General features: G+C 69.6%; 101 protein-coding genes and 1 pseudogene (1 of these 102 running past the window's edge). 64 read left to right on the forward strand and 38 right to left on the reverse strand.

Annotated features, from left to right (window positions below; all coding sequences use genetic code 11):
- Positions 1-443: 443 nt before the first annotated feature.
- On the reverse strand, positions 444-971 hold the full coding sequence (locus LR393_RS17785) for an AAA family ATPase (protein ID WP_345718657.1): 528 nt from the start codon (positions 969-971) through the stop codon (positions 444-446).
- Positions 972-1,236: 265 nt separating this feature from the next.
- Here LR393_RS17785 and LR393_RS17790 point away from each other — a divergent pair, with 265 nt between their 5' ends.
- Positions 1,237-1,431 (forward strand): ferredoxin, encoded by a 195-nt coding sequence (locus LR393_RS17790; protein ID WP_231485069.1) that lies wholly within the window; start codon positions 1,237-1,239, stop codon positions 1,429-1,431.
- Positions 1,432-1,488: 57 nt separating this feature from the next.
- Here the strand turns inward: LR393_RS17790 and LR393_RS17795 are convergent, their stop codons facing one another.
- Positions 1,489-8,043 (reverse strand): non-ribosomal peptide synthetase, encoded by a 6,555-nt coding sequence (locus tag LR393_RS17795; protein WP_231485070.1) that lies wholly within the window; start codon positions 8,041-8,043, stop codon positions 1,489-1,491.
- Positions 8,040-9,737 carry a (2,3-dihydroxybenzoyl)adenylate synthase gene (locus LR393_RS17800; protein WP_231485071.1) on the reverse strand — a complete coding sequence of 566 codons (1,698 nt, stop codon included), beginning with the start codon at positions 9,735-9,737 and terminating at the stop codon, positions 8,040-8,042. The genes LR393_RS17795 and LR393_RS17800 overlap by 4 nt, the downstream gene beginning before the upstream one ends.
- 185 nt (positions 9,738-9,922) lie before the next feature.
- On the opposite strand from LR393_RS17800, the gene LR393_RS17805 reads away from it, so the two are divergent.
- From LR393_RS17805 to LR393_RS17835, 7 genes are read left to right on the forward strand one after another with little or no spacing between them, the layout of a single operon-like run.
- Entirely contained in the window at positions 9,923-15,463 is a 5,541-nt protein-coding gene (locus LR393_RS17805) for a non-ribosomal peptide synthetase (protein WP_231485072.1), read from the forward strand.
- Positions 15,460-16,671, forward strand: coding sequence for a hypothetical protein (locus LR393_RS17810; RefSeq protein ID WP_231485073.1), 1,212 nt, complete (start codon positions 15,460-15,462; stop codon positions 16,669-16,671). Before LR393_RS17805 ends, LR393_RS17810 begins: the two co-directional genes overlap by 4 nt.
- On the forward strand, positions 16,668-18,521 hold the full coding sequence (locus LR393_RS17815; RefSeq protein ID WP_231485074.1) for a Gfo/Idh/MocA family oxidoreductase: 1,854 nt from the start codon (positions 16,668-16,670) through the stop codon (positions 18,519-18,521). Before LR393_RS17810 ends, LR393_RS17815 begins: the two co-directional genes overlap by 4 nt.
- Positions 18,522-18,553: 32 nt before the next feature.
- Entirely contained in the window at positions 18,554-19,813 is a 1,260-nt protein-coding gene (locus LR393_RS35465) for a cytochrome P450 (protein WP_269327447.1), read from the forward strand.
- Positions 19,810-20,592 carry a thioesterase II family protein gene (locus tag LR393_RS17825; protein ID WP_331282959.1) on the forward strand — a complete coding sequence of 261 codons (783 nt, stop codon included), beginning with the start codon at positions 19,810-19,812 and terminating at the stop codon, positions 20,590-20,592. The genes LR393_RS35465 and LR393_RS17825 overlap by 4 nt, the downstream gene beginning before the upstream one ends.
- Positions 20,593-20,627: 35 nt before the next feature.
- Complete coding sequence (locus LR393_RS17830; RefSeq protein ID WP_407937331.1) at positions 20,628-21,356, forward strand: class I SAM-dependent methyltransferase; 729 nt, start codon at positions 20,628-20,630, stop codon at positions 21,354-21,356.
- Positions 21,353-22,663, forward strand: a complete 1,311-nt coding sequence (locus tag LR393_RS17835; protein WP_231485076.1) for a salicylate synthase — start codon at positions 21,353-21,355, stop codon at positions 22,661-22,663. Before LR393_RS17830 ends, LR393_RS17835 begins: the two co-directional genes overlap by 4 nt.
- A gap of 19 nt (positions 22,664-22,682) precedes the next feature.
- Here LR393_RS17835 and LR393_RS17840 read toward each other — a convergent pair whose 3' ends face one another.
- Positions 22,683-23,360: a TetR/AcrR family transcriptional regulator gene (locus tag LR393_RS17840; protein ID WP_231485077.1), complete on the reverse strand. Its 678-nt coding sequence runs from the start codon at positions 23,358-23,360 to the stop codon at positions 22,683-22,685.
- A gap of 108 nt (positions 23,361-23,468) precedes the next feature.
- Here LR393_RS17840 and LR393_RS17845 point away from each other — a divergent pair, with 108 nt between their 5' ends.
- Genes LR393_RS17845 through LR393_RS17870 form a run of 6 tightly spaced genes read left to right on the forward strand, consistent with a single transcriptional unit; the run spans position 23,469 to position 31,584 of the window.
- A complete protein-coding gene (locus tag LR393_RS17845; protein WP_231485078.1) occupies positions 23,469-24,983 on the forward strand; it encodes an ABC transporter substrate-binding protein in 1,515 nt (504 codons plus the stop codon).
- Complete coding sequence (locus LR393_RS17850) at positions 24,980-25,927, forward strand: ABC transporter permease (RefSeq protein ID WP_231485079.1); 948 nt, start codon at positions 24,980-24,982, stop codon at positions 25,925-25,927. The genes LR393_RS17845 and LR393_RS17850 overlap by 4 nt, the downstream gene beginning before the upstream one ends.
- Positions 25,924-26,745, forward strand: a complete 822-nt coding sequence (locus tag LR393_RS17855; protein ID WP_231485080.1) for an ABC transporter permease — start codon at positions 25,924-25,926, stop codon at positions 26,743-26,745. The genes LR393_RS17850 and LR393_RS17855 overlap by 4 nt, the downstream gene beginning before the upstream one ends.
- A complete protein-coding gene (locus LR393_RS17860; protein WP_231485081.1) occupies positions 26,742-28,127 on the forward strand; it encodes an ABC transporter ATP-binding protein in 1,386 nt (461 codons plus the stop codon). The genes LR393_RS17855 and LR393_RS17860 overlap by 4 nt, the downstream gene beginning before the upstream one ends.
- Positions 28,124-29,821 carry an ABC transporter ATP-binding protein gene (locus tag LR393_RS17865; RefSeq protein WP_231485082.1) on the forward strand — a complete coding sequence of 566 codons (1,698 nt, stop codon included), beginning with the start codon at positions 28,124-28,126 and terminating at the stop codon, positions 29,819-29,821. Before LR393_RS17860 ends, LR393_RS17865 begins: the two co-directional genes overlap by 4 nt.
- Positions 29,822-29,826: 5 nt before the next feature.
- Positions 29,827-31,584: an ABC transporter ATP-binding protein gene (locus LR393_RS17870; protein WP_231485083.1), complete on the forward strand. Its 1,758-nt coding sequence runs from the start codon at positions 29,827-29,829 to the stop codon at positions 31,582-31,584.
- Between the two features lie 89 nt (positions 31,585-31,673).
- On the opposite strand, the gene LR393_RS17875 is transcribed toward LR393_RS17870, so the two are convergent.
- Entirely contained in the window at positions 31,674-32,387 is a 714-nt protein-coding gene (locus LR393_RS17875; protein ID WP_231485084.1) for a hypothetical protein, read from the reverse strand.
- Positions 32,388-32,543: 156 nt separating this feature from the next.
- Between LR393_RS17875 and LR393_RS17880 the strand changes: the two genes are divergently transcribed.
- Positions 32,544-32,933: a MarR family winged helix-turn-helix transcriptional regulator gene (locus LR393_RS17880; RefSeq protein WP_231485085.1), complete on the forward strand. Its 390-nt coding sequence runs from the start codon at positions 32,544-32,546 to the stop codon at positions 32,931-32,933.
- Between the two features lie 249 nt (positions 32,934-33,182).
- Here LR393_RS17880 and LR393_RS17885 read toward each other — a convergent pair whose 3' ends face one another.
- From LR393_RS17885 to LR393_RS17900, 4 genes are all read right to left on the reverse strand, one after another.
- Entirely contained in the window at positions 33,183-34,049 is an 867-nt protein-coding gene (locus tag LR393_RS17885; RefSeq protein WP_231485086.1) for an NAD(P)-dependent oxidoreductase, read from the reverse strand.
- Positions 34,050-34,097: 48 nt separating this feature from the next.
- Positions 34,098-34,943, reverse strand: coding sequence for a helix-turn-helix domain-containing protein (locus LR393_RS17890; RefSeq protein ID WP_231485087.1), 846 nt, complete (start codon positions 34,941-34,943; stop codon positions 34,098-34,100).
- Positions 34,944-35,316: 373 nt separating this feature from the next.
- A complete protein-coding gene (locus LR393_RS17895) occupies positions 35,317-36,000 on the reverse strand; it encodes a hypothetical protein (protein WP_231485088.1) in 684 nt (227 codons plus the stop codon).
- Between the two features lie 256 nt (positions 36,001-36,256).
- The gene (locus LR393_RS17900; protein ID WP_231485089.1) at positions 36,257-37,054 is read right to left on the reverse strand and encodes a mechanosensitive ion channel family protein; all 798 of its coding nucleotides are present in this window, start codon (positions 37,052-37,054) and stop codon (positions 36,257-36,259) included.
- Between the two features lie 362 nt (positions 37,055-37,416).
- Between LR393_RS17900 and LR393_RS17905 the strand changes: the two genes are divergently transcribed.
- A complete protein-coding gene (locus LR393_RS17905) occupies positions 37,417-38,652 on the forward strand; it encodes a sigma-70 family RNA polymerase sigma factor (protein WP_231485090.1) in 1,236 nt (411 codons plus the stop codon).
- Between the two features lie 79 nt (positions 38,653-38,731).
- Here the strand turns inward: LR393_RS17905 and LR393_RS17910 are convergent, their stop codons facing one another.
- Positions 38,732-40,705, reverse strand: coding sequence for a methyl-accepting chemotaxis protein (locus LR393_RS17910; RefSeq protein ID WP_231485091.1), 1,974 nt, complete (start codon positions 40,703-40,705; stop codon positions 38,732-38,734).
- A gap of 296 nt (positions 40,706-41,001) precedes the next feature.
- On the opposite strand from LR393_RS17910, the gene LR393_RS17915 reads away from it, so the two are divergent.
- Positions 41,002-41,358, forward strand: a complete 357-nt coding sequence (locus tag LR393_RS17915) for an ANTAR domain-containing protein (RefSeq protein WP_231485092.1) — start codon at positions 41,002-41,004, stop codon at positions 41,356-41,358.
- On the opposite strand, the gene LR393_RS17920 is transcribed toward LR393_RS17915, so the two are convergent.
- Both LR393_RS17920 and LR393_RS17925 read right to left on the reverse strand, forming a co-directional pair.
- Positions 41,341-41,916 (reverse strand): hypothetical protein, encoded by a 576-nt coding sequence (locus LR393_RS17920; protein WP_231485093.1) that lies wholly within the window; start codon positions 41,914-41,916, stop codon positions 41,341-41,343. The two genes, LR393_RS17915 and LR393_RS17920, sit on opposite strands and share 18 nt — an antisense overlap.
- On the reverse strand, positions 41,913-42,503 hold the full coding sequence (locus LR393_RS17925; protein ID WP_231485094.1) for an RNA polymerase sigma factor: 591 nt from the start codon (positions 42,501-42,503) through the stop codon (positions 41,913-41,915). Before LR393_RS17925 ends, LR393_RS17920 begins: the two co-directional genes overlap by 4 nt.
- 345 nt (positions 42,504-42,848) lie before the next feature.
- On the opposite strand from LR393_RS17925, the gene LR393_RS17930 reads away from it, so the two are divergent.
- The 9 genes from LR393_RS17930 to LR393_RS17970 all read left to right on the forward strand — a co-directional run bounded on the left by LR393_RS17930 (position 42,849) and on the right by LR393_RS17970 (position 47,331).
- On the forward strand, positions 42,849-43,322 hold the full coding sequence (locus LR393_RS17930; RefSeq protein ID WP_231485095.1) for an Asp23/Gls24 family envelope stress response protein: 474 nt from the start codon (positions 42,849-42,851) through the stop codon (positions 43,320-43,322).
- 134 nt (positions 43,323-43,456) lie between these two features.
- Positions 43,457-43,801, forward strand: coding sequence for an Asp23/Gls24 family envelope stress response protein (locus tag LR393_RS17935; protein ID WP_231485096.1), 345 nt, complete (start codon positions 43,457-43,459; stop codon positions 43,799-43,801).
- Complete coding sequence (locus tag LR393_RS17940; protein WP_231485097.1) at positions 43,798-44,127, forward strand: hypothetical protein; 330 nt, start codon at positions 43,798-43,800, stop codon at positions 44,125-44,127. The genes LR393_RS17935 and LR393_RS17940 overlap by 4 nt, the downstream gene beginning before the upstream one ends.
- A 61-nt stretch (positions 44,128-44,188) precedes the next feature.
- Positions 44,189-44,368, forward strand: a complete 180-nt coding sequence (locus LR393_RS17945) for a DUF2273 domain-containing protein (RefSeq protein ID WP_231485098.1) — start codon at positions 44,189-44,191, stop codon at positions 44,366-44,368.
- Complete coding sequence (locus LR393_RS17950) at positions 44,361-44,822, forward strand: Asp23/Gls24 family envelope stress response protein (RefSeq protein ID WP_231485099.1); 462 nt, start codon at positions 44,361-44,363, stop codon at positions 44,820-44,822. Before LR393_RS17945 ends, LR393_RS17950 begins: the two co-directional genes overlap by 8 nt.
- Positions 44,819-45,448 carry a DUF6286 domain-containing protein gene (locus tag LR393_RS17955; protein ID WP_231485100.1) on the forward strand — a complete coding sequence of 210 codons (630 nt, stop codon included), beginning with the start codon at positions 44,819-44,821 and terminating at the stop codon, positions 45,446-45,448. Before LR393_RS17950 ends, LR393_RS17955 begins: the two co-directional genes overlap by 4 nt.
- Positions 45,445-46,014 carry a hypothetical protein gene (locus tag LR393_RS17960; protein ID WP_231485101.1) on the forward strand — a complete coding sequence of 190 codons (570 nt, stop codon included), beginning with the start codon at positions 45,445-45,447 and terminating at the stop codon, positions 46,012-46,014. The genes LR393_RS17955 and LR393_RS17960 overlap by 4 nt, the downstream gene beginning before the upstream one ends.
- Positions 46,015-46,095: 81 nt before the next feature.
- Positions 46,096-46,449 carry an ANTAR domain-containing protein gene (locus LR393_RS17965; RefSeq protein ID WP_231485102.1) on the forward strand — a complete coding sequence of 118 codons (354 nt, stop codon included), beginning with the start codon at positions 46,096-46,098 and terminating at the stop codon, positions 46,447-46,449.
- A 507-nt stretch (positions 46,450-46,956) separates the two neighbouring features.
- Positions 46,957-47,331, forward strand: coding sequence for a hypothetical protein (locus LR393_RS17970; protein WP_231485103.1), 375 nt, complete (start codon positions 46,957-46,959; stop codon positions 47,329-47,331).
- A gap of 117 nt (positions 47,332-47,448) precedes the next feature.
- Here the strand turns inward: LR393_RS17970 and LR393_RS17975 are convergent, their stop codons facing one another.
- The 4 genes from LR393_RS17975 to LR393_RS17990 all read right to left on the reverse strand — a co-directional run bounded on the left by LR393_RS17975 (position 47,449) and on the right by LR393_RS17990 (position 52,631).
- On the reverse strand, positions 47,449-48,972 hold the full coding sequence (locus LR393_RS17975) for a catalase (RefSeq protein ID WP_231485104.1): 1,524 nt from the start codon (positions 48,970-48,972) through the stop codon (positions 47,449-47,451).
- Positions 48,973-49,294: 322 nt separating this feature from the next.
- The gene (locus LR393_RS17980) at positions 49,295-49,801 is read right to left on the reverse strand and encodes a signal peptidase I (RefSeq protein ID WP_231485105.1); all 507 of its coding nucleotides are present in this window, start codon (positions 49,799-49,801) and stop codon (positions 49,295-49,297) included.
- Positions 49,798-50,391, reverse strand: a complete 594-nt coding sequence (locus LR393_RS17985) for a hypothetical protein (RefSeq protein WP_231485106.1) — start codon at positions 50,389-50,391, stop codon at positions 49,798-49,800. The genes LR393_RS17980 and LR393_RS17985 overlap by 4 nt, the downstream gene beginning before the upstream one ends.
- Before the next feature lie 5 nt (positions 50,392-50,396).
- Complete coding sequence (locus LR393_RS17990; RefSeq protein WP_231485107.1) at positions 50,397-52,631, reverse strand: RCC1 domain-containing protein; 2,235 nt, start codon at positions 52,629-52,631, stop codon at positions 50,397-50,399.
- 303 nt (positions 52,632-52,934) lie between these two features.
- Here LR393_RS17990 and LR393_RS17995 point away from each other — a divergent pair, with 303 nt between their 5' ends.
- A complete protein-coding gene (locus LR393_RS17995) occupies positions 52,935-53,330 on the forward strand; it encodes a hypothetical protein (protein ID WP_231485108.1) in 396 nt (131 codons plus the stop codon).
- Between the two features lie 153 nt (positions 53,331-53,483).
- On the opposite strand, the gene LR393_RS18000 is transcribed toward LR393_RS17995, so the two are convergent.
- Together LR393_RS18000 and LR393_RS18005 are read right to left on the reverse strand one after the other, a co-directional pair.
- On the reverse strand, positions 53,484-54,557 hold the full coding sequence (locus LR393_RS18000; protein ID WP_231485109.1) for a Gfo/Idh/MocA family protein: 1,074 nt from the start codon (positions 54,555-54,557) through the stop codon (positions 53,484-53,486).
- A gap of 255 nt (positions 54,558-54,812) precedes the next feature.
- On the reverse strand, positions 54,813-55,532 hold the full coding sequence (locus LR393_RS18005; protein WP_269327450.1) for a TetR/AcrR family transcriptional regulator: 720 nt from the start codon (positions 55,530-55,532) through the stop codon (positions 54,813-54,815).
- Between the two features lie 140 nt (positions 55,533-55,672).
- On the opposite strand from LR393_RS18005, the gene LR393_RS18010 reads away from it, so the two are divergent.
- Positions 55,673-57,259, forward strand: coding sequence for a DHA2 family efflux MFS transporter permease subunit (locus LR393_RS18010; protein ID WP_231485110.1), 1,587 nt, complete (start codon positions 55,673-55,675; stop codon positions 57,257-57,259).
- A 105-nt stretch (positions 57,260-57,364) separates the two neighbouring features.
- On the opposite strand, the gene LR393_RS18015 is transcribed toward LR393_RS18010, so the two are convergent.
- Complete coding sequence (locus LR393_RS18015; RefSeq protein WP_231485111.1) at positions 57,365-59,005, reverse strand: GGDEF domain-containing protein; 1,641 nt, start codon at positions 59,003-59,005, stop codon at positions 57,365-57,367.
- A 141-nt stretch (positions 59,006-59,146) separates the two neighbouring features.
- Here LR393_RS18015 and LR393_RS18020 point away from each other — a divergent pair, with 141 nt between their 5' ends.
- Both LR393_RS18020 and LR393_RS35475 read left to right on the forward strand, forming a co-directional pair.
- The gene (locus LR393_RS18020; protein WP_231485112.1) at positions 59,147-60,946 is read left to right on the forward strand and encodes an ABC transporter; all 1,800 of its coding nucleotides are present in this window, start codon (positions 59,147-59,149) and stop codon (positions 60,944-60,946) included.
- The gene (locus tag LR393_RS35475; protein WP_269327451.1) at positions 60,946-62,541 is read left to right on the forward strand and encodes a GTPase; all 1,596 of its coding nucleotides are present in this window, start codon (positions 60,946-60,948) and stop codon (positions 62,539-62,541) included. Before LR393_RS18020 ends, LR393_RS35475 begins: the two co-directional genes overlap by 1 nt.
- Positions 62,542-62,713: 172 nt before the next feature.
- Here LR393_RS35475 and LR393_RS18035 read toward each other — a convergent pair whose 3' ends face one another.
- Positions 62,714-63,790 (reverse strand): DUF2382 domain-containing protein, encoded by a 1,077-nt coding sequence (locus LR393_RS18035; protein WP_231485113.1) that lies wholly within the window; start codon positions 63,788-63,790, stop codon positions 62,714-62,716.
- An 836-nt stretch (positions 63,791-64,626) separates the two neighbouring features.
- Here LR393_RS18035 and LR393_RS18040 point away from each other — a divergent pair.
- Complete coding sequence (locus tag LR393_RS18040) at positions 64,627-65,880, forward strand: RNA polymerase sigma factor (RefSeq protein WP_231485114.1); 1,254 nt, start codon at positions 64,627-64,629, stop codon at positions 65,878-65,880.
- Positions 65,881-66,000: 120 nt separating this feature from the next.
- Here LR393_RS18040 and LR393_RS18045 read toward each other — a convergent pair whose 3' ends face one another.
- Positions 66,001-67,029, reverse strand: coding sequence for a cytochrome P450 (locus LR393_RS18045; protein ID WP_231485115.1), 1,029 nt, complete (start codon positions 67,027-67,029; stop codon positions 66,001-66,003).
- On the opposite strand from LR393_RS18045, the gene LR393_RS18050 reads away from it, so the two are divergent.
- Entirely contained in the window at positions 67,018-67,539 is a 522-nt protein-coding gene (locus tag LR393_RS18050) for a hypothetical protein (protein WP_231485116.1), read from the forward strand. The genes LR393_RS18045 and LR393_RS18050 overlap by 12 nt on opposite strands.
- Here LR393_RS18050 and LR393_RS18055 read toward each other — a convergent pair.
- Complete coding sequence (locus LR393_RS18055) at positions 67,495-68,343, reverse strand: LysR family transcriptional regulator (protein ID WP_231485117.1); 849 nt, start codon at positions 68,341-68,343, stop codon at positions 67,495-67,497. The genes LR393_RS18050 and LR393_RS18055 overlap by 45 nt on opposite strands.
- A 104-nt stretch (positions 68,344-68,447) precedes the next feature.
- Here LR393_RS18055 and LR393_RS18060 point away from each other — a divergent pair, with 104 nt between their 5' ends.
- The 4 genes from LR393_RS18060 (at position 68,448) to LR393_RS18075 (ending at position 71,525) form a co-directional block, all read left to right on the forward strand.
- Complete coding sequence (locus LR393_RS18060) at positions 68,448-69,179, forward strand: SDR family oxidoreductase (protein ID WP_231485118.1); 732 nt, start codon at positions 68,448-68,450, stop codon at positions 69,177-69,179.
- Positions 69,176-69,841: an NADPH-dependent F420 reductase gene (locus tag LR393_RS18065; protein ID WP_407937329.1), complete on the forward strand. Its 666-nt coding sequence runs from the start codon at positions 69,176-69,178 to the stop codon at positions 69,839-69,841. Before LR393_RS18060 ends, LR393_RS18065 begins: the two co-directional genes overlap by 4 nt.
- Positions 69,838-70,809: an alpha/beta hydrolase family protein gene (locus LR393_RS18070; RefSeq protein WP_231485120.1), complete on the forward strand. Its 972-nt coding sequence runs from the start codon at positions 69,838-69,840 to the stop codon at positions 70,807-70,809. The genes LR393_RS18065 and LR393_RS18070 overlap by 4 nt, the downstream gene beginning before the upstream one ends.
- 74 nt (positions 70,810-70,883) lie before the next feature.
- Positions 70,884-71,525, forward strand: a complete 642-nt coding sequence (locus LR393_RS18075) for a class I SAM-dependent methyltransferase (RefSeq protein WP_231485121.1) — start codon at positions 70,884-70,886, stop codon at positions 71,523-71,525.
- Here the strand turns inward: LR393_RS18075 and LR393_RS18080 are convergent.
- Entirely contained in the window at positions 71,485-71,841 is a 357-nt protein-coding gene (locus tag LR393_RS18080; protein ID WP_231485122.1) for a hypothetical protein, read from the reverse strand. The two genes, LR393_RS18075 and LR393_RS18080, sit on opposite strands and share 41 nt — an antisense overlap.
- A 103-nt stretch (positions 71,842-71,944) precedes the next feature.
- On the opposite strand from LR393_RS18080, the gene LR393_RS18085 reads away from it, so the two are divergent.
- A complete protein-coding gene (locus LR393_RS18085) occupies positions 71,945-72,271 on the forward strand; it encodes a hypothetical protein (RefSeq protein ID WP_231485123.1) in 327 nt (108 codons plus the stop codon).
- Positions 72,272-72,284: 13 nt separating this feature from the next.
- On the opposite strand, the gene LR393_RS18090 is transcribed toward LR393_RS18085, so the two are convergent.
- The gene (locus tag LR393_RS18090) at positions 72,285-73,142 is read right to left on the reverse strand and encodes an SDR family NAD(P)-dependent oxidoreductase (RefSeq protein WP_231485124.1); all 858 of its coding nucleotides are present in this window, start codon (positions 73,140-73,142) and stop codon (positions 72,285-72,287) included.
- Positions 73,143-73,242: 100 nt separating this feature from the next.
- Between LR393_RS18090 and LR393_RS18095 the strand changes: the two genes are divergently transcribed.
- Positions 73,243-74,103 (forward strand): helix-turn-helix domain-containing protein, encoded by an 861-nt coding sequence (locus tag LR393_RS18095; RefSeq protein WP_231485125.1) that lies wholly within the window; start codon positions 73,243-73,245, stop codon positions 74,101-74,103.
- A 70-nt stretch (positions 74,104-74,173) separates the two neighbouring features.
- On the opposite strand, the gene LR393_RS18100 is transcribed toward LR393_RS18095, so the two are convergent.
- The gene (locus tag LR393_RS18100) at positions 74,174-74,551 is read right to left on the reverse strand and encodes a PASTA domain-containing protein (protein ID WP_231485126.1); all 378 of its coding nucleotides are present in this window, start codon (positions 74,549-74,551) and stop codon (positions 74,174-74,176) included.
- A gap of 197 nt (positions 74,552-74,748) precedes the next feature.
- On the opposite strand from LR393_RS18100, the gene LR393_RS18105 reads away from it, so the two are divergent.
- From LR393_RS18105 to LR393_RS18120, 4 genes and pseudogenes are all read left to right on the forward strand, one after another.
- Entirely contained in the window at positions 74,749-78,525 is a 3,777-nt protein-coding gene (locus LR393_RS18105; RefSeq protein WP_231485127.1) for an ABC transporter ATP-binding protein, read from the forward strand.
- Positions 78,526-78,624: 99 nt separating this feature from the next.
- A pseudogene (locus tag LR393_RS18110) lies at positions 78,625-78,741 on the forward strand (AraC family transcriptional regulator); the annotation flags it as partial.
- Between the two features lie 134 nt (positions 78,742-78,875).
- A complete protein-coding gene (locus LR393_RS18115; RefSeq protein WP_231485129.1) occupies positions 78,876-79,457 on the forward strand; it encodes an RNA polymerase sigma factor in 582 nt (193 codons plus the stop codon).
- On the forward strand, positions 79,454-80,749 hold the full coding sequence (locus LR393_RS18120; RefSeq protein ID WP_231485130.1) for a hypothetical protein: 1,296 nt from the start codon (positions 79,454-79,456) through the stop codon (positions 80,747-80,749). The genes LR393_RS18115 and LR393_RS18120 overlap by 4 nt, the downstream gene beginning before the upstream one ends.
- Positions 80,750-80,807: 58 nt before the next feature.
- Here LR393_RS18120 and LR393_RS18125 read toward each other — a convergent pair whose 3' ends face one another.
- The gene (locus LR393_RS18125) at positions 80,808-81,785 is read right to left on the reverse strand and encodes an MsnO8 family LLM class oxidoreductase (RefSeq protein WP_231485131.1); all 978 of its coding nucleotides are present in this window, start codon (positions 81,783-81,785) and stop codon (positions 80,808-80,810) included.
- A gap of 430 nt (positions 81,786-82,215) precedes the next feature.
- Here LR393_RS18125 and LR393_RS18130 point away from each other — a divergent pair, with 430 nt between their 5' ends.
- A complete protein-coding gene (locus LR393_RS18130; RefSeq protein ID WP_231485132.1) occupies positions 82,216-83,721 on the forward strand; it encodes an MFS transporter in 1,506 nt (501 codons plus the stop codon).
- Between the two features lie 146 nt (positions 83,722-83,867).
- On the opposite strand, the gene LR393_RS18135 is transcribed toward LR393_RS18130, so the two are convergent.
- From LR393_RS18135 to LR393_RS18145, 3 genes are all read right to left on the reverse strand, one after another.
- A complete protein-coding gene (locus LR393_RS18135) occupies positions 83,868-84,716 on the reverse strand; it encodes an RpnC/YadD family protein (protein ID WP_231485133.1) in 849 nt (282 codons plus the stop codon).
- A gap of 161 nt (positions 84,717-84,877) precedes the next feature.
- A complete protein-coding gene (locus tag LR393_RS18140; protein ID WP_231485134.1) occupies positions 84,878-85,072 on the reverse strand; it encodes a DUF397 domain-containing protein in 195 nt (64 codons plus the stop codon).
- The gene (locus LR393_RS18145; RefSeq protein WP_231485135.1) at positions 85,069-86,094 is read right to left on the reverse strand and encodes a helix-turn-helix domain-containing protein; all 1,026 of its coding nucleotides are present in this window, start codon (positions 86,092-86,094) and stop codon (positions 85,069-85,071) included. The genes LR393_RS18140 and LR393_RS18145 overlap by 4 nt, the downstream gene beginning before the upstream one ends.
- Before the next feature lie 275 nt (positions 86,095-86,369).
- On the opposite strand from LR393_RS18145, the gene LR393_RS18150 reads away from it, so the two are divergent.
- Positions 86,370-86,654 (forward strand): hypothetical protein, encoded by a 285-nt coding sequence (locus tag LR393_RS18150; RefSeq protein ID WP_231485136.1) that lies wholly within the window; start codon positions 86,370-86,372, stop codon positions 86,652-86,654.
- A gap of 52 nt (positions 86,655-86,706) precedes the next feature.
- Positions 86,707-86,988, forward strand: coding sequence for a hypothetical protein (locus tag LR393_RS18155; RefSeq protein WP_231485137.1), 282 nt, complete (start codon positions 86,707-86,709; stop codon positions 86,986-86,988).
- 7 nt (positions 86,989-86,995) lie between these two features.
- Here LR393_RS18155 and LR393_RS18160 read toward each other — a convergent pair whose 3' ends face one another.
- Positions 86,996-87,391, reverse strand: coding sequence for a DUF4406 domain-containing protein (locus tag LR393_RS18160; protein WP_231485138.1), 396 nt, complete (start codon positions 87,389-87,391; stop codon positions 86,996-86,998).
- 55 nt (positions 87,392-87,446) lie between these two features.
- Between LR393_RS18160 and LR393_RS18165 the strand changes: the two genes are divergently transcribed.
- The 4 genes from LR393_RS18165 (at position 87,447) to LR393_RS18180 (ending at position 91,041) form a co-directional block, all read left to right on the forward strand.
- Entirely contained in the window at positions 87,447-88,205 is a 759-nt protein-coding gene (locus tag LR393_RS18165) for a DeoR/GlpR family DNA-binding transcription regulator (protein WP_231485139.1), read from the forward strand.
- The gene (locus LR393_RS18170) at positions 88,202-88,960 is read left to right on the forward strand and encodes a sulfite exporter TauE/SafE family protein (protein ID WP_231485140.1); all 759 of its coding nucleotides are present in this window, start codon (positions 88,202-88,204) and stop codon (positions 88,958-88,960) included. Before LR393_RS18165 ends, LR393_RS18170 begins: the two co-directional genes overlap by 4 nt.
- 81 nt (positions 88,961-89,041) lie before the next feature.
- Complete coding sequence (locus tag LR393_RS18175) at positions 89,042-90,562, forward strand: hypothetical protein (protein WP_231485141.1); 1,521 nt, start codon at positions 89,042-89,044, stop codon at positions 90,560-90,562.
- 122 nt (positions 90,563-90,684) lie between these two features.
- Entirely contained in the window at positions 90,685-91,041 is a 357-nt protein-coding gene (locus tag LR393_RS18180) for a nuclear transport factor 2 family protein (protein WP_231485142.1), read from the forward strand.
- A gap of 3 nt (positions 91,042-91,044) precedes the next feature.
- Here LR393_RS18180 and LR393_RS18185 read toward each other — a convergent pair whose 3' ends face one another.
- Genes LR393_RS18185 through LR393_RS18200 form a run of 4 tightly spaced genes read right to left on the reverse strand, consistent with a single transcriptional unit; the run spans position 91,045 to position 93,717 of the window.
- A complete protein-coding gene (locus LR393_RS18185) occupies positions 91,045-91,869 on the reverse strand; it encodes a helix-turn-helix transcriptional regulator (protein ID WP_231485143.1) in 825 nt (274 codons plus the stop codon).
- A 9-nt stretch (positions 91,870-91,878) separates the two neighbouring features.
- Positions 91,879-92,316 carry a nuclear transport factor 2 family protein gene (locus tag LR393_RS18190; protein ID WP_231485144.1) on the reverse strand — a complete coding sequence of 146 codons (438 nt, stop codon included), beginning with the start codon at positions 92,314-92,316 and terminating at the stop codon, positions 91,879-91,881.
- An 8-nt stretch (positions 92,317-92,324) separates the two neighbouring features.
- Positions 92,325-93,257 (reverse strand): glycoside hydrolase family 26 protein, encoded by a 933-nt coding sequence (locus LR393_RS18195; protein WP_231485145.1) that lies wholly within the window; start codon positions 93,255-93,257, stop codon positions 92,325-92,327.
- A 58-nt stretch (positions 93,258-93,315) separates the two neighbouring features.
- Complete coding sequence (locus LR393_RS18200; RefSeq protein WP_231485146.1) at positions 93,316-93,717, reverse strand: NUDIX hydrolase; 402 nt, start codon at positions 93,715-93,717, stop codon at positions 93,316-93,318.
- A gap of 30 nt (positions 93,718-93,747) precedes the next feature.
- On the opposite strand from LR393_RS18200, the gene LR393_RS18205 reads away from it, so the two are divergent.
- The 4 genes from LR393_RS18205 to LR393_RS18220 all read left to right on the forward strand — a co-directional run bounded on the left by LR393_RS18205 (position 93,748) and on the right by LR393_RS18220 (position 96,766).
- Positions 93,748-94,512: an NUDIX domain-containing protein gene (locus LR393_RS18205; RefSeq protein ID WP_231485147.1), complete on the forward strand. Its 765-nt coding sequence runs from the start codon at positions 93,748-93,750 to the stop codon at positions 94,510-94,512.
- Positions 94,513-94,583: 71 nt separating this feature from the next.
- Positions 94,584-95,003, forward strand: coding sequence for a hypothetical protein (locus LR393_RS18210; RefSeq protein WP_231485148.1), 420 nt, complete (start codon positions 94,584-94,586; stop codon positions 95,001-95,003).
- Between the two features lie 151 nt (positions 95,004-95,154).
- Positions 95,155-95,379 carry a hypothetical protein gene (locus tag LR393_RS18215; RefSeq protein WP_231485149.1) on the forward strand — a complete coding sequence of 75 codons (225 nt, stop codon included), beginning with the start codon at positions 95,155-95,157 and terminating at the stop codon, positions 95,377-95,379.
- Positions 95,380-95,704: 325 nt separating this feature from the next.
- Positions 95,705-96,766, forward strand: coding sequence for a sodium:calcium antiporter (locus LR393_RS18220; protein WP_345718655.1), 1,062 nt, complete (start codon positions 95,705-95,707; stop codon positions 96,764-96,766).
- A 447-nt stretch (positions 96,767-97,213) separates the two neighbouring features.
- Here the strand turns inward: LR393_RS18220 and LR393_RS18225 are convergent, their stop codons facing one another.
- Complete coding sequence (locus LR393_RS18225) at positions 97,214-99,469, reverse strand: putative bifunctional diguanylate cyclase/phosphodiesterase (RefSeq protein WP_231485151.1); 2,256 nt, start codon at positions 99,467-99,469, stop codon at positions 97,214-97,216.
- Between the two features lie 130 nt (positions 99,470-99,599).
- Between LR393_RS18225 and LR393_RS18230 the strand changes: the two genes are divergently transcribed.
- On the forward strand, positions 99,600-100,367 hold the full coding sequence (locus LR393_RS18230; protein WP_231485152.1) for a helix-turn-helix transcriptional regulator: 768 nt from the start codon (positions 99,600-99,602) through the stop codon (positions 100,365-100,367).
- 75 nt (positions 100,368-100,442) lie between these two features.
- The gene (locus tag LR393_RS18235) at positions 100,443-101,579 is read left to right on the forward strand and encodes a 4-hydroxybenzoate 3-monooxygenase (RefSeq protein ID WP_231485153.1); all 1,137 of its coding nucleotides are present in this window, start codon (positions 100,443-100,445) and stop codon (positions 101,577-101,579) included.
- 88 nt (positions 101,580-101,667) lie between these two features.
- Here LR393_RS18235 and LR393_RS18240 read toward each other — a convergent pair whose 3' ends face one another.
- A complete protein-coding gene (locus LR393_RS18240) occupies positions 101,668-102,126 on the reverse strand; it encodes an Lrp/AsnC family transcriptional regulator (protein WP_231485154.1) in 459 nt (152 codons plus the stop codon).
- 85 nt (positions 102,127-102,211) lie between these two features.
- Between LR393_RS18240 and LR393_RS18245 the strand changes: the two genes are divergently transcribed.
- The 4 genes from LR393_RS18245 (at position 102,212) to LR393_RS18260 (ending at position 109,115) form a co-directional block, all read left to right on the forward strand.
- Positions 102,212-102,658 (forward strand): rhodanese-like domain-containing protein, encoded by a 447-nt coding sequence (locus LR393_RS18245; protein WP_407937330.1) that lies wholly within the window; start codon positions 102,212-102,214, stop codon positions 102,656-102,658.
- Positions 102,659-102,924: 266 nt separating this feature from the next.
- The gene (locus LR393_RS18250; protein ID WP_231485156.1) at positions 102,925-107,154 is read left to right on the forward strand and encodes an Ig-like domain-containing protein; all 4,230 of its coding nucleotides are present in this window, start codon (positions 102,925-102,927) and stop codon (positions 107,152-107,154) included.
- 4 nt (positions 107,155-107,158) lie between these two features.
- A complete protein-coding gene (locus LR393_RS18255; protein WP_231485157.1) occupies positions 107,159-107,833 on the forward strand; it encodes a class E sortase in 675 nt (224 codons plus the stop codon).
- A gap of 61 nt (positions 107,834-107,894) precedes the next feature.
- Positions 107,895-109,115, forward strand: a complete 1,221-nt coding sequence (locus LR393_RS18260) for a hypothetical protein (protein ID WP_231485158.1) — start codon at positions 107,895-107,897, stop codon at positions 109,113-109,115.
- 595 nt (positions 109,116-109,710) lie between these two features.
- Here the strand turns inward: LR393_RS18260 and LR393_RS18265 are convergent.
- Complete coding sequence (locus tag LR393_RS18265; RefSeq protein WP_231485159.1) at positions 109,711-110,085, reverse strand: hypothetical protein; 375 nt, start codon at positions 110,083-110,085, stop codon at positions 109,711-109,713.
- Between the two features lie 222 nt (positions 110,086-110,307).
- Between LR393_RS18265 and LR393_RS18270 the strand changes: the two genes are divergently transcribed.
- From LR393_RS18270 to LR393_RS18290, 5 genes are all read left to right on the forward strand, one after another.
- Positions 110,308-110,631, forward strand: coding sequence for a hypothetical protein (locus tag LR393_RS18270; protein ID WP_231485160.1), 324 nt, complete (start codon positions 110,308-110,310; stop codon positions 110,629-110,631).
- A gap of 144 nt (positions 110,632-110,775) precedes the next feature.
- Positions 110,776-111,489 carry an AraC family transcriptional regulator gene (locus tag LR393_RS18275; protein WP_269327488.1) on the forward strand — a complete coding sequence of 238 codons (714 nt, stop codon included), beginning with the start codon at positions 110,776-110,778 and terminating at the stop codon, positions 111,487-111,489.
- A gap of 103 nt (positions 111,490-111,592) precedes the next feature.
- On the forward strand, positions 111,593-113,047 hold the full coding sequence (locus tag LR393_RS18280; protein ID WP_231485162.1) for an MFS transporter: 1,455 nt from the start codon (positions 111,593-111,595) through the stop codon (positions 113,045-113,047).
- A 90-nt stretch (positions 113,048-113,137) separates the two neighbouring features.
- On the forward strand, positions 113,138-113,986 hold the full coding sequence (locus tag LR393_RS18285; protein ID WP_231485163.1) for an NmrA family NAD(P)-binding protein: 849 nt from the start codon (positions 113,138-113,140) through the stop codon (positions 113,984-113,986).
- A gap of 37 nt (positions 113,987-114,023) precedes the next feature.
- Positions 114,024-114,890, forward strand: coding sequence for a helix-turn-helix domain-containing protein (locus tag LR393_RS18290; protein WP_231485164.1), 867 nt, complete (start codon positions 114,024-114,026; stop codon positions 114,888-114,890).
- Positions 114,891-115,080: 190 nt separating this feature from the next.
- On the opposite strand, the gene LR393_RS18295 is transcribed toward LR393_RS18290, so the two are convergent.
- Positions 115,081-115,343: the 3' portion of a fasciclin domain-containing protein gene (locus tag LR393_RS18295; protein ID WP_231485165.1), read on the reverse strand. The gene runs 445 nt beyond the window's last position; 263 of the gene's 708 nt are visible here — the last part of the coding sequence; the start codon falls outside the window, past its right edge — the gene reads right to left on this strand; it ends in the stop codon at positions 115,081-115,083.

Genomic DNA, 115,343 nt, shown 5'->3' on the forward strand with positions numbered 1-115,343 from the left:
GGAAGATCCGGCGGACATGAATGTGCGACCCTGGCCGGTGGGTTGATGATGTGAAGCCCTGAAGGCCTGATGCGGTCCCTGCGCGGGCCGTTGTCCGGGCCAGATGGCACCTCTGGGCGCTGTCGGGGATCGGCCCCGGCACCCGGGGCCCGGCCCGGCTGCTTGCCTACGCAGAGCGAGCACCTCGTGCGTGCGTGGAACTTTTCGGCGGCCCCGGCCAAGAAGGCCCCTCGTGCCACCCGCAGCCACGCCGACAACGTGACAGCCAGGCCGGCAACGCATCCGACGGCTTGCCCCGCCCCGCTGATGACCTGGCCGTGGGCAGCCCGCCGAACCATCGTCGACGTCTGCCAGATCGCCACGACGGACCCGGTCGGGCTGTCTTTCATCACCCGTCCGGGCGCAGGCCGCGGGCGTCCAGCTGTTTCTGTTCGGCCGCTCGGTCAGATCGATCGCAGCCCGGCCGGCGTCACCGCTTCCACGGCCTGACGGAGATCGGTGACGCAGGTGGCCACGTCGCGGAGGGCCGTGTCGATCGTGAGGTGAGGGCGGTCCCAGGGTTCGTAGTCGCGGCCGACGATGGCGTCCCAGCCGGGTGGGACGAGGCCGGGGACGTCCACGGATCGATGTTCGGCGCGGTGGCGGTGCTGGGTCGTGTCGGTGCAGATGATCTCGGCTTCGAGGGCGCGGACCTGGGCTCGGGCGGCGACGTCTCGCCAGGCCTGGCGGGTGACGGCGAGCGGGTTGACTGACTCGGCGATCACGGTGAGTCCCTGGCGTAGGTGTTCCTCGGTCAGGGCGTAGGCCACGGCGTATCCGGCCACGCCCACGGGGTGGGTGGTCAGGCCGGAGCGGACGATGGCTTGTTCGACGGTGTCGACGCGCAGGTGGACGGCCTGGGTCTGCCGGGCGAGAGCCTGGGCCAGGGTGGTCTTTCCCGTCGCCGGCAGACCGCACAGGATGATGAGCATCATTCATCCTCCTGCACATCGGCCCCTGCGGGTGAGGGGAGTCCTTGGTGATCGCGCACAAGGTCTTGGCCATGGCGCGCACGGCATCGCAGGACCCGCAGGGGCAGGCCGGGGCGACCGGTGGGCGTGATCCCATCCAGATTAAATGGGAATGATTACCATTAGCCGACAAGAGGGCGAAGAAGCGACGAAGCCGCGTCCCACCGAGGGTGCGCGAGGCGAGGGTTGCCGAGTCCGCGGCCGGCCGACTGGAAGTGGATGCATCATGAGGGTTTCCGTTGATCAGGACCGGTGCGTGGGTGCCGGGCAGTGCGTGCGATGGGCGCCGGAGCATTTCGAACAGGACGAGGAGACCGGGATCATCCGGCCGTTCGAGGGAGAATTGACGATCAAGATGGGGACCGGGGTCGAGGGAGCAGTCCGGGCCTGTCCGTCCGGTGCCCTGCGGTTACGGACCTGAAGCGATGACAGAAGGGGGGCCGGCCGTGAAGGCCGGCCCCCCTTCTGCGGTCAAGGGCTACAGAACTCCTTCGTCCGCCTCCAGGTCGAGGTCGGCTCCCGAAACTTCGAGGTGGCGAGCCAGTCCGGCCAGGCTCGGGGTGGCGAACAGATCACGGGCCGACACCGGAACGCCGAAACGCTCGCGCACCGCGGCCACCAGACGCAACGCGGCCAGGCTGTCGCCACCGGCGGTGAAGAAGCCTTCGTCGGGATCGATCGCGGTCGTTCCGACGGCTTCTGCCCACAAGGGACTCAGCGCCTGCTCGCACGAGGTCAGCGCACGTCTCCCGTCCTGTGCGGTCCTGGTCTGCTGCCCGCTCTCGGTGCTGATGGCCAGGGCCAGGAGCGCGCCGCGGTCGACCTTGCCGTTCGTGGTGAGCGGCAGCGATTCCACCCGGGTGATCCGGGTCGGGACGGCGTGAGCCGGCAGTACGGCCAGCAGAGCATCGCGGATCTCCTGGACCTCGTCGGGGGAACCGCTACCGGACTCCAGCACGGCGTGGAGGGTTCGGCGGTTGCGGGCTCCGGGAGCCACGACCACGGCCCGGTTGACGCCGGGCAGGCTCTCCAGGGCGGCCTCCACCTCGCCCAGCTCCAGGCGGTGACCGTTGATCTTGACCTGGTGGTCGGTGCGGCCCAGGAACTCCAGGGTGCCGTCGGGCCAGAAACGGCCCAGGTCGCCCGTCCGGTAAAAGCGTTCGCCGCCCACCGGGACAAAGCGTTGAGCCGTGCGATCCGGATCGCCGCGGTAGCCCCGGGCGACACCGCGTCCGCCGATCCACAGTTCCCCGGGCACCTGGTCGGGAGAGTCCTGACCAGACGGGCCGACCACGCGGTAGTGCTGCCCGGTCAGTGCGAAACCGTACGGGATGGACGTCCACTGTCCCGGCACGTCGCGGACCTCGAAGGAGTTGGACCAGATGGCGGCCTCGGTGGCGCCGCCCAGGGCGATCAGCCGGGTGTGCGACGAGGTGGCGCGGCGCAGCCGGTCGGCCAGATCCAGGGGAACCCAGTCGCCGGAGACCAGGCCGAGGCGCAGGCTGCCCGGCAGTCCGCCGGTGCCCGCCTCGGTGATCAGGAGGTCCAGCAGGGCCGGCACGGTATTCCAGACGCTGACCCGGTGCGTCGTGAGGTGACTCAGCCAGCGAGCGGGGTGGCGGCGCGCCTCTTCCGAGGGGATGACCAGGGTGCCACCGGCGCCGAGCACCCCGAAGATGTCGAACACCGACAGGTCGAACTCGAGCGAGGACAGGGCCAGAACCCTGTCCTGGGGGCCAACTCCGTAACGAGTGATGATGTCGCGGCAGGTGTTGGCCGCCGCGTCGTGCGTCATCTCCACCCCCTTCGGCTCGCCGGTGGAGCCGGAGGTGAAGATGACGTAGGCCAGGTCGGAGGGACTGACCGGTACCGGTGGCACCGAAACATTCGAAACATTCGAAACCACCGATGCGGCAAGGTTCTCGGTGATCACCTGGGCAACGCCCGCCAGCCGGTACAGCCGGTCCCGGCGTGCGGGGGGTGATGCCACCGACACCGGGACGTAGGCAGCACCGGCGGCCAGCACCCCCAGAGTTGCGGCGATCTGCTGCGGACCCTTGGGCAGGGCCACCGCCACGAGATCGCCTCGCCGTACGCCCCGGCCGATCAGCAGACCGGCCCAGCGGCCGATGTCCTGAGCCAGTTGCCCGTAGGTGGTCACGGGCGCGCCGGGCTCATCGGCCGCGATCAGGGCGGGGTGATCCGGTGAGCGCCCGGCCCGTTCCAGGATCGGGGTCAGGAGAGTGGCGGGAGGACCGCCGGTGCCCGTGGCCGAGACCCGGTCGCGCACCTCACGCTGGGCGGTGGGCAGCAGGTCGGGCAGGGGTTCGTTCCAGTCGTTGCCCGCCAGCCAGGTCAGCAGCGAGAGGTAGGCCTCGAACATGGCGTCCAGAACGCCCTCGCGCAGGAGGCCCTGAGCGCTGTCCCAGGTGACCTGCAGTCCGCCGCGGGAGGGCAGCACCTGATTGTCCAGGCACACCTGCGGTGACTGCGAGAGTCCCCAGATCGGCTGGGGGAAGCCGGGGGAGCGGTCCATGCTCACGCCGTCGCCCACGCCGATCGCGCTGGTGAACACCACGGGTACGGGCTGGACATCGCCCTGGGCGGTGGCCAGCCGGCGAAGCAGCCAGGAGGCGGGCACCTGGCTGTGGTCCAGGTCCTCACCGGTTCGCCGGTGTACCGCACGCACCGCCGCGGCGAAGGTGGTCTGTGCGTCGCGCCGGTACCCGGCCGGTGCCAGGGTGGTGAAGTCACCCACCGTGCGGTCGATCTCGGGGTGCACGGGGCGCCGGTCGAAGCGGGTCAGCGTGACGGTGACCCCGGTGGTTGCGCTCCAGCGGGCCAGGACCTCACCGTAGGCCGCCAGGAGCAGCGACGGCACGGTCACCTTCGAGATCCGCGCCCGGTGCCGCAGAGCCGCCCAGGTCGCGGGAGGCAGGAGCCGCTGGCGTCGTTCGAACCGCAAGCCCGACGTGGTCGCGGGCTGCTGCAGCAGCGGCAGTTCGGGTGCCGGAGGCAGATCGGCCAGACGTCGTTCCCAGTGGGCCAGGTCGTCGGGGTGAGGTTCGGAGTCCGCCTGGGCCAGGACGTAGTCGCGGAACGAGGGCCCGACCGGGCCGAGGTCGGCGCCGGGGTCGGTGTACAGGGTGTCCAGCTCGGTCAGCACCCGCATGATCGACAGGGCGTCGAGGACGATGTAGTCGTAACCGATCCCCAGCCGGGTGCGGGTTCGCCCGTCCTGCCGGTACCGGACGGCGGCGATCTCCACCAGTGGTCCCCGCTCCAGGTCGACCAGGCGGTGCGACAGGCGTTCGCGCAGATCGGTCAGGGCCTGGCTCGGGTCGGTCTGGTCAGTGGCGTCGGCCACGTCAATCCGCACCGGTGCCGGCTGCTCGGGGATCCGCTGCTGTGCGTCCTCGATCACCGCGTGCAGCATGTCGTGGCGAGCGGCGACCGCGTCCCAGGCCGCCTGGAGGCGGTCCAGATCCACGTCGACACCGTCGAACTCGTTGTACTGCCAGGTGCCCACGCCGCCCAGTGGCATCTCGGGGTTGCGGCCGGTCAGGTAGGCCCGCTGCACATCGGTCAGAGGGAAGGGGGAGTGACGCTCGGCGGACCCGTCGCCGGAGCCCAGCACCAGCGTCGGTGCAGTTCCCGATGAAGCACCCAGGGCCAGGCCCCGGCAGAAGTCGGCCAGGCGCGGGCGGGAGAAGACGGCACCCAGGCCGGCTCCGCCGGCGCCCAGCCGGTTCAGGGCCACGAGCAGGCGGGTGGCCAGCAGCGAGTCGCCACCGAGGGCGAAGAAGTCGTCATCGCGGTGGACGGCGTCAAGACCCAGGACTTCCTGCCACGCGGTCGCGACGGTGCGCTCCAGGGGTGTTCTGGGTGCCTCCCCGGCGGGGGCTTCGGGGCCGGCCGTCAGCAGGAGGGTCCGGACGGCCTGACGATCCACCTTGCCGTTGCGGTTCAGGGGCAGGGCGTCGGTCGCGGTGAACCACGAGCAGCGCATGTGGGCAGGTAACCGCTCAGCCAGCCAATCGTCCAAAAGCAACGAATCATGGTGATGTACAACGACAACGAGGGCCGCCAGCTGTGTGCTCGCACCGGCCGGCACCGCCTGGACGGAGGCCGCGACCACTCCGGGGTGAGCCGTCAGCGCGGCCTCGACCTCGCCCAGTTCGATCCGGTGCCCGCTGACCTTGACCTGATGATCGGCCCGCCCGGCGAACTCGAGCCGGCCCCCGCTGCGCACCACGGCCAGGTCCCCGGTGCGGTACCAGCGTCGTCCGTCGCTCTCAACGAACCGCTCAGCTGTCCGTGAGGGATCACCACGGTAGCCGGCGGCCAGTCCGGCTCCACCCATCCACAGTTCGCCGACGACGTCGTCGGGCCGGTCGCGCCCCTCGTCATCGACGACCCGGCAGGCCACCCCGTCGAGCGGAACACCCCATGGCAGGCTGGGATTCGTCGCGTCCCGATGATCGGGAAACACGTCGAGGACGGTCGAATGGATGGCGGCCTCGGTCATTCCGCCGAGAGCGGCGAAACGGCAGGCGGGAGCGAGAACGTGCAGGCGAGTCGGTAGATCGCCGCTCACCCGGTCGCCACCCAGCAGCACGGTCCGCAACGGCAGAGGACTTCCCTGCGCGGCGCGGAGCAGGAGGTCGAACACGGCAGGCACGGTGTTCCAGACGGTGACGCCGTGCTGCCGGACGGCCCGGTGCCAGGCGACCGGGTCGGCCCGGTGTTCCTGCGGCAGGACGACCAAAGTTCCCCCGGCGCTCAGGAGCCCGAACACGTCGTACACCGAGAGGTCGAACTCCAGGGCCGAGACGGTCAGGACGCGGTCGTCCGGGCCGACACCGAAGTACCGGTTCAGGGCGTCGATGGTGTTCGCGGCCGCGGCGTGGGAGATCTCCACGCCCTTGGGCTCACCGGTGGATCCGGACGTGAACAGCACGTAGGCAATGTCGGAGGGTGCCGAACGAGCCGTCACCGGTGTCCCCGGGCGGCCGGTGCTCCCGGAAGCGACGAGCAGAGGACGCGCGCCCGCGGCGGTCACGTCGTCGATGTGGTCGGGGTCGGTGAGTGCCAGGTGCGCACCCGAGGCGGCGTGGATGCGGGCCCTGCGGACGGCCGGCTGGTCCACCCCGACGGGGACGTACGTGCACCCGGCCAGGAGGATGCCCAGCACCGCGATGACCTGTTCGGCCCCCTTGGGAAGGGTCACCACGACGCTGTCGCCGGGTTGTGCACCGGCCGCCAGGAGGTCCCGGGCGGTCTGCTGGGCGAGATCGTGCAGATCGCGGTAGGTCAGGGTGTTGTCGCCATGGATCAGCGCGGTTCGTAACGGGTGAAGTAGGGCGTGGTCGAGAAAGGGGGCCTGCAGTGTTCGGGGCGGATGGCGTCGTGAGGTGGCGTCGAGAGCCGGTCGTTGCGGCCGGGTCACCACGACGTCGGTGCACTGCCACGCTGCGGGATCCTCGGCCAGGGCCGTGACCAGCGTGCGGTAGGTCTCGAAGGCGGCGCGGGCCGGGCCCTCCCGCAGGGCGTCCAGCCGCACGTCCCAGTTCAGCAGCAGGCCACCCTCGTGCTCGGTGACCTGGGCGTCCAGCCAGACCTGCGGTCCTTGCGAGACCGTCCACACCGGCCGGCCGAAGCACTCGCGGACCTCGGGGCCGTAGATCTCGCCCAGGCCCACCGCGCTGGTGTAGACCACCGGCGCCAGCACCGGAGCGCCGTTCCGCCGGGCCAGGTCACGCAGAACCTCGACGCCGCCGTAACTTCCGTGCGCGACGGCGGCATGCAGATCGGCGCGCACCCGGGCCGCGCGCTGCGCGAACGGCCTGCTGCCGGAGACGTCGACACCCAGGAGCACCGAGGAGGAGAAGTCACCGACCAGCGACTCCATCTCGGCAACGATCGGCTGGCGCGCGAACAGCGGCAGGTTGAGCAGGAACCGGGGCTGCTCGCACCAGGCACCGATGCTCTCGGCGAAGGCGGTGGCCAGCGCGGCCGAGAGAGTGACGCCGTGGGCTGCGGCGGCCCGACCGAGGGCAGCCGTCGTCTCGGGACTGGCCCAGTGGTGGAACCGGACGCTGCGGGCCAGGTTTCCGGGGGCGCCGGCGTCCGGGCGCAGTGGTAGTCCCGGAGCGCCGGGCAGGTCGTCAGCACGCTCGGACCACCAGGCCCGATCCCGCTCGCGGGCCACGGCGTCAGTCGCCTCCCGGGCCCTCAGGTACTGCCGGTAGGTAGCTGGTGGCTGCGGTGCCGTCCAGGTGTCGTCGGTGTAGGCGCGGGCCAGGTCGGACACCAGGACGCGAAGGCTCAGGGCGTCGGCGGCGATCATGTCCAGGTCGATGTGCAGCCGCGTCTGTCCCTGCGGCAGCCGGCTGAGCTGAATATCGAGAACCTGACCGGCATCGACGTTCATCCGCCGGTGGGTCAGACGATCGCGCATCCGCTGCAGGACGTCACCGCGCTCGTCCGCAGTCAGGTGCTGCAGATCGTGCACGGTGATGTCGGCCCGTTCGGAGACCGCCGGGGGCTCGGTCCACTGCCGGCCCTCGGGGCTGACCCGCATCCGGAGCATGCTGTGGCGCCGGACGACGTTCCGGAACGCCGTCCGGAGCCGGTCGGGATCGACACCTTCGCCGTCGAGCTCGACGTAGAAGTGCGCCGCGACGCCTCCGTAGGGCTGTCCGTCCTGGCGGCCGACCCAATACGCGTGCTGCAGGGTGGCCAGGTCGAACAGCGAGCCGTCATCGGGGTCGCCCGGGGCGGGCCCCGGCGTGGTGGGGGTGGTGGCGCAGGACGCGTGGATCGCCTTGCGCCAGCCGGCGGGCGTGGGATTGCCGACGAGGTCGGAGAAACCTACGTCCAGCCCGGCCCGGCGCCATTGGCCCACCAGCCGGATCACGGTCAGGGAATCCAGGCCGACCTCGAAAAGGTCGGTGTCATCGGTCAGCTCGGCCGGATCGAGGTCCAGGGCGGCCGCCAGGGCGGTGACCGGATCCAGGGAGAGGGGGCTCATCGGTGGTGTCCCTTCGGAACGGATGTCAGAAGCGCTCGCAGGGCCTGCTTGTCGACCTTGCCGACGGGGGTGAGCGGCAGCCGGCTGATGCTGTGGACCTGCTGGGGTGCCTTGTAGGCCGCCAGACCGCGCTCGCGCAGGTGGGTCGCCAGGGCGCGCACGCTCGGTGCGGGACCGTCGTGGACGAGGACGGCCACCGCGGCTTCACCCCAGTCCTGGTCCGGGATGCCGACAATGGCTACCGCACGGATCCCGGGCAGGTCGAGCAGGTGGTCCTCGATCTCGATGGCGGCGTACTTCTCGCCACCCCGGTTGATCTGGTCCTTTACCCGGCCGACCACGACGACGTGCCCGGTCGGAAGCCGGCGCACCAGGTCTCCGGAGCGGTAGTAACCGTCGGGGGTGAAGGCCGGGTCGGGCACCGGGCCGTTGTAATAGGCGCTCAGGGTGTAAGGCCCGCGCACCAGCAGCTCACCGGCCTGCCCGTCCGGGACCGGTGCACCGGATGCGGGATCGACGATCAGCAGATCGTCTTCCGGGCAGCTGGGCCGGCCCTGGGTGGTGGCGATCAGTTCCGGCTCGTCGTCCAGTGCGGTGTAGCAGATCAGTCCTTCGGCCATGCCGTAGACCTGCTGGATCCTTGCTCCCAGAGCCGGTCCGGCGACGCGGGCCAGCTCGTCGGGCAGCCGGGCGCCACCGACCTGCACCACCCGCAGGGAATGCAGGGCCTCGGGCCAGGTCTGGGCCTCGGCGAGCCAGTGGGGTACGAGGGCTGGGGTGAGCGCGGTGTGGGTCACACCCTCGGTCTCGATCAGGGCGAAGGCGGTGGCCGGGCTGGGATCGGGCGCCAGGACGACGGTTCCGCCCGAGGCCAGGGTGCCCAGTACGCCGGGGCAGGCCAGAGTGAAGTTGAAGCCGATGGGCAGTACGGCCAGATAGACCGTGTCCGGACCGACGTCGGCCGCGGCTGCACCGAGTTCCGCAGTGAGCAGGTAGTCGGTGTGGCTTCGCGGGATGAGCTTCGGCCGGCCGGTGGTGCCACCGGAGATCAGCAGAAGGGCCAGGTCGCCGGGGGCCGGACCGTCGGGGTCGTCCGGATCGGGTCCCTCGACGGGCAGGAGCCGGCGACCCGGTCCGGGCGCGGGAACCGGGCCGTGATCGAGTTCTTCGTCCAGATCGGCCAGCGAGACCCGATGCGGTGTGCCGGCCTTCCCGGCGACGATGACCGTGGGTGGGGCCAGGCCCCTTTCCCGGAGGGTCCGGCCTACCTGGTCGGCCATCTCACGCAGGTCGAAGCTTCCCTGCCGATCGGCCACCACCAGTGCCGATGCTCCTGAAGTCGCTGCCAGATGGACGATCTCGTCCCGCCGGTGGGCCGGCATCGCATGCACCGGCACGGCTCCCAGGCGCTGCAGGCCGAACCACACCCGCAGAAAGTCGGCCCGGTTCGGTAGTTGCACCACGACCCGGTCGCCCCGGCGCAGCCCGATCCGGGCCAGACCTGCTGCTATTCGGTCGGCGGCGCCGTCCAGAGCGGCGAAGGTCAGCCTCTCCTGCGGGTCCACGACGGCGGTGCGGTGGGGCCAATGTCGCGCCCATCGGCGCAACTCGCCACTGAGAGTAGCGCTCTTCCATAGCTGTGAGTACCCGGAACTGATGGTGAAGAAATCGTTCACCGGGGCGGGGTCCGTCACGGTCTCTGCCGCCTCCCTCTGGCGTCATCGTGCTCAGCTGTGCTTGCATGAGGCTACCTGATTGTGAAAATCATTCTCAATTGGTAGGCGGCGTGAAAGTGCCGGACGTGACTCCCGGACCGATGTCCGGGCCGCCGGCCAGGTTTCTCGCGGCATGGCCGCGGGTGTGAAAGGACGGCATCCACGTGGGGCTTGACGAACTTGTGCGCGAACTCGACGAGGCCGGAGTGCGATTGTGGGTGGACGACGGGGCCCTGCGGTTCCGTGCCCCTCGCGGTGCCTTCGGCCAGAACCTCCGCGACCAGGTCGCGATGCATCGAGCGGCGCTGCTGGAGCGATGGGGTGCCTCGGGCGGTCTGGGTGGCGCGGACACGCTGCCCCGGGCCGTGCCGGATCCGGGTTCGGCCCATCGGCCCTTCCCGCTCACCGAGGTCCAGGTGGCCTACCTCGCCGGCCGCAGCGGGGCCTACGAGTACGGCGGGGTGTCCTGCTCGGCGTATGTCGAGATCAGGCACGCCGACCTCGATCCTGAGGCCGTACGCCAGGTCTGGACAGAACTGGTGCACCGGCACGGGGCCCTGCGCACCCTCGTCCACCCGGACGGGACGCAGCACGTGCTCGAACACGTTCCCGACCTGCCGATCGGCTACGACGACATCCGCGGGCAGGGCCCGGAGAGCTTCGAAAATGCCTTGACGGCGAACCGATCCCGGCTGGAAGGGCGCACGGCTGCGCCGGACCGGTGGCCACTGATCGACCTGCATGTCACCCGCGGTGACCAGGCGGCCGTCCTGCATCTGGGGATCGACCTCCTGATTGCTGACTACGCCGGTGTGCAGCAGCTCCTGGCCGAGTACCAGGCGCTGCTCGATCCGGATTCGGCCGCGGTCAGCGCCGGAGAGAGCTCCGAACTGACCTTTCGCGACTACCTCACCGCGCGGCGCTCGATCACCGACACGGCCCGTTACCAGCGCGATCGTGCCTACTGGGCCAGGCGGGCCCAGGCCTTGCCCGGCGCCCCTGAACTGCCCTTGGCCACCGGAGTTTCGCGCGACGAAGGCCCCGCGACGTTCAGCCGTCGGGAGCGCACGCTCTCGGCCGGCCAGCTGGCCGGACTCGAACGCCGTTCTCGGGCCCGGGGGCTGACGGTGTCGTCGGTCCTGATGACCGCCTACGCCCTGGCCATCGGCCGGTGGAGCCGTAAGCGCGCCTTCACCCTCACTGTTCCGACCTTCGGTCGCCTGCCGCTGCACGAGGACGTCGACCGGCTGATCGGCGACTTCACCACCATCGAACTGCTCGAAGTCGACCTGAGTGAGCGTCTCGATGTCACCGGCCACGCCCGGGCCGTGGCCGGGCGCCTGCTGGAAGACCTTGACCACGCGCTGTTCCCGGGCACCGAGGTAGCGGCCGAGGTGGCCCGGCGGACCGGCCGACGGCCACTGCTGCCGGTGGTCTTCACCAGCACGCTCGACCTGCCGGTTTCCCCTGCGCCGGAGACGGTCGAAACCGTTGTCGTGGAATATGTCTCCACCCGAACCCCTCAGGTCTGGATCGACTGCCAGACCGTGCGCCGCGGAACCGACCTGATCCTGTCCTGGGACGTGCGCGACGGTGTCCTGGCCCCGGGGGTCGCCGAGGACGCCTTCGCCGGCTTCGCCGATCTGGTGGCTTCCCTGGCCGGGGACGACACGGCCTGGGACCGGCGAACGCTCGCCGACCTTCCGGCCCACCAGGTGGCCCGGCGCGCCGAGATCAACGACACCGGGTCCTGGGTGCCGGATCGGCTCCTGCACGAAGACGTCCTCGCCCAGGCGGAACGCACACCCGACGCGGTGGCGATCGACGGCCCCGGCGGCGTTCTCACTTACGCGCAGCTGCTGAACCGGGCGCGTGCGGTCGCCTCTGCCCTGCGAGGGGTGCGACCCGGCGAACCGGTCGCCGTCTACGTGGACAAGAGCCCGGAGCAGATCACCGCAGTCCTCGGGGTCATGCTGGCCGGCGGTGCCTACCTGCCGGTGGAGATCAGCCAGCCGGCCGCCCGGCGGGCCGTGGTCCTGGACAGCGCACAGGTGCGCAGCGTGGTGACCTCCGCCCAGCTGGCTGCCCACGCCGACCCCGCCCGGGACGGGGTGCGCCGGGTCGTCGTGGTGGACGAACTGCCGGACCGTGCCGACGAGGTGACCTCCCCGGACGTCAGGCCCGACGACCTGGCCTACGTGATCTACACGTCCGGATCCACCGGCGTGCCCAAGGGCGTCATGATCAGCCACCGCGCAGCGCTGAACACTCTGGACGACGTCGCCGAGAGGGTCGGCCTGGGGGAGCAGGACGCCGTCCTGGGGCTGGCCGGACTGGGGTTCGACCTGTCGGTCTTCGACGTGTTCGCGGTGCTGGGACGAGGTGGCCGTCTGGTCCTGCCCGATCCCCAGCGCCGGGGGGACCCCTCGCACTGGGCTGAACTGGCTGTTCGGCATCAGGTTTCGATCTGGAACTCGGTGCCCGGCCAGATGCAGATGCTCGTCGACCACCTGCGGACCGACCCTGCCGCCGTCCCGGGCGCCCTGAGGGTGGCCCTGCTCAGCGGGGACTGGATCCCGGTCACCCTGCCGGACGCCGCCCGGGCCCTGATGCCCGGCCTGACCGTCGTCAGCCTGGGCGGAGCCACCGAGGCCGCGGTCTGGTCGATCTGGCACACCATCGGCGAGGTCGACCCGCGGCGGCCCAGCATTCCCTACGGAAAACCGCTCAGGAACCAGACCTTCCATGTCCTGGATCAGGATCTGGAACCGGTTCCGGACTGGTGTCCCGGCGAACTGCTCATCGGTGGCATCGGGGTGGCCCTGGGATACCTGGGTGATCCGCAGCGCACGGCCGAGCGCTTCGTCATCCACCCGGTCAGCGGCGAACGGCTCTACCGCACCGGTGATCTCGGTCGCTACCGGCCCGACGGGGAGATCGAGTTCCTGGGCCGTGAGGACACGCAGGTGAAGATCCGCGGATACCGGATCGAGCTGGCCGAGGTGGAGGCCGCGATGCTGGCCCACCCCGCGGTCGGTGCCGCCGCCGCGGTCGTGGAGACCGAACCCTCCGGCGCCCGGCACATCGTCGGGGTCGTCGAACCGGCCGTCCTGGATGCCTCGCCGGACCCCTGGAGCCAGGAGTACCCGCTGGCTCTCAGTGCAGCGAAGGAGGCTTCCACCGAAGCCCAGAACCGTATCGACGAGGACGCTTTCGCCGCCTTCCGCGACGCCCTCGCCGATGCTGCGGTGGCGGCCATGACCGCTCTGCTGCGCGAGCGCACGGCAGTGGGAACGAACAGCACGACCGAGGACGTCTGTGAGGCCGTGGGCGCGAGCCAACAGTCAGCGCCGGTGGTTCGGCGCTGGTTGCCCGCCCTCGCCGCGTCCGGGGTGCTCGCCCGGGCGGTGGACGGAACGTGGCGCTGGACCGACCCGGCCGCTTCCGGCGACGGCGACGGCGACGGGGGCTTCGGTTCCGCTGTGACGCGGCTGCAGTCGGCGGCGGGTCAGCTGGAGTACGGCTCGGACCTCGCGCGCATCGTCACGACCTGTATCGAGAATCTCGGCGGGCTGGTGGACGGCAGCGTGGACGTGCGGGAACTGCTTTTCCCCGGAGCCCGTCCCGAGCTCATGATGGGTGCGTACCGGGACAACCTCGCCGTCGCCCACCTTCACGATGCTCTCGGGGCGGCGCTGGGCGCCATCGCCGGCCGGCGCTCGGCGCCGCTGCGGGTGCTCGAGGTCGGTGGGGGCGTGGCCGGCACGACGACCCGGCTGGTTCCGGCCCTGGCGGCCGACCGCCCCGCGTACCTGTTCACCGATCCCGCGGCGTTCTTCGTCGCCGAGACGGCGGACCGGTTCCCCGAGCATCCCTGGGTCCGCGCCGCCCGCCTCGACCTGAGGAAAGACCCGGCCGGCCAGGGATTCGCGGCCAACAGCGCGGACGTCGTGGTGGCGGGCAACCACCTGCACGCCCTGCCCGACATCGACGCGGCGCTGCGCCACGTGCACAGCCTCCTGGCGCCCGGGGGGTGGATCGCGGTGATCGAGCAGACCCACGACGAGGACCCGGCGCTGCTGGTCTCCACCGAGTTCCTGGAAGCTGCTGCCGGTCCCGTCCATGACGCCCGCGCCACCCAGGGGCAGGCCTTCCTCACCGCTGCCCAGTGGCACACCGGTCTGGAGGCGGCCGGCTTCGAACTGCGCGGGGAACTGCCGGGTGCGGGGGAACCGCTGTACCCCACCGGGCAGCGGCTGATCCTGGCTCAGGCCAAGACCACGCGGGCTGTCGTGGAACCGCAGGCCCTGACCCGTGCCGTGTCGGACCGGTTGCCGTCCTACATGGTCCCCAGCCGCTGGACGGTCGTGGACCACCTGCCCCTGACCCGCAACGGCAAGGTCGACCGCACGGCTCTGACCGCACTGGTGGTCGCGGGATCGGCCGCCCCGTCGGCCGTCAGCGCGGGTGGCAGTCCGCAGGGTGCGCTGGAGAGCCAGCTGGCCGACCTGTGGGCCGAGCTGCTCGGCGTGGAAAAGGTCGGGCGGGAGGACGACTTCTTTGCCCTGGGCGGTGATTCGCTGCTGGTCGCCCGGCTGGTGGCGGCGCTGCGTGAGCGCGTGCCGGGCGTGGTCACGGCCGAGTGGGAGGTGGTGCTGCGGGAGATGCTGCGCCGTCCCACCGTCGCAGCGCTGGCGGCCTACCTGCGCGGCCTTTCGGGGGCGATGAAGGACGAGGTGGGCGCCACCGCGCAGAAACGGACGAACGCTGTGGTCGCGTTGCACGGTGATCCGGACGGGGCCGGACCGCTGACCGTGCTGGTGCACGCGGGCACGGGAACGGTCATGCCCTACCGGGCGCTGATCACCGAGATCCGGCGTCGCTCGGCCGGCACCGGGCACGTCGTGGGGGTGGAGGTGCCACACCTGCCGGACTTCCTGCAGGCCGATCCGGAAGGGCTGATCGAGGAGGTCTCGGCCCGCTACGTGAGGGAACTGGCTCCGCTGGCCCGCGGGCCCGTCCACGTCATCGGCTACTGCCTGGGTGGCCTGATCGCCACCGAGATCGCCCGGGGCCTGGCCGAGGCCGGGGCCGAGGTGGCCACCTTCACCGCGATCAGCAGTCACAGCCCGCGTTTCCGGCTGGACGACGAACTACTCAGCGAGTACTCGTTCGCGATCATGATGGGCATCGACCCGCAGGCCCTGGGGTTCCCGGCCGACGAGCTGCGCGTCGCCGCGGCCGCCGATGCCGCCCTGGTGGCGGGCGACGGCGTCATCGAGGAAGGAGCCTTCACCCGGCTGGGCGACGACTTCGCCGACGTGCGTGAGTGCTTCACCGAGCTGACGGCCCGGCCGAAGGCGGTGCGGGTGGAACGGATGTGCGAACTGGTCCCGGCCACGGCGGGCATGTACGAGCCCGAGCACATGGACCGCCTGCGTGAGACGTTCCGCCAGAGCGTCTTCGCCATCACGCGCTACCAGCCCGAGCCGTACGCCGGTGACATCACGTTCCTGCGCCACAGCGGCGCCTACCCCTTCCCGGGCAGCCGTGACGCGGTGACCCGGCACTGGTCCGACCTGTGCCTGGGTGACCTCAGCATCGTGGACGTTCCCGGTGACCACTTCACCTGCATCGACGTGGACCGTGCGGCCGGGCTGCTGGACTCGCTGATGGACATCACCGACGGGGCGGTGCTGCGATGAAGCCGATCGGAGTGCTGGGTGCTTCCGGCGCTGTGGGAGCCGCTGCCGTCGAGGCGCTGGTGCGTCTGCGGATCGGGCCCCTGAGGCTCGGCGCCCGCAATAGCGCCCAGGTAGCGAGGACCGCGCGGGAAGCCGGCCTCCGCGTCGTTGAAGGACCGTCCGGTGAGGAAGCCGTTGCCGAGGTGCTGGCGGTCGATGTCACCGACCAGCACCGGCTGCGGGAGTTCGTCCGTGGCTGCGTGGTGGTGCTGGACTGCACCGGGCCCAGTTATGAACTGGGAGAGGCGGTCCCGGTAGCGGCGCTGGCCGAGCAGGTGGCCTGTGTGCTGGTCACCGGGGAACAGCCGGTCCACGACGCCCTGCTGGCCCGCGGACCGGCACCGGTCCCCGTGGTGCTGTCGGCCGGGACGCTGCCCGGACTGTCCGGGCTGCTGCCGCGACTGCTGGCCGAGGCAGTCACGGGCCCGGACCCGAAGCCGACGGGGTCGGGGCCGGCCGGGCCCAGCGGTGACCAGAAGCATCCGGCTGTGGGTGCGAGCCTGGCGGTGTACACCGGTGGCCTGGAACGGGCGACCACGACCGTCGCGGCCGACCTGGTGCTCTCGCTCGGTGCTGCCGCCAGCGGAAACCTTTTCGGTGAGGCCGGTGCTGCGTGGCGCGAGGGTGCCCGGCGCTCGCGGGTCCTGACCGCGAACGAGGATGCCGAAGCACCGGGTTTCGAAGGTCGGGTCGGGATCCAGCCGTTCCTCAGCCGTGAGGCCGAGCGGGTGGCGGAGGCCCTGAACCTGCGCGACCTGGACTGGTATCACGTGCATCCGGGGGCCGCGGTCCGGGCCCGGCTGGCCACCCTGCCGGCCGCGCGGCACCGCGAGGTGCCGATGGAAGACCTGGTGGAGAGCATCCTGCGGGCTGCCGAGGTGGATCTCAGCGGTCGTAATCCTCACTACCGCATGGTCTTCGAGATCACCCGGACCGATGGCCGTCAGCAGTCGCTGCTGGTGCGCAGTCCCGACAGCTACCGGCTGACCGGGGCCGTAGGTGCCTGTGCGGTCGCGCAGATTCTCAGCGGAATGGTCCGCTCAGGTTTACATTTCGCCGATCGCGGCCTGGATCCCCGGACACTGATCGAGCACCTGCGGCTGGCCGACCCGGGTACCCGTATCGACATCGTCGACGGTGGCGCCGAGGACGAAGAGGGAGTGCTGTGACCGCGCGGGTCGTGGTCGTCGGCGGTGGCTTCGGGCGCATCCACGCCCGAGCGGTGGCTTCACGCCCCGACCGGTACCAGTTCGCAGGCGTCGCGGGACGAGGTGGTGCGGCATCCAGGGAACTGGCCGCCGTTCACGGTGTCCCGTACTTCGATCTGACGGACGGATGCGACGAGGCGGCCGAGGCCGCGGACGTGGCGTGTGTCGCGGTGGGCTCGGCCATCTCGGGTGGTGACGGCAGCGCTGTCGCCCAGAACTTTCTGGCCCGGAAGGTGCCCGTGCTCCAGGAACATCCGCTGCACCCGGACGAACTGCTGGCCTGCGCGCGGGTGGCCCGCGAGCACGGCGTGCAGCACCGGATGAACCTGCACTACCGGCACGTCCGTCCGGTCCGGGTTTTCATCGATGCGGCCCGGCGCCTGGCGCAGCGTTCCGAGATTCTGTTCGTGGACGCGGCCTCTCCGGTGCACGTGCTGCATCCACTCATCGACATCCTGGCGGCGGCGCTCGGTGGGGTCCGGCCGTGGTCCTGGAAGGATGTGGCGGGGTCGGGCCCCTTACGGTCGGTGACCGGCACGTTCGCCGGCGTCCCGGTGACGCTGCGCGTGCAGAACCAGCTCGATCCGCTCGACCGGGACAACCAGGCGCTGCTGTGGCACCGGATCGCGGTGGGTACGTCCGCCGGGGTGCTCACCCTCGCCGACACGCACGGCCCGGTGCTGTGGAGTCCTCGCTGGCATGCCGACCGGGACGAGCACCGGCGGCTGGTGACGGAAGGCCCGGGGGCTCAACGACTCGGGCAGTCCAGCACCACGGTGCTGCCCGGCACCGACGCCGTGGCCATGGCCGAGGTCCTGGCGGACCGGTGGCCGGAGGCCGTGGATCAGGCCTTGAGCGGTCTGCTGGCGGCTGAGGGCTCCGATCCGCTACGGCAGGCGCAACTCGATCTGTCCACCGCCAGGATCTGGAACGACGTGACCACGCATCTGGGCCCTCCGGAGAGGATCACTGCGCGGGCGCCGGTGAAGGTTGCGATCAGCGAACTGATGGACGATGTGGTCGCCGACGAAAGTGCCTCCGGTCAGCAGGAGGTTGCCGCATCGGGCTACTCCGTCGAGGCGGAGTTCTACGACCTGATCGCCGGGCGGCGGACGACGTCGGCGAGCGAGGTGGTCAAGGCCCTGGCCGGGATCCGGCCGGAGGACGGGCCGGTCGTCGAGATCGGGGCCGGCACCGGCATCCTCACCATGGCCGTGGCGAAGGCCTGGCCCGGGGTGCGCATCATCGCGGCGGAGCCGGATCCACTGATGCGGGCCGTGCTCACTTCCAAGGTGGTGCGGGACGCGGACCTGCGCGAGCGCGTGAGCGTGACCGATGGATCCGCTCCGGACCTGGAGTTGCCCGAGCGCATCGGGGCGGCCCTGGTCTGTGGGGTGGCCGGGCACCTGGAACCTGAAGCACGGCAGACGTTGTGGCGCCGGCTGAAGGAAAGGATCGTCCCCGGAGGGCCACTCGTCGTGGAGCTGCTGTCCGTCACCGCCGGGGCCCGGTTCAGCGACCTGCGGCTCGGGCAGGCCCGGATCGGTCAGGACGACGTGCAGTGGTCGTTGTCCGTGGCTCCGGGCCGAAACGGTGCCAGCCTGATGACGAGCAGCTGGCAGGTGTCGCGGGAGGGCTCGGTCCACCGGTCGGAAAGTGCCCATCACGTCTGGCGTCCGACCAGCCTTCGGGACATCGCCGCCGAGGCGGACCTGCCGCTGGTAACTCTCGTCGAGGGCGGCACGGAAGGTGCTGTACCGCTGGGGGTGCTGCGTTCGCCGCCCGACCCGGCCACCTCGTCCTCACTGTGATCGTCTCTGCCCGAACCAGCACTGAAGGAGCCATGACCACCACACCCGACCCCACCACCGCCGGCCTCGCTGATCAGCAGGTGCGTTGCCCGGTCACCGGGGCGTCCCTCGATGATTTTCCGTTCAGCCGCGAGCAGCCGTTCGCCCCACCGGCGCGCTACGCGCAGCTGCGGGAGAGTGATCCGGTGCCTCAGGTACGTATCCCCACCGGCAAGACCCCGCACCTGATCACGCGTTACGCCGATGTGCGGGCCGCTCTGGCGAATCCGGCGGTCAGCTCGGACGTGCGGATCCCGGCCTTCCCCGCCATGGGAGCAGGGGAGCAGGAGGCGGCCGCGCGGGCGCGTCCGTTCATCCGTACCGACCCGCCGGACCACACGAAGATCCGCCGTATGCTCGTGGCCGAGTTCACCATGCGTCGCACCGAGGCCCTGCGCCCGCGGATCCGGGCCACGGCCGAGCGCCGGCTGGATCGGATGGAGGAGACCGGTGCCCCGGCCGACCTGGTGGCCGACTACGCGAACGTGCTGTCGACCACGACGGTCCTGGAGCTGTTCGGTGCTCCGGCGCAGGACGTGGAGTTCTTCCGCGACGTCACCCGGGTCTCGGGTGGTCGTGACAGTACCGCCGCGGAAGTGAATGCCGCGCTGGGACGGTTGTTCGGCGTCCTCAATGCCCTCGTCGACGCGCGGCTGGCGAATCCGGGTGAGGACCTGCTCTCGGCCCTCGTGGCCCGCTATCTGGTGCCGGAACTGATCACCCGGCAGGAACTGCTCTCCACGGTGGGCATCACGATCGTGGCCGGGCGCGAGACCACCACCAGCATGATCACGCTCGGTGCGCTGTACCTCAGCCGGAACCCGGGCCTGCGCGAGCGGGTGCTGGCCGACCCGTCACTGTGGCCCTCGGTGATCGAGGAGCTGTTGCGGGTGCTGTCGGTGGCCGACACCATCCCGCTGCGCGTGGCCAAGGCCCCGGTCGAGCTCTCCGGCGGAACGGTGCCGGCCGGGGAGGGCATCATCGCGCTGCTGGGCGCGGCCAACCACGACCCGGACGAGTTCCCCGATCCCGGGCTGGTCGATCCCGACCGGGCCCAGAAGCATCACCTGGCGTTCGGGCACGGCATTCACCAGTGCCTGGGGCAGAACCTGGCCCGGGTCGAGCTGCACGAGGCCCTCTCGGCCCTGTTCACCCGGCTGCCGGGCCTGCGCGAGGCCGACCCGCAGGGATCCCTGGACGTGAAACCCGACTCCGCCACCTACGGCCTGGAATCACTGCGGGTGGCCTGGTGACCGGCTCGTGGGTGCGGCGATTTCGCGAGCGTCCCGCGGCAGCGGTGCGCCTGGTCTGCTTCCCGCACGCCGGAGGGGGTCCTTCGTCGTTCCGGGCCTGGGACACCCTGCTGCCGGACTCGGTGGAACTCCTGGTCGCGGGCTATCCCGGCCGCGAGGACCGCTTCGGTGAACCGGCCGCGGGCAGCCTGGACGAGATGGGCCAGGCCCTGGCCGAGGCTCTGGTGCCGGTCCTGGACCGGCCGTGGATCGCCTTCGGGCACAGCATGGGCACCATCGTCGCGTGCGAGACGCTCCGGCACCTGCGGGAACTGGGTGTCCCGGAGCCGACCTGGCTGTATCTGTCCGGCCGGCGGTCGCTCGACCGGGGCCTGGGTGGTGCGGTGCATCGGCAGGACGAGAACGGTCTGCGGGGCGAGCTCGAGCGTCTGGGGGGCACGCCGCCCGAGGTCCTGGACGATCCGGTGCTGCGGGCGGCGGTGCTGAACAGTGTGCGTGAGGACTACCGTCTGGTCGAGACCTACCGGCCGACTCCCGTGCCACCGCTGGACTGCCCGATCCGGGTCCTGGGCGGGACGGACGACCCGGAACTGCAGGGTCCGGACGATGACGGCGCCTTCGGCTGGACCCGCTTCACCACCGGCCCGGTCAGCACCCGGATGTTTCCCGGCGACCACTTCTATCTCGTGCCCCGGCGGCGGGACGTGGTGAACGACGTGCTGTCCGTGCTGGATCCGGCCCTGAGGAGTTTGCGCTCGGCCTGGCTGGACGCCCCGTGACGGCGCTGAACCAGGAGGTGAGCGCCTACGGGGACATGGCCGAGTTCTACGAACTGGTCGCCGAGCAGCAGGCCGCCCGCAGCGGCCCGCTGCTGCGGCAGGCCCTGTCCGGACTCCAGGACGTGCCCGGCACGGTGGTCGAGATCGGCGCCGGAACCGGCCGGATCACCGAGATCATCGCTGAATCCGTGCCCGGGGCGCCGATTCTGGCGGTGGAGCCGGCGCCGGGGATGCGAGCGGTGCTGGTCTCGCGTCTGGCCGCGGACCCGGGCCTGCTCGCGCGCGTCACCGTCGCCACCGATGCCGCACCCGATCTGGCTCTGCCGGAACGCATCCGGGCCGCGGTCGTGTTCGGCGTGGCCGGGCACCTGGACACCGACAGCCGCACCCGACTGTGGTCGAGGCTGCGGGAGCGGCTGTCGCCGGGCGGGGTCATCGTGGTCGAACTGATGGGGGTGCGCGGCGCCCGCGCACTCCCCGAAGCGCGGCAGTTGCGCGCCGGCATCGGCGATCACGTCTACGAGTGGTGGGTCAGCGGGAGGGCGGAGGAGGCGGGCGGCATGCGTTTCGCCTCGCGCTGGACGGTCAGCGACCAGACCGGACGCGTGCTGCGGGAGGTGCGCGGCGGGTACCTCTGGCACACCGTCGGGATGGAGGAATTGGCCCGGGAGTCGCGACTGCGGGTCACGGCGCTCGGTGGCCGCACCGGATCCGGGCTTCCCGAGGTCGCGGTTCTGCACCGGCACCGGGAAGGACAGTCATGACGGACACCCTGACCTCAAGGACCATCCCGGCCGGACCCGGCGGCATCGACGCCGTGGTCGAGGCCGCCGTGCGCCTGGCTGACGGTGGGCCGGTGGTGGTCTACGAGAACGGCGGCACGCTGCGCTGCGCGGTCGGCCTGCGGGCTGAACTGGTTTTCTGCGCGGACGTTCTCACCACCACCTGGTCCGACCCGGTGCCGCATCCGGATCTGGCCGATGTCGCGGGCGCCCTGTCGGCCTGCCCGTATCCGCTGTGGCGGGCCTTCGGGTGGGCGCGGTTCGAGCTGGCCCTGCACCGGGCGGGCCAGGAGAGCGGGGTCAGCGGGCAGGAACCGCTGCTTCACCTGGTCCTGCCCCAGGTGGAGCTGGTCGTCGAGCGCGATGGCGGCCAGGTCGAGATCCGGGCCGCTGAGCCGGATCAGCAGCATTCGGCTCGGCAGGCGCTCGAACAGACGGTTCCGGTGGCCCCGCGCGGACCCGGACCCATCGAGGCCGACCTCCTGGCGGGGGCCGGCCCCTATCGGGCCGCGGTCGCCCGGGCGGTGCAGGACATTGCCACGACGCGGCTGGAGAAGGTCATCCTGTCCCGCGAGGTGCCGCTCGCCTCGGCCCCCGACCTGGTGGCCACGTTCCTGGCGGGACGCCGGGTGGTGACGGCGGCCCGGTCCTTCCATCTGGACCTGGGTGGCTGGCGAGCTACGGGGTTCAGCCCGGAGACGGTGGTCGAGGTGCAGGCGGACGGCCGGGTCAGCACCCAGCCGCTGGCGGGGACCAGGGCTCTGGGGCTGGGATCGGAGCGGGACGAGGCCAATCGGCTCGACCTGCTGTCGGATCTGAAGGAGATCGCCGAGCACGCCACCAGCGTGCGGCTGGCCGTGCAGGAGGCGGAGTCGATCTGCGAGCCGGGATCGGTGCGGGTGGAGGACTTCATGAGCGTGCTCCCGCGCGGTGCCGTGCAGCACCTGGCCTCGCGGGTGGCCGGTCGTCTGGCGCCGGGCCGGGGTGCCTGGGACGCCTTCGGCACGTTCTTCCCGGCCGTCACCGCGTCGGGGATCCCGAAGGCCGAGGCCTATGAGGCGCTCGTGCGCCTGGAAGGTTCTGCGCGCGGGCTCTACTCAGGTGCGGTGATCGTCGCGGACCACACCGGGGCCCTGGACGCGGCGCTGGTGCTGCGCAGCGTCTTCACCCAGCAGGGACGGTCCTGGTTGCGTGCGGGGGCCGGGGTGGTGGCGGCCTCGACTCCGGAGCGGGAGCTGGAGGAGACCTGCGAGAAGCTGCGGAGTGTGGCGCCTCATCTGGTGAGCTGATCAGGATCTGGTGAGCTGGTCAGGTCGCTGCGGCGTCGGCTCCCAGACCGGCCAGGATCCAGTTCAGGCCGGTCTCGAAGATCTCCTCGTCGTCGAGGGTGAAGAACTCCTGGCCGATCCGGGCCGTGACCGGGTGCCGTTCGGGGTCGATCGTGGTGAGTCCGCCGACGAAGGTGTCGGCGCGCTCGCCGCGGGGTGGGCCGGCCCGGTCCTCCACGGCCACCCGGCTGAAGGTCCAGCTCATGATCAGGGCCGTGCCGCGGGCCGTGCGGGCGTCATCGAGACCGGACCCGGCCAGGGCGGCGGCCAGGTTCTCGAGGAGGCGGTAGGCCTGCGGGCCGGCCGGGCCGTTCTCGATCAGCCAGGCGGCGGTGCCGGGGTACTGGCGCAGGACCGTCCGCTGGGCCCGGGCCCAGGCCCGCGCCCGATCGTCCCAGTCCGCGTGATCGGTCGTGTGGTCGCCGGCCACATCGTCCTCCCGTGCATCGCCCTGGGGTGCGGCGGGACGAATGTGGGAACCGATGCGGTCGACGACCAGGCGGGCGAGTTCCTCCCGGTCCGCGACGTGGCGGTACAGGGCCATCGCCGTCACCCCGAAGTGGCCGGCGACCGCTCGCATCGTCACCGCGGGCAGACCTTTCTGCCGGGCGATGTCGAGGGCGACCAGCACGATCGCCTCCTGGTTGAGGGTTTTCACCACCGAATCGTAACCGCCGGGCATATTGAAAATGATTCTCAGTAGCGTGGTATACATAGTAAACATCCGGCCGTCGGCCGGATCTGATCGAGGAGATGAAGGGGTCGCATGATGGCCACGAGAAGCCGCAGACGGGGTACCGGGGTCGCCGCGGCGCTGGCCGTGTCGCTGGTGCTGGGGGCCTGCGGGGGAGAGTCGGAAGCCGGCGCCGAGCAGGGCGCCGATGCCACCGGCGGGACGCTGCGGGCAGCGTTCGCGGGCGGGGCGTCGGAGACACTGAACTACCTGCAGGGCCCGACCGGTCTGGACTACGTGCGGGCCAAGCTCGTCCACGCCCCGCTGTGCGAGCTGGATGCCTCGGCCGAGGCCGGCGTCTCCTACGGCGTGCTGAAATCGATCGACGTCTCCGACGACCTGTCCGAGTACACCCTCAGCGTGCGCGACGGCGTGAAGTTCACCGACGGCTCGGCCCTGACCAGTAAGGACGTGCTGTATTCGCTGCGGGCGCCGCAGTTGCTGAAGGGGCTGCCGTTCACCCAGCTGGTGGCCCGCGGTTTCGACCTGGAGAAGGCCACCGCTCCCGACGCCTCGACGGTCGTCCTGCCCACGCTGTCGCCGATCGCCGACGGCCGGGACCTGATCTGCCAGAGCATGCTGGCGATCAAGGACGGGACGACCGAGTTCACGCCGCAGACCCCCTCGTCCGGTCCGTTCACGATCACTGCGTTCGAGGCGGGCCGGTCCACCACGCTGCGGCGCAACGAGACCTACTACGGCCAGGCGCCGTCGCTGGACTCGATCGAACTGGTCTCCATCCCGGACGGTACGGCCCGGGTCAACGCCCTGCGCCAGGGCCAGGTCGACTACATCAGTGGCCTCACCCCCGCCCAGGCCCAGACCCTGGAGGGGGTGGACGGCACCGCGGTCAGCACCGGCGAACTGCCCTACGCCTCGTACCTGCAGTTCACCATGAGTCCGGCGGCCCAGCCGTTCGACGACGTGCGCGTGCGGGAAGCCTTCCGGCTGGCGGTCAATCGCGAACGCATCCGGGAGAACGTCTACTACGGGCACGCGTTCATCGGCAACGATGTTCCCGGCCTGGGGTTCCCGAACTACGACACCTCGCTGGAGCAGCGCGCCTACGACCCGCGACGGGCCAGGGAACTGCTCGCCGAGGCCGGGGCCGCCGGCATCGAGGTGGAACTGACCGCCGGGCCGGAACTGGCCGGCATGGTCGAGACCGCCACCCTGGTCGTGGAGGACCTGCAGGCCATCGGCGTCAAGGCGAAGCTTCGGGAACTGGCCGCGGGTGAGCTGTACGCCGACTTCGGGGCCTACGCGAAGCTGCCGTTCAAGGCGGGCTACACGCCGCCGGCAACGTTCGAGCCGAACTGGACGCCGGGCGCGTTCCCGGACGTGGACGCGCTGGTGCAGACGGCCCGCAGCGCCACCTCGGCGGAGGAGCGTCTGAGCGCCTCGCACCAGGCGCAGCAACTGCTGTGGAAGGAAGGCAGTCAGCTCGGGGTGATGTTCGTGCCGAACATCAGTGCCGCGGTCGAGGGTGTGTCCGGGATCAGGGAACTGCAGTTCCCCGATCTGGCGCAGGCGACCGTGTCGCAGTGAGCTGGCTCGCGGTGAGGGTTGCCGTGTGCGCGGTGACCCTCACCGTGCTGTCGGTGCTGGTGTTCTGGGCCACCGACATCCTTCCCGGGGACGCGGTGGGCGCGGTGTCGGGCCCGGACGCCACGGACGCCGAGCGTGAGGCGGTGCGCCTCGCGCTCGGGCTGGACCGTCCGCCCCTGGAGCGGTACCTGGACTGGGGCGGCGGTGTGCTGCACGGTGATCTGGGGACGTCGATGGTGTCGGGCACGGACGTCACGGACATCGTCGGCGCCCGGCTGGAAGCCAGCTTCGCGGTGATCCTGCCGGCGGCCGGGTTGCTGCTCGTGCTCGCCGGAGGGCTCGGCACCTGGGCCGGACTGCGGGCGGGAAGCCGCCTGGACCGGGCGCTCTCGGGCACCACGCTGGGGCTGATCGGGACCCCGGACTTCCTGATCGCGACCGGCCTGCTGTTGGTGTTCACGCTCTGGTGGCCGGTGCTGCCGGCCGTGGCGATCGTTCCCCTGGGTCAGTCGTTGTGGCAGCAGCCCGAGCTGATCGTGCTGCCCGCCGCGGCCTTGGCCCTGGGCGGCTTCGGGTCGACCATGCGCCTGCTGCGGGCCTGTGTGGTGCAGTCCGCGGCCTCGCCGTACGCCGAGTTCGCCCGGCTGAACGGGGTGCGCGGCGCACGGTACGTCTGGACGGTGGTCTCCAACGCGGCCGGCCCGGCCGTGCACGCGTTCACGATCATGCTGGCTGGTCTGCTCGGTGGTGGCGTCGTCGTGGAGACCCTCTTCAACGTGCCCGGTCTGGGCTATGAGCTGACCCGTGCGGTGGGAACCCGGGATGTCCCGCTGATCCAGGCGATCAGCCTGCTGCTGGGAGGCGCCACCCTGCTGGTGCTGCTGGCCGGGGACGTGCTCGTGCGCCTGCTGGATCGCCGTCATCCCCGGGAGGGACAGCCGTGAGCGGCCTTCGCCGATGGGTTTTCGCCCTGCCGGTGGGCGCCGTCGTGACGGTGGCGGTGATCGGTCCCTGGCTCGCCCCGGGCAGCATCACCGCGCCGGTGGGCCGTCCCTTCGAACCCGGCGGCACCGCTCACCTCCTGGGGACCGACGTGCTGGGCCGGGACGTCCTGGCCCGCGTCCTGGCGGGTGGCCGCACCCTGGTCCTGCAGGCGATCGCCGCGACCCTGCTGGGCAGCCTGGCCGGCCTGAGCGTCGGGATCGGGACCGCGCGGACCTGTCACCGCCGCACCGCCGCCGCCGGGCAACGCGCGGTGGATGCTTTCGCCGCCGTCCCCGCCGTGCTGGTCCTGCTGCTGGCGGCCTCGGGCTCGGCGGGCAGCGATGTCGTGGTGGCCGTGGCGATCACGGCGGTGAGCATTCCCTTCTCGGTCCGCATCATCCACGAGCGGACCTCCCGATTGATCACCACCGACTATGTGTGCGACGCCCGCGCCCGGGGAGAATCCGGGTGGGCCGTGATCCGGTACGACCTCCTGCCGGGTATCGCCCCGGTGGCCCTGGCCGAGGGCGGGATCCGGTTCGTGGCCGCCACCCAGCTCGCGGCCACCGCCGGATTCCTCGGCCTCGGAGCCGGGGCACCGACGGCGAACTGGGGCCGGATGGTCCGCGAGAACAGCACCGGCCTGAACGCCAACCCGCTGCCGGTCATCGTCCCGGCCGTCCTGCTGGTCGTGCTCGCCGTCGGGATGAGCGCGCTGCTGGACCGGCTCGCGGTGGAACGAGCCGGTGGCCTGGAACAGACAGGACAGCTGGCATGACCGGGGTTCAGGGACTGAGCGTGCTCACCCCACAAGGCCGAAAAATCCTGGACGGCGTAGATCTCGACCTGCGCCCCGGCAGCGTCACCGCCCTGATCGGACCCTCCGGGAGTGGCAAGAGCACCCTGGCCCAGGCCCTGGTCGGACACCTGGGCCCCGGACTACGGCGTACCGCCGGCACGGTCGAGGTGAGGGGGCACGACCCGTTCACCGCCTCAGGAAGAGCCCAGATCCGCGGTCGGCTGGCCGGCTACCTGCCGCAGGACCCGGCCAGTGCGCTGGACCCCCGACGGCGGGTGCTGGCCCAGTTACTGACGGCCGCGCGCACCGCCCACCCGAAGACCGGTCGCGAGCACCGCAACCAGCTGGTGCGGACAGCCATCGCGACAGCGTCCTTCGACCCGAACCTGCTGCGGCGACATCCCGCCCAGCTGTCCGGCGGGCAGGCGCAGCGCGCCCTTCTGGCCTGGACGTTCGTGACCCGTCCGGGGCTGCTGATCCTGGACGAGCCCACGAGCGGACTGGATCCCGGGACCGCCGCCCAGGTCCAGGCCGCCTTCACCACCCTTCCCTGGCAGCCGGCGGTCCTGGTGATCAGCCACGATCACGACCTCGTGGCCGCAAGAGCCGACCAGATCCTGGAACTGGACGACGGCCACCGACGGGTGCCCGCCGCGTCCCCCAAGCTCCGGCAACCGCAAGCGATCACGCTAGGCTCCCGGCCCCGGTCCGTCGTCCTGGAAGCCTCCGGCATCGTCATCGAACGCGGCGGACGGCGCTTGCTGGACGACGTCACGCTCACCGTCGGCACGGCCGAGATGATCGCTGTCCAAGGCATCTCCGGCAGCGGGAAAACCTCCCTCGCCCGCGCCCTGTGCGGCTTCGCTCCACCAGCCCGGGGGACCCTGAGAGTGCACGGGACGCAAATAAACTGGGACGCCGCGGTGCGTGCGCGCCGACGCCAGCCCTTCATCGCCTACGTGGGGCAGGACGCGCTCGCGGCACTGAACCCGCACGAGACCGTCCGCCGCACCCTCCATCGCGCCATGAACGCAGCGGCCCGGGCCGGGCGCCCGGCCGGCGCCGATCCGATCAGCGACCTCGCCTTGCCGCAGGACGTTCTCGATCGCACCCCGGCCCGGCTCAGCGGTGGCCAGCGGCACCGGGTGGCGCTGGCCCGGGCCCTCGCGTCCGCTCCCGACGTCCTCGTGTGCGACGAGACCACCGCCGCGCTCGACGCGACCACCACGTCCCACATTCTCGACGCCCTGGACGGCTGGCGGGAAAAACACCGCACCCCCATGGTCCTGATCACCCACACCCCGAGCGTCGCCGCCCGAGCCGGGCGCGTCCTCACCATCACCGGAGGCCGACTGCGATGACCGTCCCCGACCTGCTCCGGCCCGTACGAACCGCCCTGGGTGCCGCCCTGACCCTTCAGGCGCTGGCCGGGCTGCTGACCCTGGTCCCGCTGATCACACTGATCGAGTTCGCCGGCGCGTCGCTGAACGAGGACCCCCTACCGGGCCGGACCGTGGTGATGGCCGCCGTGTTCGCAACGATCGGCTCCGCCCTGAGTTCCGCTGCCGCCACCTGGATCTCGCACCGCGCTGATGCGAAGCTGACCTGGCAACTGCAGACCCGGCTGGCCGGCACCGTCCGGCGGCTACCGCTGCCCCACGTCAGCGGCGCCGGTGCGGCCCGGATCAAGAAGGTCGTACAGGACGACACCGAGGCCCTGCACTACCTCATCGCGCACACGCTGCTGGACATCACCGGATTCGTCGTCACGCCCCTGGCCGGACTGGTGGCGCTCGCCGTCATCCAATGGCAACTGGCGCTGGTGGCCCTGATCCCTCTGCTCCTGGGCATCACCTGGTACCTCACGGCACTCAACGCCTCGGGCGGCGGCTTCGCCGAGTTCGGCCGCACGCAGCAGGCCATCAACACCAGCGTCGTCGACTACGTGCACGGCCTGCCCGGAGCCAAGGTCTACGGCGGCGCCGGGGGAGCGCACACCCGTTATCTCGATGCCGTGCACGCCTTTCACGACTTCTTCCGGGGCTGGTCGAAGGGCACCTCCGTGGTCACCACCGCCTCCTGGCTGATCGTCACCCCGGGCCTGAGCGTCAGTATGTTCGTCCTGGTCGGCTGGGTGGGCCGAGAAGGGGGATGGGTGGACGCCCAGGGGCTGGTCGCGGGAGCCCTGCTCGGCCCGGCCATCGGTGCACCGGTCGCGGTGATCGGCCCGCGTCTTCAGGCCCTGCGCTCGGGACTGGCCGCCGTCGGGTCCATCACTGAGTTCCTCGGCCAGGAGACGCTTTCGTGGGGTCATGCGTCGGCCCGTGGTGTTGTGGCCCTGGAAGGTGTGAGCCACCGTTACGACGGCGGACGGGCCGCGCTCACGGACATCACCCTGGAGCTCCCGCCGCGAGGGCTGGTGGCGCTGGTCGGAACCTCGGGCAGCGGCAAGAGCACGATCGTGGCCCTGCTGGCCAGATTCACCGACCCCAGCCAGGGCCGGGTCCGGCTGGGCGGCAGCGACCTTCGCGAGATGCCCGAGGACGAGCTCTACCGGCGGATCGCCTTCGTCTTCCAGGACACCGGCCTGCGCCGGGCCAGTATCACCGACAACCTCACCGGTGGAAGGGCACTGGCTCATGAGGAGGTGATGGAAGCTACTCGGGCAGCCGCCGTCCACGACGAGATCATGGCGTTGCCGAAGGGTTACGACACCGTCCTGGGCCTCGACACCGACCTTTCCGGAGGTCAGCGCCAGCGCGTCTGCCTGGCCCGGGCCCTGCTGCGCCACCCTGATCTTCTCGTCCTGGACGAAGCGCTCTCCGCGGTCGACGCCCAGACCCGGCGCGATCTGATCGGCACCCTGCGGGCCGAGGCCTCACAACGCACCGTTCTGCTCATCACCCACGAGATGCGCATGGCCAAGAACGCCGACCTGATCCTCGTGCTGCAGGAGGGACGTCTGGCCGGGCAGGGCACCCACGACGAACTCCTGGCCTCCTGCCCCGCCTACACCGCACTTCTGACCGATGAATCTTCCCTCTCGCGGAGCTGACTTTCATGCTGCTGGACCTGATGCGCATCCTGCCCCGCCGGGAGCGCCGGGACCTGCTCCGCCTGGCCGCCTGGCTGGGCGCTGCGGCCATCCTTCACGGACTGGCCCTCGGAGCCGCCGGTCTCGCCGTCGCTGCCCTTCTGGACACCGGTTCCCTGACCTGGCTCATGGCCTTGGCGGTGCTCGCCACGGTGTTCGTCGTCGTGCAGTGGATCGCCCAGATGATCGCCTTCCGCGTCGGCAGCGAATCCGCGCGGGCCCTGCACGTGCGGCTCGGCGAGCACCTGGCGGTTCTGCCGCTGGGCTGGTTCACTCCCACCCGCCAGGCTGACGTCGTGACCAGCGCCAGTTCGGGCGTGACGGCGCTCATGTCCTACCCGGCCCTCCTGCTGCGCCCAGCGCTCTCGGCCGTCGTCACCCCGGTGGCCGCTGCTCTCGTCCTGGCGCTCCTGGACTGGCGTTACCCGATCGCGGCCCTTCTGGCCGTCGGCATCGCCTGGCTGGTCAGCGGGTACAGCACCCGACTGGCTGCTTCCGTCGACTCCCGCCGCCACCAGGCCGCCGCCGAAGGCACCAGCCGATTGCTGGAGTACGCGACCCGCCAGCACCTGATCCGGACCGACACCGGGCCGGACGACACCGGAGACCTTCAGCAGGCCCTGGCCCGCGTCCGCGACACATCCCTGCGCTCGGCCGGCACCGTGCTCCCGGGGCTGCTGCTGTTCAGCGTCACCCTCAACGCGCTGTTCGCCGCCCTGATCGCCCTGGGCGTCCTGGGGGTGGCCGCCGGTAGCCTCGAAGTCACTGCGTTCATCGGTGCCCTGATCGTGCTCACCCGCCTCAGCGCGGTGGCCGCCACCGGGGCCGAGCTCGCCGCCGGCCTCAGGATGCAACGCGGCGCCCTCACCCGGCTGGCCGGCATCCTGAACAGCCCTCCTCTCCTGACCGGCGAGGGCTCGGAAGAGACACGGACTGGCGTCGTCGAAGTCCGGAAGGTGTCTTTCCGGTACGGGGAAACTCTTGTTCTGGAGGATGTCTCGTTCACGCTGCCACCGCGGGGTCTGACGGCCCTGGTGGGGCCGTCCGGTGCCGGGAAGACCTCCCTGATCCGGCTGCTGGCCCGCTTCTGGGACCCCACCTCCGGATCGATCACCCGGGCGGGCCACGACCTGCGCATCCTGACACCGGAACACCTCTACGCCGGCCTGGGCACCGTCCTGCAGGAGGACTACCTGCTGGATGCCACCATCGGCGACAACATCCGGGCCGGGCGCCCCGGCGCGTCGGAGACCGAAGTGGCGGCGGCGGTGGAGGAAGCCGGCCTGGCGCAGACCATCCGGGACCTGCCCGCAGGCCTGAGCACCCCGTGCGGCCCGGGTGGCAGCCGCCTGTCCGGAGGGCAACGTCAGCGCGTCTGCATCGCCCGGGCCCTGCTCAAGAAGGCCCCGCTCACGCTGATGGACGAGGCCACCTCGGCGCTGGATCCGGAGAACCGCCGCCTGGTGATCGAGACGGCCCACCGCCTGGCCCGCTCCGGCAGTGTCGTGCTCGTGGCCCACGACCTGGAATCGGTCACCGACGCCGATCAGATCCTGGTCATCGAAGGAGGCCGGGTCGTTCAGCGAGGCACACACCGGGAACTGGCTGAGCACGAAGGTCTGTACCAGCGGCTTCTGAACGATCAGGCACGGGTGACAGGACGAACATCTGGCGACAGCTCGCTTCCGGGTGCAGATGATCACGAAGTGTCCCCGCAGTACTGAAGTTTCCGTGACCCGGGACCGGTGTCCAGGGGGTGTCTCGGTCCGGCCGGGCCGAGGCACCCCCTGGACACGTCACTGCTCCCCTGTGGTCAGGGCTGATCGATGACAGCCAGGACAGCGAAGAAGTAGTTCCGGAAGCTGGCCAATCCCTGGTACCACTTCTCGTCGGCCGAGAAGCCTGGCCGCTGGAAGAGTTCGCGGAAGTGGGCGAAGGTGGTCCAGGCGCCGAAGTTGATGACTTCGCTGCCATCCAGGCTGCGATGGAAGTTGATGGCCTCCAGTCCCGGCGTTCCGATGGACCGGGGGGCCGAGACCCGGGCTGCCTCCAGAAGTTCGTCCTGGGCGTGGGGCGGCATTGTGAAGACGCCGAAATGAGCGTGCGGGGTTGCGGTCCGGGAGAAGAGGGTCTGCTGACCGGGCGCGACGAAGTCGACGCTGAACGTGCGGGCATCGACCAGCTGGATGTCGTTGGCGTCGGTGAACGCGGTTCGTAGGGACCATTCGGGACGCACCTGGGTGACGGCGGGGTCTGTCGTATTCCACTGGGAGTACAGGGCGATCTCGCCGCCCTGCCCTTGCAGGAGAGTGGCCGAGACGAAACCCTCGGTGTGGCGGAGGGATTTCTCGAGGTGGTCGCGGGCGGCCCGGGTGGCGGCCGACGGCACGGCTGACGCGGTCGGATCGGGTGGGGTATTGGTCACCTGGAACTTTCCGTCGGTCGGCAGGCCGCTCTCGGTATGGGTCGCAAAGCGCTCGATCACGGTGATGACGCCGCTGTCAGGGCGCACGATCATGGTGTTCATGGTTCTCCTCGGATCGTTGACAGGTGTTCGGACCGTACAACAATGTGCGTGCGCACGCAAATATTAATGTTGTAGGCTGTCCTCATGCAGAAAGACGGTAGGGCCCGGTCGCTGGAGGCCGACGATGACGAGTTGTGGCGTTCGTTCGGTCGGCTCATGCAGCGTCTTCCCCGTGAGATCGACGAGGACATGATGCGCGAAACCGGCCTCACTATGACGGAATTCGCTGTCTTGCACGCCCTCAGCGCTCAGGCCGGGGGGACCTTGAGGGTCACCGGCATCGCCGCCGACATCGGGCTGTCCAGCAGTCGTGTCAGTAGGGTCGTGACCGCACTCAGTGCGCGTGGCTGGTGCCGGCGCACGGTTGACAGCAGTGACGGCCGGGCGGCCCTGGCCGAACTGACCTCCTCGGGCCGGGCGAAGGTCGAGGAGGCGCTGCCGCATCACACGGTGCTGGCTCGCCGCCGCATCCTTGATCACATTCCCTCGGGAGAACGCGACATCGTGCTCAGGGCCCTGAAAACCATCTTGGAAGCCCCACAGTGACCCGGCTCGGCCCCGGCGAGCCGCCCCCGAGTGTCCGGAGACTCACGCGGTTGACTCAATCGGCCTGGTGAATCTCGTTGCCCATCAGTTCATCGCGTCATTCCGCATCGGACCGGTGGGCGTTCAGGACGCGGGCGTGTTGCTCGTGATCGGACGACTGCTGCACCATGCGCACCGCGCGTTCGCGACGTTCCCCCATGGCTCCCTCTTCTCGAGAACTGGAGCGCCCGAACATGCCGGGGCGGTTCGTTATTCGGACTGCTGAGCCTCCTGAGCAGGCAAGCGCTCAAAGAGGTCGAAGGCTTTCCCGGCGATTGCCCGGAGCTGGTCGGCCTCCACCGCGCGCGACCGGACCAGGGCATCGAATGCCTGAAGGTCCTTGGCCGCGATTCGGGTGGCCAGCTCCCTGAACTCAGGCTCCTCGGACATCCGGCCGGACACCAGGTCCAGACCGACACTGGCGCCGGTTGCCGAGATCATGGTTCTGGCGACCGAGGAACGGTTCAGTCCTAGCCGTTCTCCAGCCTCCAGCGCAAGGCACGCAGTGGCCATGTTGGCAACCAGCAACACCTGGTTGAGCGCCTTGGCCTGCAAACCCGATCCCACCTCACCGTGGCGATGCACGTGCGACCCCATCGCCTTCAGCATGGGCAGCACAGTCCGATAGGCCTCGGTGGGCCCGCCCGCCATGACCGTCAGTTCACCGGTGAGGGCGCGGGCCCGCAGCCCGCTGACGGGCACGTCCATGACGACTATGCCGAAGGCCCGGCACTGCTCGGCCAGACGTTCTGCGAACTCGATCGTCACGGTGGAATGGATCAGGATGATCCCGCCCGCCGCCATGCCTTCGACAATTCCGCCGGCGCCGAGCACCACCTCGTGGACGTCGTCCTCACTGAATACCGCCACGCCCACCACATCGCTGAACGAACCCATTTCGGCGGCTGTTTCGGTCTGCCGGTAGGAATGCTCGGTGAACTGAGCGAAAGTCTCCTGGCGCCGGGCCCACAAGGTGACCTCAAAGCCGGCCGCCATGCAGCGGCTCGCCATGGGGCCGCCGATGTCACCGAGGCCCACGAAGCCGATGCGTATGCGGTCACTGTGTTGATTGCTCACCAGGACACCTTCCCTCAGAACGGCCCTGCCAGCCTGCCCGAGAAATGGTCACCCACCGTTCTGAGGCGAGGTGGCCAATCGCCGCAGTGCCTTTTCCGAGGCCGACCCACTGACAGCGGTCATCACGATCAATCGCATGGCCGGGTCATGGGGAATGGACAGCGAGTGATGCACCACGTCGAGCTTCCCGAGCACCGGGTGCCGCATGCGATACGTCGCCACGTCCCACGCGTGTACGCCGTGTTCGGACCACATTTCCGCGAATTCGACACTCTGGGCGTTCATCTCGTTGATCAGCGTGATCAGCCGGGGATCGTCCGGATACGTTCCGACGGCCAACCGCAATCGCCCGACCACGTCGCGAGCCTTGTGCGCCCAGTCCGGGTAGAGCGCCCGGACGTACGGGTCCAGAAACACCATGCGGACGACGTTGGGACGAGTGGGGAGCGAATCCGGAGCGCTACGGTCCGCCTGCGGGCCGATCAGCGCGTGCCCGGCGGCATTCCAGGCCAGCAGGTCGGCGCACAACCCGGTGAGAACCACCGGCGTCGTACCGAAGGAGTCCATCAACTGCCGAATTTCGGAGGTGACACAGTCGACCTCAGTCGACCGGCGGCCCCTGGACGTCTGCCTCCGGGCGAGCGTGTGCAGGTGCAGTCGCTCAGTCTCACTCAGCCGTAGGGCCTGAGCCAGGGCATCGAGTACCTGTGGCGAGGCGATCAGCGATCCCTGCTCCAGCCGGGTCAGATAACTGGTGCTGACTCCGGCTTCCTGCGCAACCTCGTCACGGCGCAGACCCGGCACCCGGCGGCCCTGATGGATATCCCGAAGACCCAGGTCGGCCGGCTGCAGACGCCCCCTCCGCGCAGCGAGGAACTCTCCTAATGAATTCACCCCTCCAACTCTGCCGCACGTCCGTAGGGGCCCGGAGGGCAGTGCCGCCCGGCCCGGGACTGTCTCATCAGCGGTGGAACCAGGAACCGGCTGCGCACCGTCGGTCCGTGTGAGCCGGGCGCGTGCACGAAACCGCTGGGCGTCCATCACCCGCACGCCACTGGCCTGCTGCGACGGGATCAATGGGTGATCAGACGTCGGCTCGGTCTCGCCCTGCAGCGGACGAGACCGAGCCGACGCCGAGGTACGTGCCCGGGCTTTCTCCCTTTCGGTGACCAGCGGGCCGACCGGCGCAGCGGCCGTAGGTCAGCCCGGTTCAGCCGGCCTGGTGGGACCGTCACCGAACTGTCGACGCGGCACGCGTACGGGGTTGTTACTTCTCCAGGGTCACGGCGCTCGTGGCGACCGTGATGTGCTGACCCTGGGCGTTGAGAAGCTTTTCGCCCTCGGCGTCGGTGACACCGGCCGACTTCGCAAAGCCGGCTGCGTTCTGGGCGACCTGACCGGTGAAGGACACGGCGTCGCCCTTCTCCACCGTGAACGGCGATTCCCCGGCCTTTCCGGTGAGCTGGACCCAGACGCGGTCGGTGTCGCCGGCGCCGACCCAGAACCCCTCGTCGGCCGGGACCGACTGCACTCGCACCGCCGTGGCTGTCGCCTCGGTACCGGTGTACGCGGACAGGTCGCCGTCGGCACCGATGTCCGTGGCGTCGGCCAGCGGAAGCAGGAGTGCCTGGTCGGTGGTGATGGTCCCAGCCCCGTTGGCCGAGGTGCCCCCGGCCGTCGTGGCTGCCGCGCTCGAGGCATCGCTCGATGCCGGGCTGGGCGTGGACGCCCCGGCGGGCGCCGTCGTTGTGGCCGTCGGCGCGGACGGGGTGGCGGTGCTGCCGGCGCTGCTGGGGTCGTCATCGCCCCCCGCGCAGCGGCTCAGCAACAGGAGAAGAAGAACGAGTAGCACGATGAAGACCAGCAGGGGGATCAGCCAGGCCGGACGCTTGCCGGCCGGGCCCCCGACGGGACGGGCGCCTGGGGATGAGTGGGGGTTGTGCTCTGCCACAGCAGTGTCTCCTGAACATGGGATGGATCTGGACCGGGTCGTGCCACGTAGGTGCCAGACGGCCGCACCCTTACCCCGCTCTCTCACGACAGCGGGTGTCTGTGCATAAATGCGGGGTGCTGATGGGCTCCCTCCCGAGGTCGGCGCGGCGTGGTGGTAGCACGAGTGGTGATGGCGGTTTCGGTGGTGCTGCCTGGCCGCCCTGGTCCTCGTAGCCGTTGCGGCCAGGCAGTTTTCGGGTTCGGCAGTGACGCCCTCAGTAGTGGGAGCTTCCCGGGTTCTGGTCCCAGGTGGTGTCGGTCCGGACCCGGGCGCGGGCACTGTCGGCCTGGGCCTGCACGTTCGGCGCCGAGGCGACCTGCTGGCCGATGTTGCGCTTCTCGGCGTCGTACGTGGCCAGCGTGTTCTCCCAGCGGGCCTGCATCGGCTTGATCCCGCCGCCGCCGACCGCCACCACGACCACTCCGACCACCGCGGCCAAGGTGGCGTACAGGATGCCGTCAACGACGTTCTGCGCGATCTGCAACTGGTCCAGAGCGGCGATGATGCCGAACGCGAGGATGAGGACCGACGCCGCGCCGGCCAGGACCCGCCCGTAGGACAGGCCGCCGAGGCTGCCTTCGATCAGGGTCTTGGCGCCGGCCGCGATCGCCGAGGCGATCACGACGATGACGATGGCCACGAACACCTTCGGCAGGTACGCGATGACTGCCTGTAGGTACCCGCTGATCGGGTTGGGACCGAACACCCCGAACGCGGTGGACAACACGAACAGCATGATCGTGTAGAACACCAGCTTGGCCAGGATGTCCGAGGCATCGTACTTCGACTGCTCCAGCGCCCGCCCGACCCCGCCGCGCTCGACCGCCCGGTCGAACCCAACTCTTTCCAGGACGCCGTTCAGGACCTTGGCCAGGACCTTGGCAATGATGTACCCGACGATCAGGATCAGGAGGAAAACCACGAACTTGGGCACGAACGTGGCGATCGTCGACCAGGCGCTGTTGACACCCGATTCGTAGTCGATCTTGGACAGCGGCGCTAGGGCGTGCATGAGTGGTAGTCCTTCCGTGGCAGAAACGAGGAAAAGCCGACGAGGGGCGGCCGGGACAGAGCTGGACGACGGCTGCGGACGCCGTTGAGCTGCTCGTACGGTGAAGAAGACCCGGGTCGGGCGCGACCATGACGCACAAATTTCGAACGTTTTCGCCGGCGTCCGGGCCGGTGCGACAGCAGCCCTGGCCCATCCTGCGGACGGGGCAGCCCTCACCTCGATGTCTGGCTGGTGAGCCGCCGCGAGTGCACCTGACCAGGGGACGGGTGAAGCTGGGGGACGGGCCGTAGGCTCGGCCCCTGCGGGCCGGATGGTGGCCGTGACTGTGCCACGGGCAGGATGCTGACGATTCGGGAGCGCTCTTGAGCACGAACATGCACGATGATCTGACTGACCTGATGGCCCCGCTCCGCCGGTACGTGGGAGCGCGTGTTCGGGTTGATGATCGGGAGGACATCGTTCAGGAGACCCTGACCCGGATGCTGAAAGCCCGGGCCCGGGTCGAGCCCGGTACGGAGATTGCGTACGCCCTGGTGGTGGCTCGTCACGTGATCATCGACCGGGCCGCACAGGAGTCCAGGGCCCGGGACAACCGGCCCCGGCTGATCGACCTGACCGCCCCACCGCTACCGGACGACATCTTGCTCGGGGTCGAGGAACGCTACGCCATTCGTGAGGCGCTGGAGCAGCTGCCCGATTCCCAGCGGGCGATGTTCCTCGCGCATGTGCTGAACGACGAACCGCTGACCAGCCTGGCGAACGATTCCGAGACGACCAGCGGGTCAATCGGGTCCTTGATGGCCCGGACCCGTGCTCGTCTGCGGGTGGATTACGTTCTGGCGCTGCGGGGAATCAGCGAATTGCCGTCCCCCCGCTGCCGGCCGGTTCTGCTGGCGCTCTCCGGCGCGGACACTCGACGGCAGCAGGCGCTACGCGCCGGGCATCATCTGCTGACCTGCCCGGTCTGCGATTCGATCGCCGAACCGCTGATGCGTCGCCGGAGCGCGCTGGCGGCATTCCTGCCCTGGCTGGGGCTGGGGCCGATCGTCGCGTGGTTGCGTCGTTCCCTGCGTACGGGCGCCGGGCAGGCCACAGCCGCCGCGACCGGGACAGCTCTGGCGGGCGTGGTGTTGGTCAGCGTCGTACATACGCTCGACAGCAGCCCTTCGGCATCAGCTGCGGCCACGGCCGGCGCCCCGGTAACGGCGCCGGTGTCCTCGCAGCCGGCAGACGGTGTTGCCGCGATCACGCGGCTGACCGACGACCGGTCCTTGTCCGCGGGAAACGTTCCTCTGGCGTCCCTGGCCGGTACACGGGTCCGCGGATCGTCGGTCACCGTGCTGGAGGTGGCCGCCAACGAGGGGTTCTGGGTCAAGAACCCAGGTGGCACGAAGGTCTGGGTCCAGCTGTCGGACTTCGGGACCGAGTCCGCGGTCAAGGTGCGCCGCGATGACACCGTCAATTTCGTCGCCACAGTGACAGCTCACGGGTCTGACTTCGCTGATCGAGTAGGGGTCAGCGCAGCTGAGGGCGCCGCCTTGCTCACCGCTGAGCACGCGCATCTGACGGTCCGGGAGCGGGACCTTCACCACTCCTGACTCGTCGCCGGCTGATCCACCTGGCCTGTCGTGGGTAATGGCGGCCGGGTCGGGACCGGGGTGCCCCCGGGGCGGTCACTCACACTCGGAACGTGCTCACCAGTGACTGCAATCGGGCCGCCAGCTGCTCGAGCTGCAGCGCGGCGTCCTGGGTGGCCTTGGCATCGGCGGTCGTTCGGGCCGCCACGGCCGAAACGCTTTCCACCGTGGTGTGAATCTCCTGGGCGCTGTGGGCCGCATCGGCGCTGCTGCGACTCATTTCCTGGGTGGTGGCGCTCTGTTGTTCGACAGCGCCCGCGATGCTGGCGCTCACTTCGTCGATCTGCTGGACCACGCCCTGGATCTGGCCGATCGAGCCGGCGGCGGATGCCGTGCTGGTGCGGATCGCGTCGACCCGGTTGGAGATCTCGTCGGTGGCCCGTGCTGTCTGCAGGGCCAGCTCCTTGACCTCGGTGGCGACCACGGCGAAGCCCTTACCGGCTTCTCCGGCCCGGGCCGCTTCGATCGTCGCGTTCAGGGCCAGCAGGTTGGTCTGCTCGGCGATCGCGGTGATCAGCTGAACCGCTACGCCCACCTCGGCCGCCGTCGACTCCAGGTCGGCGACCTCGTCCCGGGCGGTACCGGCCACGGCGACGGCCTCCGCCACCACCTGAGCGGCCCGGCCCGCGTTGCGGGCGATCTCCCCGATCGCGGCGTTCAGCTCGTCGCTGCCGTTGGCCAGGCCGTGTATGCCCTGGGTCACCTGTCCTGTAGCGGTCGAGGCCTGACCGGCCCGCGCGGCGGTCTCGTCCGCGGCCACGCGCAGCCGGTCGGCCAGCACGGTCAGTCCGCCGGCGGAGCTGGACAGCGAGCCGGAGGCGTCGTTGATGGACGACACGGCGGTGGCCACCTTGGAGCAGAACCGGTTGAACGCCGCGCCGAGCTGACCGGCTTCGTCGGGCCGGTCCTCGTCCAGCCGGGCGGTGAGATCGCCGTCCCCGTCGGCGATCTGGCTCATCCGGTCGCGGGCTCGTTCGAAGGGGCGCAACACCCACCGGCCGATCAGGAAGGTCACCGTGCCGGCGATCAGCAGGGTGACCAGAGCCATGATGATGATCATCGTTCGCAGCCGGTGCGCGTTCGCCAGTACCGAGGCCGCCGGAACGGTGACCACCAGCGTCCACCGATCCTGCGGGCCCAGCGTGAGCTGACTGGCGACCACCAGTTCGCTGTCTCCGTTGCGGGTGATCCACCGGGTGACGCCGGAACTGCTCGCGGTCCGGTCGACGATGTCGGCCAGCTGCGGGGAGTCCTCGCGCAGTGAGGAGGTGGCCTTGAATCCGGCACCGCTGGCCGCCACCGTCCCGGCCGTGCTGACCAGGGTCGCCCGGCCGGTTCCGTAGGGGGTGATGCCGGAGACCAGACGCTGTTGTTCGTCCAGGGCCACGTCGACGCCGGCCACCCCGACGCTCTTGCCGTCGATGATGATGGGGACGGCCACGGACGTCACCAGCATGTTCGTGCCCCCGATGTCGTACGAGTAGGGCTCGAGCACGAGCTCCTTGCCCGTGCTCAGCGGCTTGGTGTAGTAGTCGCCGCCCGCGCCGGTATCGGTGTATCCGGCAATCGCCCGGGATCCGTACCCGCCGTCTGCCGGGAAGTAATAGGTGAGGTACCGCCCGGTCTTGTCACTGTGCTTCGTGTTCACGTACGCGGCGTCCTGCCCGTCGAACGCGTTCGGTTCCCAGCCCGTCCAGGCTCCGTACAACCCCGAATGTGTCTTCAAGGTGGCGAAAATGGTCTTGTCCCCGACCAGTCGCCCGTTCGGTGCGGACCGGTCGGCCACTAGAGCGTTGGCCAGGTCCTTGGCGATCTGCAGACCGCCACTCAGCTGCTCGGCGGCGGCATCGGCACCGCGACCGGACAGTTGCTGCGCGTACAGCTCGGCATCGGACCGGGCCCGGCTCTGGACCTGCACCGTGACGACAGCCGTCAGGGCGCCCAGGGCTATCACCAGGGTGATGACAATTCCCAGGACCAGCCGGGCCTTGAGGGTGATGAACAGCCTGTGCATCGAACCGCCTCGGGTAAGGAACACCTGCTGCCTGTATCGGCCCGGGCGGGGTTCCGGTTGAGGCTCGGATGGCGTGCTCGGCGGCAAGATCGGGCTGACGGAAGATCAGGAGGGCGAGTCCCACCCCTGAGGGTGGTGTGCGGTGGGGGTGCCTCGTGCACGATGCAGCAGATGATCATTCGTCACCTTCCCCCAGGCCGGGTTCAGGGTCCCCAAGCATCGGTACGCCCGTGAGTGAGATTTCGGCGAGGCCGGTATCCGAGCCGGTGCCGGGCGGACCCCGCGATCGCACCGGTGTGAGAGACGACGGAGGTGCGCTGTCGTCACCGGGTGGTCTGAGCGATCCGGAGGACGACGGTCTGCGACAGGAAATATTGCACCTGAGAACGGCTTTGGAATCACGGGATGTGATTGGTCAGGCCAAGGGGGTGGTGCGGATGCTGACCGGCTGTGGCACATCGGCGGCGTTCGAGGTGCTGGCCGCGATCTCCCAGGACAGCAACCGTAAACTTCGCGACATAGCAGCGCTCATTGCCGACAGTGCCGCCGCCCGCACTCCGCTCCCCGCCGAGGTGAGCTCCAGCTGGAAGAGCCACACAGCCGCCGCTACGGCTGCGGCGGCCGGCGGGGGCGAATCACTCCCGGGCTGCTGAGTCCGTCGGACGGTTCACCACGGATGGCCCTGGCTGGGTGGTCGGTGGTGCTTCCTGAGGGTCCTGGGTGGTGATGTCGCTGACGTGGATGTGGCTGGTCTGGACATTGATGGCGGTGGCGGCGGGACCGAGGAGCTCCAGGAGGACGGTGGCGGCCTGGGCGCGGATGCGGTCGGCGGCGGGCAGGATGGCAGTGCCGTACTGAACGATGAGCTCGATCAGGACCCCGGTGAAGGTGTCCTGCCCGGCAATGTTGACGTGAATGCCGGCCACGGCGGTACCGGGTGTGTGTCCGTCGAGGGCGTCGTGCAGGTAGGCGACGATGACTTGCTCGCTGACGTGGACGGTGCCGCCGGGGGCGTGGGCCCGGACCGGGAGAGAGCGGCGGGTGGCGCGCAGTGCAGTGCTCAGGACGCGGGGGGCGACCTCCACCCAGCGCTGGTCGGCGTGCTCGGTCAGGGCCCGGCTGGCCAGGTCGATGAGGGTCTGAGTGTTCGCCGGTGAGCCAGAAGCGGCGTCGGCACGGCGTGGTTCCTGGGTGGGTTCGTGGGTGGTCATCGCCACGTCTCCATCCTGGTGGCCAGTGTGGTTCTGGCGCGGTGCAGCTGGCCGCGGATCACAGTGGGCGTGGTGTCGAGGATCTGGGCGATGTCCTCGTAGGACTGTCCTTCCATCTCCCGCAGGATCCAGCTGGCTCGCTGGCGCCACGGCAATTCTGTCAGAGCCGCCGAGAGAGCCTCCTGGAGTTGTCGCTGGTCCAGTTGCGCGGCGGGTGCGAGATGGGCCTTCTCCGGCCGGGGAATGAGCAGGGTGTCGTCGACGGGGACGGGCCGGCGTCGGCGGCGCTGGTTGAGGACCTCGTTCGCGGTCACCGTGAAGAGCCAGGTACGCAAGGCCGACCGGCCGTGGAAGGTCTCGATGTTCACCCAGACCTTGGTCCAGGTGGCCTGGAGGGCGTCCTCGGCGTCCTGGGTATTGCCCTCGAGCATGTTCAGGGCGTAGCGGAACATCGCGGGACCGTGCCGATGGAAGATCGTGGTGAAGGCCGAGCGGTCCCCGAGGACGGCACGGCGCACGAGCACCGCATCAGCGGCGGGCTCATCGGCGACCTCGGCGTTGCCTTCCGGTCGCGGGCCGCGACCCACATCTGTTTCCGGGGAATCGGGAGGCCCGGAAACAGCCGGCGATTCACACTCGGGCCGTGCCATGTCGTATCCGCTCCGTCGGTGTCCTGCTCGTGCGGTGGCCCCACCCACAGCCTGACCTGCTTTCCCGGGTCGGTCCGATCATGGATGATCGCCGCGCCGGGCGCCTTTCGGCAGCGACCCGAGGTGTGTCCACGGGTCGAACGGGCCATCCGGCAGTGTGACGGCTGTCACTATATATCGAGCGTGACGATTGGGATCGGACCGTGTCTAACAGGGTGCGTCGCTACGACGTGATGACCTGAGGCACCAGGTCATGCGACATCTACGAAGGAGCTGTTTCTCATGGCTGACATCGTCTCTTCCTCGGCATCGAGCCAGGTGACCGGCTCCTCGTCGGCACTGTCCACCTCCGCGCTGGCCAGCGAACAGGGCAAGACCTCCATCGCCGACACCGTGGTGGCCAAGATCGCGGGAATCGCCGCCCGTGAGGTGAGTGGCGTGCATGCCCTGGGCGGTGGCACCGCTCGCGCGGTCGGTGCGCTGCGCAGCCGTATCCCCGGAGGTAGCACCAACCACAGCCAGGGCGTCACCGTGGAGGTCGGCGAACGCCAGGCCGCGGTCGACGTGCAGCTGGTGGCCGAGTACGGCGTGTCGATCGCCGACCTGGCCGCCGGGATCCGCCGTAACGTCATCGGCTCGATCGAGGGGATGACCGGTCTGCAGGTCACCGAGGTCAACATCGAGGTCCAGGACGTCTACGTACCCTCCGAGGACAACGACAACGACCAGGACGACAGCGCTCCCCGCGTCCAGTGACGTCGGCCGGGGCACCGCGCCCTGCGCCTGTCCCTGTCGGCCGTCCCCCTGAGCCCACGGGCCGTAACGACCAGAGGGCGGCACCGGCCGGGCCGGCGGACGCAAGGGTCGGCGATCAGGGGGTCGCCGGGCGGGTGCCGGACATCAGCGAGGTCATCGCCACGGCGGTGCTGGCGGTACCGGGAGTGGCCGATCTGCACAGTGGCAGCTTCGGGCAGGTGGCCAGCTATCTGCCCGGGCGGTCCGTCACCGGTGTGCGGGTTCGTCCGGACGTCACCGACATTCATGTGGTGCTGTTCTGGGGTGTCCCCGTCCTGGAGGCTGCCGAGCGGGTCCGCACGGCGGTCGTACCGCTGATCGAGGGGGTGAGCGCCCGGATCGACGTCACCGTCGAGGATGTCATCGGCCGGGAACCGGGCGGCCCGGGCACCAGCATCGCGCTCCCGGCAGATCCGGGAACACGACCAGCGACACCGTGAATGCTGCGGCCTTCGACCCCGGGGACCCGCAGGCGGTACCGCGGCGTGAGCAATGGCGACGCGAGCAGCGACAGATCGCCCGGTTGCATCATCCCGACGTGGGCGGTGACCCGAAGCGGTTCCTTCGTCTGATGCGGGAGCTGGACCAGCGCCATGGCATCACCGCCGCCGGGTCACCGGGAACGGCGGGGCCGGACGCCCCGGTCCTGGTCGTGACGAGAACGGGTACGGCCGCTCTGTGGCGCCGGCTGCGCCGGTACGAGCGGGTCGTGCGGTCCCGTCTTCCCCGGCGGGTGCCGGGCTCGCGACGTCACATCGACCTGTAGGCCTCGTCCCTGGGCTTGAAAACTCTCTCTTTCATTCTGTTTTTGTTCTGGAGGACATGACATGGCTACCTCGACCATCGGTCTGATCGCCGGATTGCTGCTAGGTATTGCCGCGGCGGCCGGGGGTTTCTGGGGTTTCCTCATCGCCCTGGTGCTAGGGGTCGTCGGCTACGCCGTGGGTGGCCACTACGACGGTGAGGTCGACCTGAGCCAGTTGCTGGGCGGGCGCCGACGTGGATGACATCGGCACCGACACCCCGAACGCCACGCATCGGCCACCGGCCAACGGTGGTATCGACGCGATCGCCGAGCGGCAGATGCAGGAGCTGGATCGGCGCGCTCGCCGGGATCCGGCCCAGCGCGGTGATCTGAGCATCGCTGACCGGGTGGTGGAGCAGGTGGCGGTCCTGGCCACCCGCCAGGTGCCCGGTGTGGCGGTCACCGGCTCCGGTCTGGAACGGGCGGTGGGGCGTCAGTTCCCCCGGGCCCAGGCCCACGTCGCCGGCAGGCGCGCGCGGCTGGTGATCCAGGTCGCGGTGATCTGGCCGGCGGCCCTGCCCGAGGTCACGGCCGCGGTCCGCGACAGCGTCCACGAACGCGTCAGCACGCTGGTCGGCATGCATGTCGACGCCGTCGACGTGAGCGTCGTCAAGATTGTGCACACTCAGACACATCAGGACCGGAGGGTCTCATGAGCGCCCCCGCACCCGAGCAGCCCGCCGGGTCCGGTGTCCCGGTCGTCCCGTCCTCGGGTCCGCCGGTGCGCTGGCCGGACCAGCAGGCGCCGGTGATGCCCCAGGCCAAGACCCCGATCGGGGCGGGCCGGATCACGGTGGTGGGTATCGCGCTGGCTGCGCTGACCGGCGCCCTGGGGGTGATCGGCGTTCACGACGGGCTGGCTTCCGGCGGCATCATCGACGGCCGCTCGTGGATCGACTCCGGCATCGATACGTTCGACGGTCTCAAGCCCTCATGGTGGGCCGTGCCTGTGGGTGTGGCCATGGTGCTGGCCGGGCTGTGGCTGCTGACGGTCGCCGTGCTCCGGCGCCCTCGTACCGCCGTGGCCCTGACGTCCCGGACCGGCGTGTTCCTGCGCCCGGCCGATGTCAGGAAACTGGCGGCCCGGGCCGCCGACGACGTCGACGGAGTCACCAGCGCCCAGGTGAGCAGCTCGCGCCGCGCCGCGAAGGTCACCGTGGTCGTGACCGGCGACGACGGGCGGATCGGCCAGGACGTTCAGGACGCCGTCGCCGAGCGTCTGGCCGCCCTGCAGTCCCCGCCCCGCCTGACCGTCAAGACCCGGACTGGAGTGGCACCGTGAGCCGCCTGACCATCACCGTCGACCGCTGCGTAGCGTTCCTGCTGGCCCTGATCCTGATCTTCGGGGGCATCGTCACCACCGTGTGGGGTGTGGACCGGGTCGATCCGTTCACCGGGGCCCTCGACCTCGGTCCGGTCGCGGAGGCCACGGACAAGTCGTGGTGGCCCTGGGCCGTCGGCGGTACGGGAGCCGTTCTGCTTCTCCTGGCCCTGCGCTGGCTGTTCTCCCACCTGCCGCGCCGCGGCATCGGGCCGCTGAAACTGGCCGGGACCGGGCGGGCGGGCCGCTTGCTGGCCGACGGGAACTCGGTGGCCCAAGCCGCCGCTGTGGCCCTGAAGGGGGTTCCCGGGGTGCGGTCCGCGCACGGGCGGGTTCTGCGCGAGCGGGGCCAGACCGTTGCCCGGCTGGATGCCAGCATCGACGCTGATGCCGACCTGGCCGGTATCGCCGAAGGCGCCGACATCGTCAGCTCGCAACTGCGCCATGTCCTGGGCCGCGACGACCTGGTCTGCCAGGTCCAGCTGCGCCTGGCCGCCCGGGACCAGACCCGTGCCCGCGTCCACTGACAGATCTGTGCCAGGCCCCTCGAATCCTGTTCAACTCGCCGCCCCCGGAACCGGCGGGCCGACTCATGAAGGACCAGCCGGATGAGCAATTGGGTGACGAGCGGTGCTGCACTCGAACCCCCGCAGGTGCTCCATGAGCCCAGCCGGGAGCAGCTTCTCGAGGAGATCGAGGATCTGCGCGCGGCGCTGGAGACCCGAGACATCATTGGTCAGGCGAAGGGCATCATCCGGTTGCTGGCCGCCACCGACGACGACCGGGCCTTCACCCTGCTGTGCCAGATCTCCCAGGACACCAATCGGCCCGTGCGCGAACTGGCTGTTGTGATCGCCGAACGGGCCGGCATCGGCCAGCTCCTGCCTGCCGATGTCATGACAAGCTGGCAACGCCGCACCGACTCCACCACGCAGACCTCCGCAGCATCTCCTCCGCTGTGAGGGTTGGCCACCAAGTTGTTCGATCCAAAGCTTTTCCGGTTCATCCACGAGCGGTCCAGTCCACTTTTCCTTCCACACCGGCAAGGGCGTGTCAGCGTATGAGCATTCAAGATCAGCCCGAGCAGAACCGTCGGCAACGTCACGAGCTGCACAATGCGTCCGTCGACGAGTCCGCTGCGGCCGCTGGAGCCTGCGCACAGGTTCATCTACCGACCGGCCGCATCTGCGTCCGCGGACACGGGCACGACGGGTCCTGCGACTTCACCTCACCGGACCAGGCGCCCAGCAACCATTCCCGCAACTGAACCACCATCACGAGATCTGGCCGGTGGACGGGTCCACCGGCCAGATCTTTTTGGACGGTTCATCGGAAGCCGTCAACCGGGACGAGGTCGTGATCACTTCTCACGGGCGCAGCCGATGATGCGTGACGGTACTGGGCGGGATCTGACGGAACGTGCGAGGCCGGCTGGTTCCTTGCTCAGGACGACGACATCCTGTTCCCGGGTGGCCCCGGCTCCCGCCTACGCGGTGTCCGGCGGGAACGGCAAGGAAATCACCGTGAAGATCACTCGGCTGGAAGGTGCTCCGGCCCTGCAGAAGGCGTTGCGCGAGCACGGCATTGCCGCGGACATCACGTATCTGCCGCCCGGCCGGGCCTGTGGACCTGGACGGTACTCCGAGGTCGACACCCCCGGCCTGTCACTCAAGACCAGTGCGGACGACCTTGAGGTGACCATCCCGGTCGGCGCAGTGGGGGAAGGAGACACGTTCGTCCTCTCGGCCGCCGTGACTCCTCTTCCGAACGGTGTTCAGGCCAACGTCCACTTCGGTGTCGCCCAGGGCGCGGTGGCCCCATGTACCGTCATCGACGCGCCCTGAGCTGGTCGACGGCACCAGCGGCCGCGCCAAGATCGCAGGCAGGTGCGGAGGAGCTGCTGGAACTGCGGGCAGGCCCCACCGGAGAAGGGTGGGGCCTGCCGGTTCCTGCGCCTCGGGTCAGGCCTTGCTCTGCATGCTGGAACGAGCGGGGTTGCCCTGTTCGTCCTTCTTGGGGTCCTTCTCGTCCTGCTTCGCCCTGACACCGGCCTCGATCTTGGCGCCCAGATCCGCGTCCACCTGACGCCAATAAGCAAAAGCCCTGGTCAAGATCGGCTCGCTGACCCCGTTCAGCAGATGGCCCACAATGTTGGTGACCAGTCGATCCCGGGCCGCGTCGTCCAGCACCTCGCGCACCAGCGTGCGCGCCTGCCCGAAGTCGTCGTCCTCGGCATGCAAAGTGGCTGCCGACCGCACCATTTCACCGTCGGAGGACCAGGTACCGCCGTCGTCGGTCCGCGACGGGTCGGCCGCCGGGCCGCCGTAGGAGTTGGGTGCGTACACCGGGTCGGCGACGTTCTTCATCCGCATCGCCCCGTCCTTGGAGTATGCGTGTGTCTCCACCTTGGCCGCATTGACGGGTATCTGCTTGTAATTCACGCCCAGTCGCGCCCGGTGAGCGTCCGCGTAGCTGAATCCCCTGGCCAGGAGCATCTTGTCAGGAGAGAGGCCGGTGCCGGGAACGACATTGTTGGGCTCGAAGGCTGCCTGCTCAATCTCGGTGTGGTAGTCGGTGATGTTGCGGTCGAGTGTCAGCCGCCCGACCTCCTGGAGCGGGTAGTCGCCGTGCGGCCAGACCTTGGTCAGGTCGAACGGGTTGAAGCGATAGGTCTTCGCGTCCTCGAACGGCATCACCTGCACCTTCAGCGTCCAGGACGGGAACTGGCTGTCGCGGATGTGCTCGTAGAGGTCACGCTGGTGGTAATCGGTGTCCACGGCGGCCATCTGGTCGGCCTCGTCCTGGGTGAAGGTCTCGATACCCTGATCCGTGATGAAGTGATATTTCACCCAGTACCGTTCACCGGCGGCATTGATCCACAGGTAGGTGTGGCTGCCGTACCCGTTCATGTGCCGCCACGTGCGCGGGATCCCGCGGTCACCCATCAGCCAGGTGACCTGGTGCGCGGACTCCGGTGACAGGGACCAGAAGTCCCACTGCATGTCGTGGTCGCGCAAGTTGTTGTCCTGGCGTCGCTTCTGCGAGCGGATGAAGTGCTGGAACTTCATCGGGTCGCGGATGAAGAACACCGGTGTGTTGTTGCCGACCAGATCCAGGTTGCCGTCGCGGGTGTAGAACTTCACCGCGAAGCCGCGCGGATCACGCCAGGTGTCGGGTGAACCACGCTCGCCGGCAACGGTGGAGAAGCGGATCAGGACGTCGGTCTTCTCACCGGGGGAGAAGACCGCGGCCCTGGTCCACCGGCTGACGTCGGCCGTCACCTGGAACGAGCCAAATGCACCGCCGCCCTTGGCGTGCGGCTGACGCTCGGGGATGCGCTCGCGATTGAAGTTCGCCATCTGCTCGATCAGGTAGTGATCCTGCAGGAGCAGCGGCCCGTCCGGTCCGACGGTCAGAGAGTGTTCGTCACTGGCCACCGGGATCCCGGCGTCAGTGGTCGTCACGGGGCGTTCTGTGCTGGACATGCCCGAAACCTCCATTAATCTTGAACCATTCAAGAATGCCTGAGTCCAGCTAGCTCGCCACCGCAGGTGGACAGGTCTTGACGTGATGTCTTTTACGTCCCTGTTGATGCCCCGACCGCCGGCGGTGACCGTGGCTACGACAGGAACCCCGGCTGCCGCAACATCGGCACTCGGCACGACACCCTGCGGCCGTACCGCCAACTCCGGCCTGACCGGTCGCGCGGGGGCGCGGCGGCGGGTCGCGGGCTTGGCCGAGCCCTCAGGGGCGCTGGCCACAGGTCGGTCAACTGTGTTTCCAGCCGGTGCATCTCAGGATCCCGGCCTAGGCGGGATGCCGGGTGAGGTTGCCGGACAAAGGACGCGTCGCTCCCCAGAGGACCGCACCGGCCACCAGGGCGGCCAGGACGAGAGCCGGCATGTCACGCCGGTGGATCCAGAGTGTGGGCAGCCCGGCGTAGGGAATGCGGATCACGCCCACACCCCGCACTCGCTCGCGAGCCACCGGCGGGTCGGCGACCCGACCGGCGTCCCCCCTCGTCACCAGGTCCCCGTCGTCCTCGGTCCGGACCAGGCGGTGCGTCACCGACCCGGACCCGGAAGACGACGCCACCACGAGGATCTGGCCGGGCCGCAGGTCCCGCCCGGGTGATCGGCTCAGCACCACGTCTCCCGCGCGCAGAGACGGCTCCATGCTCGTGCCGGTCACCACGTGGACGCCGTGCCCGGTCAGGACCAGTGCGCACACCGTGAGAACGGTCAGTACGATCACGGCGAGCGCGGTCCGGGCCAGCTGGACCAGGGCCGGCCGCAGCCACGGGGGTACGGTCATGAGTTCGTCGCGGCCCAGGTGAAGGTGACCGCGGCAGTTTTTCCCTGCGCCGTGTTGTCGTCGGCCAGCGTGTAGGTGAACCGGTAGGTGCGGGTGCGGGCGGTGACGTTACCGGCGTCCGGGGACCAGCTGCCCAGGCCGTTGGCCGCGCCGTCGTGCGTGGCGATGGACGACAGTGTCTCGTCGCCGGCCAGCGTGGTCTCGGCGCTGAAACCGCTGCAGTCCGAGAAGGAGCCGCTGGTTCCTTGCACCACGGTGAGTTTCAGGGTCGAGGCCAGGCCGCTGCCGGACAGGTCGCCGGGGGCCACGTACATCTTGACGTCCGCCGGCAGGGATCCGGTGTAGCTCACCCGGATGCATCGGCTGCCGGTCCGGCCGGGGTAGAGATTGTCCACGGTGAACAGGGCGCTGCCGGTGTCGTCGTCGGTGAGGGTCACGACGGCTGAGCGGAATGCGTTCGGCCCGTTGCCGGTCGAGCCGGAGAACGCCGCGCCGGTGCTGTTCACGGTCAGCCCGAACACGATCACCGCGCCGATGGCGACCGCACTCAGGACGGACCAGATCCGCAGGGTGCGGGGTGGGATACGCATCGCGGTCAGGAGTTCAGGTCGGTGACGTAGGTCCCGAACGGCGCCGTGGTGACCAGCGAGGTGACGACCCCCGATACCTGGGTGGGCGACGTGCGGTCGGTGAGGTCGCCGAGCCCCAGCTGCCCGATGCTGTTGAGGCCCCAGCACCAGAGCGTGTTGTCGGTCCGGGTGGCGCAGGTGTGGGCGACGCCGGTGCTCACGCCGGTCCAGGCGGTGCCGGTGCCGACCTGGACCGGGCTGAGGCGTTCGGTGGTGTCTGCCTGGCCGAGCTGGCCGTTGGCTCCGGCGCCCCAGCACCAGAGGCTGCGGTCGTTCTTCACGGCGCAGGCGTGCCAGCGTCCGGTGGCGACGGTGTTCCAGTCCGAGGCCGTGCCGACCCGCACCGGGGAGGTCTGCGGCGTGGCCGACTTGGTGCCCTGGCCCAGCTGTCCGCTGTCGTTCGTCCCCCAGCACCACAGCGTGCCGTCGGTGCGCACCGCGCAACCGAAGGCCTGACGCGCGTCCACCTGTTTCCAGGTACTGAGCGAACCGACCTGGGTGGGTGACGTCTGCGACGTGGTGCTGCCCAGGCCGAGCTGCCCGGACGAGTTCAGGCCCCAGCACCAGAGCGTGCCCGTGGACCGGACGGCGCAGGTGGTCTGCAGGCCGGAGGTGACGTCGCTCCAGCTGGTGGCCGAGCCGACCTGAGTGGCTGAAGAACGCTGGGTGGTGTCGCCGAGACCGAGCTCGCCCTGGCCGTTCTCGCCCCAGCACCAGAGCGTTCCGTCGTCCCGGACTCCGCACACGTGCTTCTGGCCGATGCTCACCGACGACCAGGTGGCCGTCGAGGAGGAGGGGACGACGGTGAGGCTCGTGCGTGCGGTGGTGTCACCCTGCCCGAGCTGGCCCAGGGAGTTGTCGTCCTTGCACCACAGCTGCCCGGTGTTGCGCACCGCGCACAGGTTGCTGCGGCCCGGCCCCAGCCGCTGCCAGCGCGTGCCGGTCACGAGTTTCACCGGTGCGGTGGACCACTGGCCGAGCTGATCGTCGAAACTGTAGCCCCAGCACCAGATCGTGGTGTCGGACCGGAGGCCGCAGGTGTGTTTGACCCCGGTGCTGACGGCTGTCCAGTCGGCCCCGGTGCCGACCTGGGTGGGCACGGGCCGGTCGGTGACGTCACCGGTCCCGAGGACACCGTTGGCGCCCAGTCCCCAGCAGAAGAGCTGTTTGGTGGTCTTCAGGGCGCAGCCGTGGTTCTCGTTGATGTCGACGTCGGACCAGTTGGTGTCGGTCCCGACACGCACCGGAACATTCTGGTCGGCGGTGTTGGAACCCTGCGCGAGCCGCCCTCCGGCGCCCCGGCCCATGCACCACAGCTGTCCGGAGCGGATGCCGCAGGTGTAGTCGAAACCGGCCCGGATCCGCGTCCAGTCCGCGTCGGTGCCGACCCGGACCGGGTCGGCGTTCGTGCCCACGGAGCCCCGGCCCTGCTGCCCGTTGCTGTTGCTGCCCCAGCACCACAGCGAGTTGTCGGTCTTGCGGGCGCAGCCGTGGAAGTAGTGGATGTCGACGTCGGCCCAGTCGGTGGCGGTGCCGACCTGGAGCGGAGCGGTGTTGCTCTCGCTGAAGCCGCCCTGGGCGTTCTGGCCGTAGATGTTGCGGCCCCAGCACCACATCGTGCCGGTGGTCCGGAGCCCGCACAGGGCCCAGTCGCTCTGCGAGACCATCTTCCAGTCGGTCGCCGTGCCCACCTGGGTCGGTACCGCCCGGGCGGTCGTGTCGCCCAGGCCCAGCTGCCCGTACTCGTTGCGGCCCCAGCACCACAACGTGCCCGCGGTCTGGACGCCGCAGGTCAGGCCTCGTCCCGCGGCGATGTACGTCCAGGTCTGGGTGCCGACCCGGAACGGCGCGTAGGGCACGTCGCCGGTGGTTCCGTTGCCCAGTTCGCTGCGGATCGGGGATCCCCAGCACCACAGTTCGCCACCCGACCGCAGACCGCAGGTGTGCGCGTCCCCACTGGAGATCTGCGTCCACCCGGTGAGCGTGCCGACCTGCACCGGTGACAGCGCGGGGGTGCTGTCGTACCCCCAGCGGTACAGGCTGCCGATGGCGAGGTTGGCCCGGGCCGTGAACTGCGAGCCGGGATTGCCGGTGGTGCCGGTGAAGCTGGTCTCGGTGACCGGTAACAGCGCCGCGACGACACCGATGAGAAACACGACGGGAGCCACCGCCCAGGCCTCAAGCGCCTTCCGTCTGCCCATCGAAACCCGCCCCGCCTGCTCGATCCAGCACCGCTACAGGCGTATCGGCCGATCGGGGTGCGGCCTGAACCGGAACGGGTCAGGGCCTTCTCGTCCCCGGGGTCAGACCTCCGGTCCGGGGAGCCGGGGCACTCGCCCGTCCTGAGTCATTCATCCAGGCGGGAAAGGATGCTGGCTGTTTAGGTGAGCGTGGCCGTCCCGTCGCTGATGTTCACCTCACCGTTGTTCCAGGCCATGGTCACGTCCGAGCTTTCGCCGCACCTGTCGTGAGCCGACGACCTGGGCCGGCAGTTCCTCGTGGGCGTGGCCGAGGCTCCCGAGGGGTCGACCGCGCTGGAGATTGCCGCCTCGGCACTGCGCCGTGCAAGCAGTTTCTTCCCGAAGGAGCGGCGGGAGTTCTCGATCCGGCGGGCCGCCGTGGTCACGGCTAATCCCGCGCTGCACGAACGGGAACTGCTGAAGATGGCCGGCCTGGCCGTGTCCCTGACGGCGGCGATTCACGATCGCGGCATCCCCCACGCCACCGCCCGGCTGGCCGCCGAGTCCTGCCTGACGGTGCTCGGCGTGAGTTTCGAACGCTGGATCCAGGAGGGCGAGACCGCCGCGTTCCACGACCTGGCCATCGCCATCCTGGCCGAGCTGGTCGCGGCACTCACCCCGCCGTCGTCCTCTGACCGGCGTCCCCGACAGGCCGATTGAGGACGACGCCTGCGCGCCGACAGGGCGAGGACGAGGACGCCTGTCGGCGGAGCCCGTAGGAGCTTCTGGATCGCCCCGGCCCCGATGACCACGCTCGTTCAGGCCCGGTAGAAGGCCGGCGAGGAGGAATCCGCTGGGACGGGCTGGTGGCCTTCAGCCCGGGACCCTCTGGCGGCGCCCACTCTGCGCGGCCCGGGTCACCGCCGCGATGAGTGTGGAGTTATGCGTGGCGAGCGCGAAGTCCGGCACCGTCCGGGAACCTGTCCTGAGATCCTGGGCGATCCGGGTGTACACCTCGGCGACGTTCAGGGCGGGCCCGCCTCCCGGAACGACGGGCGCGTCGGGTTCCGCGAACCCGACGCTGGCGGTGAGGGTCAGGTCGCCGCCCTGCACGCCGTACAGGGAGCCACCGCGCAGGCGCAGCCATCCCTGCGTGCCCCGGACCACGAAGTCGAACTCGGCCTCTTCGGGTGCTACGCCCCCGATGACCGAGGCGTTGAACACCGTGCCGTCCCCGACGCCGCCGAGAATGTCGGCGTGGTCGGGTACTTCGCGCTTCGCCGTGCTCCGAGTGTCCAGGACCTGAACCGTCGGGAAGAGGATGGGGGTCCGGGCCTCGACCTCGGACACCTCACCCAGGAGAGCCTCCAGCAGGTCCAGGGTGTGCCCGGCGGTGATCGTCAGGAGATTGGCTCCGGCGGCGGCCTCGTCGAAGTACCGGTAGGACGAAAGGGTGGCGGGCCCCATGCCACTCGTCGTGGAGACGATCCTGGCGGTCAGGGGACGCCCGATGGCCCCGTCGGCGATCATCTGCGCGGCCCGGCGCACCGACGGGTTGAGCCGGCCCTGGAGCCCGATCACGGTCAGCGCCCCCTCACCGGCGGCCTGCAGGGACTGGACCTCGGCCAGATCGACCCCGAGCGGGGCCTCGCAGTAGACCGTCTTACCCGCCTTCAGGGCCGCCTCGACCAGTGAACGGTGCGCCGGCACCCGCACGGCGACCGTGACGATGTCGATGTCGTCGTCCTCGATCAGCGCCGGGGGATCGGCGTACCAGCGGCGGGCCCCGAACGCTTCGGCGGCCGCTCGCGCGCTGTCCTCGTGCCGGGTGGCGACCGCGGCCAGCTCGACGTCGGCCAGTGCGTTGATCGCGGGTACGTGGGACAGCTGCGCCCAGCTGGCCTTGGTGTCGGCCCCGATGATCCCGACCCGGAATGCGCGGTTCATGTCGTCCTCCAGCGGTGGTGGTCCCTCCAGGCAACCCCGGCCCGCTCCGGCCGGCCAGGCCCGGTCGAACCTGGGCACCCGGTGACCAGGTTCGATCGGGTTCGACGGTGGTCGTTGCCGGCCGGTAGATCCTGGTCGCCACCCACGTTCCTCGGCCCGCGAGCGTTTCGCGCGCGTCGTGGTGGATGCGGACGGCCCGATCGGCGCACGGATGGTTGCCGGCGCGCCACGACCCGGAATGGCGCCGACCGGGCGTCAACGGGTTTTTGGTCCCTCGTGAATCTGGCGCAACTCCAAGGCCACTGCAGGAGGTAGCGGTTCGTCGATGCCGACGTGAAAAGCCTGCAGGAAATAGGCGGCCAGCCGCCGGGACGCTTCCACGGAGCCTTCCTGGGTGGCGGCGACGAGGCCGCTGTTGGCCAGGAGAGCCATGGTGACGTCGGCCGGGTCGAAATCTGGCCGTAGCTGCCCGGTTTCCTGGGCGCGCCGGACCAGGTGAGCGACACCGTCTTCGGCATAGGTGCGACTGCGCTCGTAATCGACAGCCTCGGGGAACTGGGCAAGGAACGCGGTGGTGAAACCTCGATCGGTGGCCTGCATGACGAAGACCTCCTCGATCACACGACAGAACCCACGCCAGGGATCGGGGTCGTTCAGCGCGCTTTCCAGCACCTCCACACAGTGCGCCATCTGCTCGCTGAAAGCCTCGGTGACGAGCGCGGCCCGCGAGGGGAAATGACGGTAGAGCGTGGCCGTGCCCACCCCGGCACGGTTGGCGATGGCCGTGACCGGGACGTCGATCCCCCGGGCCGAGAAGGCTGCGCGAGCGGCCTGGAGGATGCGCTCACGATTGCGGCGCGCATCCGTTCGCAGAGCGGCAGCCGGGATCGTCCCGACGTGTTCGTCGGCGGGCTCAGCCGGCCGGCCGGCCGAGGGCTGGCGGTCAGCATTTTTGTGAGACGACCGAGGAGCCATGTCTCCCAGTTTAGCTCAAGTGGGCGGTGCCGCCCACTTCTCGGGCTACGGTGAATGCGCTTGAGGGGCAGTCAGTGTCGACAGCGCCCGGCCGCACTCCCACCATCCTTTCCTGATTCACCAAGCTCTGCGAGGGTTCTGTGACCACTCAACGCCATTCGCTGGCAGAAGCCCCGGCCGGCTCCGGGAACGCGCCCGACACCCGGCAATTGCGTCTGATCCTGATCGCGGTCTCGGTCGCACTCATGGCGGTGATTGCCTCGGTCTCCGGCCTGAATGTGGCGCAGAACGAGCTGTCCGTCGCCTTCGGGGCCTCGCAGAGCGGCGTGCTGTGGATCATCAACATCTACACACTGGCCCTGGCTTCCCTGCTCCTGCCTCTGGGTGCCATCGGCGACCGCTGGGGACGCCGGACGATGCTGCTGGCGGGGCTGGTCGTGTTCGGCATCGCGAGCGCTGCCGGTGCGGTCGCCCCGAGCGCCGAGTTGATGCTCGCGGCAAGGCTTATGGCAGGAGTCGGGGCCGCAATGGTCATGCCCGTCACGCTGGCGATCATCACGTCCACGTTCCCGGAGGAGCAGCGGGGCAGGGCCATCGGGGTGTGGACCGGTGTCGGTGGTAGCGGCGGGGTGGTGGGCCTGTTCCTGTCCGCATTCCTGGTGGATGCGGCCGACTGGCGCTGGCTCTTCGTCCTTCCCGTGGTGCTGGCCGCGGTGTCGATGGTCATGACGCTGAAAGTCATTCCCAACTCTGTCGAGCAATCCGAGCACGGCTTCGACGTCGTCGGTGCTCTGAGCTCCGTCGTAGCCGTGGCCGGGCTCATCTTCGCTTTGCAGGAGGGCCCCGAACGCGGCTGGAGCGACGTGACGACGCTGGTCGGTTCGGCGGTCGGCGTCCTGAGCGCGGCGCTCTTCGTGGTCTGGCAGCTGCGTCGCCGAGATGCCGCCCTGCTGGACGTGCGGCTGTTCCGCGAGCGCGGTCTCAGTGCCGGGTCGATCACGCTGGTGACCGCCTTCGGGGTTCAGGCGGGCATCATGGTGGCTCTTCTGCCGTTCCTGCAGGCCGTCCTGGGCTGGTCCGCGCTGGTTTCCTCGCTGGGCATGCTTCCCATGGCCGTGATGCTGGTCGTGGCAGCGGGCCTGGCCCCTGGCCTCGGCGTCCGGATCGGTACGCGGGGGGCCCTGACCATCGGAATCGCGGTGATGACAACGGGGTTGGTGCTCTTGGCCCTACGCGTGTCGGCCGACGGCGGCTACCTGGCGGTCTTGCCGGGTCTGCTCGCCCTGGGATTCGGCTCGGGTCTGGTGATGACCCCGTCGACCGAGGCCATCACCGGGGCCTTGCCGCCGGAGAAGCAGGGTGTCGCCTCCGCCCTGAACGATGTCACCCGCGAGTTCGGCACCGCCCTGGGAGTCGCGTTGCTAGGAGCCCTCCTGTCTTCCGGCTACCGCAAGGCCATGGCCGGCCAAGCCCTCAACCTCCCGCCCGACATCGCGCAGACCGCTGGGGACGGCATCGCCAACGCTCTGGCCGTTGCGAACGGGGCCGGCGCATCGACGCAGGAGCTGGTCCTGGCAGCTCAGCAGTCCTTCGTCGAGGGATGGCAACAGGCCATGTGGGTGGGCGCCGCCATCACCGGTGTCCTGCTCTTGGCCGTGGCCATTCTGGGGCCCCGGGCATCAGCTGACCCCGACCACGAACCAGTGCCCTCGTCCCTCCCGGGGTGACACCGACTCCGCCTGAGGTGACGTCGTGCATGGCGGCTGCCGACCCTCACCGAGAGCAAGGGCCGGCCGGCCTACCGCGGGTCGCACCGACGAGCGGGGTTCGCGTCACCCGTTCTCCCGGGGTCCGACGACCCGGTTACGGCCGAGGGCCTTGGCGCTGAGCAGGCGGTGGTCGGCCAGCGCCAGGAGCTCGATGCTGGTGTCCGCCTCGGTGCCCAGGGCCACGCCGAAGCTCGCGGTCACCTTCAGCCCGGGAGACAGCGCCTGCCACCCGTGGTTCTGCACGGCGGCTCGCACCCGCTCGGCCGTGGCCAGCGCCCCGTCGAGCGGGATGCCCGGCATGACCAGGGCGAATTCCTCGCCGCCGAAGCGGGTGGGGGTATCGGTGTCGCGGCAGTTGGCGCGCAGTATGTTGCCCAGTTCCCGCAGGACGGCATCTCCCACCAGATGGGTGTGAGCGTCGTTGACCCATTTGAAGTGGTCGACATCGAGCAGGATCAGGGAGCACGAGCGCAGGTCGGAGGCCAGCAGCTGGTCCAGGCGGCGGCGGTTGGGCAGACCGGTCAGCGGATCTTCGAGGGCCTGGCGGCGCAGGTCCTCGGAGTGACGGTTGAGATCATCGTTCGTGCGCTGCAGATCGGAGGCCTGCATCCGCAGCATCGCGGCCTGGGCCTGCGCCTGGACGGTCTCCAGCCGTACCGCGGCCACGCTCGCGGCGCGCTGGGCCTGTTCGGAGATCTGCTCGGTGACCAGGACGAACAGGCGCTTATGGGCGTCCAGGGCACCGCGCAGGTCACCCAGTTCCTCCAGGGCCATCGCCAGCGATCGGGAGGCGGAGATCTCGTACTGCCGGGTCGGCGCCTCGGCGACCCCCAGCGCCATCAGCTCGGCCGCTTCGCGAAAACGTCCCAGCCCGATGAGGATGGCCCCCCGGGCCTCCCGGTGGTGCGCGATCATTTTCCCGGTGTCGAGGGCGGGGTCGACCGTCCAGCTGTCGAGCAGGTGCAGTCCTTCCTCAGGCCGGCCGATCTCCGACAGCATCTCGGCGAGGTTGCCGAGACTGGTGTTCTCGGTCAGCCGGTTGCCTGACTTCCGGGACGTCAGCATGGCCGTCCTGGACAGCGAGACGCTCTGTTCGCCCCAGGCCTGGGCCTGCTCGGTATCGCCCCGGTCGATCGCGTCGGAAGACATCGCGGCGTAGACGTAGGCGAGGGTGGCCAGGGCGACGCATTCGTCCGCCGGGTTGCCCAGCAATTGCGCTGCCTTGCAGTAGTTGTCACCGAACTCCAGGGCGGTGTCCCATTGCCGCAGGGCCGCGTAGATGTTGGTCATGGCCCGCAGGGCCGACACGCTGGCGGCCAGGTCGCCGCTCGCCTCGGCGGCCCTGGTCGCGGCCAGGCCTTCTTCCAGAGCCGCAGCCATGTCGCCGATGTCCAGGAAGATCCGGGCCGCCACCTCGTGGGCCTGGACGGCCGAGGCCAGGTCGTCCACCTCCTCGCACAGGGTGATCGCCCTCAGCGCCTGGGTCAGGGCGTCGGCCATCTCGTTGCGCAGATGCAGGACCCGGGCCACCAGCGCGACGGCGCGCGCTCGCATCAGCTGATCGCCCACGGCCTCGGCCAGGGTCTCGGCCTGCCGGGCCCGGGCCTGGGCGCCGTCCAGGTCGGAGGCGAGCATGGCTGAGCGCGCCGCGACCAGCAGCGTGGCCGGTGTCGATCTCTTCGGTACAAGGGGTGACAGGGGCACAGTCCCGACGGCCTCCGATCAGGGATCGGGAGTGTATCGACAGCTCGCCCGGGAAACTTGAACCCGAGTGAGTCGTCTCCACAGCGCAGGGGGTTGGCGCCTGCAGTGGTGCAATTGGTGCGGCCACCCATGATGAGCTCCATGACCGCCCTCTCCCTGGCCGAGGCGCTGGAAGCGCTGCGCCCCCGCATCGGTGGCCTCCGGCTGGACCTGCCCGTGCCCGGCGCCGACCGCGCCCGCCAGGCGCAGACCGAGCTCGTGGGTCAGGTGGACGACTACCTCCTACCGCGCCTGCGCCAGCTGGACGCCCCGCTCCTGGCCGTGGTCGGGGGATCCACCGGGGCCGGAAAGTCCACCCTGGTCAACACGCTGATCGGCGACAACGTCACCAAGGCGGGTTGGCTGCGCCCGACCACCCGCGGGCCGGTCCTGGTGTGCAGCCCGCACGACCTGCGCTGGTTCAGCGAAGACCGGATCCTGCCCGAGCTGGCCCGCACCAGCGGCGACGGCAGCCAGGGCGGCGGACGCAGCCTGCACGTGGTGCCTCACGCCGGCGTCCCGGCCGGCCTGGCCCTGCTGGACGCCCCCGACATCGACTCGGTCGTCGCCGAGAACCGCCAGCTGGCCGGCCAGCTCCTGGCCGCCGCCGACCTGTGGATCTTCTGCACCACCGCCGCCCGGTACGCCGACGCCGTCCCCTGGGAGTTACTGCACACCGCGCAACAGCGCAGCACCGCGCTCGCGGTGGTGATCAACCGGGTGCCCCCGGAGGGCCTGCGGGAGATCAGCTCCCACCTGGCGGCCATGCTCGACCAGAACGGCCTGGCCCGGGCCACCCTGTTCGCCATCCCGGAAACCGGGCTGCACGGCGCCGACGACCGGCTGCCGGAAGAGATCGTCGCACCCCTGCGAGCCTGGCTGGATCGTCTCGCCGGCGACGCCGACGCCCGGTCCGAGGTCATCCGCACCACCCTGGACGGCGCTTTGCAGAGCATGCGCGCGCGAGTCTCGTCGCTGGCCCGGGAGGTCGACGAGCAACTGGCCGCGGCGGCGTTGCTGCGCGATGCGGCCGAGGACCTCTATGCCGATGCGGTGCGCGAGTTCGACGACGGCATCCGCAGCGGCAGCGTCCTGCGGGGTGAGGTCCTCAGCCGCTGGCAGGAGTTCGTCGGGACCGGGCAGCTGACCCGCGACCTGGAACAGCGCGTGGGGCGGCTGCGCGACCGGGTCACCGCTTTCCTGACCGGTCGCCAGGCACCGACCACGCCGGTGCAGGAGGCCCTGGAGAGCAGCGTGCAGACGCTGCTGCGGTCGGCCGCCGAGCGCGCCGCCGAACGCACCGTCGATGCCTGGCGCGACGGCCCGGCCGGGCGGGCCCTGCTGACCGATCACGCCCAGACCCTCGGTCACACCTCCGGCGAGTTCGAAGCCGCCCTGGAGCACGAGATCCGGGCGTGGCAGGGCCGCGTCCTGGAACTGGTGGCAGCCGAGGGCGGGCAGAAACGCTCCATGGCCCGGCTGGCCTCCTTCGGCACCAACGGCGCCGGACTGGTGCTCATGCTGGCCGTGTTCGCGCAGACCGGGGGACTGAGCGGGATCGAGGTCCTGGTGGCCGGTGGCACCTCGGCGGCCGGTCAGAAGGTGCTCGAGGCCGTGTTCGGTGACAGCGCCGTGCGCACGCTCGCCGCCCGGGCCCGCGCCGACCTTCTGGAGCGGGTCGAGGTCTTGCTGGCGAGCGAACAGCAGCGATTTGTGGACGTGGTGGACGCCGCCGCACCCGACCTGGACTCTGCGCTCGGGTTGCGTACAGAGCTGGAGACCTTCGAGAGGGCCCGCCGATCCATGCGGTCGCTGACGCGCCCGGGCGCGGCCGAGACCGTCGAGCCCGGCCCGGCACCGGTCGCGGCCACCCTTCCCCTGAGCACCCGGGGAAGGAACTGATGCTGCTCACCGGGCGGCGCACCGGAATTGCCGAGCAGCTCGAGGCTTTGGACGAGGTGCTGACGCTCTCGCGCGAGCGCCTCGATCCGGACATGATGGCCGGCGCGGAGCAGATCGCGGCCAAGGCCGGTGACCGGCTGCGGTTCGGTGAGGCCCACACGGTGGTGGCGCTGGCCGGGGCGACCGGCAGCGGCAAGTCGTCGCTGTTCAACACGCTGGTGGGTGAACCTCTTTCGCAGGTCGGGATGCGCCGCCCGACCACCGCGGCGGCCCACGCGGCGGTCTGGGGCCAGGACGACGCGACGTCGTTGCTGGACTGGCTGGAGGTGCCCCGCCGTCATCTGCTGGGCGCCGGAACCGACGCCGAGCTCGAGGGCCTGATTCTGCTGGACCTTCCCGACGTCGATTCGGTCGAGCGCAGCAACCGGCTGGAGGCCGAACGGCTGGTCGAGCGCGTGGACCTCCTGGTCTGGGTCCTCGATCCGCAGAAATACGCCGATGCCGCCCTGCACGAACGGTATCTGGCCCCGCTGGCCGCGCACGCAGATGTCATGCTCGTCGTCCTCAATCAGATCGATCGTCTCCCACCGGAGGCCGGCGCCGGGTGCGTGGACGACCTGACCGCCCTTCTGGCATCCGAGGGCCTGGCCGCCGCGCCGGTGCTGTCCGCCTCGGCCCGCACGGGTGAGGGCATCCAGGCGTTGCGAGCGGTCCTGGCCCGGAACGTGGCGGCCAAACAGGCCGCCGTGCGCCGTCTCGCCGCGGACCTCTCGGCGATGGCCGAACGTCTGGACGACGTCTGCGCCGGTGTGACGAATCAGGTCGTCACGACCGCCGACCGCACGTCGTTGACCGACGCCCTGAGTGCGGCAGCCGGCGTGGACGTGGTGAGCGAGGCCGTGGCCGGGGCCTACCGGTTGCGCGCCCGCCGGGCCACCGGCTGGCCGGTGAGCGCCTGGACCTCGCGTCTGCGCCTGGATCCGGCCCGTCGCCTGGGGCTGCGTGACGAACCTTCTGATCTGGTGCGTACGTCGTTGCCCGGACCCTCGGCGCTGCAGCGCGCTCACGTGGACAACGCGTTGCGCCGGATCAGCGATCGCGCGTCGTCGGGGTTGCCGCAGCCGTGGCCGCAGGCCATTCGCCGGGCCGCCACCAGTTCCCAGAACGAGATGCCGGACCTGCTCGATCGAGCCGTGGCCGGCACCGACCTCGGCCTGGGCCGGCGTCCGCACTGGTGGCGGGCGGCTGGAACGGTGCAATGGCTCTTCCTGGCCGCCGCGGTGGCCGGGCTTGTCTGGCTGGGGGTGCTGTTCGTCGTGGCCTGGCTACAGCTGCCGCAGCCTCCGCTGCCGCACTGGGGTCGGCTCCCCGTGCCGACCCTGCTGCTGGTGCTCGGGCTGGTGAGTGGATTCGTCCTGGCTCAGATCTGCGGGATGTTCGCCCGCACCGGAGCCCGGCGACGGGCCGGGCAGGCACGCCGCCGGCTCAACAGCCGGATCAGTCAGCTCGCTGCCGACACGGTGATCGCGCCGGTCGAGCGTGAACTGTCCACGCACGTGCTGATCCGCTCGGCGTTGGCACGGATGCGTGGCTGACGCCCCACCTTCTCGTATCTCCGCCAGGCCCTGGTGCCGGCGCCCGACCGAGGAGGACGGTCCATCGTCTCGTGACGCAGAAACCGGGACCGGATAAAAACTTCCGGTCCCGGTCCGGTCAGCAGCCGGACACCGGGCCTAGGTCACGGCCCGGTGTCCGGTGCGATCTCTGTCAGCGACGCTTGCGCCCCGTGGTGCCGGTGGTGGTGTCGTCGTCCAGAGAAATGCGCTCCTTGCGCACGTCCTGCTCGACGGTCTGGCTGGACTCCTCCACGGTCTTGTCGAGGCGGACCCGCTCGACCGGGACGGCTTCGACATTGACCACCGGACGTTCGGTGTTGAGCACGACTTCGTGTTCGGCTTCGCTGATGGCCGGGCCGTCGAAGGCATCCCCACGATTGGTGTCGGTGATGGGTTCACTCACCAGCCGCGCCTTCTCGGTCCGGATCGGGACTTCGACCTGCTGGGTCTCGGTCTCTACCCACTTGTGCAGACGCGCACGGCCGGCCTGAACCTGCTCGGTGCCCACATTCACGCGCTCCTCCGAGCGGGTCATGCTCCCCTGATCGCTGCGGTCGCCGTCGTCGTAGGCGGGCCGGTCAGTGGTGTTGCCGTACTGCTCGTCGCTGTACGGCTGCCTGGTGCCACTGGCGGCGGTACCGGCCCGGTTTCCCAGACGGCTGACGTCGGCGAAGGTCGAGCCTTCCGTCGTGTACGGCACGCCATAGTGCTCGTAGAGCTTTCGCTCCTCGGCCTCGCTCAGGTGCTGCTCGGCGCTGACGTTGGGGGCGTCCTTGATGGCGTCCTTGGTGTAAGGGACGCGCAGGCCACCGTCGGTCATGGAGGCTTCCGCGAGCGGGACGAACGACTCATTCTTGCCGAAAAGGCCGGTGTTCACGGTGACCCACTCGGGCTGGTCGTGGACCTCGTCCACGTACACCTGGCCGATCTTGCCGATCTTGGTGCCGTCCTCGGCGTACAGGGACTGGCCGATGACACTGGCGATCTGAGACTTGTCGAACATGAAGATCCTTCTTCCATTCGTGTTCTTCATTGCGGGGAAACGTCTTCGGGCAACAAGGCGACGACGAGTGAGCCTTTCTCTTTCAGGAGAAGAGGTTCGGAAAAGGTCGAGGTGCGAACGGTTGCTGACCTCGGATATGCAGATGGTCCTTAACCACCTGAAACTCTGTCGCCCACGGGTAGATGCAGATCCGGTGATCGGCTGGACCGCGCTGCCGTCGCTCACGGTCGTCCCTCACCCACCATCGCTGCTGTCACTGGCAGCGCCATTCGAGATGGGCTCTGATGCAAGGATATCCGTCCGGTGGTCATGCCATCGGACGGTGTTGAGATGGTAAACGCCGCACGGCCGCGATCACGAGAAGGAAATCCGGCTGGATCGCCGACCCCTGTCCTCCCGTCGATACGACAACCGGAACGGGATCGGCAATCCGTTCCGTATTGCATTGTGCCACGCACATTATCGCGTTCCACGGGGGTCCCGTCCGCTGATGGTTCCGGACCAGTGATCTGGTTGGAAATGAAACATGTTAATCAGCAGATCATTTGGCCACGGTCTTCAGGTCGACGAGGCGCCGGTATTGTCCGAAGGTCCTCCGGTTCTCCGGTCGTACCGGACGAGACCGGCAGTGCTCTGCCGAGGAATCCGCGCAACCGAGGCACGTTCCACCGGGCTCGTCTGCCTCCCGGCACCGGGGGTGCACCGAGCGGGCCGCGAACGGTCCTGTGTTCGTTTCATCCCGCCGGCACCGACAGCTGCGCCGACCACACCGGCGACGGTGACCAAACAGGCGCAGAGGATGGTGATGGGGATGGTCTTCAAGAGCTTCGGTGTCCTTTCCTGGACAATGGTGGCGCGGGGGCCGCAGGGAGATCTGGGACGGTTCGCTACGTACACGCACTCACGGGCGGCTCATGACGCATCTTTTTTCGGGCACCTCGCCCCGTCCGTCCCACCACGGCCGGGTGCGTGGACTTGCTGAAGCGCGCGAATGGCATTTGATGAGCAAGTCCGCGCTCACGGCTTGTGGTCATGGTGGTCACCGTCAGGAGGACCAGCGCGTGCTCGACCCAGAGGGCCTCGATGGCGAGATCGGCCGCCCCGGTGCGCGAGCGCTCGTGGCGGAGACCGAGATCGTGGATCTGATCGATCCGCTGCGCCGTTACGTCATGGCGCACACCCGGCAGCCGGCAGACGCTGATGATGTGGTTCAGGAAGTGTTGCTGAGGATGCTGGACATCCGCGACCGCCTCGCGCCGGGATCGTCCCTCGCCTATGCGATCGTGACCGCCCGGAACCTGATGACGACGCAGGCCCGGTCCACAGCCACCTTCTGGCGCAATCGCCACCGCCTGATCGATCTGCGCGAACCGGCCGAGCCTGACAGCGTCGCGATCGGGAGGTCCGAACGAGATGCGCTCCGGGTTGCCTTGGGGGAACTTCCGCCCGGTCAGCGTGAGGCCCTTCTCTCCCATGTGCTGGAGGAAGAGCCGGTCACGTCGATCGCGGTCCGGGAGAACGTCAGTCCCGGATCGGTGGCGGCCCAGCTCGGCCGGACCCGGGCCCGGCTGCGCGTCGACTACACGATGACCGCACGCCGGGCCCGTCTGCCGACCGCGCGCTGCCGGCCCGTCCTGCTGGCCCTTTCAGGAGGCGATCTGCGACGGCAGACGGCACTGCGGGCCGGGAATCATCTACTGAACTGCGAAACCTGCGCTGAACTGGCACCACCCCTGGTGGAACGTCAGCGGGCCCTGATCGCGTTCCTGCCCTGGCTCGGGCTGGGACCGGCCCTGGGGCTCCTCCGGCGAGCCTTCCGGCATCCGTCGGTCCAGGTGGGTGTCGCCACCACCGCTGTGGCCGCAGCGGGAGTGGGCGCAGTCGTCTGGGTGTCCGGCCCGGAACCCGTCGCGCCATCGCGGCCGGCGGTTTCCTCGTCACCCACCCCCATCACCGGAGTCTTCCGGCTGCCCGGCGGCCAGCCATTGCTCCCGGTGCCCACCGACCTGTCGTCCTTGGTGGGGGACCAGGTCGAGGGTCGAGCGGTCGCCGTCTCTTCCGTCGCGGCGAACGAAGGCTTCTGGGTCGGGGACCACACCCGCGGGCGGATCTGGGTGCAGTTGAAGACCGATGGCCGGGAGTCCCGGGTAACCGTCGATCCTGGCGACGTCATCAGTTTCACCGGTGCACTCGCCCGCACCGGTACCGGCTTCGCCGAGAAGGTGGGGGTCAGCGCATCCGACGGGGCACCCCTGCTGGCCCGCGAGGGGGCCCATATCGTAGTGAAGACCGGCGATCTCAAGATCATTCAATAGTTTCCTGCCTCAGGCGCCGGATCACCCGGTCGTCGGAGGCACGGTGAGAACCGGCTTCCACCCGTCTCGTCGGCCACGACGTGGAGCGCGAGACGGACGGTGCCGCGGATGGTCCGGGGCCTACGGCCGCCGGACGAGGGTGACGTGGGACAGGCCCAGCAGGCCGTCCAGGGGGACTCTGGCGAACGTCTGATCCGGGTCGACGGTGTAACCGTTGTCGCGGAGCCGGCCGAGGAGCAGGGCGGCCAGCGGCATCACCATGTGCCGGCCCAAGCAGCGTTCCTGAACGTGCCCGAAGGGCAGATAGCCGGGATGGTTGTCGGGGTCCAGGTGCTTCCAGCGCTGGGGTAGGAAGGTGTCTGGTTCCTCCCACAGCGCAGGGTCTCGCTGGCTGAGGAGGTTGAGGAACAGCAGGTCGTCGTCGTGATGGATCCGGTCGTCGAGGGCGGGGTACTGCGGCGAGGCGAAGCGGAGCAGGTTCCAGGACGGTGGCAGCAACCGCATGGCCTCGTAAAGGATGTAGTCGTCGGGTGTGTCGTCGTCGAACGGTGCTCCCATCCACATGGCGCTGGTGACCAAGGTGGAGATCAGCAGGCAGATCGGCGCTGCCAGCCGGCGGTACAGCACCATCGCGTGCCGACGGTCGCGATAGGTGACCTTGCCGGTGCTCATGGCGGCCAGCTGGGACATGTCGCCCGGCCCGCTCCGGCCGGTGATCCGGTGGAAAGGCCCGGGCAATGGTCGCCGGGGGCAGGCAGCCACCACGGTGGCAGCCGATGTCCAGGTCATGTGGGGCAGCAACTGCAGGCTGCGACCGGCGAACATGCGCAGTAGATAAGGATCCTGACCAAAAACGAGATCACGCAGATAGCGGTGGCCCACCTGGGGCCAGCGTCCTGACAGGTCGGTGGTCCAGGCATTTCGGGTCTGGGCCTGAGCGAGTGCGGAACGCACGTCCTGGCCCAGGGCGCGCATGCCCAGTGCGGACTCCTGCTTGCTGATCGACCGGCCGAAGATGGGCTTGAACGTGGGTCTCTCGGTCGGCCCGGCGGGACGGGCGGCCAGCAGGGTGTTCATCAGAGCCGGGCCGGCCACCCCGATCGTGTCACGCTCCAGGCGGAACAGATCCTGCCCCCGATGCTCACCCATCAGCCGTTCCAGACGCGAGGCCATGATCGTCGTCCGCTGATGCCGACCTTGGTGGATGAGCACATCAACCTCTTCCCGCAACGTTTTCCGATGATCACCGGCGGGCGCCGGGTGCCGTCGAGGGCCGGTTCCGGCGGGCACCAGCCCGCCGGAACCGGGGAAGCTACCTCAGATCCACGCGTACCAGGCCTTGCTCTTCAAGCTCTTACGGTGAGTGATCTTCTGCGTCATCAGCCGGATCATGGCCATGGGACGAAACCCTCTCTTGTGGACGCCGATAGCAATGACAACGTTGATCCAGAAAACCGCTTTCCGCAACAAAAACTACCTATGAGATTTTTCGGACATCCCTCAGAAGGCTGTGACCAGGTGATTTTCGCGATTCTCGCCTGCCCCGGCCTTGACCCCACCGCGGCCCCCGAACGGAGGCCGATCCGCCCCCTGGCCCTGTGCCCGGGGGCGAATTCAGAGGCGGACGGCTGTTCGCACCAGGTCGGCGACCGCGAGTGAACGGCTGCTGGGCGGCCAGGCGATCACCGTGGTGACTCTCGGCGCGTCCACGAGGGGCACAGCCACCGTGTCGTCGCGCAGCTGGGACCGGCAGGAGTCCGGCGACACCATCAGCGTGCGGCCCAGGGAGATGAGTTGCAGGAGCTGGGAATGGCTCTGGACCTCGGGGCCGGGCCCGGGCGGGTAGGAGCCGTCGGAGGTGGGCCAGCGGGGCCGGGGCAGGTCCGGTACGTCGTCCAGGTCGCTCAGGCGCAGGCTCGGGTGGGTGCTGAGGACGTGCCCGGCCGGGAGAACCGCGACCTGCCCTTCGGTGAGCAGCTCTTCGGTGTCGAAACCGGTGGTGTCGTCGAACGGCCGGTGCAGGAGCGCCACGTCCGCCCGGCCGCCGGCCAGCAGGCGTGCCTGCTGGCCGGGCCCGCAGAGCATGACGTCGACCGGGATCGATCCGGGCTCGGCCGCGTAGGCGTGCAGCAGCTTCGCCAGCAGCTCGCTGGAGGCACCGGCCTTGGTGACCAGGACGATGCTGGGCCGCCCGGCGGCGGCCAGCGCCGCCCGCCGGGTGCGGTGCTCGGCGGCCTCCATCGCCTCCAGAGCCGCACGGCCCTCGTGCAGCAGCACGGCGCCGGCCGCGGTCAGGCTCACCGAGTGGCTGTCGCGCTGGAGCAGCTCGACGCCCATCCGGCGTTCGAGTTGGCTGATCGCCCGGGACAGGGGCGGCTGGGCCATACCCAGGCGCTGCGCGGCCCGGCCGAAATGCAACTCCTCGGCCACGGCGACGAAGTACCGCAGTTCCCGTGTCTCCACCGCCCCAGCGTACGCCCGCACCCGCCTGGCCATACCGTGGCGGTATCGCGCCTGACCGACACGGTGTTGGACCCCCGGTCCGCCCCGGCCGCACGATCGATGGCATGAGCGAAACGAAGACCGCCCTGGTCACCGGCGCGAACAAGGGCATCGGCTACGAGATCGCGGCGGGCCTGGGCGCCCTGGGCTGGAGCGTCGGGATCGGCGTCCGGGACCGGACACGCCGGGACGAGGCGGTGGCCCGCCTGCGAGCCACCGGGGTGGACGCCTTCGCCGTCCCGCTCGACGTCACCGACGACCGCAGCGTCGCCGAGGCCGCCGACCTGATCGCCGACCGGGCCGGCCACCTGGACGCCCTGGTCAACAACGCCGGGATCACCGGCGGGCACCCGCAGCAGCCGAGCACCGTCGACCCGGACGTCATCCGCGCGGTCGTGGAGACCAACGTCATCGGCGTCATCCGCGTCACCAACGCCATGCTGCCGCTGCTGCGCCAGGCCCCCTCCCCGCGGATCGTGAACATGTCCAGCAGCGTCGGCTCCCTGACCCGCCAGGCCGGTCCCGGCAGCGAGACCACCACCGGCCCGGTCGCGGTGGCCTACGCCCCCTCGAAAACCTTCCTCAATGCCGTGACTCTGCAGTACGTGCAGGAACTGGCCGGCACGAACATCCTCGTCAACTGCGCCTGCCCCGGATTCGTCGCCACCGACCTCAACGGATTCCGCGGCCTGCGCAGCCCCCAGGAAGGGGCCGCGACCGCGATTCGCCTGGCCACCCTCCCCGACCACGGACCGACCGGAGGCTTCTTCGAGGACGCCGGCGTCGTCCCCTGGTGATCCCTCCTCCCCGCAGCCAGTCTCTTCTGGAGAAAAAGTCAATGAAAATAGCAGTTCTCGGCACCGGCAAGGTCGGTACAGCCCTCGGGACCCGGCTCGCCGCCGCCGGCCACCACGTCGTCCACGGTTCCCGGACCCGCGCCGGTGAAAGGGGAATCCTCACCCAACGCGAGGCCGTCGCCTCCTCCGACGTGGTCGTCACCGCCATCCCCGGCACCGACGTCCTCAGTACCCTGGAAGACATCGGCGACGACGTCCTGGACGCCAAAATCGTGCTCGACCCCTCCGCCGCCTTCACCCCGCAGATGACAATGGCCTACCCCGGCGACAGTGTCGGCCAGCAGATCCAGACCCGATTCCCGCGAGCGCGCGTGGTGAAAACGCTCAACACCATGAACTTCACCGTCATGGTCGACCCCCTGGCCTCCGTGCCCCAGGCGACCGCGTTCGTCAGCGGCGACGACGCCCAGGCCAAGACCGTCGTCACCGGCCTGCTGGCCGACCTGGGCTGGCCGCACGACAGCGTCCTGGATCTGGGCGGTATCAACACCGCCCTGGCCACCGAGCACGCCGCCCCGCTGTTCTTCGCGACCGTGAGGTCCCTGGGGACGGCGACCTTCAACATCTCCATCTCCCGCCACCCGTCAGGACAACCGCGATGAGTGCCCCTTTCACCGAGGCCGCCGGCCTGCCCGTCAACACCGCCCAGCCCGTCCTCACGTACAGCCCCGTGACACTGAGCGTCCCCGGCCGCCCCGTCCCCTTGGAGATCAAGGTCTCCGCGCCGGTCCACGGTGAGAACCTTCCCGTCATCCTGCTCTCCCACGGCCACGGCGCATCCAACTTCCTGGCCTCCCTGCACGGCTACGCACCCCTCGCAAACTTCTGGGCCGCGCACGGTTTCGTCGTCCTGCAGCCCAGCCACCTGGACTTCACCGGCCTGGGGCTACGCGACGACGCCGCCGGAGGCCCGCTGTTCTGGCGCTCGCGGGTGGAGGACCTGCGCTTCGTCCTCGATCACGTCGACGACATCGAAGCGGTGGTGCCGGGGTTGCCAGGGCGCGTGGACCGCAGCAAGATCGCCGCGGTCGGGCACTCCCTGGGTGGTCACACCGTCAGCCTGCTCGCCGGGATGACCGTAACCGATGCCCGCGACGGGAGCGTCCTGGACCTGCGGGACAAGCGGATCACCGCCAGCGTGATCATGGCGGGTCCGGGCTCCGGTGACGGCCTGGCCGCCCCGGCCGCCGGGATGTTCCCCGACCTGGCCGGCAGCAGCTTCTCGCAGATGACGGGGCAGGCTCTCGTCGTGGTGGGGGAGAACGACCACAACCCGGTGTTCAGTGAGCAGGACAACTGGCGGGCCGACGCGTACTACCGGAGTCCGGGCCCGAACAAGACGCTGCTGACCCTGTTCGGGGCCGAGCACATGTTCGGCGGTGTCTCCGGTTACGACGCGGGCGAGACCACCGACGAGAACCCCGAACGTGTCGCCGCCGTACGGGCCCTGATCTGGGCCTACCTACGCAGCGCCCTGGATTCGGACGACCCGGCCTGGGCCGACGCCGTCGCTGCTCTGACCGCGCAGCCCACCCCGTGGGGTCGTGTCGAGGTCGCAGCGGGGTTGTGAGGAGTTCCCGGCCCCGGTCTATCGTGCATCCCCTGTCTTGAGATAGGTGCGGTTCGAGAGGATAGGGAAGTTCCGTGGAGCGCAAAGATGCTGTCGCACAGTTTGAATCGATGTACGCGGCCGGGCTGCCACCGTGGGTGGTGGCGCATCCACAACAGGCGATCGTCGACCTGGAGTCGTCGGGGGTAATCCGCGGCCGGGTGCTTGACGTGGGCACCGGAACCGGTGAGCACACGATCCTGCTGGCCCGGCTGGGGTACGCCGTCATCGGTGTCGACCTGGCTCCCCAGGCCGTGCAGCTGGCTCAGGACCGCGCCGCCGGGTACGGGGTCACGGCCAGTTTTGAGGTCGCGGACGTGCTCGCCGAACCGGGCGTGCAGGCCCTCGGCGAATTCGACACCGTGCTCGACAGCGCCCTGTTCCACAACCTCGACGCTGAGGACCAAGCCCGGTACCTCGACGTGCTTACGCAGATCCTGCGCCCCGGCGGCACGCTGGTGATCCTGGCCCTGGCGGTCGGCGGCAACTTCGGCCCGGAGGTGAGCGACCAGGAGATCCGCTCGGCCTTCACCCGACCCGGCTGGTCGGTGGAAGACATTCGCACGAGCGGGTACACCGGTGCGCTGCGCCCGCAGGCGAGGGCAGATCGTTTCGGGCAACCGCTCGGGTCGGAGGTCACCGTCCCGGCCTGGCTGGCCCTGATCCGCCGCTCCTGACCCTCTCGGGAGAGACGTTCAAGATCAAGCCCCGGCCCGTCGTGCCCGTTTTCAGCGAGCGGACCACGAACTGGGTTGAGTTGGAGGCCTCCTGGAGGCCGGGGGCACGGGTGACCTCGACCGGTGTGGCCAGGACTGTGTCACCAGCCGACGTCTGAATCTCCGCCCAGACCTCGGCCGGCATGTCTTCCTGGGGGACGGAGAACACGGTGCCCGAGGAAGCCTTGATACCGGCCACATCGGCGCCGATTGCCAGAATGGCGTACTTCGGCTCCACTTCCTCCCGGCCGATGGGCGTCGACTGATGCTGGAACATCGTCCTCGTGCGGAAACCACACCTCGATCATGGGGGGCCAATAGCAATGAATCACTACTCCGAGTTCCCGGAATTTGACCAGGTATATTTCGAAAATAGTTGGGTGTTGAACATCGAAGCTACTCCGGGGAAGCTGCGAATCACTCTCGACGTCGTACTTCGAGAACGTCATCCTATGTTCACGTCCCCAGTCGCCGCGGAACAGTACTGCTATCAAAAGGGCAGCCTGACTTTTGAGGGCGTCTCAGAGATCCACTGGTCGGGACAGGAAAGTATGGTCGCTGCTCGAGACAACATAGATGGACAATTAGACTTCGGAGGCCTGGACGATTTCGTCATTTCCGGCGAATCGAGTTCGCTGACAGGTAATTTCGGATTCATCACCGTGATTTCACGGTTTCCAATACTTGAAATGGAAGCGCGGCCGTGATGCTCGCCACCCGTCAGCTCGACGGGGAAGATCCCGGCCGCGCCGACAGTTCCTCGCAGCGGCGCCAGAGCGCATCCACCAGGCCCGCGTCATCCACCTGAGGGTTGGTCCGGCGCCGGCCGGCGGGCTTGGTGTGGGAGTAGAAGCCGCCGGGCTCCCAGTCACGGCCCGGTTGACCCTCGACGAAATACGCCAGCCGGCGGCCACCTTCGCGCGACGACGTCAGCACGATCCGGGCCAGGGGCGTGCGGTACATGACGCGCGAAACAGCGCTGTTCGTCTCCGACGCGAAATTGGTGCGGATGTTGCCCGGGTCGAACGCGACGGCCGAGATGCCCTGACCCGCGTACCGGGCATCCAGGCCCCGCGCGAGCAGGATGTTGGCGAGCTTGGCGTCCCCGTACGCCCGCAACGGTGAATACCCGTGCTCGTGCTGAAGGTCTTTCAGGTCGATCTGGCCCACCAGCCGGGCCGAGGCGCTGGAGGTGTTGACGACGACCCCGTCCCCCTGTCGCAGCAGGTCCAGGACCAGCGTGGTGAGCAGGAACGGGGCCAGGACATTGACCTGGAAGGTCTTCTCGTGGCCGTCCTCGGTGAGGGCGCGCTCGCCGAGAATGGCACCGGCGTTGTTGGCCAGGACGTCGATCCTCCCGGTCCGGGAACGAATGTCGGCAGCCAGTTTCCGCACGTCGGCCAGGCGCGCGTAGTCGGCGCCGATGAACTCGCACCCGAGCTCCTCGGCGACGGCCGCACCCTTGGTCCGTGACCGCCCGACGAGGATGATGCGGTGTCCCTTCCCGGCGATCTGCCGGGCCGCCTGCGCCCCGATCCCGTCGGAGCCACCGGTGATGATGATGGTGCGTTGCGTCATGCGCCCATCGTCACGGCACGTCCACGACGGCACCACGCCCTCCTGTGGGGGGTGCCGTCAGGGCTCCCCACGATCCGGCCCCCGGTCGTAAGGTGCCGCCGTGGTGAAGAACGTTCTGGGCGAGTACCTGCGGGCCCGCCGCGAGCAGGTCGGGCCCGAAGACGTCGGCATCCCCGCCAGCAGTTCACGCCGGGTCCCGGGCCTGCGTCGGGACGAGGTCGCGATGCTCGCCGGGATCAGCACGGAGTACTACACCCGGCTGGAACAGGGCCGCGATCGCCGCCCGTCCGCCCAGGTCCTGGACGCGATCGCCCGCGTCCTGCGCATGGACGCGGCCGCGACGGTGCACCTGCACCGGCTCGCCGAGGGGACCGGCCGCCCGCGCCGGGCGGCCCGGCGCGTCGAGCGGATCCGGCCGGGGGTGGCCGAACTGGTCGACGCCCTGGCGATGCCGGCCTGGATCGAGGGCCGCTACCTCGACATCCTCACCGCGAACCCACTGGCCCGTTCGCTGTCTCCGCTGTTCGAGCCCGGCACCAACCTGCTCCGGTCGGTCGTGCAGGCCGTCGCCGCCGGTGACGACGTGGTCTCGGACGCCAGCGTGCGGGGTCTGCTGGCCCAGTTGCGCGGTACGGCGGGCAGCGACGCCGAGGACCCGTATCTGGCGGCGCTGGTCGGCGAACTCATCCTGATCAGCGACGACATCGCCCGGGCCTGGTCCCGCCACGAGGTGCAGGCACCTCCCGCCTCGACGACCTATCACCTCGACCACCCGCAGGTCGGCCCGCTGGACCTGGTGATCGAGAAGTTCCACCCGGTCGGCGCGACGGATCAACTGCTCGTGATCTGCCGGGGCGCACCGGAAACACCGACTGAGCAGTCCCTGTCGCTCCTCGCCTCGATGCACGGCACGGCGGGACAGCCGGTCACCGGCCCGCAACAGGTCGACCTGGAACGGTGAGATCTCCGTCTGTTCGACCCGAACAGACGGAGATCTCCGGTCCGGACGCTTCAGCCGTCCTGGGGTGCGATCAGGGGCATTGCCACGGCGCCGCCGGCCGCACGGCGAAGGTCAGGGTCACCACCGCGCCGGGGGCCACTGCGGTCCCCGCCGCCGGGCTCTGCTGGATGACCTGGTATTTGGCGTAGTCGCAAACGTTGTCGTGGTACTCACGGAATCCGAGGCCGAGACCGGCGGAGATCAGGTCGTTGATCGCGACCCCGACGTTCTTGCCGACCTCGTTCGGCACGATCACGGTCGCCTGAACCTGAGCGCTCTGAGTGGTCCGAGCGCCTCGGGAGGCTGCGGGTGCGGCGTCGGCGGTCGCGGAGGTGGCCAGCGACAGCGCGAGCACCGCCGTAGCGGCCGCGGTCAGGCCGAAAAGACGCGTTCGTAAGGGAGTTGGCATGTCGATCTCCATGGCGGTAGGAAGTGGGTGACACGAGGCAGTCGTGTTCGGGTGAGCGTGGAACCGGCCCGATCGACCGGTCTCAGAGTGGCGTTCTGGGCTGGAACGGCGCTGAAATGCTGGTCGCCCCAGGGCCCGAAATACCGTGAACTATCGTTGCCCGGGCTAAGCATTTTTCGCGATGGGCAGGAGACCGAGTGACGAGCAGTGCCGTGCCCACCGGCAGCTGGATCCGGCGCCTGATGACCTGGGTGATGCGCCACCCCCGGCACGTCTGGCTCTCCCTGGTCGGTGCGGTGGTCGGGGGCGTGTGCCAGACGATCGTGCCGCTGGCCGAGCGCGAGATCGTCGACCGGGTGAGCTCGGACCGCACGGCGTCGGTGTGGCCGTGGCTGCTGCTCATGGCCGGGGTGGCGGTGCTCGGGTTCGCGATGGCTTATCTGCGGCGCTACCACGGCGGCCGGGTGGCGCTGGGGGTTCAGTACGACCTGCGCAACGCCATGCACGAGCACCTGCAACGGATGGACGCCCGCACGCTGGAGGGGATGCCGACCGGTCAGCTGGTGGGACGGGCCAGCTCGGACTCCTCGCTGGTGCAGGCGCTGCTCAACTTCTTCCCGATCATGAGCAGCAACGTGCTGCTGGTGCTGCTCTCGATCACCGTCATGTTCTTCCTGGCGCCGCTGCTGGCCCTGGTCGTGCTGGTCACCCTGCCGGTGCTGGCGTGGCTGTCCTACCGGATGCGCAGCCGTGTCTTCCCCGCCAGCTGGGAGGGCCAGCAGCGCGAGGGCGACCTGGTGCAGCTGGTCGACGAGGGCCTGAGTGGGGTCCGGGTGGTGAAGGCGTTCGGCCAGGAACAGCGGGAGCTGCGCCGGGTGAGCGACGCCGCCCGCACGCTCTACGGCACCCAGATGCGGGTGGTGCGCCTGCAGTCCCGGTTCCAGCCCGTGCTCGCGGCGGTGCCGCCTCTGGGACAGGTCGCCATCCTCGCGCTGGGTGGCTGGATGGCCATGAACGACCGGATCAGCCTGGGCACCTTCCTGGCGTTCTCCACGTACATGGCCCAGCTGGTGGCACCCGCGCAGCGACTGTCCAGCATCGTCATCGTCGGCCAGCAGGCCCGCGCCGGCCTCGAGCGGATCTTCCAGCTCCTCGACCTTCCCCCGGCTATCACCGATCGTCCTGGGGCCATCAAGCTTGAGGACGCGCGCGGCGAGGTTTCTTTCGAGGACGTCGGGTTCGGGTACGAGGAGGGGGCGCCGGTTCTCGAGGGGTTCGGTCTGCGCGTGGCCGCCGGTGAGCGGGTGGCCCTGGTCGGGCCCAGCGGCTGCGGCAAGTCCACCGCGCTGCTCCTGCTCAGCCGGTTCCATGACGTGCAGTCCGGCTCGGTGCGGCTGGACGGCCACGACGTCCGCGACCTCACTCTCGGCTCGTTGCGCGCCGCGATCGGCACCGCCTTCGAGGAGAGCTTCCTGTTCTCGGCGTCGGTCCGGGACAACATCGCCTACTCCCGCCCGGACGCCACGCCCGAACAGATCGAGGCGGCGGCCCGGGCCGCCGGGGCGCACCACTTCGTCGAACGACTGCCCCAGGGCTACGACACCGTCGTCGGCGAGCGCGGCCTGTCCCTGTCGGGCGGTCAGCGCCAGCGGGTGGCGCTGGCCCGGGCCCTGCTCTACGACCCGGCCGTGCTGGTGCTCGACGACGCGACCAGCGCCGTGGACGCCACCACCGAGGAGGCCATCCACGCGTCCCTGCGCGAGGTGATGAGGGGCCGCACGACCATCCTGGTCGCGCACCGCCGCTCCACCCTGCACCTGGCCGACCGGATCGTGGTGATGGACGAGGGGCGGGTGGCCGATCAGGGCAGCCACGAGGAGCTGATGGCGCGCTGCGAGCTGTACCGCCGCCTGCTCAGCGGGATGGAAGAGGAGGCCGAGGCGGCCGAGCAGACTCAGGCGATCACCCCGTCAGCCTGGATGGATGACGCGTCGCAGGGCGCCCAGACCGTGAACCGGGGCGGCTTCGGGGCCCCGGGGCTGGGGACCGGTCTGGGGGGCGGAGGCAACCTGAAGGCAAACCTCGCCCCGACCCCGGGCCTGCTGGCTCAGGTCGAGAAGCTGCCACCGGTGCAGGATTTCGTCACGGTGGACCTGTCCACCGACGCCCGGCCCGACCCCGCGTTCAGTCTCCCGAGGCTCCTGCTGGAGTTCCGGCGTCCTCTGCTCCTGGGCCTTCTCCTGGTGATTCTCGATGCCCTGGCCACCCTGGCCGGCCCGGCGCTGGTCAAACTCGGGGTCGACCACGGCGTCCGGGCCGGCTCGCAGGAAGTCCTGTTCGCCGTGGTCGGCGTCTACCTGGCCCTGACCCTGGCCGACCTGCTCGATCAGATCGGCCAGACCTTCGTGACCGGCCGGGTCGCCCAGCGCGTGATGATGTTCCTGCGGGTGCGCATCTGGGCTCAGCTGCAACGGCTTTCGATGGACTACTACGAGCGCGAGATGGCCGGTCAGATCATGACCCGGATGACCACCGACGTGGACCAGTTCGAGTCGCTGGTGCAGAACGGGGCGCTCGCGGCGGTGGTCTCGCTGGTGACGTTCGTCGGTATCGGTGTCACCCTGCTGGTGATCAACCTCGAGCTCGGGCTGCTCACACTGGTCGTGGTGCTACCCCTGACCGTGGCCACGGTGCTGTTCCGGCGCCGCGCGAACGTGGTCTACAACGAGGCCCGCGACCTTGTCTCGATGGTCAACTCCAGTTTCCAGGAAGGGATTTCGGGGGTGCGTGAGGCCCAGGCATTCGGGCACACCGAGACCACCGGGCGCAGCTTCCGGCAGTTGAACCGGGAGTATCTGGAGTCCCGCTCCGGGGCTCAGCGGCTGTCGGCGATGTACTTCCCGTTCAGCCAGTTCCTGGCCGGGGTCGCCGGGGTGATCGTACTGGGGGTGGGGTCCGGGATGATCCGCGACGGCCGGCTCAGCACCGGTGCGCTGATCGCCTTCGTCCTCTACATCGACCTGTTCTTCTCACCCATTCAGCAACTGTCGCAGGTGTTCGACGCCTGGCAGCAGACCACCATCTCGGTCGCCCGGATCGGTGAGCTGATGCGCACGCCGACGCTGACCCCGAACACCGCCACCCCGGTGCATCCGGCGCAGGTGTCGGGGCGGGTCGATCTGGAGGAGGTGCACTTCGCCTACCCCCAGCGCGTTGCTCGCCGCACCCGGCGCCGGGGACCGCTGGACGCGCGGATGACCGGGCCGGAACCAGCGCTCCTCCCACCGCCGGAAGCCTTGCGCGGCCTCGATCTTCGCCTGGCTGCGGGGGAGACCGTGGCGCTGGTGGGGGAGACCGGCGCGGGGAAGTCGACCCTGGTCAAGCTGCTGGCCCGGTTCTACGACGTGGACTCCGGGCGGGTCGCCCTCGACGGCCACGACCTGCGCGACCTGGACATCCACGAGTTCCGCTCCCACCTGGGCTACGTACCCCAGGAAAGCTTCCTGTTCACCGGGACGGTGCGCGACAACATCGCCTACGGACGCCCGGACGCGACGGATGCGCAGGTGGAGGCGGCCGCGCGGGCGGTCGGTGCGCACGATTTCGTCGCCGCTCTGCCCGGTGGGTACCGGCATCGCCTGGCCGAACGGGGCCGATCGCTGTCGGCCGGTCAGCGGCAGCTCCTGGCTCTGGCCCGCGCCCAGCTCGTCGACCCGGCGATCCTGCTGCTGGACGAGGCGACGTCCAACCTCGACCTGATCACCGAGGCCCGCGTCAACGCCGCGATGGAAAAGGTCGCCCGGGGCCGCACCACGGTGGTGATCGCCCACCGCCTCCAGACTGCCCGCACGGCCGACCGCATCGTGGTGGTCCACGGTGGGCAGATCGCCGAGATCGGCAGTCACGACGAGCTGGTCACCGCCCAGGGACGTTACGCGGCGATGTGGAAGGCCTTCGAGGTCACCCCGACCTAGGGTCGCCGGTCGTGGTCAGTTCTCGTGAACACGTTTTCTTCGTGATCAGGCGGACCTTCCCCGGGGCGGATTCGCATGATCACGAAGGGAAGGGCCCGCGGCAGAGCACCCCTCGCCTCCATCGCCCGTCAGGTGGGCTACTCCAGCGAGTACGCGTTCCCGGCGGCGTTCAGCCGGGAGTACGGCGTGGCCCCGGGGCGTTTCCGGCGGGCCTGACCGAGCGGATCGCGGTGTCCGGTTCGGGCAGGGCGCCTCTGTGGTCCCGGTCTCATTCGTCGATCTGATGCAGCGTTTCCTCCCCAGCGACCACTACGGCGACAACGGGGGCAGGAAAGGATGTAATGGTGACAGTGGACGAACAGCTTGGCCTCGGCGCGGCGGCCGATGCCGAGCTTCTGGCGTCGGTCCGGGCGGGGGACCAGGAGGCGTTCACCGAGCTCTTCGAGCGGTACGCGCAGATCGTGTGGAACTACGCCTACCGGCTCACCGCCTCCTGGGCCGAGGCCGAAGACGTCGCCGGGGCCGTGTATCTCGTGCTGTGGCGACGGCGGGGCGAGGTGCGCATCGTCAACGGCAGCGCGCTGCCGTGGCTGCTGAAGGTGACGAACACGCTGGTGCGCAACGAGCGGCGCCGACTGGCTCGTTATGTGCGGGCGCTGCCCCGCATCGCCTCGAACCACGCCCAGCGCGACCACGCCGAGGAACTCAGCGAGCAGGCCGCGGCCCGGGCCCGGCTCGAGCGGGTGCTGCACGCCGTGCGCCGCCTGCCCCGCGCCGAACGGGAGGCCGTGGAGTACTGCGCCCTGGGCCGGATGACCACCGCGGACGTCGCCGAACTGCTCGGGATCACCGAGGCCAGCGTGCGGTCGCGGCTCTCTCGCGCCCGGGCCCGCCTGCACACGATGACCGACGAGAATGATGAGGGACGATGACGAACGACATGAACGAGGCGCTCGACGACGCCGCGCTTGCACCGGATCGGGTCATGCCCCCCGACGTCCGCCGGCGGCTGCGGGTGCGGAGCTCGACCCGGCCGACCTCGGCCCGTACCCATCTGGTCACGGTGCTGAGCGCGACCGCGGTCGCTGGGGTGGTCATGCTGGCGATGCTGGGTGGTGCGCAGTGGCGTGGCGGCGGCAGTGCGGTCCCGGCCGCCGCGAGCGACCCGGCCCTGGCCGCTCAGGGCGGATGGACGCAGGAGGACATCCGGAAGGGAAACCACTTCTGGACGGCCGCGGAACGCTACTACGCGGTCGCGAACTGGGCCTCGGCCGAGTCCATCCGGCGGTGCTCGGACGACCGCCCGGGCTGGGAACCCTTGCTGACGGCCTCCGTCCGGGGGGTCACGACGGTTGCCTTCGCCGACGGTGACGAGCGGATCTTCTGCGAGCTGACCGCCGACACGGTCACCGTGTCCAAGCCCTTCCTCGCGGACCGGGGGGCGGCCGGCGCCTCGATCGACCTGGTCTCGCCCCTGGGCTCCGTGGCCGGCGTCGTCTCCACCGACGTCACGCAGGTGCTGGTGTCCGCCGGCTCCGACCCGGACCTTGCGGATGCGGCCGTGATCAGCAACGGGGTGTTCCTGCGTCCCAACTCGGTTCCCGCGGGCAGCGCGTCGTTCGCGGTGAAGGTGAACGGCACGCTCCAGACCCAGCGGCCGTCCTCCGGAATCCAGAGCCACCCGGCCGCCGCACCCGATCCCGGTTCGCCGACGAACGATCTGGTCGCCTGCGTGCAGGAGACCGACCTGCCGGTGGCTGATCCCGGACGCTGGGAACGCGGGGCCTCGTCCGACATCGACGGTGAACACCTGCAGCTGTGGAGCTACGACAGGATGCTGGCGATCTGCCGCACCGACGCCTCGGGCGCCGGCTCGGTACGGGTGGTCTCCGGGGACGACCCCACGGTCACCACCGAGCCAGAACTCGCGGCCACCAGCGATCTTGGCGCCACCCAGGAGATCTTCTACGACTTCCGGCCCGACTCCGGCGGCGAGTCCAGCGACACGGTGGCCCTGGCCGGTGCCGGCCTGCCGTCCGGGGCGGCCAGCGTCGAGGTGACCCGTCCACGATCAGGCCTGCTGAGCACCCGGGTCGTCGGGGACACGTTCGTCCTGACCGGGATCCGGCTCAACGAGACCGGCACCGGAACTGATCCATCGACCCTGACGGTCCGCGACGCCGACGGAGCGGCTCTGGTGAGCATCGACCTGGCCGACCTCTGAAGCGGGCGACCCGGCAGTTTGACGCCATCGATGCCGCTGAGCGTTCCGTGGCCCGTCGTCAGTCAGCGGGTGCGGACACGAGCAGGGAGGCGAGCTCGGCGTCCGAGGCGTCCAGCGCGTCCCGGTCGAAGGTCGCTCCGGAGGCCAGGAGCTCGTGAGCGCCGGTGCGCTCGGCCAGGCCCTCGAGGTGCGCGGCCACGGACTGCCGGGTTCCCCAGATCATTCCGGCCAGATGAGCGTCCACCCGCTCGGCCAGCCGCCCGGTCATCGGCCGGGACCTGATCGCGGAGACGGGTTCCAGCGCGGGGAACACGCCGGTCTGGCGTGAGCGTGCCATCGCCCAGGCTTCGGGCAGGGCCAGTTCACGGGCTTGTTCCGGGGTGTCGGCGATGAGGACTTCGGCCGAGATGATGACGGACGCACCCGCGTCACCGCGGAACTGGGTCCGATAGGTCGTGAGCAGTTCTGGCAGTTCTGGATTCGCGAGGATCGGTCCGCCGATCACGACGGGGAGCCCGAGGGACGCGGCGATGCCGATCCCGGCGCCGGTGGCCAGGACGAAGACGGCGATCGGTTCCGGGGCGGCCGGGTGGGCCGTGACGTCGGCGGTGCCGCGGAGGTAGGCGAGCGTCTCGGTGATGTCGGCCGCGAAGGTGTCGGTGCCGGCTTCCTGACGCAGGGCGCGGCGCACCGGGGCGGTGAATCCGAGCGAGCGGCCCAGCCCCAGGTCGACGCGGCCGGGGAAGAGCGCTGCCAGCATCAGCCACTGCTCGGCGACGACCAGTGGCTGATGATTGGGCAGCATGACGCCGCCCGAGCCGATCCGGATCGTGCTGGTCCGGGCCCCGACCGCGGCCAGGAGCACAGCCGGTGCCCCGGAGGCGATCCCGGGCACCGCGTGGTGCTCGGCCGCCCAGAAACGCTCGTATCCGTACCGTTCTGCCCTCTGGGCGCGCTGGATCGAGTGGACGAGAGCGTCGCCCTCGAGGTGCCCGGCCCGGGTGCGGGAGCGGTCGAGCAGCGACAACCGGAGCATCGGCCTGCTCCTTCCTGATCTCGGGACGGTTCGCTGGGTCTGGGTGCCGCCAAACTGCGAACCCGGCGGATCCCGTCGTCATTCCTCGCGGGGTCAGCAGAGCGGACACTCGCCCAGGCCTTCGTTCCGACAAGGCCGCCGCTCCTGAGGCGGGGCTCTGTACGGGCCGGTCCGAGCACGTCCCGGGCCGTTGGGCCGGGTGTGTCAGCGTCACTCTGTGGAACGGGGTGGTCCGTTACCGCCCGGTTCGCGTCGCCCATCCTGGTGACGCCCCCGGTGCCTCCTGCCAGGACGAGACGTTCGCGTCGACGAACGGAGCGTCGCTGAAATTCAGCCATGTCCCGGGACCGGAGTCGTTCCTCGGTCGGCCAGCGGGCGCCCGACCCTGATGCATTCCTGACTGCATTCCCGACCCTCCGGAAGAGACTCGATGCCCCCGACACCCGAAGCCACCGACCTGAAGGCAGCCGAGGCCGGAACCGCGCCCGGAGAGCACTATTCCACCCGGTGGTGGATCCTCGCAGTGGCGTGCCTGGCCCAGTTGATGGTGGTGCTGGACGCCACGATCGTGAACATCGCCCTGCCGACCGCCCAGCAGGACATCGGCTTCTCCAACGACAGCCGTCAGTGGGTCGTCACCGGCTACGCGCTGGCCTTCGGGTCGCTGCTGCTGGTCGGTGGACGCCTGGGTGACCTGGTGGGTCGCAAGACGACCTTCATGGTGGGCCTGGTCGGTTTCGCCGGTGCGTCCGCGCTCGGTGGCACCGCCACGACGTTCGGGCTCCTGGTCGGGGCCCGGGCCGGGCAGGGAGTCTTCGGGGCGCTGCTGGCTCCCGCGGCCCTGTCGCTGCTCACCACCACGTTCACCGACCCGCACGAGCGGGGCCGGGCCTTCGCCGTGTTCGGTGCACTCTCGGGGGCCGGTGGCGCGATCGGCCTGATTCTCGGTGGTGCCCTGACCGAGTACCTGTCCTGGCGCTGGTGCCTGTACGTCAACCTGCCCATCGCCGTCATCGCCCTGGCCGGTGGCTTCCTGCTGCTGCCCCGCCAGCCCCGCGACGATGACGCCGCCGGCCTGGACATCGCCGGATCGGTCCTGAGCGTCGCTGGGCTCGTCTCCCTGGTCTACGGTCTGGCCAGCGCCGAGACCGACGGCTGGACCAGTGGGAAGACGCTGGGCTTCATCGTCGCCGGTCTCGTGCTGCTGGCGGTCTTCGCCTGGTCGCAGACCCGGGTCGCGTCGCCGCTGCTGCCCCTGGCCGTTCTGCTCGACCGCAACCGCGGCGGATCGTTCCTGTCCGTCGCGTTCGTCGGCGCCGGCATGTTCGGGGTGTTCCTGTTCCTCACCTATTACCTGACCATGATCCTGGGCTACGAGCCGCTGCCCACCGGCCTGGCGTTCCTGCCGATGATCGGCGGCATCATGTTCTCCGCGCAGACCTCGCCCGCCCTGGTCGAGCGCGTCGGGGTGAAGGTCCCGGTCACGGCCGGGTTCCTGATCGCGGCCGTCGGCATGCTCTGGTTCTCCCGGTTGGCGCTCGACAGCTCCTACGCCGGTCACGTCCTGCCCGGCCTGATCGTGGTCGGACTGGGCATCGGCCTGATCATCGCCCCGGCCATGAGCGCGGCCACCGACCGCGTCGACCCCGACCACGCCGGCGTGGCCTCGGCCGCCGTCAACACGTTCCAGCAGATCGGTGGCTCCATCGGCACCGCGGTGTTCAGCGCCGTGGCCGCCAGCGCCGCGACGGACTATCTGGTGGGAAAGAACCCGGCCGACGCCGCCGTGGTGGCCGGCTCCTACCTGGAGAGCTATACCACCGCGTTCCTCTGGGCCGCCTTCGTCTTCGCCGCCGGAGCCGTCATCAGCGGTGTGCTCCTACGGCACGGCGCCCTGGTGCGCGACCCCGATGCGGCCCCGGTGATGGCTCACTGACCCACCTCCGCTCCCTTGGCTCGTGATCAGGCAGAATCTCCCCAGAGTTCCGGGGAGGTTCTGCCTGACCGCGCAGGTGCGGTGACTGGGCAGTGAGAAGATGCGTTGCCGCCGGCCGCGTGCTGATCGACCTCGATGCGAAAGGCTCAGAGGGCCAGGACAACATCTTCCGGTTTCGTGGCCGCGTTGATCGCCATGACCGCGGCGGCGTCGTCGCCGGTGCGGGCGAGGCGGTCGGCCAGTTCAGGCAGACCGGCCTGATCGCCGAACCGGCTGTGCAGAAGTGCGAGCAACACCTTGGCCGTGCCTTCCTGGCGGCCGCGTTGCTGGAGTTCGATGCCGAAGTCGATCTCGCTGTAGAAGTCGGCGACGTCGTTGACGGTCATGGTGTTCTCCTTCCGGATCCGTTCAATGGTAGAGCGATCCAGGGTGATCGGGGCAAGCGTCATGGCGGCCCAGGCCAGGACCGACCGGCGGTGTGCGGGCTGCCGGCCGATCAGGTCCAGAGTTGCGGCCAGGTGATGTCCACGTTCTTCCTGGGTTCCGCGGCTGAGCACGGCCAGCGGGGCCAGACCGGGACGGGACAGCAGGAGGGCTGGGTCGAGCTCTCTGAGGTAGATGGTGCGTAGTCCCAGACGGAATCCGGCGTCGGGGTCGTCGCGGGACTTCAGGCGTCCGTTGCCCAGGACGATGGCGACCTGAGTCAGTCGCATCCCTGGATGCTTGAGCATGATCTGCCCGCGGTAACTGGTCATGCGGGCGGCCATGTCGGCTTCGGGGGTGCGCATGTACTCCATGTGCAGGAGCTGCTCGGGGCCGGTTCGGACAAGGAGGTCGGTCTGCCAGGACTGGTCTTCGAAGGAACCGGGCAGGAACACCGCCGGTTGGTGGACCGGGATGTCGAGCAGCGTGGCGAAGGCTTCGAAGTCTCCTTCTACGACGGGCCGGATCACCCGGTCGTAGATCGGGCCGGGGCGTTTCGGGCGTTCTGCCATGCATCACAAGCTGTCGCAGCGCGCGGTCTGCCCGCCCGCACGAGGTGGGGTCTGTGGACAACGGTGGGTTCGTGCCGACCTGGGGAAGGTATGACGACCGCACGGCCGGGAGGCAAAACCAGAGAGCCTCGGCCCGAAGACCGAGGCTCTGGAGAGACGAGCTAGAGCAGGTGGTCGAATTCGTTCTTCTTGGCGCCGTCGATCCAGGCGTCAAGCTCTCCGGGTGTGAAGCTCAGGACCGCTCCCTCCGGGTTCTTGCTGTCACGGATCTGAATGGCTCCGTCGTGCCGGCGCATCTCTACGCACTCGCCGCTGTTCGCGGACTTGGCACTCTTGATCCAGTCGGCGTTCGTCACTGCCACTCCCTGATGTCGCGGGATGCTGCCATCGCTGACCGCGCAGCTTCCACGTAGCTCTCGATTATCCGGGGCTCCGAGAGTAGCCGACCCCCTTCAATGTGCTCGGTGTAGACCGAGGTCCCGAGCTCCGTCTGAACCAGGGTGAAGTTGCCTCGCATGCCGCCGTGCGGTGGGCTGCTCGAAGGGACGTACTTGAGGTTCACCCCCTTCCGCTCGGCCAGGGAACGGATCCGCCGCAGTTGCTCGTCCATGACGGTCTGAGAACCGACTCGATGTTCCAGTGCCGCCTGGCTCATGATTACGTCCAGGCGCGGGTCGGAACGGTTCCAGAAGGTCTCTTGCCGTTCCTGTCGCAGTTTGATCTGCTCAGCTTCCGCCGTCGCGGTCTCCAGGGGCCAGGCATCGAGCATGGCGCGGTGATACTCAGCGGTCTGAAGAAGGCCGTTCATCAGATCGCCCGCAATACTGGTGAGCTGCGTCGACCGCCGCTCCAGAAGCACGTAGAGCCCGAAGCGCGCCGGGTTGGAATCCACCCACGTACCGTCGGGCTGCTCGGTGGCCCGGGCCATCTCGACGAAGAGCGCTGTGCGGGGCGGTTCGATCCCGTAGAAGGTGCACAGCGCCTGGATGTGGTCCCACTTGTACGGGCCCTTGCCCGTCTCGATCCTCCAGATTTTCTCTTTTCCGCCCAGGAGAGCGATTTTCACGTCGGCATAGGTGTGGTTGGCGCGCAGACGCGCCGCCTTGAGCTCGGCACCTAATTCCGCGGCGATGGACCACCGCTGATCCCCCTCGGGTGACATGTAGTGAATGTTCGCATACTTTCTGCGTTCGATTTGACCCGTTCGGAAATCGAACGTTGGCTCTGGCTGGACCATCCCGGAGAGTGGTTCTTGTTCGGCCGGGTCATTTTCCGCAGGTGCACCGAAAGTCGTTTCACGGGGGGCGTGGTGGATTGGAACACCGAAGAGGTGGGAAAGCTCGTGTCTCATCTGCGGCGGCAGGGAATACCGGTTCATCAGGCATCTGTGACCCAGGAGAATTGTCTGGCGGTACAGTTCGAGCCCCATCTCGCACAGGCCGAGATCCTGGAAGGGCTGTTGCTGTCGTGGCCGGGGATCGTGGCCGTGGAGCGGGTGGAGGCCCGCGTCATGTACGCCTACGGGTCGGGTAACGTCCAGGCAATACGGAGGTTTCGGGATGGACGACGGACCTCGCCATCGTGGTGGCGGTGGTTCCGGTGAGACCGGGCCCGCGTCTTTCGGCACTGGAGCGAGCTCACGCGGGCGTTGCGATGGGTCGTGAGGAGATCCTGGTCGGTGACGACGTGACCTGCTCGGTGCTGGCCCTGGAGTTCGTGCTCCGGTCCGAAGACGTCACGGTCTGGTTCGGGAACCGGACGCTGGCGGTGATGGACAGGGGCTTCTTCGCGCAATGGCTCTGCGAAGGAGGCGATTACGTGGTCGATGACCTGGCCTGGACCGTGGAGGGGCGGTCGGTGCTCCTGACGATCGACGGCAACCGAACCTATGCGGTGACCGGCCCGAGCCTGAGGCGACTCGCGCACCGATGCGAGTGACTTCGTCCTCAGTGCATGGCCGGTGACTTACCCCACGGGAAAAGGAATTTCCATGACGCGACCCAGGCCTGGGCACAGGCACCTCAAGGCACTCCCGCCCGCCCACAGGGCGGCGTCCCCGGTCACCGTGCGGGCGAGCGTGACCATCACCCTGACCGCTTCCCAGGTCCGGCTCCTGGGATTCCTCGCCGACCGGTGCGAACCGCCCCGGGCGGTGCGGCACTCGAACTACGCCACCCTGCAGGCCCAGGGCCTGATCTACCTCCATGGCGATCTGGCCAAGTACCGCGTCACCGCGCTCGGGCAGCGAGCCATCCAGGAACTGGCCCAGTGACCTCGTCCTATCCGACGACGGCCCCGCTCGCGCGCACGGGGATGTCCTCGGCCCGGTAGTAGACCGGCAGGCCCCGGCGGTGGGCGATGGCCACGTCCTGGTCGGCGCCGTGGGAGTCTCCGGGCAGACGTAGGACGGCGTCGCAGTGCTCGAGCAGGCGCTGCGCGGTGGGGTACATGACCTTCTCGCTCAGGGGGTCGGTCGGGTCGTGGGGATCGGCGCCCGCCGAACGCAGGACGGGGAGGGCCACCCATTCCCCGATCATCGGGACGTGGCCCGCCGCGAAGACGGGCCAGGCGGCCGCCTCGAGGCGGGCGAGGTTGGTGGCCATCTGGTCCGGGTCGTCGCCGGTGCCCGATCGGTAGGGTCCGGCGATCAGGATGAGGAGCGGTCTGTCGGTCATGGGAGTTAGACTAGGCAGAGCGTGAACAAACGTGCAAGAACGTGAAGGAGTACGAATGCTGGCGGCGGAACGACGAGATCTCCTCCTGGCCCGGCTGCGGACCGACCGCAAGATCGTCGCCAAGGACCTCGCGGCCGAACTGGGCCTGTCCGAAGACAGCATCCGCCGCGACCTGCGTGAGATGGCCGCGGCCGGGCTGTGCCAGAAGGTCTACGGGGGAGCGGTTCCCGCCTCGCCGGCGGTGGTCGACTACGGCAGCCGCACCACCGTCGCGCCGGACAGCAAGCAGGCCGTCGCCACCTTCGCCGTCACCCTCGTCCGGCCCGGGGGCGTCGCCATCCTCGACGGCGGCACCACCACGCTGGCCGTCGCGCGGGCCCTGCCCCGGGATCTGGCGTGCACAATCATCACCCACAGCCCGACCATTGCCGTCGAACTGCTGGGTCACCCGTCCGTCGAGGTCATCATGCTCGGGGGAAGGCTTTTCAAGCACTCGGCCGTCACCTGCGGGGCGGCGGCCGTCGAGGCGGCCGCGGGTGTCTCCGCCGACGTGTTCCTGCTGGGCGTCACCGGCGTGCACCCGGTGCACGGCCTGACCACCGGTGACGCCGATGAAGCGGCGATGAAACGGGCCCTGTCCCGCCGGGCGGCCGAGACCTACGTGCTGGCCAGCGCCGAGAAGCTGGGCACCGCATCGCGTTACGGCGTCGTCCCGTTCGACGACATAGCCGGGGTGGTGACCGACGGCGTCCCGGGCGAGACCGTGAGCGAGTTGGTGGCGCAGGGAGTCGGCGTGCTCAACAGCGACCGGTGAGCGTGGTGGCCGCGGCCTTCCTGGTGGTCGTCGGGTTCGTGGCCGGAGTGTCCGCGAGTGCCGGTGCCATCGCCTCGATCATGTCCTACCCGGCGCTGCTGGCCGTCGGCATACCGCCTCTGGCGGCCAACGTGACGAACTCCGTCGCCGTCATCGGCATCGGGTTCAGTTCGGCGCTGTCCTCCCGGCCGGAGTTGCGGGGCCGGGCCCGGCGGGTGGGAGTGTGGTCGGTTCCGGTGATCGGTGGAACCGTTGTCGGGGCCGTGCTTCTGCTGGTCACCCCGGGTGATGTCTTCGCCTGGGTGGCTGCTGCCCTGATCGCGACCTCGGCGACGATGCTGCTGTTCCAGCCCCGGATCGCGGCCTGGCGGGCGCGGCGGGGAGGTCGTGAGCCAACGTTCCTGGTGCCGGGGCTCCTGCTGGCGGTCGGGGTCTACAACGGGTACTTCGGGGCCGGTACGGGCATCATGCTGCTCACGATCCTGATGGTGACGGCCGAGTCCCGGCTCGTGCACGCGAATGCGCTGAAGAACGTGCTCCTGGGGGTGGCCGACGTGGTCGCCGCCGTGCTGTTCGCCGTGTTCGGGCCGGTCGACTGGGCGGCGGCGGTGCTGCTCGGGCTCGGATGCCTCGCCGGTGGTGCGGTCGGCCCGGTGATCGCGCGGCGTCTTCCGGCGTCACTGCTGCGGCGGATCATCGGCGTGCTGGGTCTGCTCATCGCCGGCTGGCTGCTGGTGGACGCTTCCCGGGGGTAGGGCGTAGGCGTTGCGTCTCTCACGTACCGGACGCATGGTGCGAAAGGGCATCATGGTGCCCCGTACGTGGAGGGGGCAGAAATGATGAGACGCAGGTATCGCGGCGAGCGCTTCGACTGGGTCGGGTGGGGCGTGGCGGCGGTCGTCGTCCTGGTTCTCCTCGTCCTCTTGTTCTGCTGGTGGGCTTTCCACGGCAGCGTTTTCGGGGTGCTGCGCACGGTCTGGGCCTCCAGCATGTGGAAGGCGCTGATCGTTCTCGTTGTGCTCGCGATCGTGGGTGCAGTCGTCGATGATGGACGACGACGCCGGCGTCTGGGGGTGGGCACCCTGTTCCTGGTGGGTTTGGTCGTCCTCCCGTCTCTGGGGGTCTGGGGCGGGTACTTCCGGGCGGCGCAGCTGTCGGAGTCGATCACGGTGACCGAGGGCGCCCAGCCGGCCTACGCGTGGCGTACGCCGTGGGCGGTGGCGGCCAGCGCGGTGACCAGCCGGGCCGGCAGCGTGGTCGGCACCTTCGAGGAGGACGCGACGACCTTCCTTCCGGCCACCGGCGGCTACGTGACCCCGGTGCGTGCGAAGGGCTGGGTCAAGGGCTTCGACCAGGTGGTCGTGCAGACGCCGGGTGAGAACGGCGAGAACACCGTGAAGGTCTGCAATTTCGACGCACAGGTCCCGGTCGCCCGGGGCTGGTTCCAGTACAATCTGCGCCGGGCGCTGTCGTTCGTCGGGGGAGACCTGATGGCCGACCCGGACGACGTGTGGGTCTACTGCGAGGGGTCGAAGGCGCGTCTGGTCGTTCCCGTCACCCGGTACACCGGCTTTCCCGAGCAGCACGAGGTGCCCGCCGGGGTGGTCGTCTTCGAAGGTGACAGCGCCGTTCTGGACCAGGACGTCACGGCCGGGGAACTGCCCGGCCCGGTCTACCCGATGTCGCTGGCGGCCAAGCAGCGGGAGGCCTCGCACGCCGAGAACGGCTTCATGGACCGGCTGTTCCGGCGCAGCGGTTACGAAACGGTCGGCAAGGCGGGCGAAGGACCGGACGCGGGCAACGAGTCCGAGTTGCTCCTGCGGCGCACCGACAGCTCCCGCTGGGACTTCGTCACCGGCCTGACGCCCCGCGGCACGTCCACGTCCGTGACCGCGGTCTCCACGATGGCCGCCGACGAGGTGCACGACGGGAAGCTGAACACGCTGACCGTGCACAGCATGAAAGATGCCCGCCAGGGAAATGCTGCTCTGGCCAACGCCATCATCGCGGCGTTCCCGCAACTGAACTGGAACGCCAACCAGCTCACGCTCAAGGAGGTCGCGCCGACCTCCAGCGGCACCTGGACCGCCTCGATCACCAAGACGACCACGGTGACGCGTCTGGTCGAGATCGCCAAGGACGGCGCCATGTGCCTGACCTACACCAACGGCGACCAGATCGACTGCGTCGACGCGGGAGGGAACTCCGAGGACGACCCATCGGCCGAGGAGGGGCAGGCCTCGGCCGGTGAGGATCTGAAGGGCCTGAGCAACGAGGAACTGGCCGAACTCCAGCGACGGGTCGCCGACGAATTCGCCCGCCGCCTCGGGGCCGACGGGGAGACCGCCGGGGAATGAGACGTGCCGTGACTGCCTGGGTGCCGCACACCTAGGCAGTCACGTCCTTTCTCGCCGGGGCGGGTCCGGGCAGGCTCGTCGTCATCGAGCAGTCCCGGCGAACGGCGAAAGAGGAAGAACTGATGACGACGACAGCAACCGTGACGCAGTGGATCGAGCGCTACGTCGCAGCCTGGACCAGCGCGGCCCCTCAGGACATCAAGGCCCTGTTCACCCCGGCCGCCGAGTACCACGAGCGCCCGTACGAGACCGACTGGATCGGCCGCGAGGAGATCGTCGAGGGCTGGCTGTCCCGGCAGAACTGGCAGGAGGGCGGGTGGACCTTCGACTGGGAGATCCTGATGATCACCGGTGACACGGCTGCCGTGCGCGGCACCGGCGTCTACCGGGAACTGGGCACCTTCGAGAACCTCTGGACCGTGACCCTGGACGCGAAGGGCCGGTGCTCCCTGTTCCGGATGTGGAACAACCAGATCTGACGCTCAGACCGTGTGCAGCGACCCGACGGCGGCCAGCGCGTCCGCACTCGGGGTGCCCGCAGCGGCCGTCCCGACCAGGAGCTGCTGGCCCGGGGCGTCGTGCACGTCGAACGTCTGATAAGTCAGCTCGATCCGCCCGGCCTCGGGATGCACGAAGATCTTGTAGGCGCGCGTCAGCGCACCCACACCCTGGTCGTTCCAGAGCGCCCGGAACTCCTCCGAGGTGGCCAGCATCTCCTCGACCAGGGAACGGATCCCGGCGTCGTCCGGGAAAAGGCCCGCGTTCAGCCGCAGCGCATGCACGGTGGCCCGCACGACCACGGCCCACTCGATGAACACGGTCGCCGCCGCCGGATCCTGGAACAGGATCCGGACCATGTTGCGGGTGCCTGTGAACGGTGACAGCAACGCCGTGGCGATCGGATTCGTGGCCAGGATGTCGAACGCCGGGCCCAGCACGTACGCGGCGGCCGTCGGGAACGACTCCAGCAGACGCAGCAGATCCGGGTGCACCGTGTCACGCGCACTCCCCTGACCCGGGCGGGGATTGAGCCCGGCCAGACGGAACAGATGACCCTGCGCATCGGCGCTGAGCCGAAGCGCCCGCCCGATCGCGTCGATGACCTGCGCCGAGGGATTGCGCTCGCGGCCCTGCTCGAGCCGGGCGTAGTAGTCGGCGCTCACCCCCGCCAGCACGGATACCTCTTCGCGGCGCAGCCCGGCTACCCGTCGGCTCCCGGCGTGCAGCAGGCCGAGCTCGTCCGGGTCGAGGCGGGCCCGCGCGGCCCGCAGGAAGTCACCGAGCTGGTTGCTGGAGTCCGCGGGCATGGCGCCATCCTACGAACTGCGCGTGGTGAAGGTGGCCGCGCCCTGCATCCAGACCACCGACGTACTGGTCTCGCGCAGGCGCCAGCCCGCCGGGGTCCGCACCGCGGTGCAGGCCAGGCGCAGGCCGCTCGTCAGATAGGGCGCCTGCCCGTCGCGGTAGAAGTACACGAGCGAGTTCGCCGAGGCCGCAGCTTGGTCGCCCCGGACGTCCACCAGCAGATCGGTGGTCAGGTGCTGGGTGTGTTCCCCCTCGACCTCGGCCTGGCGCATGAAAGCGACGAGGGTGTCGAGGCCGCGGATGTCGCCCGAGCGCGGCGAGCGCCCCACCACGTCGTCGGTGAAGACGGTGCCGGCGTCGTCCCATCGCTTTTCGTCCAGTAGGAGCGCGAAGCGCGAGAACAGGTCAGCGATCTCGATACGGTCAGCGATCAGGGTGTCCATGGGCATGACACCCTTTATAGGCCGATCCCGCCCCACAGGCGGGCGTATTCGGCGCCGGCCTTCGGATTGGTGGCGAAGTCGCTGAGCAGGTACGGCTCCCGGTCGTGGAAATAGGTGTCCAGCAGCACCTTCCCGCCCCGGTCGAGGTGACGACGCAGGAACGTGTGCATCTCGGTGATGTACCGGGGGTTGTCCCCGCCCTGGTGCCCCGCCCACTGCGTGCCCGCCGCGACACCCCATTCCGGCAGAGCCAGGGGAACCCGGCGCTCGAGGGCGAAGTCCGACCACCAGGTCAGGCCGTGCGGCATGCTCCAGTGCTTGGTGATCCAGTCCGGGGTGTTGTAGGGCTCGAAACAGTCGTAGGCGTCCACACCCACCCACTCCATGTGCTCGTCCATCCACACCCGCTGCGCCCAGTCGGCCCGCATGCCGGTCTGGGAGCCGCCGATGTTCGCGTTCAGCCCGACCAGCGCGCGCTCGCCGAGGATGTCGCGGAAGATACTGGCGTACTGGGCGAATCGCGCCTTCCACTGCGGAAGGTTGGCCTCGGACAGGAACCACGGCCAGTTGTCGATGTTGAATTCCCAGCCCAGCCGGATCACACAGACGCGCCCGTCGGCCTGCAGGGCAGTGGCCATCTGCCGCAGCGGCCCGGACAGGTCGTCGTCGAGCGAACCCCCGTCGTAGGCCATGGGCACGCCCACGCTGATCAGGTCGCCGAGGTCGGCCGGGGGCAGCCACCACATGTCGGCCAGCCCGGCCGGCCCGGCGTCACGACTCGGGAACGCGGCGAAGTGCCCGATCGGCCGGCCCCGCTGCCGGGCGAAGGCCCGGGCCTCGTCGACGGAGTGGCCCGTGGTGTGCACGCCCGAGGACCAGGTGATCAGATCTGGTTCAGCGGGCTCGGGCGAGGGGCAGATCCGTCGTGCCAGGTCCCGCCAGCTCATCGCCGAAATATGACAGACCGGGCCAACCACGGCAAGCACATCAGTCTCATCAGTCTCATCAGCGGAGCTGGGAACCGCGGTGCAGATGATCGAAGACGACTTGGTCGACCGGGGCGACCCGGTCCCGGTCGGAATAGGCCAGCCAGACCAGCTCCGCGATCTCGCTACTGGCCACCGGCGTCCCCTCGTAATCGGCGGTGTAGCACGTCATCCGCACCATCGTCCCCTCCGGGTGCCCGTCCGCCTGGGCCTCGAAAGTGCCGACGTGAACGGCAGTCCCGGGGTGGACGACAACCGCCAGCTCCTCGCTGACCTCCCGCACCAGGGTGTCGAGGTCGCTCTCACCGGCCTCGCGCTTGCCGCCCGGCAGGTGGTACACGTCCTTCCCGCGCGAGCGGGTACTGAGGATCTGGCCGTCCCTCACGTGGATCAGGGCGATCTTGTCGATGAGCGTCGTCATACTGGCATCGTGCCGTAGCGGGGAGAGTGCATGACGACGTTCGGGCTGGTGCCGGGGGCGATCGAGTTTTTGGACGACGATGCTGCGGTCGGTTTCGTGGAGACCGCGGCACCGGAGCTGTCCGCCGAGCACCGCACCGCGATGAACGCGCACTGGCACGAGGCGGCGCAGGCCAATGCGGCGCTGTTCGACGGGCCGGTGGCGGCCGTCACCGGGGTCAGGGACGACGTCGGCGGCCGGATCGAGGTGTCCTGGGCCCGCACGACGTACCGACGCCATGCCCTGCGTCGGGTGCCGGGTGCCCCGACGCTGTCGTGGTTGTTCGCGGCCGTGGTCCAGCCGACTCCCGCCGGTGTGCTGCTGGGGCGGATGGCGGCCTGGACGGCGTCGGGGCCGGGGCAGTGGGTGCTGCCCGGCGGCTCGATGGAACCGCCGGAGGCGGGGCAGGCGATGAACGAGGAGCTGATCCGCCGGCATGCGGCGCGGGAACTTCGCGAGGAGACCGGGCTGACGGTCGAGCCCGGCCACCTCGAACGATGGGCACTCGTGCGCAGCGCCCAGGGCAACGTCGGATTCGTCTACCACGCCCCGCCCCAGCCGGAAGCAATTGTCCGTCGGTGCTTTTCCGGGCACATCCGACGGGAGCGGGAGCACGGTGAACAAGCGGAACTGACCGGTGTCGCGTTCGTCGGCGGCCCGCAGCAACTGGAGGAACTCGACGGCCCGGCGGCGGTGAGTGTGCCGCCGCTGCTGAGTCGTTACTGGCAGCGGGCCCAGCCGGACAGTTCTCCGTGACCGGTTTCCCGGAGCGCTCTTTCGGACGTCGCCCACAGGCGCGCGGCCGCCTCGGGAAAGAAGAGCGCACGGTGGGGTGGGCGCAGCCGGTCATTGCCGTAGAAGCCACCGGTGCTGAGTTCTCCGGCCGGGGCGGTGACATCTCCACCGTGGCCTTCCGGGACGGCACACTGGTGGTGCTGGTCTCGGCCACCCACGCCGACGGCGGCTCGGCCGACTCGGATGAACGGGATTTGCGCCGTCACATCGTGCAGTTCAACGGTGAGGACGCCGCGCAGAAGACGGCCTGGCGGGCCGGGGCGGACGGGTGCCGGCGCTGGATCAACGACGGCTCGACCTTCAACTGCCTCAAGTACGACGCCGGGATGCAGGGCCCGGACGACCTGCCGGGCGGTGCCCTGACAAGTACATCAACCTCGAGCACGTCTGGGCCGTCTGCGGGGCCTACACCATGGGCAACCGCAGTCAGCTGGAGGTCGGCACGTACCTGAAGTCCGGTGGCAACGCCCGCCTGACCCTGACCTCCGATGGGCTACGGGCTGTCGACTCGCTCGGAGTCACCCGATATTCCACGGGTAAGGGTGACCGGCTGGTCCCGCAGGAGGACCGGAACCTGTTGCTGTACGCAGGATCCCACGCAGTGTGGGCCAGCAACACGTTCGGCTCCGGTGCCGCCTGGCTGCCAGTGCGCGACGACGTCGCGTTCGCCTCCTGCAGAGCGACGGCAACCTGGTTCTGTACGACAGGCAGGGCGCCGCCACCTGGGCCACCGGCACCTTCGGCAAGAGCGCCGGATGGCTGGTGCGGGGCACGGACGGATCGCTACGTCTGTACGACGTCGCCGGCAAGCAGATCTGGACCCGCTGAGAAGCCCTGACGGTGCAGAGTTGTTGCCCGGCACGACGGGTGCAGGTGTTCGGCTCGGGTGGAGTCCGGCAGGCCTTTTCGCTCGAAGGCGCAACGCCTCACCGGAGCCGGGCCGCCAGTTCGGCGCTCAACACCGGGTGTCAAGGGGCGAAGATCAGAATGCGGTGACGCGGGGGTGGCCTACATTTTCCTTGGCTGCGCGGACAAAACCGCCGGTTGCTACAAACCCCGATGTTGATGGCGTTGCGCTACGCCGGGGTTCCCGGCTCCATCGTTGCCCTGTCCCGCAGGCAGTGACGCTGTTCCAGTGCTGATCGGAGAACACGTGTCCTCGCTGCCCTCAGCGGTCCTTCTTCTGATTTTCGTGGTCTCGGCCGCGGTGATCTGGGGTGCGGGGATCAAGCTGTCCGCCTACACGGATGTCCTGGCCCAGCGTCTGCATCTGGGAGCTGCCCTCGGTGGGGTGGTCCTGCTGGCGATCGCGACCAACTTGCCCGAGATCGCGATCACCGTCAGCGCGGCACTGTCGGGGGAGACGGAGATCGCGGTCGGTAACCTGCTCGGCGGTATCGCCCTGCAGACCGTGGTCCTGGTCGCGCTGGACGCGTTCGGGGTGCGTGAGCGCAAGCCGCTGACCTACATGGCCGCCAGCTTGACCCTGGTCCTGGAAGCCGCCCTCGTGGTGGCCGTGCTGCTGGTCGTCGTGGCCGGCACCCAACTACCCGCCGATCTGATCTTTGCCCGGTTCACGCCGGCACCCGTGCTGATCGTCGTGCTGTGGGTGCTGGGCCTGGCGCTCATCGGCGGCCCCGGTAGCCGTCTGCCCTGGCAGGACAACGGTGAAGCACCCCAGGGGCAGGAACACCCCCGCGGCCACGCCCGTGAACAGACCGAGAAACAGGCCAGCGACCGGGGAACCAGCACCACCCGGGCGGTCCTGGTCTTCACCACCGCCGCACTGGCCACCCTCGTCGCCGGGGTCACCATCGAGACCAGCGGCGAAACATTCTTCGGCAACCTCGGACTGTCCGGTGTCCTGTTCGGCGCCACCGTGCTGGCCGCGGCCACCTCCCTGCCGGAACTGTCCACCGGGCTGAGTGCTGCCCGGGCCGGGGACTACAAGCTGGCCATGGGTGACATCTTCGGCGGCAACGCTTTCCTGCCCGTGCTTTTCCTGCTCATCACCCTGATCAGCGGCGAGGCCATCCTTCCCCACGCCCAGGCCAGCGACATCTACCTCACCGGCCTCGGGGCACTCCTCACCACCGTCTATCTGGTGGGGCTGGTCGTGCGCCCCCAGCGTCAGATCCTGCGCATGGGCATCGATTCCATCGCCGTCCTCATTCTGTACGTCATCGGCGTTCTGGGGCTCATCGCCCTGTCATAGCCAGACCTCGCAGCAAGGGTCACCGCACCCCCTGGTGCTGTAGGAGCACTCTCTTCCCATGCATGGCGTGGACTTCGACGCCTTCTACGCGGCGTCGTCGCGGCGTGTCCCCGCGCACATCAGCGCCATGGTGGACAGCCAGGCCGACGCTGAGGACGCCGTTGCCGAAGCGTTTCCAAGGGGCCAGTTCGAACAATTTGCTGAGCGCGAAGTTGATGTCCGGCCAGGCGCAATGTCTTTTGTTCGCTCGTCTGTTTCGAGGCATGCAGAAGCGGCCGGGTCGCCACGACCCACGACCAGGCCGCTTTTGTGGTGCCGGCCAGGAGCCGTCGGTTATCGGGTGGGGAGGTGCCTCGGCCGGACGAGGGTCGCCGGTGACGGCGGTTGCGGAAGTTCCCGAACGGCCGAGAACGGGCACCCGGACGGCTCGGGACGGCTCGGGACGGCTCAGGCCGGTGCGGCCGCGTGCGGCCCGGTCTCCGCGGTGACGTTGGGCGCCGGGGCCGGGCGACCCAGGTAGTAGCCCTGGGCGGACTCGCAGCCGATGGCGGCCAGACGGTCGAGCTGCTCCTGGTTCTCGACACCCTCGGCGACCACGTCCAGCCCGAAGGCATGGGCGGCGGTGATCATCAGCTGGACCAGGGCGGCGGTGCCCGGGTCGGGCGAGTGCAGGAAGCTCTGGTCGATCTTCAGGGTGTCGACCTGGAGCTTCTGGAGCTGGCCGATGGAGGTGTAGCCGGTGCCGAAGTCGTCGAGGCTGACCGTCACGCCGATCTGGCGCAGTGCCCGCAGGTGGGCGTCGGCGGCCGGCTCCTCCATCAGGACGGTCTCGGTGATCTCCAGGATGAGGCGCTTGGGGGTCAGGCCGCTGTCGGTCAGCGCCTGGCGGACCTCGTCGATCAGGGAGCGGGTGGCCAGGTGCCGCCCGGAGATGTTCACGGCCATGGTGGCGTCGGCGTGCCCGGCCGGGTCCTGCTCGGTCCAGGCCACCAGCTGGCGGGTCGCGTGGTTCAGCGTCCACCGGCCGATCGCGCAGATCAGGGTGGACTGCTCGGCGGTGGGCAGGAAGGCGTCGGGCGGGACCATGCCGCGCTCGGGGTGACGCCAGCGGATCAGGGCCTCGTACCCCCGCAGCCGGCCGGTGGCCACGTCCATGACCGGCTGGTAGTGCAGCTCGAACTGGTCCTGGGTCAGGCCGAGCTGAATGTCGGCCTCCAGCTGGGCCCGGGCCGCCAGCTCCGCGCGCAGGTCCGCGTCGAACATCTCGGCCCGCCCGCGTCCGTTGGTCTTGGCCCGGTAGGCCGCCATGTCGGCGTCCTGCAGCAACTGGTCGGCATCGACCTGGGCGTCACGGGCCAGGGCGATACCGACGCTGGCCCCGATGACGGCGTGCGACCCGGCCACGTTGATGGGCTCGCTGACGGCTGCGACCAGACGGCCGGCGATCTCCATCAGCTCGGCGGGCGCGGGCACCGGGTCGATCAGGACGACGAACTCGTCACCGCCCTGGCGCCCGAGGGTGTCACCCACCCGCAGGACCGAGCGCATCCGGCCGGCCGTCACCTGGAGCACCTCGTCGCCCGCGGCGTGGCCCAGGGTGTCGTTGACCCGTTTGAAGTAGTCGAGGTCGACGAACAGCACCGCGACCTCGTTGCCACCACGCCGGGCCCGGTGCAGGGCGGCCGTGGTCAGCTCCAGCAGATAGGCGCGGTTGGGCAGGTTGGTGAGTGCGTCGTGCGCGGCCTGGTGCTGAAGGTCGTCACTGAGGCGCTCGCGCTGCGCCGTGGAGGCCTCCAGCTCACCCATGGCCACCCACATCCGGGCCGGCACGAGCACGGCCAGCAGGACGGACGCGGCGATGGTCGCCCACCCGTCCACATTCATGTCGGCGGTGCGGTCGACCAGCTCGACGGCGGGGATCACCAGCAGCGCCGCGTACATCGTCATCAGCCGGGCCGGTGACATCCGCCGGAACGCGGCGGGCTGCGTGGCGGCCGTCGTCCGCGCCGCGAGCAGGGCGGCCAGGCCCCAGGAGGTGTACATCACCAGGTACGCGCTCTCGAACGGCCGGTCCTGGGTGTTCAGGGCGCCGTCGGTGAGTCCGTAGACCGTGTCGCCCACCAGCGCCACACAAGCGCCCAGGAGCACCAGCCGGGTCGTGGCCCGGGGCAGGGTGGTGGCGGGGTTCAGCCATACCCGCACCACACAGCCCAGCAGCACGATGTCGGTGATCGGATAGGCGGCGCCGACGATCTCCCGCAGGCCGAGGTCACCGTTCAGAGGGACCGCCAAGGCCACCCACAGAACCAGCCCGCCGGCGGCGGTCAGCACGGCGCTGTCCAGGAACCCGGCGATGTCACCGCGCCGGCCGCCGTGCAGCCGGCTCAGCGACAGCGCCACGACCCAGTAGGCGCTCAGGTTGAAACCGTCCATCAGGGAAGGGAACGGGATGCTCTGCCCGGTCGACAGGTACCAGGCGGCGGTCGAGTCCCCGGCCACCGACAGCGCGACGCCGAGGGCGAAGAGCGTCCACCCGGTGCGGTGCGCCCGGTCGGCGCGGGCAGCGGTGAGCACCGCCACCACCGCGCACAGGCCGACCAGCAACTGCGCGGTGACCCGGACCGGGCCGTCCGGGGCCAGCCAGTAGACCACGACGAGGACGCCGACCAGCACGAGGTACCTGCGACCGCTCTGCACAAGCATGCAGCCCTTTCGACGGGGCGGACGCCGCGGTCAAGGCTCCGGTGGCCGGTTACTCCCAACGGCGGTGTCAGCCGGCCAGGAGCAATGGGGCACGGAAGATCGCCGTCGGCAGGCGGTACATTGACCACCGATGCCGCGAAACCACCTGCCCGACCACGACGCGCCCACCCGCGGCGGTGGCTGGATCCCGCACGGCTACCACCTCGAAACCCATTCCCACGCCGACGGTCAGCTCGTCTACGCGGCCGTCGGCGCGGTGGCCACCACCACCGCCCGGGGCACCTGGGTCGCCCCCGCCGGGCGCGTCACCTGGACCCCTCCCGGCTTCGGGCACTCGCACCGCTTCTACGGGCGCACCGACATCCGGCTGTTCACCGTCCCCGCCGCCCTGTGTCCCGAACTTGCGCCCGTCCCGTCCGTTTTCGCCGTCAACGCCCTGCTCCGCGAGGCGCTGCTGGCCCTGACCGGCGACCGGGAACCACGACCGGGCGCCGACGACCGGCTGCGCGCGGTGGTGGTCGACGAGCTGGCCGCCGCCCCCGACGACCAGTCCCTGCACCTGCCCGAACCCCACGACGACCGGCTGCGGGCTGTGACCGGCCTGGTGCACGCCGACCCCGGCATCGACGCCACCCTTTCCGAGCTGGGCCGCCGGGCCGGCGCCAGCGAGCGCACCCTCAGCCGCCTGTTCCAGGCCGAGCTGGGCATGGGCTTCCACCGCTGGCGCACGATCCTGCGCGTGCACTACGCCCTGGCCCTGCTCACCGACGGCCGCTCGGTCACCGACACCGCGATCGAGTGCGGCTGGTCCAACCCCTCGACCTTCATCGACGCCTTCACCGAGATCGTCGGCCAGACCCCCGGCCGCTACCAGGCCGGGTTCCGCGACCGGCCCTGAGAATCTGGCGGGTTATCGGTACCGGGTGTCCGCCCGTCGGTGGGCGCGCAGCGACCCCGCAGCCACGCTGAAGGCATGACAGAACACACCACCGTGATCGTCGTCGGCGCCGGGGTCGCCGGCCTGACCCTCGGCAACATGTTGCAGCGCAACAATATCGATTGCATCATCCTGGAACGACGCAGCCGCGAGTACGTGGAGCAGAGGCAGCGGGCCGGAACCGTCGACACCCGGGGCGTCCGGATGTTCCGGGAGTGGGGCCTGGGGCAGATGGTGGACGCGGGTGGGCACCCGGAGGTGGAGGGCGGCTTCTTCATCGACGGGCACGCGATGCCCATCGAGGTCGACGACGACAACGAGAGCATCTTCATCCCGCAACAGACCCTCGTCCACCAGCTCACCGATCGGTTCCTCGAAGGCGGGGGAGACCTGCGGTACGAGATCGACATCACCCTGGAGAACCTCGAAAAGCCGCTCGTGCGCTATCAGGACACCGTCATCGCGGGCGACTACCTGGCCGGCTGCGACGGCGACCGGGGCGTCACCCGGGCCTCCGTCCCCGAGGGGGCTCTCACCCGCTACTCCCGCGAATACCCCTACTCCTGGGTGAGTGCGCTCGCGGCGGTACCGGCGAGGACCTCCGGCATGGGCATTCATGAGCGCGGCCTGGCCGGACTGATCCCGCGCGGCACCGAGAACAGCCGCCTCTACCTGCAGTGCCCGGTCGGTGACACCCCGGACGACTGGCCCGACGAGCGGATCTGGAGCGAGATCGAGGCGCGTTTCGGCACGGCGGTCGCCACCGGCCCGATCATCGACAAGCAGATCGTGCCGCTGCGCAGCGTTGTGCACGAGCCAATGAGTCACGAAAGGCTCTATCTGCTGGGCGATGCCGCGCACATCGTGCCGCCGATGAGCGCGAAGGGCATCCATCTGGCGCTGTTCGACGCGGAGACGTTCGCCCGGGGTGTGATCCGGCAGGTGCGGGAGGGTGACGGGAGCCTGCTGGAGCAGTACTCGCAGACCTGTCTGCACCATGTGTGGAACTACCAGGCGTTCGCCGCGTGGATCACCGATCTGATGCACGACGCCGGTGATCCGTCGTACACCGGTGAGTTCCGCAAGCAGACCGCGCGGGCGGAGCTGCAGCGGCAGTTCGAGTCGGAGGCCGCGAACCGGGTGTTCAGCGAGCTCACGTCCGGGGTGATGTAGAGGCCGGCGGGCCGGGGGCGCAGTTCTGTTCGTGATCATGCAAAACCTCCCCGGGGAGGTTTTGCATGATCACGAACAGGGGGGTGGGCTAGGCGGGCGTGAGGTGGCGGTGCGGGAGCGGGCTGGAATACACGACGCTGGTGGTGATCCCGCCCAGCGTCGCGAGTTTGCCGGTGATGCGCTCCAGATCGCGCATCGACCGGGCCAGTACCTTGAGCACGAAGCAGTCGTCGCCCGTCACATGGTGGGCCTCCACCACCTCGGGCGTGGTGTCGAGCACGGCGTAGAAGGGCTTGTAATTGCCCGTGGGATAGGCCAGGCGCACGAACGCCGTGACCGTGTACCCCAGCGCCTCCGGATCGAGGGTGACGCTGAAACCGGTGATGACACCGGCATCGGTGAGGCGTCGCAGCCGGTCGGCCGTGGAACTGGCCGACAGGCTGATGGCCCGGCCCAGGTCGGCGACGCTGATCCGTCCGTCACGCTGGAGCTGGTCGAGAATGGCGTGATCGGTCGCATCGAGCGGCGGCCGTGGATTCGTCGGCATGACGGCGAAAGTACCAGCGGATCCACGGACCGAAGGCGACAGGACCCGCGAACACCCCTGGTTCGTCCGTTGCCGGCCGCCTTGAATGGTGGACATGCAGAACCCGATCTCCGCAGCGGATTTCTTCGCCGCCAAGCTGGCTCACCAGACCGACCCGGCCGACCTCGCGGCCGCCCGCGCGAGCGGCATGGCCCCGCTGATCCTCGACGTGCGCTCCGAGGCGGGGTGGAGGCAGGGGCGCATCCCCGGCGCGGTGCACCTGCCCGGCCCGCAGGTGGCCGGGCGTATCCACGAGTTCGCCCCGGACCGGGACGCCCCGATCGTCACCTATTGCTGGGGGCCGGGCTGCAACGGCAGCACCCGCGCCGCTTTCGCGCTCGCCTCGATGGGGTACACGCGGGTGCAGGAGATGATCGGCGGGGTCGAGTACTGGGCCCGGGAAGGGCTGGCCGTGGTCACCGACGCCGGGCGCTCCCGCCGGGCCCCGGACGACCTCGTCGCCCCGGTCCGCGGGGGTGTGAGCGCAGGGTAGGCAGGCTGCGCCCCCGACACCCGTTCGGGCCTCGTCGCCCGGCCCGAACGGCTCCCTGGGGATGGCCCCGATTGAGGACGAAGTGCTCACCCCGCGCGGTCGGCTCCCCTCGATCGGGGGGCCCTGGACTCCGGTCGGGTAGTTGCGGGCCCGAAACGGGCCGTGAGTCGTTCATCGGTGCCGCATCCCGGACGACGCCTCCTCGGATTATCTGAGAGATGTTTCGAGCGGGGGCCTTCGGGATGCGGCGAGTTTCGAGATGGGGTGTGGCCGGGGCGATCCTCGTCCTGGCCGGGCTGGTCGGGCTGGTGCTGGTCGCCGTGCCCGCGCAGGCCGTCATGAACCGGTCCTTCGCCATTCGCTACCAGGCCAATGACAAGGGCGACATCCTGCTGCGGGGCAACAGTCTGGTCACCTGTCCGTCGGCGGCCACCAACTGCCCCCAGGCGCGGGACAATTCAGCCACCGGAACCGCTCTGAACAACAACTCGTACAACATGGAATTCGTCAACACCGACACGGACCCGGCCACGGCGTCCAGTTCCACGGCGAGACTCACGCTGCCGGCCAACGGTTCGGTCATGTTCGCGGGGCTCTACTGGTCCGCCTACACCGGTGGCAGCGGCCGTACCGCCCCTCCGAGCACCACGGACAAGAACAAGCTGCAGTTCATGGCCCCCGGTGACACCGCCTACCGGACAATCACCGCCGGCCCGAGCACACCCACCAACCCGGTCGACGGAACCGCCGACGGCACTCCCTACGTGGCCTTCGCGGACGTCACCAGCATCGTGCAGGGGGCCGGCACGGGCGACTACACGGGCGCGAACATCTACGCGGCCACCGGCCCGGACTCGTACGCCGCCTGGTCGCTGGTGGTCGTCGTGCGTGATCCCAGCCTCCCGCGCCGCGACCTGATCGTCTTCGACGGCTTCGGCACGATCCAGAGCAGCCCCTCCACCGATGCCACGCTGGACATCCCGCTGACCGGCCTCTCGACGCCGGCGTCGGGCAACGTCGATGTGCGCCTCGGTGCCGTGGTGTTCGAGGGTGACGCCGGGCTGACCGGTGACCAGTTCCAGATCATCGCCCCCGACAACACCACCACATCGCTGTCCGACGCCCTGAATCCGGTGACCAACGTCTTCAATTCCACGAACTCGGACAACGGCGTGGACGTGCCCGGCCGCAACCCGACCGGGAACCTCTTCGGGTTCGACGCCGATGTGTTCAACTCATCCGTCGCACTGGGAAATTCGGCCACCACGGCGACCCTGCGGATGACCACCACCGGGGAGAGATTCTTCCCGGCGGTGGCGACCTTCGTCTCCAACAGTTATGCGCCCCTTCTCGACATCACCCGCACCGCAACGGTGAACGACACCGTCGCGGACGGACGCACACGCACGGGCGACCGGATCACCTACACCATCGACGTCGCCAACGACGGCAACGCCAACTCCGTCAACACCAAGATCACCGACTCGATCCCGGCCGGCACCACCTACGTGCCCGGTTCGCTCACCGTCGACGGGAACCCCGTCAGCGACGCGGCCAACGCCGATGCCGGCGAGGTGTCCGCGGGCACCGTGTCGGTCCGCCTGGGGTCCGGGGCCGGGGGCTCCGCAGGAACGGGCGGCACCCTCACCACGGCGCCCGCAGCCGGTTCCACCACCCGGATCACCTACACCGTGGAGATCACCGACCCGTACACCGCCGGCGGCTCGGTGAGCGGTGGCGCCACCCAGGCCACCTACGCCGACATGGCCGGCCGGGCGTTCGCCGCCACGTCGAACACCTCACCCGCCACACCGGTCGCCCCGGCGCGCGCCGACCTCGCCGTCACCCAGACGACCAGCCCGGCCGTGATCCAGCGAGGGACGCCGGCCGGCGTCACCTGGACCGCCACCGTGACCAACAACGGTCCCGACACCGAGACCGCGCCCCGACTGGTCGAGACCCTGCCGGCCGGGGTCACCGGCGTGAGCGTCGTCGGCGCGACCTGCACCAACTCCGGCACCACCTACACCTGCTCGGTCGTCGGCCTGGCGAGCGGGGCCTCGAAGTCCGTCGCCTTCACCGCCACGGTGCCCGCCACCGGGGCCGACCCGACCCTGGCCGGTGCGGTCGTCTCCGGCGCGGGCACCGACCCCACCAGCGGGAACAACACCGACTCGACCGGCGTCGGGGTGAACTCCGCCCCGACCCCGACCGCCGACTTCGCACCCCTGAACTCGCCGGACTTCTCCACCGACATCAACGTCCTGGCCAACGACACCGACCCGGACACCGGCGACACCCTGAGCCTCTCGTCCGTCACCGCACCGACCCACGGCACGGCGACGATCGTCGGGGGGAAGATCCGCTACACCCTGACCGACCAGACCTTCATCGGCACCGACACCTTCACCTACACGGCCTGCGACAACCGCGGCGGCTGCTCCACCCCGACCACCGTCAGCGTCGCGGTCAACGACCACCGCCGGGCCGACCTGAAGGTGACCCAGACGGCATCGCCCCAGGTCGTGCAGCAGGCCGGGAACCGCACGGTGACCTGGACCGCGGTCCTCACGAACCAGGGCCCGCAGGCCGAGCCCAGTCCTGTTCTGGTGGAGAAGCTCCCGGCCGACGTCAGCGCGGTCACCTATACCGGCGCGACCTGCACCGTCTCCGGCATCACGCTCACCTGCGCGCCGGGTGCGCTGGCCACCGGCGCCTCGGCGACCGTGAAGTTCACGGCGACGCTGCCCTCGACGGCGCCCGACCCGTCGTCCGCGACCGCGACACTGTCCGGGTCGCTGCCGGACCCGGACCCGTCCAACAACACGGCCGTCGCCGTGGTCGGTGTCAACCGCCCGCCGCTGGCCAAGGCCGACACCGCGACCCTGGCCGCCGACGTGCTCAGCCTCGACCTGCCCGTGGCCGCGAACGACAGCGACCCGGACTCCGACCCGCTGACGGTCACCGCCGTGACCAAGCCCGCGCACGGCACCGCGACGATCGTCGACGGGAAGATCCGGTACACGCTGACCGACAACACCTTCAGTGGGGACGAGACCCTCACCTACACCGTCTGCGACAACCGGGGCGGATGCTCCGACGCGACGGTCACCCTCGCCGTGGCCGACCACGAGGTCGCCGACCTCGTGGTGACGCAGACGGCCGACCCGAAACTGGTGCAGCGCGACGGGCCCCGGGTGGCCACCTGGATCGTGTCAGTGAACAACGCCGGACCCGAACGAGCGCTGAAGCCCGTTCTCGTGCAGACCCTTCCGGCCGGCGTGACCGCCATCAGCTCGTCCCTGGCCGCCTGCACCGTCACCGGGGTGGTCGTCACCTGCCCGCTGGACACCCTGGCCGACGGTGACACGGCGAAGATCACCTTCACCGCGACACTTCCCGCCGACGGGAGCGATCCGGCCACGGCCAGCGCGAGCGTCACCTCCGGCTCCCCGGACCCGAAGTCGTCGAACAACACCGGGGCCGTGTCCATCGCGCTGAACACCGCCCCGGTCGCCGACGACGACGCGGTCTCCCTGCCCTCGACCGCCGTGAAGGTGACGATCCCCGCCCTGTTCGGCGACCAGGACGCCGACGGTGACCCCCTCGTCCTCCATTCGGTCGAGAAGCCGAAGCACGGCACCGCGACCATCGTGAAGGGCAAGATCGTCTACGAGCTCACCGATCTCACCTTCAGCGGCGACGAGACCTTCAGCTACGAGGTCTGCGACGAGCGTTCCGGATGCGACACCGCCCAGATCACCGTGCACGTGGCCGGCCACCAGCACGCGCCCGTCGCCGTGGCCGACAAGGTCAGCGTGGTGGCCGGCAACCCGGTGACGATCGACGTCGGGGCCAATGACCACGACGCCGACGGCGGCCCCCTGACCGTCAGCAAGATCACCAAGGCGGCCCGACACGGGACGGCCGTCCTGGTCAAGGGCAAGATCGTCTACATCCCGGACGACGGCTTCGTGGGAACCGACACGGTGTCCTACGAGGTCTGCGACTCCACCGACCTGTGCGCCCAGGCCACCGCCACCGTTCAGGTCACCGCCGCACCGCCGGTCGTGAAGCCGGACACCGCCACGGTACGACCCGGCGGCACCACGGTCATCGACGTGCTGGGCAACGACACCGACCCGGCCGGGTACCCACTGGGCAGCCTCAAGATCCTCGGGCAGCCCGCCGGCGGCACCGCGACGGTCAAGGGCGACACGATCCACTACACGGCCCCGAAATCGGCCCGGGCGGGGATCGTCACCATCCGGTACCAGGTCTGCAACAAGACCGGCGCCTGCTCGGAAGGCGTTGTCGCCCTGACGATCGCGGGGGACCCGGTGAAGGATTCGGGCACCGGTTCCGCCCTGGCGTACACCGGCAGCCGGGTCCTTCCCCCGCTGGTACTGACCGCCGTGGTACTCCTGCTCGGCGGCCTGATGACCCGAGGACTGCTCGCCCGCGGCCGGAGCCCCCGTGGCCGGCACAAGGCATAGGGCGGTGACGCGCCGCCGGGGCCCGGCGGCGCGTCAGGTGGTGGCCGCGCTCGCCAGTATGGCCATCGTGACGGGGCTTCTCGGTCTGATGGGTGCCGGTGGCTGGTTCTTCTGGACCCGGCACACCGGCAGCCAGAAGGCCTCGAACACCGTCGAGGCGCTGCGGCAGGAATGGAGTCAGGCGCCACCGGTGGCCCGGGCCGTGACCGGGGTCTCCCGAAAAGCCGCCGTATCGGTACCGATCCATGGCCGGGCCTTCGCGATCATGACCGTGCCGCGGTTCGGTGCGCACTGGCAGATGCCGGTGTTCGAGGGCACCGGGACGAACGTGTTGCGCGGCGGGGTCGGGCACTACGCGAGAACGGCGTTGCCCGGCGAGATCGGCAACTTCGCGGTGGCCGGTCACCGCACCACCTGGGCCCGTCCCTTCCGCGATGTGGATCATCTGAAGACCGGCGACCGGGTGATCGTGCAGACCCGGCAGGCGCGTCTCACCTATCGGGTCACCGGGCACGAGATCGTCCGGCCGGGGGACACCGACGTGCTCGAGCCGGTCCCCGGGCAGCCGGGCGCGGTGCCCGACCAGGCCCGGCTGACCCTGACCACCTGCCACCCGGAGTACTCGGCCTGGGAGCGCTGGGTGGTCCACGCTGTGCTGGTGCAGACCGAACCCCAGTAACGCTCATGGCCTTTCCCACGATGGTCCAGCTGTGGCCCAGCCGGGCCGGGGGAGGTCAAAGATGTCCGTTCAAAGTTCATTTCGCCTGGTCCAGGTTCTGGCCGTCACCACCGCGGTAGGGATGGGGGCCCTGGGGACCCCGCCGTCCGCGTCCGCCATTGATCGGACCACAGTGACGACGGCCTGTCCGCCCGGCTGGCTCGGTACCACCACGAACGCCGAACCCCAGATCAGCGCCGACGGACGGTACGTCGTCTTCACCGGGTACGCGCCGGACACCGAGAGCGGCGACCGGACGATCTTCCTGCGCGACCTGAAGCTGCGGCGCACCACCGTGGCCAGCGACCCGGTCAAGGGCGGCTACAACTTCCTGCCGAGCATCAGCGCCGACGGCACCCGGGTCAGCTACCTGAACCTCGGTGGCGACAGCCCGGCCAACGAGGCCGGAATCTGGGTCTACGACCGGCGCACCGGTGAGCGCACCTCCGAGGGCGGGGGGCACGTCTGGACCTCACCCATGCTGGACGCCCACGGCCGGCACCTGACCTACACCCATCTCGAGAACGGCAATACCAACCACGCCTCCGTCTTCGTCCGCGACGTCGACACCGACCGCGTCACCCTGGCCAGCGCCAACCTGGAGGGAAAGACGGCGAACGACACCTCGATCGAGCCGGAGATCAGCGCGAACGGCCGCCTCGTGCTGTTCAAGTCGTCAGCCACCGATCTGACCAAAAATGCCTCCACCGCAACCGTTCAGGGGGCGCTGTACGTGCGTGACCTGCGCGCGAACAAGACCAGCCTGATCCCCGACCGGTTCGGGAAGCCGGCCTCGGTGTTCCGGTTCAACCAGCGCCTGAGCCCCGACGGCCGGTTCGTGCTCTACACCGACACCGACGGGGTGTGGCGTTACGACCGCCAGACCCGGCGCACCGCAGCGGCAGCTGTGCCGCGTCGCGTCGAGTTCGACTCCTCCGCCGACATCGGCAGGGGTGGGCGACTCGTGCTGCTGCAGACACCCGGCAGCCTCGTCCTCCGGCATGTCGGCACCGGCAAGGAAACAGGTGTCGACGCGCTGCCGGACGGCTCCTTCGACCTGGGCCAGCCGGGCTACCCCGGGGCGATGACCCCCGACGGCCGGTACGTGGTCTATTACACGAGCGGGATCGACCGCGACCGTGCGGAGAAGGCCGAGGGCGTGCTCAACATCTATCGGCGGGATCTGCGGACCAGGACGACGCGTTTGGTGAGCACGAGCGATGCCGGTGGGGCGTGTGAATAGGCGTCGATCGAAGTGAAAACGGCATCTCCCTACCAGGGGGCCGTCCCTATTCGCTCTGCTGCTGACGCCAGTTCGTCCACATCAATCGAGGTCCACGGCGCCGATATCCCGAGGGCCGACCAGCGACAACTAAGAGCGAGGGACCTATCTGCGGGGAGGGGAGAGAGCCACCAGTGCGACTGGCCTCCCGCCGGCTCTCCATGGCCCCCGTTGTACGAGATGTGCAGTGCTGACGTTCGGTTCAGCACCTGTGCGGGTGAGCACCAGACCGGCGCCTTCGTATCGACGCGTACGCCAACCTCGAAGCCGTCGAAAGCCGGCGTCGGAGTGTGCTCCACGCCCGGACCGAATACCACCTGGTTCGAACAAGAGGGTTCGTCACCCCGGCTTCCCCTGAGCCAGGACGGCATCGGGTCTGCCTGCTGCAGCTCTGGACCCAGACGCACGGAGACCGAGAACAGGACTCCGTTCGGCCAAACCGGAAAGGGGCCTACACCGGCGAAAATCGGGTTCTCGGCGTACAGGACGTAACTTTGCGCGGAGATGCCCGGGAACGTATCTACCGGCGGCCGTGACTCGACAGGCATCTTCGACCCTACTGTTCAGCGAACCGAGGAGAGTGAGTGTAGGGCTTGCAGGGGTCCTCGTCCGGGTGGGCGCTCTCTTCCTGCATCGCCGCCTGGTGGCGGGGTTCGACCTCTTGCAGGTAGGCCTGCCGTTCGGCCTCGGTGTCGAAGTAGAGGCTGATCCCTTGGCAGGCCAATTCACGATTATTGACGCTGTAGTGAGCTTTTCCCTCGATTTCGAGCTGCTCGAGGTCGGTGATCGTGCGTCGATGCCCCTCGTAGACGGGGCTGAGGACCGAGGCGTCGATGCCGACGTTGCCCGTCTCGTCCCGGAAGACACCTTTGCCGGCAGCGACGGCCGTTCCGGCACCGGCCAGAGCGATCACGGCCGCGAAGGACGCCACGAGGAATCCGGTTCGGGGGCGTCGCCGGTGTGCGTGCTGCTGGACCTGTGAGTCGGGCTCGTGCGTGAGGTTCCCGGTCATGAGGTGCTCCTCGCGGTGGGCCAGCCGGCGGCTGTCCGGGACGGGCCGAATCGCTGTGGTTGTTCCCTTGGGATCGGCCTCAAGCGCAGTCGTGTTGAGAACAATGAACCGGCGCTCTGGTGCTGACTGCGCGCGAAGGGGATGTCCCACCAGTTTCCCCGCCTCGAGCAGCGGGTACCAGGCGGCACCGGCCACTTCGAGGCACTGGAGGACAAGCACGAACTCATCGCCGCCGGGCAGGCCGTGGCCATCGGCCCGCCCCTCGACGCCGCCACCGGTCTGCACCCCGGCCTGACCACCGTCCCCCTGCGTGGTGTCGAACCCGGCCAGGTGGCCCTGGCCACCCGTACCGGAGACCGCAACCGGCTCTTCACCAGTTTCCGCAAGATCGCCGAGGCCGTCCTCACCAGTGCCGCTCAGCCACCCGGCCGAGTCGACCACCCGGCGGACCCGGCGCGGGCATGACCCTCGACCGGGAACGGGGCCACCCGGGGGAGCCCAGGTGGTTCCTAGACGGACGATAAGGCCGGTGCGCACCCTCGTTTCCGCCCGCGTGGCAGTATCGCGGCGGTGAGTTCCGTGCAGCGGGTGGCCAAGAGCCAGGCATCGATGACGCACGGCCAGGGGGTTGCCCCCCACCGGCATGAGAACGGCCTGCTGCTCTATCCGGCGGCGGGCGTCCTGACCACCACCACCGACCGGGGCACGTGGGTGGCTCCGGCCAATCGGGTGACGTGGACGCCGCCGGATTTCGAGCATCATCACCGGGCCTACGGTGACACCGAGGTGCGGATGCTCGAGGTCCCGGCCGGACTGGGTGATCGGCTGCCGGGGGAGCCGGCCGTGTTCGCGGTGTCCGCGCTGCTGCGGGAGGCTCTGCTGGTGCTGACGGGGGAGCGGGAACTGCGAGCGGCCTACCGCGAGGCCCTGCGGCAGGTGGTCGTGGAGGAGCTGATCGACAGCCCATCCCAGGATCTCTATCTGCCCCGGCCCGTCGACGATCGCCTGCGGGCCGTCACCGACCTGCTCCATGCCGATCCGGCCGACTCCTCGACCCTGGCCCAGCTCGGCCGGGCCGTGGGGGCCAGCGAGCGCACGCTCAGCCGCTTGTTCCAGACCGAGCTCGGCATGAGCTTCCATCAGTGGCGCAGCCTCTTGCGCGTGCAGCATGCGCTGGTGCGGCTGGTGGAGGGCGAGGCCGTCATCGATACTGCGGCCCGCCTGGGCTGGTCCAACCCGACCAGTTTCATCGAGGCGTTCACCGCCGTGGTCGGGCAGACGCCGGGTCGATACCGGGCGGAACTGCGCCACGCCTCGGACTAGATCGGCTACCTGGCGGGTTTCTGGTATTTCCTGTCGCAGTACTGGTGCCATGCAGGGTCGTGTTCTCGGCAGGGTGTCTGTGTACCCAGCGAAAGGAACACCGGTGTCACAGACCGTTCTGACTGACGTGCGGACCCATCCCCGGGCCTGGCTGATCCTCGCGCTGATTCTCTGCGCGGAGATCATGGATCTGCTCGACAGCACCATCGTGAACGTGGCCGCGCCGAGCATCGCGCGCGACCTGAACTCGAGCACCACTGCACTGCAATGGATCACAGGAGGTTACTCGCTGACCTTCGCCGTCTTCCTCATCACCGGGGCCCGGCTGGGTGACCGGTTCGGGCGCCGGACGCTGTTTCTCGTCGGGGCCTGGGGTTTCGTCGTCTGCTCGGCGGTCTGCGCCGTCGCCCCCAGCACCTCCGTGCTGCTGTCCGGGCGTCTGCTCCAAGGGGCTGCGGCCGCGCTGTTGATCCCGCAGGGCCTGGGCCTGATGCAGGCGGTCTTCAGCCCCTCGGACCAGGGCCGGGCGTTCTCGGTCTTCGGTCCGGTGGTGGGGCTGGCCGCCGTCGCCGGGCCGGTGCTCGGTGGGGTTCTGGTCGGCGCCGACCTGTTCGGGACCGGCTGGCGGCTGGTCTTCCTCATCAACCTGCCCGTCGGCCTGGTCGCCGCCATCGGCGCGATGCGGACCTTCCCGCCGGCGCGGCCGGACTGCGCGCCTCGCCTGGACCTGGTCGGAACCGTGCTGGTCGGCGTCGCGATGGCCCTGCTCACGTACCCGCTGATGCAGGGCCGGGAGGCGGGCTGGCCGGCCTGGATCTTCGTCCTCCTGGCCGCGGCGGCCGTGGTTCTGGGTCTGCTGGTGCTCTGGACCCGTGCCCGTCTGGCGGCGGGACGCGAGCCGCTGGTGAAGCCGTCCGTGTTCACCCACCGCGGTTTCTCCGCCGGTGTCGTCGTCACGCTGGTCTTCTTCGGGGGGTCCTTCGGCGTCGGACTCGTCCTCACGCTGTTCCTCCAGCTCGGACTGGGCTTCTCGGCCGCCCACGCGGGTCTCACCGCCCTGCCGTACGCGCTGGGTTCCACGATCGGCGCCTTCGTCGGGGCCGGCGTCCTGGCTCCCCGGATCGGTCGCACCACCCTCCTGCTCGGCAGTGCCCTGCAGGCCGTCGGCCTGGCGCTGCTGCTGGTGGTGCTCGGGCAGGCACAGATGCAGGTCGGCGGTGGGGAACTGGCCGGGCCGCTGCTGGTGTGGGGCCTGGGCCTGGGTCTGGTGATCGCGCCACTGTTCGACTTCGTGCTCGCGGCGCTGGACCCGGACGAGGTGGGTTCGGGCTCCGGTGTTCTCAACGCCCTGCAGCAGCTGGGAAGTGCGATCGGGGTGGCGGTGCTGGGCACGGTGTTCTTCTCCTCGGCGGGCGTCGAATCCGGCGGGAACCCGCACTACGTGCAGGGTTTCGAACGAGCGATCCAGGCCGGGATCGGTATCGCCGCGGTGGTGTGCCTGCTCACCCTGCTGTTGCCGAGAACATCGCGGGAGCCATCTGCTGACGTTGAGGTCTGAGGGGGGCTCGACTTGGGCCACTCTCCCGCCCGGGCCTGCGGCGAGACTTGTTCCAGCAAGCATCACGGAACATCGCGAAAGGCCACAGCCATGACATACCTCATCATCGGAGCCACCGGGAACGTCGGCGGCGCTCTGGTCAGCGACCTGCACCGTCAGGGGCACAGCGTCCGGGCCCTGGTGCGTGATCCCCAGCGGGCCCGCCACCTCCCGGTCGACGTGGACCTGGTCGTCGGCGACCTGGACGACACCGAGGCGCTGACCAAGGCCGTCCAGGGGGTCGAGGGCGTCTTCTACATGCAGGCGCACCCGAGCATCGAGCAGGCCGGGAAGTACGTGGAGATCGCCGGGACGGCAGGGGTGTCCCGCACCGTGCTGCTGTCCTCGTTCGGGACCGTCGCCTACCCCCGGCCGATCATCGGCGAGATGATCGCGGCTCGCGACGAGGTCTTCCGGACGTCCTCGCCGGCCGTCACCTACCTCAAGGCCAACACCCTGATGACGAACGCGCTGTGGTGGGTGCCGACGATCCGGGCCGAGGGCCGGGTGTACGACGCGACCGACCCGGGCAAGACCGTGCCGATCGACACCGTCGACGTCGCCCGGGTGGCCGCCGTGGCCCTGACCCAGGACGGGCACGCGGGCCGGTCGTACATCCTGAACGGCCCCGACGCGCTCTCGTCGCGGGAGCAGGTCGACATCCTCAACGAGACGCTGGGCCTGGACATCGAGCTGGTGCACCTGACCCCGGCGCAGCTCGCCGAGAAGAACATCGCCTCCGGGATGCCCGAGCGCGCAGCCCGGGGACTGGAGAATCTGCACACGCTGTTCGCCACGGGACGCTCCTCGGTCTACGCCGAGGACGCCCTCTGGCTGACCGGCCGGCCGCTGACCACCTTCGGCGCCTGGTGCGAGCGCAACGCCGCCTCGTTCCGCTGACCCGGCGCGCAACGATCACGAGGAAGACAATGGTGGAATGAGCGAGGCACCGAATCTGGCGGAACTCCTGCGGTCCTGGCGCACCCAGGTCAGCCCGGCCGACGTCGGGCTGCCGTTCCGTCCGGATTCACGCCGCACGCCCGGGCTGCGCCGCGAGGAGGTCGCCTGGCTGGCCGGCATCTCCCCGGACTACGTCAAACGGCTGGAGCAGGGGCGGGCACATCCCAGTAGTTCCGTACTGAGAGCGCTTGCCCGCACCCTGCGCATCTCTGGCGCGGAGTACGAGATGGCTTGCCGTATCGCCGGGTACGCGGTGCAGGCCGGCGGGCAGGTGCCGCAGACGATCGGCCCGAGCGTGCAGCGGCTCCTGGACCGCTTCGCCGACACGCCCGTCGCCGTGTTCGACGCGGCCTGGACCCTGCTGGAGCACAACGACATCTGGGCCGCGATGAGCGGCGACAGGCGCAATCCCCGCCCGGGCCGGGCGGAGAACCTGGTGTGGCGCTCGTTCCTGGGTGATCCGGGCCGGATGCGGCACCTCGATCTGGCCGGCTACCGGGCCTCGCTGATCGCCGACCTGCGGGCCGTGGCCGCGCGCTATCCCGCCGACCGTGAGCTGGCCGGCCTGATTGGCGAACTACGGCGCTCCAGCGACGAATTCGCACGGCTGTGGTCGATCACGGCGGCGGCCCACTACGGCAACGGGAACGAGAGCAAGACCCTTGACCATCCCGTGGTCGGCGAACTGCACCTGGACTGCGACGTGCTGTCGGTGCACGGCGCCGACCTGCGGATCATCGTGTTCAGTGCCGTGCCCGGCAGCGAATCATCCGAGCGGCTGAAGCTGTTGAGCGTGCTCGGGGTCCAGGACATGACCGTTCCGGCAGCGCCACCGACGCCGTGACCAGGAGGGCGATCCACACCGCCCTGAGCTCAGGGGAATCTCGCCGACCAGGCGCGTTTCCGGCCCAAGACGTTCCAGCGGCCGGAGACAGCCCGCGGCGGGTGAGATGCCAGGCCCGATCGCTCCGTAACCGGCTGCCCTCGCAACCGGTTACGGAGTGATCGGCTGGGACGGCAGCCGGAAGCCGTCGTCAGGGCAGGTCGACCGGGCGCAGCACGCGGTTGATGACGTGGCCGATCTGCTTGTTGCCCTTGTTGACGTCCACCTTGATGACCTGAGGGTTGGCGTCGCTCTTGTCGGCGTCCACGAGGCGGAAGGTCACGCAGGGGTACTTCAGTGCGACCTTCAGTTTCACGGTGCCGCCCTGGGCGGTCTTGAGCACGGCACCGTCGGACTTGAGCGCGGCCTTACCGGTAATGGTGCTGCCCGGCACGACGTGGTAAAGCAGCACTT

Origin of the sequence: Kineosporia mesophila, from assembly GCF_021129235.1 — a bacterium.
In the GTDB taxonomy this organism is placed as follows: domain Bacteria; phylum Actinomycetota; class Actinomycetes; order Actinomycetales; family Kineosporiaceae; genus Kineosporia; species Kineosporia mesophila.

What these genes read in the sequence shown, in the direction of transcription:
- LR393_RS18275 (WP_269327488.1), top strand. Translation starts at nt 110,776, where the DNA reads ATGACGCACGGCCAGGGGGTTGCCCCCCACCGGCATGAGAACGGCCTG.
- LR393_RS18165 (WP_231485139.1), top strand. Translation starts at nt 87,447, where the DNA reads ATGCTGGCGGCGGAACGACGAGATCTCCTCCTGGCCCGGCTGCGGACC.
- LR393_RS18125 (WP_231485131.1), bottom strand. Translation starts at nt 81,785, where the DNA reads ATGCTCCGGTTGTCGCTGCTCGACCGCTCCCGCACCCGGGCCGGGCAC.
- LR393_RS18020 (WP_231485112.1), top strand. Translation starts at nt 59,147, where the DNA reads ATGACCGCCCTCTCCCTGGCCGAGGCGCTGGAAGCGCTGCGCCCCCGC.
- LR393_RS18200 (WP_231485146.1), bottom strand. Translation starts at nt 93,717, where the DNA reads ATGACGACGCTCATCGACAAGATCGCCCTGATCCACGTGAGGGACGGC.
- LR393_RS18160 (WP_231485138.1), bottom strand. Translation starts at nt 87,391, where the DNA reads ATGACCGACAGACCGCTCCTCATCCTGATCGCCGGACCCTACCGATCG.
- LR393_RS18050 (WP_231485116.1), top strand. Translation starts at nt 67,018, where the DNA reads ATGCTCACCCATCAGCCGTTCCAGACGCGAGGCCATGATCGTCGTCCG.
- LR393_RS17845 (WP_231485078.1), top strand. Translation starts at nt 23,469, where the DNA reads ATGATGGCCACGAGAAGCCGCAGACGGGGTACCGGGGTCGCCGCGGCG.
- LR393_RS17975 (WP_231485104.1), bottom strand. Translation starts at nt 48,972, where the DNA reads ATGTCCAGCACAGAACGCCCCGTGACGACCACTGACGCCGGGATCCCG.
- LR393_RS17930 (WP_231485095.1), top strand. Translation starts at nt 42,849, where the DNA reads ATGGCTGACATCGTCTCTTCCTCGGCATCGAGCCAGGTGACCGGCTCC.
- LR393_RS35465 (WP_269327447.1), top strand. Translation starts at nt 18,554, where the DNA reads ATGACCACCACACCCGACCCCACCACCGCCGGCCTCGCTGATCAGCAG.
- LR393_RS18290 (WP_231485164.1), top strand. Translation starts at nt 114,024, where the DNA reads ATGAGCGAGGCACCGAATCTGGCGGAACTCCTGCGGTCCTGGCGCACC.
- LR393_RS17875 (WP_231485084.1), bottom strand. Translation starts at nt 32,387, where the DNA reads ATGAACACCATGATCGTGCGCCCTGACAGCGGCGTCATCACCGTGATC.
- LR393_RS18230 (WP_231485152.1), top strand. Translation starts at nt 99,600, where the DNA reads ATGCCGCGAAACCACCTGCCCGACCACGACGCGCCCACCCGCGGCGGT.
- LR393_RS18245 (WP_407937330.1), top strand. Translation starts at nt 102,212, where the DNA reads ATGGTGGACATGCAGAACCCGATCTCCGCAGCGGATTTCTTCGCCGCC.
- LR393_RS18100 (WP_231485126.1), bottom strand. Translation starts at nt 74,551, where the DNA reads ATGCCAACTCCCTTACGAACGCGTCTTTTCGGCCTGACCGCGGCCGCT.
- LR393_RS17785 (WP_345718657.1), bottom strand. Translation starts at nt 971, where the DNA reads ATGCTCATCATCCTGTGCGGTCTGCCGGCGACGGGAAAGACCACCCTG.
- LR393_RS17880 (WP_231485085.1), top strand. Translation starts at nt 32,544, where the DNA reads ATGCAGCGTCTTCCCCGTGAGATCGACGAGGACATGATGCGCGAAACC.
- LR393_RS18225 (WP_231485151.1), bottom strand. Translation starts at nt 99,469, where the DNA reads ATGCTTGTGCAGAGCGGTCGCAGGTACCTCGTGCTGGTCGGCGTCCTC.
- LR393_RS17955 (WP_231485100.1), top strand. Translation starts at nt 44,819, where the DNA reads ATGAGCGCCCCCGCACCCGAGCAGCCCGCCGGGTCCGGTGTCCCGGTC.
- LR393_RS18070 (WP_231485120.1), top strand. Translation starts at nt 69,838, where the DNA reads ATGAGTGCCCCTTTCACCGAGGCCGCCGGCCTGCCCGTCAACACCGCC.
- LR393_RS18270 (WP_231485160.1), top strand. Translation starts at nt 110,308, where the DNA reads ATGTCCCACCAGTTTCCCCGCCTCGAGCAGCGGGTACCAGGCGGCACC.
- LR393_RS17980 (WP_231485105.1), bottom strand. Translation starts at nt 49,801, where the DNA reads ATGACCGTACCCCCGTGGCTGCGGCCGGCCCTGGTCCAGCTGGCCCGG.
- LR393_RS18005 (WP_269327450.1), bottom strand. Translation starts at nt 55,532, where the DNA reads ATGGCTCCTCGGTCGTCTCACAAAAATGCTGACCGCCAGCCCTCGGCC.
- LR393_RS18120 (WP_231485130.1), top strand. Translation starts at nt 79,454, where the DNA reads ATGACGAACGACATGAACGAGGCGCTCGACGACGCCGCGCTTGCACCG.
- LR393_RS18150 (WP_231485136.1), top strand. Translation starts at nt 86,370, where the DNA reads ATGGGTCGTGAGGAGATCCTGGTCGGTGACGACGTGACCTGCTCGGTG.
- LR393_RS17810 (WP_231485073.1), top strand. Translation starts at nt 15,460, where the DNA reads ATGAAGCCGATCGGAGTGCTGGGTGCTTCCGGCGCTGTGGGAGCCGCT.
- LR393_RS18240 (WP_231485154.1), bottom strand. Translation starts at nt 102,126, where the DNA reads ATGCCGACGAATCCACGGCCGCCGCTCGATGCGACCGATCACGCCATT.
- LR393_RS18060 (WP_231485118.1), top strand. Translation starts at nt 68,448, where the DNA reads ATGAGCGAAACGAAGACCGCCCTGGTCACCGGCGCGAACAAGGGCATC.
- LR393_RS18045 (WP_231485115.1), bottom strand. Translation starts at nt 67,029, where the DNA reads ATGGGTGAGCATCGGGGGCAGGATCTGTTCCGCCTGGAGCGTGACACG.
- LR393_RS17920 (WP_231485093.1), bottom strand. Translation starts at nt 41,916, where the DNA reads ATGACCACCCACGAACCCACCCAGGAACCACGCCGTGCCGACGCCGCT.
- LR393_RS18180 (WP_231485142.1), top strand. Translation starts at nt 90,685, where the DNA reads ATGACGACGACAGCAACCGTGACGCAGTGGATCGAGCGCTACGTCGCA.
- LR393_RS18000 (WP_231485109.1), bottom strand. Translation starts at nt 54,557, where the DNA reads ATGAACCGCGCATTCCGGGTCGGGATCATCGGGGCCGACACCAAGGCC.
- LR393_RS18130 (WP_231485132.1), top strand. Translation starts at nt 82,216, where the DNA reads ATGCCCCCGACACCCGAAGCCACCGACCTGAAGGCAGCCGAGGCCGGA.
- LR393_RS17860 (WP_231485081.1), top strand. Translation starts at nt 26,742, where the DNA reads ATGACCGGGGTTCAGGGACTGAGCGTGCTCACCCCACAAGGCCGAAAA.
- LR393_RS18260 (WP_231485158.1), top strand. Translation starts at nt 107,895, where the DNA reads ATGTCCGTTCAAAGTTCATTTCGCCTGGTCCAGGTTCTGGCCGTCACC.
- LR393_RS17965 (WP_231485102.1), top strand. Translation starts at nt 46,096, where the DNA reads ATGAGCAATTGGGTGACGAGCGGTGCTGCACTCGAACCCCCGCAGGTG.
- LR393_RS18185 (WP_231485143.1), bottom strand. Translation starts at nt 91,869, where the DNA reads ATGCCCGCGGACTCCAGCAACCAGCTCGGTGACTTCCTGCGGGCCGCG.
- LR393_RS17790 (WP_231485069.1), top strand. Translation starts at nt 1,237, where the DNA reads ATGAGGGTTTCCGTTGATCAGGACCGGTGCGTGGGTGCCGGGCAGTGC.
- LR393_RS17830 (WP_407937331.1), top strand. Translation starts at nt 20,628, where the DNA reads ATGGCCGAGTTCTACGAACTGGTCGCCGAGCAGCAGGCCGCCCGCAGC.
- LR393_RS17835 (WP_231485076.1), top strand. Translation starts at nt 21,353, where the DNA reads ATGACGGACACCCTGACCTCAAGGACCATCCCGGCCGGACCCGGCGGC.
- LR393_RS18235 (WP_231485153.1), top strand. Translation starts at nt 100,443, where the DNA reads ATGACAGAACACACCACCGTGATCGTCGTCGGCGCCGGGGTCGCCGGC.
- LR393_RS17910 (WP_231485091.1), bottom strand. Translation starts at nt 40,705, where the DNA reads ATGCACAGGCTGTTCATCACCCTCAAGGCCCGGCTGGTCCTGGGAATT.
- LR393_RS17870 (WP_231485083.1), top strand. Translation starts at nt 29,827, where the DNA reads ATGCTGCTGGACCTGATGCGCATCCTGCCCCGCCGGGAGCGCCGGGAC.
- LR393_RS18090 (WP_231485124.1), bottom strand. Translation starts at nt 73,142, where the DNA reads ATGACGCAACGCACCATCATCATCACCGGTGGCTCCGACGGGATCGGG.
- LR393_RS17795 (WP_231485070.1), bottom strand. Translation starts at nt 8,043, where the DNA reads ATGAGCCCCCTCTCCCTGGATCCGGTCACCGCCCTGGCGGCCGCCCTG.
- LR393_RS17985 (WP_231485106.1), bottom strand. Translation starts at nt 50,391, where the DNA reads ATGCGTATCCCACCCCGCACCCTGCGGATCTGGTCCGTCCTGAGTGCG.
- LR393_RS18080 (WP_231485122.1), bottom strand. Translation starts at nt 71,841, where the DNA reads ATGTTCCAGCATCAGTCGACGCCCATCGGCCGGGAGGAAGTGGAGCCG.
- LR393_RS35475 (WP_269327451.1), top strand. Translation starts at nt 60,946, where the DNA reads ATGCTGCTCACCGGGCGGCGCACCGGAATTGCCGAGCAGCTCGAGGCT.
- LR393_RS18155 (WP_231485137.1), top strand. Translation starts at nt 86,707, where the DNA reads ATGACGCGACCCAGGCCTGGGCACAGGCACCTCAAGGCACTCCCGCCC.
- LR393_RS17900 (WP_231485089.1), bottom strand. Translation starts at nt 37,054, where the DNA reads ATGCACGCCCTAGCGCCGCTGTCCAAGATCGACTACGAATCGGGTGTC.
- LR393_RS18285 (WP_231485163.1), top strand. Translation starts at nt 113,138, where the DNA reads ATGACATACCTCATCATCGGAGCCACCGGGAACGTCGGCGGCGCTCTG.
- LR393_RS18145 (WP_231485135.1), bottom strand. Translation starts at nt 86,094, where the DNA reads ATGAACCGGTATTCCCTGCCGCCGCAGATGAGACACGAGCTTTCCCAC.
- LR393_RS18195 (WP_231485145.1), bottom strand. Translation starts at nt 93,257, where the DNA reads ATGAGCTGGCGGGACCTGGCACGACGGATCTGCCCCTCGCCCGAGCCC.
- LR393_RS17990 (WP_231485107.1), bottom strand. Translation starts at nt 52,631, where the DNA reads ATGGGCAGACGGAAGGCGCTTGAGGCCTGGGCGGTGGCTCCCGTCGTG.
- LR393_RS18135 (WP_231485133.1), bottom strand. Translation starts at nt 84,716, where the DNA reads ATGGCAGAACGCCCGAAACGCCCCGGCCCGATCTACGACCGGGTGATC.
- LR393_RS17945 (WP_231485098.1), top strand. Translation starts at nt 44,189, where the DNA reads ATGGCTACCTCGACCATCGGTCTGATCGCCGGATTGCTGCTAGGTATT.
- LR393_RS18190 (WP_231485144.1), bottom strand. Translation starts at nt 92,316, where the DNA reads ATGCCCATGGACACCCTGATCGCTGACCGTATCGAGATCGCTGACCTG.
- LR393_RS18205 (WP_231485147.1), top strand. Translation starts at nt 93,748, where the DNA reads ATGACGACGTTCGGGCTGGTGCCGGGGGCGATCGAGTTTTTGGACGAC.
- LR393_RS18175 (WP_231485141.1), top strand. Translation starts at nt 89,042, where the DNA reads ATGATGAGACGCAGGTATCGCGGCGAGCGCTTCGACTGGGTCGGGTGG.
- LR393_RS17865 (WP_231485082.1), top strand. Translation starts at nt 28,124, where the DNA reads ATGACCGTCCCCGACCTGCTCCGGCCCGTACGAACCGCCCTGGGTGCC.